The sequence below is a fragment of the Cyclobacterium sp. genome, from assembly GCF_014762705.1.
Classification (GTDB): Bacteria; Bacteroidota; Bacteroidia; order Cytophagales; family Cyclobacteriaceae; genus Cyclobacterium.
The window spans coordinates 1-92,582 of record NZ_JABURL010000011.1 but is presented as its reverse complement, the minus strand read 5'-3'; the positions used below and the strand labels follow the sequence as shown (position 1 = coordinate 92,582).

At 42.9% G+C, this 92,582-nt stretch carries 70 protein-coding genes and 2 tRNA genes; 61 read left to right on the top strand and 11 right to left on the bottom strand.

All coding sequences use genetic code 11. The features are described from left to right. Window positions 1-741, top strand: a 741-nt coding sequence (locus HUJ21_RS00715; RefSeq protein WP_291366446.1) for an SbcC/MukB-like Walker B domain-containing protein, incomplete at its 5' end; no start/stop codon positions are given. 57 nt (window positions 742-798) lie between these two features. Here HUJ21_RS00715 and HUJ21_RS00710 read toward each other — a convergent pair. From HUJ21_RS00710 to HUJ21_RS00690, 5 genes are all read right to left on the bottom strand, one after another. Next, window positions 799-2,007, bottom strand: coding sequence for a glycoside hydrolase family 57 protein (locus HUJ21_RS00710; protein WP_291366444.1), 1,209 nt, complete (start codon window positions 2,005-2,007; stop codon window positions 799-801). A gap of 3 nt (window positions 2,008-2,010) precedes the next feature. Beyond that, entirely contained in the window at window positions 2,011-3,291 is a 1,281-nt protein-coding gene (locus tag HUJ21_RS00705) for a glycosyltransferase family 4 protein (RefSeq protein WP_291366442.1), read from the bottom strand. 10 nt (window positions 3,292-3,301) lie between these two features. After that, window positions 3,302-5,218: an amylo-alpha-1,6-glucosidase gene (locus HUJ21_RS00700; RefSeq protein ID WP_291366440.1), complete on the bottom strand. Its 1,917-nt coding sequence runs from the start codon at window positions 5,216-5,218 to the stop codon at window positions 3,302-3,304. A 575-nt stretch (window positions 5,219-5,793) separates the two neighbouring features. Beyond that, window positions 5,794-5,869 (bottom strand) — tRNA-His (locus tag HUJ21_RS00695). A 76-nt stretch (window positions 5,870-5,945) separates the two neighbouring features. Continuing rightward, window positions 5,946-7,289 (bottom strand): dihydroorotase, encoded by a 1,344-nt coding sequence (locus tag HUJ21_RS00690; RefSeq protein WP_291366438.1) that lies wholly within the window; start codon window positions 7,287-7,289, stop codon window positions 5,946-5,948. 69 nt (window positions 7,290-7,358) lie between these two features. Here HUJ21_RS00690 and HUJ21_RS00685 point away from each other — a divergent pair, with 69 nt between their 5' ends. The 3 genes from HUJ21_RS00685 to HUJ21_RS00675 all read left to right on the top strand — a co-directional run bounded on the left by HUJ21_RS00685 (window position 7,359) and on the right by HUJ21_RS00675 (window position 10,286). After that, entirely contained in the window at window positions 7,359-8,714 is a 1,356-nt protein-coding gene (locus tag HUJ21_RS00685; RefSeq protein WP_291366436.1) for a DEAD/DEAH box helicase, read from the top strand. 291 nt (window positions 8,715-9,005) lie between these two features. After that, entirely contained in the window at window positions 9,006-9,653 is a 648-nt protein-coding gene (locus HUJ21_RS00680) for a hypothetical protein (RefSeq protein WP_291366434.1), read from the top strand. A 195-nt stretch (window positions 9,654-9,848) separates the two neighbouring features. Beyond that, window positions 9,849-10,286, top strand: a complete 438-nt coding sequence (locus HUJ21_RS00675) for a nucleoside deaminase (protein ID WP_291366432.1) — start codon at window positions 9,849-9,851, stop codon at window positions 10,284-10,286. A 35-nt stretch (window positions 10,287-10,321) separates the two neighbouring features. Here HUJ21_RS00675 and HUJ21_RS00670 read toward each other — a convergent pair whose 3' ends face one another. Continuing rightward, window positions 10,322-11,188, bottom strand: a complete 867-nt coding sequence (locus HUJ21_RS00670) for an alpha/beta hydrolase-fold protein (RefSeq protein ID WP_291366430.1) — start codon at window positions 11,186-11,188, stop codon at window positions 10,322-10,324. 1,027 nt (window positions 11,189-12,215) lie between these two features. Between HUJ21_RS00670 and HUJ21_RS00665 the strand changes: the two genes are divergently transcribed. From HUJ21_RS00665 to HUJ21_RS00650, 4 genes are all read left to right on the top strand, one after another. Further along, window positions 12,216-12,704 (top strand): TlpA disulfide reductase family protein, encoded by a 489-nt coding sequence (locus tag HUJ21_RS00665; protein ID WP_291366428.1) that lies wholly within the window; start codon window positions 12,216-12,218, stop codon window positions 12,702-12,704. A gap of 4 nt (window positions 12,705-12,708) precedes the next feature. Continuing rightward, window positions 12,709-13,335: a thioredoxin family protein gene (locus tag HUJ21_RS00660; RefSeq protein WP_291366426.1), complete on the top strand. Its 627-nt coding sequence runs from the start codon at window positions 12,709-12,711 to the stop codon at window positions 13,333-13,335. Between the two features lie 7 nt (window positions 13,336-13,342). After that, entirely contained in the window at window positions 13,343-15,553 is a 2,211-nt protein-coding gene (locus HUJ21_RS00655; RefSeq protein ID WP_291366424.1) for a hypothetical protein, read from the top strand. Window positions 15,554-15,879: 326 nt separating this feature from the next. Then, a complete protein-coding gene (locus HUJ21_RS00650) occupies window positions 15,880-18,030 on the top strand; it encodes a transcriptional regulator (protein WP_291366422.1) in 2,151 nt (716 codons plus the stop codon). 493 nt (window positions 18,031-18,523) lie between these two features. Here the strand turns inward: HUJ21_RS00650 and HUJ21_RS00645 are convergent. Then, window positions 18,524-18,594, bottom strand: a tRNA-Cys gene (locus HUJ21_RS00645). 370 nt (window positions 18,595-18,964) lie between these two features. Here HUJ21_RS00645 and HUJ21_RS00640 point away from each other — a divergent pair. The 23 genes from HUJ21_RS00640 to HUJ21_RS00530 all read left to right on the top strand — a co-directional run bounded on the left by HUJ21_RS00640 (window position 18,965) and on the right by HUJ21_RS00530 (window position 47,127). Continuing rightward, window positions 18,965-20,233: a c-type cytochrome gene (locus HUJ21_RS00640; protein WP_291366420.1), complete on the top strand. Its 1,269-nt coding sequence runs from the start codon at window positions 18,965-18,967 to the stop codon at window positions 20,231-20,233. A 32-nt stretch (window positions 20,234-20,265) separates the two neighbouring features. Then, window positions 20,266-23,361: a TAT-variant-translocated molybdopterin oxidoreductase gene (locus HUJ21_RS00635; RefSeq protein ID WP_291366418.1), complete on the top strand. Its 3,096-nt coding sequence runs from the start codon at window positions 20,266-20,268 to the stop codon at window positions 23,359-23,361. A gap of 17 nt (window positions 23,362-23,378) precedes the next feature. Further along, entirely contained in the window at window positions 23,379-24,743 is a 1,365-nt protein-coding gene (gene nrfD, locus HUJ21_RS00630) for an NrfD/PsrC family molybdoenzyme membrane anchor subunit (protein WP_166148994.1), read from the top strand. A 2-nt stretch (window positions 24,744-24,745) separates the two neighbouring features. Further along, on the top strand, window positions 24,746-25,276 hold the full coding sequence (locus tag HUJ21_RS00625; protein ID WP_291366415.1) for a DUF3341 domain-containing protein: 531 nt from the start codon (window positions 24,746-24,748) through the stop codon (window positions 25,274-25,276). A 14-nt stretch (window positions 25,277-25,290) separates the two neighbouring features. Beyond that, window positions 25,291-25,917: a cytochrome c gene (locus HUJ21_RS00620; RefSeq protein ID WP_291366413.1), complete on the top strand. Its 627-nt coding sequence runs from the start codon at window positions 25,291-25,293 to the stop codon at window positions 25,915-25,917. Then, window positions 25,917-27,203, top strand: a complete 1,287-nt coding sequence (locus HUJ21_RS00615) for a quinol:cytochrome C oxidoreductase (protein ID WP_291366411.1) — start codon at window positions 25,917-25,919, stop codon at window positions 27,201-27,203. The genes HUJ21_RS00620 and HUJ21_RS00615 overlap by 1 nt, the downstream gene beginning before the upstream one ends. Before the next feature lie 24 nt (window positions 27,204-27,227). Next, entirely contained in the window at window positions 27,228-28,259 is a 1,032-nt protein-coding gene (locus tag HUJ21_RS00610) for a cytochrome c oxidase subunit II (RefSeq protein WP_291366409.1), read from the top strand. A gap of 24 nt (window positions 28,260-28,283) precedes the next feature. Next, a complete protein-coding gene (locus tag HUJ21_RS00605) occupies window positions 28,284-30,173 on the top strand; it encodes a cbb3-type cytochrome c oxidase subunit I (protein ID WP_291366407.1) in 1,890 nt (629 codons plus the stop codon). Then, window positions 30,154-31,248, top strand: coding sequence for a COX15/CtaA family protein (locus HUJ21_RS00600; protein WP_291366405.1), 1,095 nt, complete (start codon window positions 30,154-30,156; stop codon window positions 31,246-31,248). Before HUJ21_RS00605 ends, HUJ21_RS00600 begins: the two co-directional genes overlap by 20 nt. After that, window positions 31,245-32,147: a heme o synthase gene (gene cyoE / locus HUJ21_RS00595; protein ID WP_291366403.1), complete on the top strand. Its 903-nt coding sequence runs from the start codon at window positions 31,245-31,247 to the stop codon at window positions 32,145-32,147. Before HUJ21_RS00600 ends, cyoE begins: the two co-directional genes overlap by 4 nt. A 6-nt stretch (window positions 32,148-32,153) precedes the next feature. After that, entirely contained in the window at window positions 32,154-32,735 is a 582-nt protein-coding gene (locus tag HUJ21_RS00590; RefSeq protein WP_291366401.1) for a cytochrome c oxidase subunit 3, read from the top strand. A 22-nt stretch (window positions 32,736-32,757) separates the two neighbouring features. Then, window positions 32,758-33,528, top strand: a complete 771-nt coding sequence (locus HUJ21_RS00585) for a cytochrome c oxidase subunit 3 (RefSeq protein WP_291366399.1) — start codon at window positions 32,758-32,760, stop codon at window positions 33,526-33,528. A gap of 23 nt (window positions 33,529-33,551) precedes the next feature. Further along, complete coding sequence (locus HUJ21_RS00580; protein ID WP_291366397.1) at window positions 33,552-33,878, top strand: cytochrome C oxidase subunit IV family protein; 327 nt, start codon at window positions 33,552-33,554, stop codon at window positions 33,876-33,878. A 72-nt stretch (window positions 33,879-33,950) separates the two neighbouring features. After that, the gene (locus HUJ21_RS00575) at window positions 33,951-34,622 is read left to right on the top strand and encodes an SCO family protein (RefSeq protein WP_291366395.1); all 672 of its coding nucleotides are present in this window, start codon (window positions 33,951-33,953) and stop codon (window positions 34,620-34,622) included. Further along, window positions 34,609-35,163: a DUF420 domain-containing protein gene (locus HUJ21_RS00570; protein WP_291366392.1), complete on the top strand. Its 555-nt coding sequence runs from the start codon at window positions 34,609-34,611 to the stop codon at window positions 35,161-35,163. The genes HUJ21_RS00575 and HUJ21_RS00570 overlap by 14 nt, the downstream gene beginning before the upstream one ends. Window positions 35,164-35,206: 43 nt before the next feature. Beyond that, entirely contained in the window at window positions 35,207-35,458 is a 252-nt protein-coding gene (locus HUJ21_RS00565) for a hypothetical protein (RefSeq protein ID WP_291366390.1), read from the top strand. 126 nt (window positions 35,459-35,584) lie between these two features. Continuing rightward, window positions 35,585-39,295: an ATP-binding protein gene (locus HUJ21_RS00560; RefSeq protein ID WP_291366388.1), complete on the top strand. Its 3,711-nt coding sequence runs from the start codon at window positions 35,585-35,587 to the stop codon at window positions 39,293-39,295. Between the two features lie 56 nt (window positions 39,296-39,351). Continuing rightward, entirely contained in the window at window positions 39,352-42,825 is a 3,474-nt protein-coding gene (locus tag HUJ21_RS00555; RefSeq protein ID WP_291366386.1) for a hypothetical protein, read from the top strand. A 76-nt stretch (window positions 42,826-42,901) separates the two neighbouring features. Beyond that, window positions 42,902-43,606: an SDR family oxidoreductase gene (locus HUJ21_RS00550; RefSeq protein WP_291366384.1), complete on the top strand. Its 705-nt coding sequence runs from the start codon at window positions 42,902-42,904 to the stop codon at window positions 43,604-43,606. Between the two features lie 2 nt (window positions 43,607-43,608). Next, entirely contained in the window at window positions 43,609-45,600 is a 1,992-nt protein-coding gene (gene ispG / locus HUJ21_RS00545) for a (E)-4-hydroxy-3-methylbut-2-enyl-diphosphate synthase (protein WP_291366383.1), read from the top strand. Between the two features lie 31 nt (window positions 45,601-45,631). After that, window positions 45,632-45,820, top strand: coding sequence for a DUF6728 family protein (locus HUJ21_RS00540; protein ID WP_291366381.1), 189 nt, complete (start codon window positions 45,632-45,634; stop codon window positions 45,818-45,820). After that, entirely contained in the window at window positions 45,821-46,168 is a 348-nt protein-coding gene (locus HUJ21_RS00535) for an MmcQ/YjbR family DNA-binding protein (protein ID WP_291366379.1), read from the top strand. Next, the gene (locus tag HUJ21_RS00530; protein WP_291366377.1) at window positions 46,168-47,127 is read left to right on the top strand and encodes an ABC transporter ATP-binding protein; all 960 of its coding nucleotides are present in this window, start codon (window positions 46,168-46,170) and stop codon (window positions 47,125-47,127) included. The genes HUJ21_RS00535 and HUJ21_RS00530 overlap by 1 nt, the downstream gene beginning before the upstream one ends. Window positions 47,128-47,145: 18 nt before the next feature. Here the strand turns inward: HUJ21_RS00530 and HUJ21_RS00525 are convergent, their stop codons facing one another. Continuing rightward, complete coding sequence (locus tag HUJ21_RS00525) at window positions 47,146-47,643, bottom strand: peptidylprolyl isomerase (protein WP_291366375.1); 498 nt, start codon at window positions 47,641-47,643, stop codon at window positions 47,146-47,148. A 128-nt stretch (window positions 47,644-47,771) separates the two neighbouring features. On the opposite strand from HUJ21_RS00525, the gene HUJ21_RS00520 reads away from it, so the two are divergent. From HUJ21_RS00520 to HUJ21_RS00445, 16 genes are all read left to right on the top strand, one after another. Then, on the top strand, window positions 47,772-48,347 hold the full coding sequence (locus tag HUJ21_RS00520; protein ID WP_291366373.1) for a sigma-70 family RNA polymerase sigma factor: 576 nt from the start codon (window positions 47,772-47,774) through the stop codon (window positions 48,345-48,347). A 4-nt stretch (window positions 48,348-48,351) separates the two neighbouring features. Next, entirely contained in the window at window positions 48,352-49,134 is a 783-nt protein-coding gene (locus HUJ21_RS00515) for a tetratricopeptide repeat protein (RefSeq protein WP_291366371.1), read from the top strand. Window positions 49,135-49,321: 187 nt separating this feature from the next. Beyond that, window positions 49,322-52,024, top strand: coding sequence for a S8 family serine peptidase (locus tag HUJ21_RS00510; RefSeq protein ID WP_291366369.1), 2,703 nt, complete (start codon window positions 49,322-49,324; stop codon window positions 52,022-52,024). Between the two features lie 393 nt (window positions 52,025-52,417). Beyond that, a complete protein-coding gene (locus tag HUJ21_RS00505; protein WP_291366367.1) occupies window positions 52,418-53,818 on the top strand; it encodes a S8/S53 family peptidase in 1,401 nt (466 codons plus the stop codon). Continuing rightward, entirely contained in the window at window positions 53,796-56,612 is a 2,817-nt protein-coding gene (locus tag HUJ21_RS00500) for a CHAT domain-containing protein (protein ID WP_291366365.1), read from the top strand. The genes HUJ21_RS00505 and HUJ21_RS00500 overlap by 23 nt, the downstream gene beginning before the upstream one ends. A 348-nt stretch (window positions 56,613-56,960) precedes the next feature. After that, entirely contained in the window at window positions 56,961-57,281 is a 321-nt protein-coding gene (gene rhaM, locus HUJ21_RS00495) for an L-rhamnose mutarotase (protein ID WP_291366363.1), read from the top strand. 11 nt (window positions 57,282-57,292) lie between these two features. Then, window positions 57,293-60,112 carry a glycosyl hydrolase gene (locus HUJ21_RS00490; RefSeq protein ID WP_291366361.1) on the top strand — a complete coding sequence of 940 codons (2,820 nt, stop codon included), beginning with the start codon at window positions 57,293-57,295 and terminating at the stop codon, window positions 60,110-60,112. A 131-nt stretch (window positions 60,113-60,243) separates the two neighbouring features. Beyond that, a complete protein-coding gene (locus HUJ21_RS00485) occupies window positions 60,244-61,293 on the top strand; it encodes a GntR family transcriptional regulator (protein WP_291366359.1) in 1,050 nt (349 codons plus the stop codon). Window positions 61,294-61,433: 140 nt separating this feature from the next. Beyond that, the gene (locus HUJ21_RS00480; protein WP_291366357.1) at window positions 61,434-62,822 is read left to right on the top strand and encodes a hypothetical protein; all 1,389 of its coding nucleotides are present in this window, start codon (window positions 61,434-61,436) and stop codon (window positions 62,820-62,822) included. Further along, window positions 62,819-63,007 carry a hypothetical protein gene (locus HUJ21_RS00475; RefSeq protein ID WP_166148879.1) on the top strand — a complete coding sequence of 63 codons (189 nt, stop codon included), beginning with the start codon at window positions 62,819-62,821 and terminating at the stop codon, window positions 63,005-63,007. The genes HUJ21_RS00480 and HUJ21_RS00475 overlap by 4 nt, the downstream gene beginning before the upstream one ends. A 156-nt stretch (window positions 63,008-63,163) precedes the next feature. Further along, the gene (locus tag HUJ21_RS00470) at window positions 63,164-67,114 is read left to right on the top strand and encodes a hypothetical protein (RefSeq protein WP_291366354.1); all 3,951 of its coding nucleotides are present in this window, start codon (window positions 63,164-63,166) and stop codon (window positions 67,112-67,114) included. A gap of 262 nt (window positions 67,115-67,376) precedes the next feature. Next, window positions 67,377-67,979, top strand: a complete 603-nt coding sequence (locus HUJ21_RS00465; protein ID WP_166148875.1) for a sigma-70 family RNA polymerase sigma factor — start codon at window positions 67,377-67,379, stop codon at window positions 67,977-67,979. Next, window positions 67,954-68,187: a hypothetical protein gene (locus HUJ21_RS00460; RefSeq protein ID WP_166148873.1), complete on the top strand. Its 234-nt coding sequence runs from the start codon at window positions 67,954-67,956 to the stop codon at window positions 68,185-68,187. Before HUJ21_RS00465 ends, HUJ21_RS00460 begins: the two co-directional genes overlap by 26 nt. 131 nt (window positions 68,188-68,318) lie before the next feature. Beyond that, window positions 68,319-69,008, top strand: coding sequence for an endonuclease III (nth, locus tag HUJ21_RS00455; protein ID WP_291366351.1), 690 nt, complete (start codon window positions 68,319-68,321; stop codon window positions 69,006-69,008). A 1-nt stretch (window position 69,009) separates the two neighbouring features. Continuing rightward, window positions 69,010-70,803, top strand: coding sequence for an asparagine synthase (glutamine-hydrolyzing) (gene asnB / locus HUJ21_RS00450; RefSeq protein ID WP_291366349.1), 1,794 nt, complete (start codon window positions 69,010-69,012; stop codon window positions 70,801-70,803). Then, complete coding sequence (locus HUJ21_RS00445) at window positions 70,800-72,011, top strand: glycosyltransferase family 4 protein (protein WP_291366347.1); 1,212 nt, start codon at window positions 70,800-70,802, stop codon at window positions 72,009-72,011. The genes asnB and HUJ21_RS00445 overlap by 4 nt, the downstream gene beginning before the upstream one ends. Here the strand turns inward: HUJ21_RS00445 and gldB are convergent. Next, window positions 71,991-72,992, bottom strand: a complete 1,002-nt coding sequence (gene gldB, locus HUJ21_RS00440) for a gliding motility lipoprotein GldB (RefSeq protein ID WP_291366345.1) — start codon at window positions 72,990-72,992, stop codon at window positions 71,991-71,993. The genes HUJ21_RS00445 and gldB overlap by 21 nt on opposite strands. Window positions 72,993-73,236: 244 nt before the next feature. Between gldB and HUJ21_RS00435 the strand changes: the two genes are divergently transcribed. The 11 genes from HUJ21_RS00435 (at window position 73,237) to HUJ21_RS00385 (ending at window position 87,339) form a co-directional block, all read left to right on the top strand. Next, entirely contained in the window at window positions 73,237-74,595 is a 1,359-nt protein-coding gene (locus HUJ21_RS00435) for a fasciclin domain-containing protein (RefSeq protein WP_291366343.1), read from the top strand. A gap of 508 nt (window positions 74,596-75,103) precedes the next feature. Further along, window positions 75,104-77,722 carry an SLBB domain-containing protein gene (locus tag HUJ21_RS00430; protein WP_291366341.1) on the top strand — a complete coding sequence of 873 codons (2,619 nt, stop codon included), beginning with the start codon at window positions 75,104-75,106 and terminating at the stop codon, window positions 77,720-77,722. After that, window positions 77,722-78,798: an exopolysaccharide biosynthesis protein gene (locus HUJ21_RS00425; protein ID WP_366483452.1), complete on the top strand. Its 1,077-nt coding sequence runs from the start codon at window positions 77,722-77,724 to the stop codon at window positions 78,796-78,798. The genes HUJ21_RS00430 and HUJ21_RS00425 overlap by 1 nt, the downstream gene beginning before the upstream one ends. Window positions 78,799-78,813: 15 nt before the next feature. Further along, on the top strand, window positions 78,814-80,130 hold the full coding sequence (locus tag HUJ21_RS00420; RefSeq protein ID WP_291366339.1) for an oligosaccharide flippase family protein: 1,317 nt from the start codon (window positions 78,814-78,816) through the stop codon (window positions 80,128-80,130). Continuing rightward, window positions 80,099-81,004, top strand: a complete 906-nt coding sequence (locus HUJ21_RS00415; protein ID WP_291366337.1) for a glycosyltransferase family 2 protein — start codon at window positions 80,099-80,101, stop codon at window positions 81,002-81,004. The genes HUJ21_RS00420 and HUJ21_RS00415 overlap by 32 nt, the downstream gene beginning before the upstream one ends. Beyond that, window positions 81,001-82,416, top strand: coding sequence for an O-antigen ligase domain-containing protein (locus HUJ21_RS00410; protein WP_366483466.1), 1,416 nt, complete (start codon window positions 81,001-81,003; stop codon window positions 82,414-82,416). The genes HUJ21_RS00415 and HUJ21_RS00410 overlap by 4 nt, the downstream gene beginning before the upstream one ends. After that, complete coding sequence (locus HUJ21_RS00405) at window positions 82,416-83,546, top strand: glycosyltransferase family 1 protein (RefSeq protein ID WP_291366335.1); 1,131 nt, start codon at window positions 82,416-82,418, stop codon at window positions 83,544-83,546. The genes HUJ21_RS00410 and HUJ21_RS00405 overlap by 1 nt, the downstream gene beginning before the upstream one ends. After that, the gene (locus HUJ21_RS00400) at window positions 83,539-84,240 is read left to right on the top strand and encodes an acyltransferase (protein ID WP_291366333.1); all 702 of its coding nucleotides are present in this window, start codon (window positions 83,539-83,541) and stop codon (window positions 84,238-84,240) included. Before HUJ21_RS00405 ends, HUJ21_RS00400 begins: the two co-directional genes overlap by 8 nt. Beyond that, entirely contained in the window at window positions 84,240-85,001 is a 762-nt protein-coding gene (locus HUJ21_RS00395) for a class I SAM-dependent methyltransferase (RefSeq protein ID WP_291366331.1), read from the top strand. Before HUJ21_RS00400 ends, HUJ21_RS00395 begins: the two co-directional genes overlap by 1 nt. Window positions 85,002-85,023: 22 nt before the next feature. Further along, window positions 85,024-86,163 carry a glycosyltransferase family 4 protein gene (locus HUJ21_RS00390; protein ID WP_291366329.1) on the top strand — a complete coding sequence of 380 codons (1,140 nt, stop codon included), beginning with the start codon at window positions 85,024-85,026 and terminating at the stop codon, window positions 86,161-86,163. Between the two features lie 18 nt (window positions 86,164-86,181). Next, window positions 86,182-87,339, top strand: coding sequence for a DUF1972 domain-containing protein (locus tag HUJ21_RS00385; protein WP_166148851.1), 1,158 nt, complete (start codon window positions 86,182-86,184; stop codon window positions 87,337-87,339). A gap of 12 nt (window positions 87,340-87,351) precedes the next feature. Here the strand turns inward: HUJ21_RS00385 and HUJ21_RS00380 are convergent, their stop codons facing one another. Further along, a complete protein-coding gene (locus tag HUJ21_RS00380; RefSeq protein WP_291366325.1) occupies window positions 87,352-88,044 on the bottom strand; it encodes a methyltransferase domain-containing protein in 693 nt (230 codons plus the stop codon). Window positions 88,045-88,298: 254 nt separating this feature from the next. On the opposite strand from HUJ21_RS00380, the gene HUJ21_RS00375 reads away from it, so the two are divergent. Further along, window positions 88,299-89,666: an exopolysaccharide biosynthesis polyprenyl glycosylphosphotransferase gene (locus HUJ21_RS00375; protein WP_291366323.1), complete on the top strand. Its 1,368-nt coding sequence runs from the start codon at window positions 88,299-88,301 to the stop codon at window positions 89,664-89,666. Then, complete coding sequence (locus tag HUJ21_RS00370) at window positions 89,666-90,586, top strand: class I SAM-dependent methyltransferase (protein ID WP_291366321.1); 921 nt, start codon at window positions 89,666-89,668, stop codon at window positions 90,584-90,586. The genes HUJ21_RS00375 and HUJ21_RS00370 overlap by 1 nt, the downstream gene beginning before the upstream one ends. Window positions 90,587-90,589: 3 nt before the next feature. On the opposite strand, the gene HUJ21_RS00365 is transcribed toward HUJ21_RS00370, so the two are convergent. Continuing rightward, the gene (locus HUJ21_RS00365) at window positions 90,590-91,501 is read right to left on the bottom strand and encodes a universal stress protein (protein ID WP_291366319.1); all 912 of its coding nucleotides are present in this window, start codon (window positions 91,499-91,501) and stop codon (window positions 90,590-90,592) included. A gap of 164 nt (window positions 91,502-91,665) precedes the next feature. On the opposite strand from HUJ21_RS00365, the gene HUJ21_RS00360 reads away from it, so the two are divergent. Then, window positions 91,666-92,217, top strand: a complete 552-nt coding sequence (locus HUJ21_RS00360) for a 2'-5' RNA ligase family protein (protein WP_291366317.1) — start codon at window positions 91,666-91,668, stop codon at window positions 92,215-92,217. The last annotated feature ends 365 nt before the right edge of the window (window positions 92,218-92,582 follow it).

The following is a 92,582-nucleotide window of genomic DNA, read 5'->3' as shown; positions in this document are numbered from 1 at the left end:
GAAAAAAACTGCTCGGTGGTAAAATCCAGGATTTCGGTACTGGAGAATACCCCGGGGGTGAAAGATTTTGACCTGGAAAAATTTGTTGAGTTAACTACCCGGCATTCGGCTGAGAAGGAGGCCCTGGGAAAAATCCAAAACCAGCTTACCCTTCTGAACCAGGTCATACTTGAAACCCAGGAAAAACTGGATGAAAAATCCAGGCTCAACCAATTATTTAAAAAACTGGAAATAAGGCTATCTTACCTCAGGGAGTTGGAACAGTTGTTTAAAGGAAGCGGGTTTGTAAAATACGTTAGCCGGATATATCTCCGGGAACTCTGTAATACGGCCAATTTAAGGTTTTCCAAACTAACGAAAAACAGCCTGAGCCTGGAAATCGATGACAACAATACCTTTTGGGTGGTGGATTACCTGAATGGGGGAAAGAAAAGGCTGCTGAAAACACTGTCCGGTGGGCAAACTTTTCAGGCCTCTTTGTGTTTGGCCCTGGCCCTGGCCGAAAAGGTAAAATCCCTGAATCAGGCCGACCAAAGTTTCTTCTTCCTGGATGAAGGCTTTGGTGCCCTGGACAGAAACTCCCTAAGGGTTGTTTTCGAAACATTGAAAGCCCTCAGGCATGAAAACCGCATAGTGGGCATCATCAGCCATGTAGAAGAGTTGCAACAGGAAATAGAAGTATATGCCAACATCGAACTGGATCCCGATAGGGGAAGCCAGGTGCGGTACAGTTATTCCTAAAAAGAACAACCCCTTAAGATCAGGGGGTTGTTTCGCATAGGTTTCGGTGAAAATAATTTATATAGAAATATTTTCTTTTTGATCCTGCTTAAGCCTCAGGATGAAATCACTAAGCACATTCATGTAATTGATAAAGGCTTCGTATGGGCTTTCGTAAGGACTGAAATAAGCGTGTATATCGCCATCCGAGAAGAACTTGGTACACATGTAATAAAAGTGGTCACTGGTTTGCAGGTAGCGCCAATCCCGGTGAATTTCCGGGTTTTTTGATTTTTTTACCATTCCTTCCAGCTCAAATAGCCGGTCAAAGGCTTCATCCTGCAGGTCATTGCCAAGCCAGGCGGTCAGATCCCGCTCCTCATCTGCCCAGGATATGGGAATAGGCACATTTATTTTGCCTACGGGAGATGCATTGGCAATCACCTCCGAAGGGGTGGAAAAGCCAAAATTGGTTCGGTTGAGCACTGCCTCCGGAAGGTGCCGCATGAATTCAAAAATGCCGGTTTCTTTCCATTGGTGTTCTCCAAAAGTTTCATAATCCATAAAAAGGTTGATTACCTCATCTTCCTGTGGGACCTGGTTCAGCCAATTGATAAATTTATCCGTGGTAAGGGGATAATCAGACCACGTTTTTTCCCCAAACCTGAATGCAATATCATCGCTTAGTCTGAAATTTTTAAGTAAGACCTTGAGTTTTGGTTCATTGGCATTGACATAGACAAAATTGGGGCTTTTCCATCCCAGGATGTGTTTGGCACCTTCAGAAAGGATTCCTTCGAAGCCCATACCTGCAACCATTTCTCCAATACTATCTGAGTAGATCAACTCTGTATTTCTGAACACTTTGGGTTCATAGCCATTGAAGTGGTGCTTGATTTTCTCCTGGTGCAATTTTACCATGTCTCTGAACTCAGATTCGCTTTTAAGTGCGCATAGCGAATGCGCATAGGTCTCATTGAGCAATTCTACATTTCCAGTTGCCACCAGCTCCTGGAAGCTATGCAAAACCTCAGGTGCATAAGCCTCCATTTGATCAAGAATGGACCCTGATAGGGAAAAGCAAACCTTAAATTTACCCTGGTATTTATGAATGAGTTCCAGCAAAAGCCGATTCATGGGCAGATAGCATTTCTTTGCTACTTTATTCATGATATTCCTGTTGGAATATTCATCCCAATAATCATGATCATCACCAATTTCAAAAAATCGATACGGCTTTAATCTGAACGGTTGATGTACTTGAAAGTAAAAACAAATGGTTCTCATATCCTATTGATTAACAGTTTGCGTATAAATATCGATTACTTTTTTGGCCACATGCTCCCATTTTAGTTTTTTCAACTCCTCTCTACCTAACTCCTTAAACATTTTGGAAATCCCATTGTAATGGAGCAGCGCAAAAATGGCATCCGCCATGGTATCTATGTCCCAAAAATCTACCTTGACGGCATTTTGCAGCACTTCGGCCACACCGGATTGTTTGGAAATAATGACCGGAGTATTGTGCCTTACGGCCTCCAGTGGGGAAATGCCAAAAGGTTCGGAAACTGAAGGCATCACATATACGTCACTTAGTGCAAACATTTTGTCCACATCATCGCCTTTTAGAAATCCTGTAAAATGAAATTTGGTACCAATCCTCAATTCCGCCACCCGTTGAATCATCCGGTTCAATAAATCCCCGGAACCTGCCATAACAAACCTTACATTGTCATCTTTTTTGATCACCTTGTAGGCCGCCTCCACAAAATACTCGGGGCCCTTTTGGAAAGTAATCCTCCCCAAAAAAGTAACAATTTTCTCAGGTACTTTTTTCTTTTCTTTGGATTTGATGATACTGGTGTCTAACACGGCATTGTGCACCACAATGACTTTTTCTTCGGGAATACCATATTTGGAAACAATGGTGTTTTTGGTCAGCTGACTGACGGCAATAATTTTATCTGCCGCTTCCATTCCTGCTCTTTCAATATCGTAAACCCTTTGGTTAACGGTCTGCCCTGACCGGTCAAATTCGGTGGCATGAACATGTGCGATCAATGGCTTGCCACTCATTTTCTTAGCCGCTATCCCTGCTGGAAATGACAACCAGTCATGGGCGTGTATCAGATCAAACTCCTTGTTTTTTGCGATCTGTGCTGCTACCAATGCATAGCGGGAAACTTCTAAAATCAGGTCTTTCCCATATTTACCGCTGAAACTGAATTTATTGGCCAGTACACTGGATTCCAATTCGTCCTGGTCTTTGAGTAATCTTTCTGTATGGTTTTGGTATTCTTCCGGGCTGAGGTAGGGGATTAAAAAAGAACTGACCTCCAGGTAGGTGAGGTTTTTCCAGATATCCCGAAAACGACGCTCCCGGTAATCGATTTCCACATCGCTGGCATTGACAAATTCGGCCAATGGATCCTCATCTCCCCACAATTTAGGGACAACGAAAATCAGGTCTTGTTTGTGGTGGGCCATTCCCTTTACCAGCCCATAACAGGCAGTACCCAATCCTCCGGAGATATGGGGTGGAAATTCCCATCCAAACATTAAAACTTTCATACAAATCCTTTTAGAGATTATTGATTAAATATTTCATCCTTAACAATTCCCCCACACTCCATGCCTGGGAAATAGAGCCCTTGGGTCGGTGGGGAGGATCTCCGTCATAAATTTCCGCTATGGTGCCTATACCATATTGGGTCATTACACCGTCAAAGCTACTGATCATATTTTCCACAAGCTTTTTACCTTGTTTGCCATGCAGCTTCAGGTAACCCTCAGCAAAATGACCCAAAAGCCAGGGCCAGGCCGTCCCCTGGTGATAGGCATTGTCTCGTTCATACTGGTCGCCCTTGTAATAGCCCTTATATCTGGGATCACTTGGTGCCAGTGTCCTGAGTCCTCTATTGGTGAATAGATTGCTTTTAACCACCTCCAGAACCTGATCCTTTTGATCATTGCTTAATGGGCTGTAGGGCAAAGAAGTGGCAAAAACCATATTGGGCCGGATGGACCAGTCTTTTTCATCTTCATCCACAACGTCGGCCAGGTAGCCTTTTTTATCGCTCCAAAAAACCTCCAAGAAGGATTCCCCAACCTTGTCAGCCAACGCCCTGATGGCTGCATCCCCGGTGAGTTCATGATAAAAACACAGTGCATTGTACCATAGGGCGTTGATTTCTACCGGGCATCCCATTCTGGGAGTAACCGGACCATCCTTGGTAACGGCATCCATCCATGTCAGGGCAATCCCTTCCTCACCGCCACACAACAAGCCATTTTCCTTTACGTGAATATTGAAAGCCGTCCCTTTTTTAAAGCCTTCAATGATGCCTTTGCACTTTTCGAGGTACCTCGATACAATGGTTTCCTTATCCCCTGTGAACAGCACGTATTGCTGCAATGCCCAAAAATACCACAAGGGTGCATCAATGGAATTCATATTGGTCATCACCCCGCTGCCCACATTCGGGAACAGTGCGCCTTTCAGATCCTTGGACATGCTATCCATGACTTCCAGAAAAGTCTGTGAATCCCCCATGGTCAGGGTTAATCCTGGCAGTGCTATAAAGGTGTCTCTTCCCCACCAGCCAAACCAGGGATAACCGGCAATGACCCTTGTTTCCCCTCCTCTTCTGCTGATAAATTGTCCTGCTGAATTTTTAAGACAATTTTCAAAATTGTCCCTGGGTATTCTCCTGCTGATCTCTTTTTCGAAAGAAGCCTGCAGTTTTTGCGGATCTGCTTCCTTCAATCCGGCTGAAAGTATGACGGATTCACCCTTTTCCATGTCAAATTCGAAATACCCAGGCACATACAAGTCTTCCTGATAGTCGTAGCCCCGCTCGATTTCCCTGATGTATTCAATATTATAAAACCAATCGGGTACGGGTACAAAGACATTATCCTTTGAAACCTGTAAAGAAAGGGCGTCATAGGAGTCATACAATTTGAACTGAACCCCGTTTTTTATTTTCTTGATTTTTTTATTTACATAAGTATTGGCTTTGGAAAGGGTGTGGTAGCCCCTGAAAGCCAGGAAAGGACTCACCCTGATTTTGGTAGGGATCAATGCCTCCAGCAAGGTATATTTGATCATAACCCTATCTGCCGTGGAATCCAGAATGATTTCCTTTTCCAAAAGGACTCCTCCTACCCGGTAGGTGAGTTTAGGGATGGGTTCTGAATCAAAATCTTCAAGGTATTTGTGCCCCCTCGGATAATAATTGCCAGGATATTTGGTAATACCAAGGTTGAAAACCGCATCCTTTTGGGCAATGGTTTCGTGGACGTTGGAAAGTAAAACATGCAGCTGACCATCAATCTGAGGCTGTGGCGCCACGAGCAAACCATGGTATTTTCTTGTATTGCAGCCGATAATCGTTGTACTCGTGTAACAACCTGAGCGGTTAGATCGAATTATTTCCTTTTCCAAAGAATAATTCAGGTTGATGAGTTGCGTCTTATCGAAATGTATGTAGCTCATTTAAACAATTTTTGTGGTTTTCATAAAAATACTTGAATACTTCGTAAAGTAAAATAAATGTTGGAAAAACTAGTGCAAATAAGTTTTTCTTGCAGGTAAAAAAGCTATTCAGGAAAAAATAAGACACAAAAAAAGGGCATAAATGCCCTGTTGTATTACATTATACAGTGCTATGGATCAGCTACTTTCGTTTTGGATTTCTTCCAAATTCTTTATAGACTCCTCAAATTTCATGATATACTGTTGAATCTGACTCAAATTGACATACCTGATTTGAGGGAATTTTTTAGAAGGGCGGAATAATTGGAACATGACTTCTGAATATTAAATAAATCCTAAAACAAATGATAATCAAATAAAATGCCATAAATCAACCTGCATGGCGATGGTAATTTTTGTGATTTAAATTAGGTTTGAAATTATCTATATGCCACATCATGATTCTTGTCAAAAAACGTAATTCGTTTCAAAGTGTTTTAAAATTTTGCCCATTGAATGGCCTAATTTGAAAACATCCCTAAAAACATTAAATCTGTCCTTATAAAAAAGGACCCTCCCATTTTTGGGGAGGGTCTGGGTGAAAGACCGGGTTCGAACCGGCGACCTCTGGTGCCACAAACCAGCGCTCTAACCAGCTGAGCTACAATCACCATTTGATGCTCTTTTGATCCTTTTATCAGAAGAGAACGCAAAGGTAATATGCTTTTTTTAGTCAAGCAAAATAATGTTATATATTTCTTGAAAATTTAAGCCTTTCCCCCTTTTTACTTTCGTTAAATGTGCCATTATCGTACGCCAGGTGTCCGGAAACGATGGTATGGGTGATTTTTGAACGGAAGGTCTGCCCCTCAAAGGGAGACCAGCCGCATTTTGATAAGATATTCTCTCGCTTTACTTCCCAGGGGTCATTTAGATCAACCAATACCATATCTGCCTTATATCCCGGCCGGAGGTAACCTCTCTTTTCGATTTCAAAAAGTACTGACACATTGTGGCTGGTTTTTTGAACAATCTCCTCCAGACTTATTTTATTTTCATGGTACATTTCCAACAAAGCCGGCAAGCAATGCTGCACCAGGGGACCACCTGAAGGAGCTGAGGTGTAAGGATGGGATTTCTCTTCCAGGGTATGTGGGGCATGATCCGTGGCAATTACGTCGATATGCCCATCAAGTAGCCCTTTTAAAATGCCTTCCCTGTCTTTTGCGGTTTTAATGGCAGGGTTCCATTTGATGAAATTGCCTTTTTCTTCGTAATCTTCTTCAGCAAACCACAAATGGTGCACACAGGCCTCGGCCGTAATGCGTTTTTCCTCCAATGGAAGCCTATGGTCAAAAAGCCGGACTTCCTTGGCTGTGCTGATATGCAGGACATGTAGCTTGCTACCATACATTCTTGCCATGTCCACCACTGTCTTGGAGGCGTCGAAGCAGGCGGCCTCTGTCCGGATTTTTGGATGGAAACGGGTTGGAATGTTGTCCCCGTATTCCTTTTTGTATTTTTCCAGGTTGGCCTTGATGATATCGTCATTTTCACTATGGGTGGCGATTAATATAGGGCAATACCTGAATATTTTCTCCAGGCTATCCGGATTGTCTACCAGCATATTTCCGGTGGAAGATCCCTGAAAAACCTTCACTCCACAGACTGTTTCCGGATTGACTTGTTTGATAGTCTCAATATTGTCATTGGTAGCTCCCAGGTAAAAAGAATAGTTGGCCAGGGATTTTCCTGCCGCCAAATCATATTTACTTTCCAGCAATTCCAGGTCGGTCGTTTGTGGATCAGTGTTGGGCATCTCCATATAACTGGTGATTCCTCCAGCCACTGCAGCCTTACTTTCCGTGTAAATTTCAGCTTTATGGGTCAATCCGGGCTCGCGAAAATGAACCTGATCATCAATTAAACCCGGCAACAGGTATTTTCCCCCGGCATTTATTTCAATATCGGCCTCATGACCGGAAAGGTCTCCTCCAACTGCAAAAATCAACCCCTCCTTTATATAGGTATCCCCTCGCATTATCTTCCCTTCATTCACTATATTTGCATCACGGATCAATATTCTTTTCATGTCATTTGTTTTTTATGGGCGGGTGTATGAAAATTTCATTCCTCATATTTTCCTTAAAATTATAAAATCATGTCCGATCGGCTGCAATCTTTTGAAAATTTTAAACTCAATACCCAACTTTTAAACGCGATAAAAGAAATCGGATATACAAAACCCACCCCTATCCAGGAAAAAGCCATCCCCCTCGCCCTCTCCGGTCATGACATCCTTGGTATTGCCCAAACAGGTACCGGTAAAACTGCGGCTTACCTGCTACCACTCCTTTATAAGGTCAAATATGCGCAGGGGGAGCATCCCCGGGCGCTGATACTGGCACCGACCAGAGAACTGGTCATGCAGATAGAAGCAGACATCATGGGTTTGGGAAAATACACCGACCTGCGGTTTGTATGCTTGTATGGTGGTCTTGGACCAAAACCTCAAATAGAAAAAGTAGCACAGGGTGCGGATATCATCATCGCCACTCCGGGTAGGTTTATGGACCTGTACAAAAAAGAAGTGTTGTATACCCGGGATATCAAAACCATGATCCTGGATGAAGCTGACAAAATGCTGGATATGGGATTTCTGCCCCAGATTAGGGCTATTTTGGAAATCATCCCGGTAAAACGCCAAAACCTCCTTTTTTCTGCTACTTTTAGCGAAAGAATTGAAAAATTATCACACGAATTTCTTGAGTTTCCGGAGAGGGTGGAAATAGCACAGCAGGCCACCACTGCTGAGACCATTACACAAGCCAAGTTTTTTGTGCCCAATTTCCAAACCAAACTGAACCTGCTGGAGAAAATTGTCAAAGACAACAAATTCGAAAGAGGAATAGTGTTTGCCAGATCCAGAAAGAATGCCGAAGCCGTATTTCGTTACCTGGAGCATCACCAGCCCGGAAGCATCCGGGTCATCCATGCCAACAAAGGTCAGAATACGCGCATCAACAGCATGGAGGAATTTAAAAAAGGGACTGTTAAAATATTGGTGGCCACCGATGTGGCTGCCAGGGGTCTTGATGTAAGCATGGTCAGCCATGTGGTCAATTTTGATGTTCCCCTGATTTACGAAGATTATGTACACCGGATTGGAAGGACCGGCAGAGCAGAAAATGAGGGCATAGCCTTTACTTTTATCAATCCGGCAGAGGTCTACCATTTTGAAAAAATAGAGGGCATTATCCGAATGCAGGTTCCGGAACGCCGCATTCCCAGGGATGTTACAGTACACGAAACCCCGTTTGAGGAAAAACAAGCCTATGAAATGGAAATAGACAAACAAAAAAGAGGAAGTGATCCCGATTTTAAGGGGGCTTTCCATGAAAAAAAATCTCCGCCCAAAAAAGCGCAGGAAAAACCTAAAAAACGGGGAAACAAAAATAGTAAGGCTAAAAAAAACCGGAACCAAATGAAAACCAAAGGCAAATGGAAAAAGAGTTGATCGCCTGTGTTCCTGGTTTCCATTTAAATTTTAAACCAAAAAATGAAAAACCTATTTGTACGCAATTATTTGCCCTTTAAAAATATAAATTTGTAAATTGAAATTAACACATATTTTGTTACTGTTTATTAGTGAAATAAATTTTTTTATTTTGGTAATTTATATGATCTTTGCTTCCGTATCATTACCAAATTTTTAAGGGTGATGCGTATCGAAGAGGAAGTCGGTGTTGGATTTTTTCCAGCTTTTTAACGTAAATAGAGATCATTCACCTTTTAATCTTATTAATCCATGAAAAGATTCATGTGTGTTTTTTTGCTGACTTTTATGATGGTCAGCCAGCTATGGGGGCAAATGCAGTTTTTTAAAAATGCAGATTTTGAAAACATTGCTTATTCCCATGAAACAATCGCTACAGTCCCATTTCTCACGAAAGTAACCTTACTGCCGGATCAAATGGATACCATTAGTGGGCAGCAGTTGGCTTCGATGGAAAAAACTGAAGGCGAAAGCATTCAAAAAGCCATTTACAGCTGGTTTCTGCAAAGGCAGGAGAATGGAAAATTGTCCGTTACCATACAGGCGCCGGCCATTTCCAATGCCAAATTGAAAGCAGCAGGCATTACCCCTGAAAATTATTACAGCTATAGTCCTGCGCATTTGGCGCATATTTTAGGAGTAGACGCAGTAGTGATGGGCTATTATGAGACCAATCAGCCCAAGGCAGGTCAAGAGGGGAACATTGACTGTGAAAGTCGAAATAAACAAAACCTCACCAATCTGGCGGTGATCAACCTGTCTATTTTCAATGCTGAAGACGGTGAACTGTTGGTTCAATTCCACAATGGCATTGCCGCCAATCAAGAAAGCATGAATGAAGAAATCGTTCAGGCCCTGATGAAGAAAGTTTCCAAAAGAATGGCCTATACCAAAATCTAAAACATTTCATGTGTTTCTAATTGTCTTTAAGTTGCCACATGGAATCTCGCATGCTTTATAATCATCCCACTGTGTGACGTTCTAGTCATGCTCAATTTCATCCAACTATAATTTAATCTATCAGATAAGCTTTCGGGAAACCCGTGAGCTTATTTTTTTTTTGCTAAATTTCCAGGAGAAAAACAGACATCGCCTATGGATCAATTTATGCAAGCGGCCATTGAAGAAGCTCAATCCGGCCTGGAAAGTGGTGGCATACCCATTGGCTCGGTATTGGTTTACCAGGATAACATCATCGGCAGGGGCCATAACCAAAGGGTACAAAAAGGCAGTAGCGTTCTGCATGGGGAAATGGATGCCCTGGAAAATGCCGGCCGGCAACCAGCTTCCATTTACAGGCAATGCGTGCTGTATACCACTCTTTCTCCCTGTCCCATGTGTTCGGGCGCCATCCTGCTATACGGAATTCCCAAAGTCATCATTGGTGAAAACCTGACCTTTATGGGAGCCGAGCAGCTGCTCAGAGAAAATGGAGTACAGCTAACTGTGCTCCAGGACAGCAGCTGCCTGGCCCTGATGCAGCGGTTTATTCAGGAATACCCCGGCCTCTGGCAGGAGGACATAGGAGCATAGTCCCGCTGCTACTTCATAGCGGAAAATAGTCCCGCTTATTTCTGCCTGAAAGTATCCGAAACAAAACTCAATACATGAGGAAGGGATTCTCTCCAGTAGGTCCAGTTATGGGCACCGTCCCGGATCCTGAACTCGTGCGGTATTTCTTTTTTCTTCATGGCAATATGCACCAGGCTGTTGCCTTCGTATAGAAAATCATCATCCCCGCAGTCAAAAAACCATTTGACGGATTTCATATCCTCCGGATCATTCAGTTCGATCTGACGCAAGGCCTGATGCAGGTCGAAGTAGGCTTCCAAAGTGGAAGGTTCTTTGATTGGTGTTTGGTTGTTTCCCAACCCCTTTTTGAAATCCTCGAAACTGAAATTGCGCAAAGCCGCACTGAGGGGACAGGCAGAAGAAAACAGGTCCGGTCGATGCATGGCATAAAAGAAGGTGCCTCCACCGCCCATGGACAAGCCGGCAATAGCCCGGTAGCGCTTTTCCTTTTTGATCCTATACTGGGACTCAACATAGGGCATCAGCTCTTCAAAAAAGAAATCCTCATAGCGCCAGTCGTTGTTCACATCATTAAAATATCCCCTTTTACCTGTATTGGCATCAGGCATGACGATGATCATCTGTGTGGCAATGCCTTCGGAAAAGGCCTTGTCCGCAATATACTGCACTTCTCCAAACTGTACCCAGCCTGTCTGATCGTCTCCGGCACCGTGTAGCAGGTAAAGAACGGGGTAGGAACGCTGCGAATATTCATATCCTGGAGGCAGGTAAACGGCAAATTTTCTCTCCATATTCAGGATTTCGCTTTCCATGCTGAGCGCATCAAAAACACGACTTTCCTGGGCATGCAAGCTGCAGACCGTGATCAAAAGCAAGGGCAAAAGGAGTTGTAAAGGCTTCATTGTTAAAGTTGGGTTGAGGTTTGAATTTTTCCTGAGTGTAAAAATGGCTATCCCACCATTACGGACACAATCTACTCAATTTACTTTTAACCAAAAACTATCGTTTGAAGATTTGTCTGTTTTGAAACTGCTGTAAAGTTTCCCGCTGTAGAAGGATATTCTTAATAAGATGTTCCCTGAGGTGCCCACTTTCAGATGCTTTGAAATGAAAACAGGGGGGATGGCATTCGTGGTTCTCCATTAAGGCAATGGCATGATCAGCGTCTACCGTGGACTAAGGATTGGCAAGACTTCAATTATTTTAAGTCCCCTATCTATATGATCACCAACAAAAAGTGCCTTTCTTTCCGGATTTGAATGGGCTCCTTTTGTTTTGGAATACCCTAATACTTCAGGCAATTACTCCAGTTTATCTGTATGCTGCGAATGTCGCCTTTTAGCTCAATGAACTGCTCCAAAAGCAGGGGATTTTATCAGGATCCAAATTGATTTATGCTCCGAAGACATGTTTTCCTAATGTGATTTCAGAAATTGCACAATTTTCAACAAAAAAAATGCACACCTAATATTGGTACCAAACAGGTAGTACAAAAGAATTTCAGGTTATCTTTTTTTTTTACTCTTGAATCTCTAATTTCTTTATAAACTCGTTTGCATCCCGAGAATCTTCCCATGCCCCAGACAAGTCTTTTAGGCTGTAGCCTGATTTTCCTTTTACTTTTATCGATTCCGTCAACTTTATAATTAGTTTTTTCTTAGATGAGTTGTCTTATCGTGTTAAAAACGAAAATTATTTTTCAATTGTCTTATCTGTCAATATTTAAACCTATTTTCTTAAATAATTCTGACGGCTGTATTGCGCATCCTTGGCAATTAATTAAAACTGGCGGCTATCAGGCTCCAACAATAGGTTTTCCCACAAGCTCCTTCTCTCCAGGAAAAAAACCAGCTTCAATCCCCTCCGAAACCCTAAGGGAGCAATTTCGTTAGAAAAGTTACCAACATCAACCTTTCTAAATCCAATTAAATGAATACATTTTTTTTAAAATTTGCAGTATTATTTATGCTGATACCGGGTTTTTCAAGTTCCGAAAATCCTGATCCGGATTTTAAAATCATCTCCTTTGAAGAATTTGAGTCCCTGACTTCGGCAGATTCGGAAAAACTGCGCATCTATAACTTCTGGGCCACCTGGTGCGCCCCTTGTATACGTGAAATGCCCCATTTCGAAGAAGCCAGTAAGGACAATCCGGATTTGGAACTGGTATTTATTTCTATGGATGACGGGCGCAGACCGGAGAGGGTGACTTCTTTTATGAAAAGAAAAAACATCCAATCCCCCGTATACCTGCTCAATGATGTGGATTTCAATTCCTGGATTGATAAGGTGGATAAAAGCTGGACAGGTGCCATTCCAGCCACCCTGTTCATTTTACCTGATGGTAAGCGCCGTTTTCATGAAGGAGAATTGGAAGCAAATGAACTGCAAAACCTGATCGATCAACTCAAACCCTAAAACCATGAAAAAGACAAACCCTTTAATCCTGACCTTTTTTGCACTGCTGTGCATCACTCAAATTTCCCTGGCCCAAAATGCAGGTTATTCCGTTGGAGATGAAGCCATGGATTTTGAATTGACCAATGTGGATGGTTCTCTGGTTTCTCTCAGTGGTATGGAAAATGCTAAAGGAGCTTTTGTGATTTTTTCCTGCAATACCTGTCCCTATGTGAAAGCCTATGAGGATCGGATGATACAATTGCACGAAAAATACGCTCCCCAGGGGTATCCGGTCATAGCCATCAACCCCAATGACGCTCAGGTAAGTCCGGGGGATAGTTTTGATGCCATGAAAAAAAGAGCGCAGGAAAAGGATTTCCCCTTTCCCTATCTCCATGACGAAAGCCAGGAAGTCATCAAGGCATACGGGGGATCCAGAACCCCACATGTCTACCTGCTGAACAGAGAGAATGGGAAGTTTATCGTCAAGTATATCGGTGCCATAGACAACAATTACCAGGATGCTTCAGCTGTCACCAGGCACTATGCAGCAGAAGCGGTGGAGGCAGTGATCAAAGGTCAAAATGTAGGTGAAAAAACCACCAAGGCCATAGGATGCAGTATCAAATGGTCCCGGAACTCGGAGTAGGGTCATTATGAAAACCAACTTTTCATATATATTCCATTCCATTCTTTTTTTAATTATCTGGTTTATTTGCCTGGCAAAACCCGCAAGTTGCCAAGACGGCGACTGGTTCCCGTTTCAACCAAAGAACTACTACCAGACCAACAACCTGGATCTCAGCAGTTGGCTGGATGCTCCTGCAGGAAAACACGGGTTTGTTCAGATGAAAGGCAATGACCTGGTCTTTGAAAATGGGCGACCGGTAAAATTTTGGGGTACCAATATCAATGGTAGCAATCCATTTTCTTCCGCTAAAAAAGCAGATGAGTGGAGAAGGTTTTTAGCAAAATATGGCATCAATGGCGTAAGGTTTCACAAGTTCACCTGGGAGGCCACTGATGATCAGCAGTCCACCCAAATCAAACCTGAGAAATGGGCGAACTTCGATTATTTCAGCTATGCCTTGCGTGAAAAAGGAATTTATTATGGCTGGTCCCCCATTTATGGACACAGGGTCAAACCGGCCGACAGTACCAGACTTCTGGCCTACGATGAAGTGGCCAATACGGAGTTTCCATGGGCACACCTCAACGGTTCCACGGCATCATTGGTGAATTTTGCCGGGGATTTGCAAACCCTGAATATTGAGTTGGTGGTCAATATGCTCAACCATAAAAATCCACATACAGGTCTGCGCTATGCGGATGATCCTGCCCTTGCTTTTGTGGAGTTCCAAAACGAGGATAATATTTTTTGGGCTGCCATAGAAAAAACCCTGGAACAAACCCCTACCTACAGGGCCTTGCTTTGCCGCAAATTCTCCGACTGGCTTCAGGCAAAGTACGGTACCCAGGCAAAATTAGAAAGTGTTTGGAATGGGGAGGGGATTTCCGAAGGAGCGCATTTGGACAAAAAGAATCTCTACCCCAACCCCAACCATGGCTTTTTCAGCCAGGAATACGAGCAGGCAGTGGCTGAAAGCAGGCCTGTTAAGCAACATGTGCTGGACAAATTAAATTTTCTTTTTGAGGAACAGGCAAAATTTTACTTGAAATTTCAGAAGGCGGTCAGGGATACGGGATACAAAGGAACCATTGTGGCCAGTTGCTGGCAGGCGGGAACCGGACTTTCCCATTTATACAATCTGTATGCAGATTATCAGGTGGGAATGATCGACAGACACAACTACTTTGGAGGAGGCAGTGGCCATAACCTACAGACTGGAAAAATGTCCAATGCTTCCATGTTGTCCCAGATTGGTTCAGGATTATTTGGGACGGGTTTGCAGCAAGTCAGTGACCGGCCTTTTGCCTTGTCTGAATGGATGAGCCTGATTCCATCAGAATGGACTGCAGAAAGTTCTCCGATTATTGCGGCCTATGGCCTGGGACTTCAGGGATGGGATGCTTCCTTTAGCTTTGCCATAGACCAGCCCTCCTATACCCCCACGATTCAAACACCTCCCTGGGGAGGAGTCTACAACGTTACTTCACCAACCCAATTGGCATTATACCCTGCCCTGGCCATGATGGTGTACCGCAAGGACATTATGGAGGGGGAAACCATCGTGGACAGGAAAGTTAATTTTGACGCATTGGAAGCCGGAACAGGCTTTTTCGATGAAAAGGTAATTCAGGATCAGGACCGGAAAGTTTTTAAAAGCAATTTTCCCATAGAAGCGATGGCAGCGGGCAAAGTAACCTTAACATTTACCAGCGAAGATCTTCCGGACGAAATAGGGAGCCTGGAACCTTATAAACAGGATGGGGGAATTGTTTCCAATACAGGGCAACTGTACTGGACAGAAGAGAACAAAGGGCATTTTACCATCAATAGTGCAGGAACAAAGGGACTGGTAGGGTTTGCAAAAAACAGAAAGATAGACCTGGACCAGTTCAGTATAAAAACCGACAATGAGTTTGCCGTTATATTCCTGAGCAGTATGGATCCTTCCAGAGGTCTTCAGGATGCTGACAGGTTACTGGTCACCACAATGGCCCGTGCAAAAAACACTGGCATGGAATACAATGACAATAAGACGGAATTGCTCGCCACCGGCGAGGCACCTGTGTTGCTTGAGCCTGTCAATGTGGAACTCAGCCTGCCTGATGATCGGACCTTTACGGTACATGTACTTGACCATGCAGGCAATAGAACTGGCAAAACATTGCCTGTCAGCTCAAACACCATAGCAATCAGGGGAGCAGAAACCAAAGCCATTTATTACGAAATCGTTTTTTGATCATTTCTTCCTGAATGCTACATCTGGCACCTTGTTGCTCCGGGGAGGCAAGGGCATCCCCTGTCAACTTATACCTTTCAACAGGTATAATAATCAGAGCGCTACAAGTGAATATAAAGCCCTGTCTTTATCTATTCAGGAAGCCTGATAGTTGGAAAAACACCTTGACTATCCCTCTTGAAATAGCCTATCTTTCAGTGCTCAAAGTATAGCATTTGGTACCTTTCCGATAAGGGAAAAGGGCAAAGAGATCATTTAATCAGGCTTAAATAGGCCTAAAAGGGTATGCAGAAAATTAAGTTTCAATGCTTACCACCAGAAAATTTATGAAAACAACCACCAAATACTGGCTCCTCCACAGTTTAGGATTGATGCTTTTTCTGAATTATCCCTCTTTTTCCCAGCAACCAGTATACTTCGATCAGGGAATCAGCAGAAAAATTACTTTACCTGAAAGAGCAGGAAAAAATGTCCTCCAACTTTTTGCAAGAGGCGATTCTGTCCTCATGCTTACTTCACATGGCTTATTTACCTATTATCAGGGTTCCTGGTCAGGAAAACCTTATATAAGCGGATTGCAATTTGGGGCCATGGATCCTTCACACCAGGTTTGGCTTTCCAACGGGCGATCTATCTGGTCTGAAGGAGGTAAAAAAATCCCCAATCCTCCTTTGCATTCCGGGGAATCGATCACTTGCCTTGCCTGGGCAGATACCCAAACCCTCCTTGCCGGCAGCAGCAGGGGGCTGTTTGTCTGGAATGGGGAATGGAACCTGCCCCCAGCCCTGACAGAAATTAGCATCAACTCCCTTGCCATTGATTCAGATGGAAGCTGGTGGGTAGCCGGGAATAAAGGACTCTGGCGGCACAAAAACGAAATATGGGCCAATATGGACAGAATCGTTATGGCCCCGGGACATGAAAGCAGGTATATGGCTTTGGAGCCAACAGCTAGTGTAGGCAGCCTTTACTTTAGTTCAGCAAAAGCAGTAGGCAAATTAGCGGAAAGTGGTGACAACTGGCTGGCCAAAGGCTCGGATGGCTTGCCATACGGACCAGTTACCCGAATCGTAGAAAAAGATGGGGTGATTTGGATGGCAACTGCCAAAGGGCTGATCAAAAAAGATGGGGATTGGCAGTACTTTTCCGGGAAAAGGTGGTTACCGGATGACAGGGTCCAGGATATTTTAGCAATTGGAAATAAAAAGGTCTGGGTAGCTACTCCGCAGGGGATTGTGGAAATAGGGAGTGTACAGATGAGCCTGGAGGAGAAGGCAGACTCCCTGGAACATGTGCTTGAAGCCCGCCACAATCGACTGGGATTGATCAACCGCTCTAAACTGGCTATCCCTGGGGAGTTGAGCAGTAGTTTTATGGAAAACGAGGATAATGATGGGCTTTGGACCTCCTGTTACCTGATCGCCCAATGTTATCGTTTTGCAGTTACCAGGGACGAAACGGCGAGGGAAAGGGCCGTGCGAACCTTTGAGGCCTTGGAAAGACTGGAAACCGTCACCGGTATTTATGGCTATCCTGCCCGTTCCTATGCCAGAGCAGCCGATCTGGTCGCTCCTTCCCGCTCCCCACATCCCAAAAACTGGCATCTTTCAGCCGATGGGCAGTGGCAATGGCTGGATGACACCAGTTCGGACGAGATTGTGGGGCACCTGTTTTCTCTGGCCCTGTTTCATGAGCTGGTAGCCAATGACTCCCAACAAAAACAGGTGGTAGCCCTGATAGACCGGATTGTTGGTCATATAGTAGACCATGAATTCCAGCTTATTGATGCCGATGGACTTCCTACCCGCTGGGGCATATGGAATCCGGATTCGCTCAACCGGTCTTCCAACTGGATGTACGAGCGGGGACTCAATTCCCTGCAAATCCTTTCCCACCTGAAAACGGCCTACCATTTTACCGGTAAGCAAAAATATGAAATTGCTTATCGGTTTTTGGTCGAAAAAGAAGGATATGCTGTAAATGCCTTTACTGCTAAAATGACCGATCCATTTGAAATCAGCCATTCGGACGATATCCTGAATTTCTTTCCCTATCACAATCTGTTTCGGTATACCCCAAAAGAGGATCCTTCTTACCCCTTATACCTCAAAAGCCTGAGACGGTCATGGGAAGCGGTCCGAAGCGATCGAATGCCTGTATGGAACATCCTTAGCAGCAGCCTGCTAGGGGAAGCGCTTGATTTGGAAATTGCGCAGCAAATCTTAGAAGATTTTCCGCTGGACCAGGTCAACTGGTCTTATACCAACAGCCACCGCTGGGATATCAAACGAGATGAATTTCCTGGAAGGGGAGGAGTCGAACAGGCTTTAGTAGCTCTTAATCCCGGCGAAAGTAATGTTTCCCGCTGGAACACCAATCCCAAACAACTGGACGGCGGAGGAAAGGGACTGTCAGAGGAGAGTGGGAGTTTCTACCTGTTAGCCTACTGGATGGGACGGTATTACGGGTATTGGTAAAAAGATCAAAGAACCTGATCCTGGGGACAGACACTTTAAAAAAATGGAAGGGGCGGAACCAAAGCTGGTAAAAACAGGGAATAAATTCCGATACATAGGTGCCTGAGAGCATTAATTGTACCCTGCCGAAGGTAGAAGTAACCTGCCCTGATCTTTTTTCGCGGAACCCTGCAGGGTAATAATCATCACTTCGTGAATCGCTACTGTCAGGCTTCATTTTAAATTGGAAATCTGCGATTGAATTTTCAGAGTTGGCAAAAATTGATACTGAAAAAAATATACTGAGCAAAGTGTTTTACCTTAGACTTGCTCTCACCGACATCATAAACAGAAAGGAGTTGCAAGAAACCAGCTGTAATAGCTAGCCAAGCCTGTTTTAAAGATTGATTTTTTTGATCTAAGCCTGGGGAACCAGCATTACAGGCTCCTTGCCGGGGAAATAAAGAGCAATTTGGGCATAAAAAAAAGCATCCCTTTTGGGGATGCTTTTCGGAGGTCGAGAGCGGATTCGAACCGCTGTACAAGGTTTTGCAGACCTCTGCCTAGCCACTCGGCCACTCGACCTTTTGCTTAATTGAAGCGCAAATTTAGGTATAAATACTTCCGAATTCAAATACCTGGAGTTAAAAATATAATTTTCATAGACAGGGCTTTTCTTTGCCGATCGTATTGGAAATTCTTTTGGCCTACGCTCCGGCGTAAATTTTATTTGGCAAATATTGACAATTAGAGGTTATTTATAACAGTTCTAAATTAAATAAATGTTCTATAAAAAATTCATAAAATATTGAAATACAATAATTTACATTGACTACACAATTTTATCCCAATGATTTGGAGGCTGCTTCGGCAAGTTTGAAAAATAGAACTTGGGTAGTACATTTGTGGGGAATTTGAATTGCACTGAGGTAATCTGAAAAAAGTATATATAACTATGTCGATCATGCGCTCATCAAAAGGGGTTTCAATTCGCCTATATCACCTGCTGATCCTGTTTTTCCTGTTTTTGGGAGCACAGGCATATGCGGTAGACCCCGAAGTTCCGGACAGCGAGGATGCTATCTCTGCCGGAGAGTCAATTTTTAATGCCAACTGTAAAACCTGCCACAGACTGGATCAAAAGCTAATTGGTCCTGCCCTGCGCGGGGTTACCGACCGCAGGGAACTGGATTGGGCGAAGAGTTTTATTCTGAATTCCCAGGCCGTTATCCAAAGTGGTGATGCCACTGCCGTGGCTTTATTTAAAGAGTATAACAATACGGTCATGCCGGCCATGGACTTTTTGAGTGACGGGGACCTGATGAATTTGTTGGCCTACATTGAATATGGAGGCAAAGCGGATGCGGAGGCTGCTGCTGCTGAAGGTGGGGTAGCTGCCGGAGAAGGTGGAGGTTCAGGCGGGGGCATTCCCAGTGAATACCTGACCATCATCCTGGTGGTGTTGGTAATTGTCCTGATCCTGGTACTGGTAGTTCTGGGATTGATTGTATCGGTATTGACCAAATACATGAACAACAGCGACAAGCTGGATGAGGAAGATAAGGATTTTATCAACCAGAAAACGGATTACCTTGCTATATTAAAGAGTGATGGCTTTATCCTTATCATCACGACCATAGTCCTTGCCTTTGTAGTCAAAACTGCCATAGACGGCTTATATACGGTAGGCGTACAACAAGGTTATGCCCCTGCGCAGCCCATAGCCTACTCCCATGAACTGCATGCCGGCCAATACGAAATTGAATGTCAATATTGCCATACAGGGGTGGAAATAGGCAAATCTGCCAACATCCCGTCAGCCAATATCTGTATGAACTGTCACATGCACATCCAGAATGTAGGTGGCAAAGAGGGTATTTCCCCTGAAATAGCAAAAATTTACGATGCAGTAGATAACAATCAACCGATCGAATGGGTGAGGGTTCACAACCTTCCTGACCTTGCCTACTTTAATCATTCCCAGCACGTCGCTGTAGGCGGAGTTGAGTGTCAGACCTGTCATGGCCCCATCGAAGAAATGGAAGTGGTATACCAGCACAGCGCCCTGACCATGGGATGGTGTATAGACTGTCACAGAAATACTGAGGTCACGACTCAGGGAAATGAATACTACGATAAACTCGTGCAATTGCATTCCGAATCCAAAGATGCCTTGAAGGTCAAGGATATTGGTGGGCTGGAATGCGCAAAGTGTCACTATTAAATCTTTACGAACATTCTTTTCTTTAATATACAATGAAAGAAAATAAAAAGACATATTGGAAAGGGTTAGAGCAGTTGACGAACGATCCCGAGTTTGTAAAAAACGCAGATCAGGAATTCCCTGGCTTTACCGCTAAGAAAAATCAAACAGAAGATGGTGCTTCTTCCAGGAGAGACTTTCTGAAAATGATGGGTTTCAGTGTAGCAGCTGCTTCTCTGGCAGCTTGTGAAGCTCCTGTTAGAAAGGCGATTCCCTACGTGAATAAGCCTGTTGACGTAAACCCCTCCATACCTAATTATTATGCCTCTACCTTTGCCAACGGTGGTGACTATGCTTCGGTAGTAGTCAAAACCCGGGAAGGTCGTCCGATTAAAATTGATGGTAACAAACTTTCTCCTATCACCCAGGGAGGGACCAATGCCATTGTAGAAGCTTCAGTGCTCTCTTTATATGATAAGGCCAGATTGACAGGGCCACAGATCAACGGTCAGCCCGCTGATTGGGCTACTCTTGATGCAGAATTGGGCAGCAAACTGGCAGCTGCCGGATCCGTAAAAATTGTGTCAAATACCCTATTATCACCAGGTACGGAAAGGGCCATCAGCCAGATGGCCGAGCGTTTCGGAGATGTGGAACACATTACCTATGATCCGATTTCTAACTACGGTATCACAAAGGCCAGCGAGACCTATTACGGGTCAAAGATGTTGCCCTCTTACCAGTTTGACCAGGCCAAGGTAATCGTAAGCTTTGGAGCTGACTTTTTGGGCAGCTGGATTTCTCCCATAGAATTTGCCAGGCAGTACAGCAAGGGTAGGAAGATTTCCAAGGAGAACCCCAATATGTCCAGGCATTTCCAGTTTGAATCTACCCTTTCTTTGACCGGAGCAAATGCAGATTACCGAACTCCCATAGCCGCTTCTCAAAGTGGATTGGCTGTTTTGACCTTGCACAACCTGATCGCCCAAAAAGCAGGAGCTGGTACCGCAGGTGGAAACAACCTGGATCTGCCACACCTGGCCAAAGCCGCAGCCGAACTTTGGGCCAATAGGGGCAGTGGTTTGGTCGTTTCCGGATCCAACGATCCCAATGTTCAGGTGCTGGTGCATGCCATCAATGAGCTGCTGGGCAATACCGGAAGTACAGTTGATTTTCAAAATCCGGTTTATTACCGAAAAGGTGACGATAGCCGCATGAGCCAGTTCATTACCGAACTGAATGGCGGCAGGGTAGGCGCAGTGATTTTTTATAACTGCAATCCGGTATATGATTTTGGTGGTGGTCAGGCGCTGTCAGAGGCCATAGGCAAAGCTAAGGTATCCGTATCTACTTCTGAAGTAAAAAATGAAACAGCTGCTTTGGTGCAATACCTGGCTCCGGATCACCATTACCTGGAGTCATGGAATGATTTCAACCCAAAAAAGGGAATGTACAGTTTGTCCCAACCTACGATATCTCCCTTGTTCAATACAAGGCAGGCGCAGGAAAGCTTTTTAAAATGGGCAGGCAATACGACCAGCTATTATGATTTTCTAAGGGAAGGCTGGCAAATGCAATTTGAGGGCCAGCAGGAAACTGCTGACTTCCAGACTTTTTGGGACAAATGCCTGCATGACGGTGTCTATCAGGTAACTTCCACTGAAGAAGTGACTGAGCCATTGACTCCGGCAGGAGGTATCAGTGCTGCTGCTACAGCAGTTGGCAAGGCCTACAAGGCGCAGGGTTCGGGCTCAGAATTGATCGTATATACAAAGGTTGGCATCGGTTCGGGTGCATTTGCCAACAACCCATGGTTGCATGAAATGCCGGATCCCATCTCTAAGGCGACCTGGGACAATTACCTGACAGTATCCCAGAAATGGGCCAATGACAATGGTTTGAGCATGAAAGAAGGTGCCACCCAAATGGCCAGTGTTACCGCTAACGGAGTTTCTTTTTCCGTACCGGTACTTGTTCAGCCGGGTCAGGCAGAGGGGACTTTCGGACTGGCCCTGGGTTACGGGCGCACTTCCGCAGGCAGGGTAGCCGATGGCCTGGGAGTCAATGCTTATGCGCTGCTGAACGCCAGCAAAGGCTATGTCAACTATGATGTCACCGAAGGTGTGGAAATCAGCCTCACTGGCGAACCCTATAAAATAGCCCAAACTCAGACTCACCAGACTTATATGGGCAGGGATTTCGTCATACAGGAAGCTACTTTAGGAGAGTACAAAGAAGATGCCAGTGCAGGGCGTTATCACCCTGAGATTTATAAAGACGGAGAGTTTTTAAAGCCCAGCAAAATTTCCCTTTGGTCTGGACACAAATACAGCCAGCACCACTGGGGTTTGGCCATTGACATGAATTCCTGTATAGGTTGTGCGGCCTGTACGGTGGCTTGTCAGGTAGAAAACAATGTGGCCGTGGTAGGTAAGCAGGAAGTGCTCAACCGCAGGGAAATGGCCTGGATCAGGATAGACAGGTACTACAGTTCCCCTGAAGAAGCTACTTCCAATAAAGAACTGGAGCAGGCGGCTGATAATCCGGAAGTTACTTTCCAGCCGATGATGTGTCAGCACTGTAACAACGCTCCATGTGAGACGGTTTGTCCGGTAGTGGCCACCACCCATAGCTCTGAAGGTTTGAACCAGATGACCTACAACAGGTGTATCGGTACCCGGTATTGTGCCAACAACTGCCCTTACAAAGTAAGGCGTTTCAACTGGTTCAAATACCACGATAACAAAGACTTCGCAGGTGTGAACACAGCTCAGAATGATGATTTGGGTAAAATGGTATTGAACCCTGACGTTACGGTAAGGGCCAGGGGTGTAATGGAAAAATGCTCCATGTGCGTACAACGCATACAGGCTGGGAAACTGGCTGCCAAGCGTGAGAAAAGAAAGGTGAAAGACGGCGATATCAATGTGGCCTGTGCGGTTGCCTGTCCTACCGAAGCGCTGGTATTTGGCGACATGAATGATCCGGAATCCAGGGTATCCAAAATGCTGAAGATTGAAGAAAACTCTACCGAGGCCATTAAGGAAGTCAATGAAGAGCGGGCTTATCATGTATTGGAGGAAATCAATGTCAGCCCCAATGTTTGGTATTTTACCAAAATCAGAAATAAGGATAAAAACGAAGCTTAAAAATAAATCAGATAGATATGCAGGTTACTTCACCCGTACGCGAGCCGCTGGTTACCGGCGGTAAGACATACAAGGACGTTACCAATGATATTGCCAGGCAGGTCGAAGGAAAACCGACTGTAGGCTGGCTGCTTGGACTGGCGGTTTCACTTGGGACACTTTTGATTGGCAGTCTTGCCCTGGTCGCTACCCTATGGGAAGGCATAGGCATGTGGGGATTGAACAAGACCGTTGGCTGGGCCTGGGATATCACCAACTTTGTGTGGTGGGTAGGTATCGGTCACGCCGGAACATTGATCTCTGCCGTATTGCTGCTGTTCAGGCAAAAGTGGAGAACTTCCATTAACCGAGCAGCGGAGGCCATGACCATTTTTGCAGTAATATGTGCAGCCCTATTCCCTTTGATCCACATGGGCAGGCCCTGGATCGGGGCCATTTGGGCATTGCCTTTACCCAATACTTATGGATCACTTTGGGTAAACTTTAATTCTCCCCTGCTTTGGGACGTATTTGCCATATCTACCTACTTTTCCGTTTCTCTGGTTTTCTGGTACATTGGTCTGATTCCGGATTTTGCTACCATCAGAGACAGAGCTACAGGATTAAGAAAAACCATATACGGAGCATTGAGCTTTGGCTGGGACGGTGCTGCCAGGACCTGGATGAGGTATGAAAGTGTTTCTCTGATATTGGCCGGTTTGGCTACACCCCTTGTACTATCTGTACATACCATTGTATCCTTTGACTTTGCTACTTCGGTGATTCCCGGTTGGCATACCACCATATTCCCTCCTTACTTTGTGGCCGGAGCCATTTTTTCCGGCTTTGCCATGGTACTGACCCTGATGATTGTTACCAGGAAGGTATTCAAATTGGAGGATTACATCACCATTGGTCATATAGAGCTGATGAATATTGTGATTATCATTACCGGGTCTATTGTAGGTATTGCTTATATCACTGAATTTTTCATGGCCTGGTATTCCGGCGTTGCGGCCGAGCAATATGCCTTTGTGAACAGAATGTTTGGTCCCTACTGGTGGGCTTATTGGTCCATGATGACCTGCAATGTGATTTCCCCACAGCTTTTCTGGTTCAAAAAAATCAGAACTTCCATCGCAGCGACTTTTATCCTTTCATTGGTAGTTAATATCGGCATGTGGTTTGAAAGATTTGTGATCATCGTTACTTCACTTCACAGGGATTTCCTTCCCTCTTCCTGGGTGATGTTTTATCCGACCATCACGGATGTTGGGGTTTACCTGTTTACCTTTGGCTTTTTCTTCACTGCATTTTTATTGTTTGCCAAATTTTTCCCGGTGATCAATATGGCAGAAGTAAAAGCAGTTTTGAAATCTTCATCTGAAAAAACAATTAAATAATCATGGAAAGAGACAAGCATTTTATCCTGGGGATTTTTGACGATGAGGATATCCTATTGTCCGCTGTAAAGGAAGTAAGGGCTGCAGGAGTGAAGATTCACGAAGTATTTTCTCCCTATCCGGTGCACGGCCTTGATGAAGAATTGGGGTATACCAGAAGCCGACTTCCCATAGCTGCGTTTTTGTTTGGCTTATTGGGTACCACATTGGCACTGACCATGCAGTTTTACATGATGAAATTTGACTGGCCGATGATCATTGGAGGAAAGGACCATGCAGCTTTTCCGGATTTTATCCCGGTTACATTCGAATTGACGGTTTTGTTGGCTGCTTTTGGTATGGTAGGTGTTTTCATGATCAGCAGTAACCTGAAGCCCTGGGCACAACCGAGGATTTTTGATTTGAGGAGCACAGATGACAAACACGTTATGGCTATAGATATCGCCAGCAATGGTTCAGTTGACCTGGAGCAAATCAAGAGTGCTTTGAAGAACTCGGGAGCGACAGAAGTGAACAGTAAAAGTTTTGAATAAGTAATCAGGAGCAAATGAAAAGAGTAATTTCTATATATTCAATAGCTGTAGCAGGCCTGGCACTTGGATTGGCTTCCTGTGAAGCCGAGGGTGATTATCCGGGCACCGAATATGCCCCTCAGATGTACCATTCGGTACCTTATGAGCCATTGTCACAAATTAGAAACGAGGAAGAGGGCATGTGGCTTTCCAACAGGGAGGATGAAAAAGGGGAATTTTATAACAGCAACCCCAACAACCCCCATGGAATGAACATGCGGAAGCCTGTGGCCAATACCGTTCCCAGAAACCCGGATGGCATGTTGCCTTACCGGTTAAGAGTAGCAGATCTTGAAGGAGCAGCACTGGTAGAAAACCCCATTGAACTCAGTGATCAGGTTTTGGCGGAAGGACAGCAGCTGTATATACAATATTGTTCTTCCTGTCATGGTGCCGGGGGAGAAGGTGATGGAAAAGTCGGGGCAGTAATAGGCGGTGTTGCCAACCTCAAAGGCGGGGCGTATGTCAATTTGCCTGAAGGCCATATTTTCCATGTCATTACCCATGGTAAAGGCAGAATGGGGGCTCATGGATCACAGATTCCCGCAGACAGAAGGTGGAAAATCGTACACTATGTTAAACAAGAAATTCAAGCGCAATAATGGCACAGGCAAGCAATTATAATTTGGATCAAAAATTTGATTTTACCGCTCCGGTAAAAAAGGTTATTTTCTTCCTGGGCGGTTTGGGTGCTGTCCTTTTACTGATTGGAATCATTGCAGCAGCATTTGGAGGACATCATGGTGCGGGTGAAGAAGGCGGTCATGCCTTTCACTGGACCAAAAGATTGTATGCCAATTTGTGGATCAATAATGTATATTTTACAGGCATAGCCATTATAGGCGTATTCTTTTTCGCCATTCAGTATGCTGCCCAGGCAGGCTGGTCTACAGCTTTGCTAAGGATCATGATCTCCTTCGGAAACTGGTTGCCCATAGCAGCGGTCCTGATGTTGGCCACCTTCTTTATTGCCAATCACGATCTGTTCCACTGGACGCATAGCTATATTTTCGATATTAACGATCCGGAATATGACAGGATCATTGATGGAAAAGGTAACTTTTTCTATTGGCCCATGGAGAAAGGGAGTTTTCCCATATTTTATATTGTGAGGATGGTTTTGTTCTTTGGATTTTGGATTTTCTTTTTCAATAAATTGAAAAGCCTTTCCCTGGAAGAAGATATCAATGGAGGTACTTCCTATTGGTACACCATCAGGAAATGGTCGGCTATTTTCCTTGTGTTTTTTGCTGTTTCCTCTTCCGTTAGTGCCTGGGATTGGGTTTTATCCATTGATACCCACTGGTTTTCCACCTTATTTGGATGGTATGTTTTTGCTTCCTGGTTTGTGGCGGGACTGTCTGCCATTACCCTGGTAACTATTTTCCTGAAGGATCAGGGATATCTGGAAATGGTCAATCAAAATCACATCCATGACCTGGGAAAATTTGTTTTTGCTTTCTCCATTTTCTGGACCTATATCTGGTTTTCACAGTTTCTTCTGATCTATTATGCCAATATCCCTGAGGAGTCGGTATACTTTATCGAAAGGCTATCCAGCGACGTGTATGGACCGTATATATTTGTAAATATTGTACTAAACTTTGTTTTACCCTTCCTTGTTCTTATGACAAGAGATGCAAAAAGGCACAACATATTTCTTAAATTGGTTTGTACCCTCATCATCTTTGGACATTGGGTGGATTTCTTTCTCATGGTTCAACCCGGAACACTGGGGCATAATGGTGGATTGGGATTAATGGAAGTGGGCATGTTGCTGGTTTATGGTGCTGCGTTTGCATTTGTTGCTTTAAGCCATCTATCCAAGAAAAATTTGGTACCCAAAAACCATCCCATGTTGGAGGAAAGTTATCATCATCACATTTAAATAATACCGAAACAGTTATAAATTATGTACGGACTTCTTATTTCTATAGGTGTAATACTCCTGATCCTGGTGATTTGGATGGTATATAGGATTCAAACCTTGATTTCGGTAGCCAAGGGTTCTGATAAAAAGATTGCTACCACCAGTAATAAGGTAAATGCTTTCCTGATGATGGTGTTCCTTATAGGATGTGGGGTGTTGATGTTTTGGTATTCCATCAAAGAATTTGACAATTACCAAATGCCCATAGCATCTGAACATGGTATCATAACCGACAGGTTGTTTTGGATTACCATGGCTGTTACCGGTTTTATTTTCATTCTTACCCATATCTTACTGTTCTGGTTCAGCTACCATTACCAATACAGAGATGACAGGAGAGCAGCCTATTATCCCGACAACAATAAGCTGGAGATCATCTGGACTTTGGTACCGGCTGTGGTATTGACTGTATTGGTGGTATCCGGTTGGAAAGCCTGGTCAGACATTACCGCTCCAGCTCCTGAAGAGGCACATGTGGTAGAAATCATGGGTTACCAATTTGCCTGGGATATCAGGTACGGGGGAATGGACAATACATTGGGTGACTATGATTACCGGCTTACCAATGCTACCAATTCCCGTGGCATTGATTTTACAGATAAAAACTCATTTGACGATTTCCCTTCCCAAAACGTGGTGATTCCCAAAGGCGAGCCAGTTTTGTTTAAAATTCGGGCCAGAGACGTATTGCATTCTGTATTTGCGCCCCATATGCGCTTAAAAATGGATGCAGTGCCTGGGATGCCTACCCGGTTTTGGTTTGTACCTAATAAAACTACCGAAGAGATGAGGACTGAATTGGGAGATGAGGAATTTGAATTTGAAATTGCTTGTACCGAAGTATGCGGAAACGGACATTTCTCTATGAGAAAAGTTATTCGTGTCGTGGAGCCTGATGAATACAGGACTTGGCTGGCAGAGCAAACACCATTTATCAAAAGCAATCCTGATTTGGTAGCTGATTTACCAGCGGATTTGAAGGAATTGGCGGAAATATATATAAACGAAGAATAATATCATTGATTAAATTAAGATAACATGGCAGTAGCAAACGTATCGGCTCACGATGTTTCCAATCATGACCATCATGACCATGAACACAAAGATAACTTCATCACGAAGTATATATTCTCCACTGACCATAAAATGATAGCCAAACAATACCTGATATCAGGTATGTTCTGGGCTTTCATTGGAGGCTTTCTCTCTGTTCTTTTCAGGTTGCAATTGGGTTTCCCTGACATGGATCTTTCCTTTCTGAGACCTCTTTTGGGTGGATGGATTGATGCCTCCGGAAAACTGGATCCAAACTTCTACCTGGCCTTGGTCACCATGCACGGTACCATCATGGTTTTCTTTGTATTGACAGCAGGTCTGAGTGGTACTTTCTCTAATTTTCTGATACCACTTCAGATTGGAGCAAGGGATATGGCTTCCGGTTTTATGAACATGCTTTCTTACTGGTTTTTCTTTATTTCCGGCGTTATCATGTTTGCTTCTCTTTTTCTGGAAAAAGGTCCCGCAGCTGGAGGCTGGGTGGTTTATCCGCCACTTTCCGCCCTGGAGCAAGCCATACCCGGATCCGGATTGGGAATGACCCTTTGGCTGATTGCAATGACCTTTTTTATCGCCTCTTCCTTAATGGGAGGGATCAATTACATCACTACTGTAATTAATTTACGGACCAGAGGCATGTCGTTTTCCAGATTACCCCTGACCATTTGGGCATTCTTCCTTACTGCTGTGATTGGATTGTTGTCTTTTCCTGTTTTATTTTCTGCTGCCTTGCTGCTTGTATTTGACAGAAGTTTTGGTACCAGTTTTTACTTGTCTGATATTTACATAGGGGGTGAGGCACTGCCAAACACCGGAGGAAGTGCAGTCTTGTACCAGCATTTGTTTTGGTTTTTAGGGCATCCTGAGGTATACATTGTACTTCTGCCGGCATTAGGTATTACTTCTGAGATTATAGCTACCAATTCAAGGAAACCAATATTTGGTTATAAGGCCATGATCATTTCCATGCTGGGCATTACCATATTGTCTTTTGTGGTATGGGCTCACCACATGTTTGTGTCAGGGTTGAATCCATTTCTGGGTTCCATATTCATGTTCCTGACTTTGATCATTGCTGTTCCTTCTGCAGTAAAAGTATTCAACTACCTGACCACGTTGTGGAGGGGTAACCTGAGATTTACACCGGGGATGTTGTTTTCCATAGGTTTGGTTTCATTCTTTATATCCGGTGGATTGACCGGGATTTTCCTGGGTAATTCAGCCATAGATATACAGCTTCACGATACTTACTTCGTTGTGGCCCACTTTCACCTGGTAATGGGTTCAGCCTCCTTTTTTGGAATGATGGCAGGTGTATACCACTGGTTCCCGAAAATGTTTGGTAGAATGATGGATGAAAAGTTGGGTCACGTTCATTTCTGGCTCACTTTCGTCGGTGTGTACATGGTGTTTTTCCCCATGCATTACATTGGTATTGCCGGCTTCCCAAGAAGGTATTACAGCTGGACCAACTTCTCCTTTTCGGACATGTATACCGATTTGAATATGTTCGTGTCCGTGGCAGCCATTGTTACCTTTGTGGCACAGTTCATCTTTATATTTAACTTCTTCTACAGCATGTACAAGGGAAGGAAGGCTTCGCTCAATCCATGGCAATCCAATACCCTGGAATGGACAACACCCCTTCATCCCGGCCATGGAAACTGGCCTGGCGAAATTCCTGCTGTTTACAGATGGCCTTATGATTACAGTAAGCCGGGAGCCAGGGAAGATTTTATTCAGCAAACTGTGCCTTTATCCGCGACTCCTGAATCAAATCTTCCTCATGAGAATAAACTTGTTCAGTTGGAAAAAGAGATCATGGCTGAAGAAGGGGATGTATTGGTAGCGAATGAATCAAAAGAATCGTAATCATATTTACAGCTTCCGTAGGATAAGTTTTAATACTACGGTGGCTGTTTTCTTTCTTATCCTGGTCGGGGGAATTGTCCGTAGCTCAGGGGCAGGAATGGGTTGTCCCGATTGGCCAAAATGTTTCGGGAGCTGGGTTCCACCTACCTCGGTGGATCAGCTCCCAAAAAATTATGCGGAAATCTATGTTGCCCAAAGGGTGGAAAAGAACGACCGTTTTGCTTCCCTTCTGAGTTCATTGGGTTTTTCTGCCTTAGCCGTGGAAATTCAACAGGATAAAAGTATTCTGGACCACGAACCCTTCAATGCTACTAAAACCTGGATTGAATATATCAATCGATTGATTGGTGCACTCATAGGATTGTTAATCATTTTGACATTTGCTTATTCGGTTAGATTGCGGAAAGTAGATCCAAAAATTACCTTATTGGCTTTTCTTTCATTGGTGCTGGTCATATTTCAGGGCTGGTTGGGGTCAATTGTAGTTTCCACCAACCTATTGCAGTGGATGATTAGTGTACACATGATAGTGGCCCTCATTCTGGTGTGTTTGTTATTGTACATTCATTTCAGGTCCGGAACACTTCTTACAGGAAATAAGGGAAATAATTTGTCCAGTGGACAAAGCCCATCGGTTTACAGGTCGGTATTGGGCTTTGGAATATTCCTTATGGTATTGCAGATAATTTTGGGAACACAAGTGAGAGAGCATATAGACTTGATTGCAGCAGACTACGGTTACAGTGATCGTTTTGCCTGGATTGATGAATTGGGCATTACGTTTTATGTACACCGGTCTTTTTCCTTGGTTTTGTTGGGACTCCACCTTTACCTTGCCTATAGCTTTTATAGGCGAAAAGATATCAATCCGGCGATTTTCAGGCAATTCAGTTGGCTTTTGGGATTATTGCTGACGGTGATATTGTCCGGCGTATTGATGGCTTATTTTGGGATTCCTGCTTTTATTCAGCCCATACATTTGTTATTAGGATCTCTTATTATTGGATTTCAGTATTATATTTGGCTTGAGTTGGGTGTAGAAAAAATGCATCCTAAAAATATTGCTTTGGTATGAGTACATTAGGTTTATCTGAAAAGTTTTTTTTCGACACGCTGGCTGTAAGGTTACGCGCTTATATGGAATTGCTTAAAGTAAGGTTATCGGCATTGGTTACTTTTTCTGCCGTGTTTGGTTTTATTTTGGGCCATTCCGGGCAGGTGTTTTCCTGGAGCACCTTCGTGGCGCTTATCGCTGGTGGCTTTCTGGTAAGCGGGGCCTCAGGAGCAGCCAATGAGATAAAGGAAAGAGAATATGACAAGCTGATGAAGCGAACCCAAAACCGCCCACTTCCCATGCAGGTCATTTCCGTAAATGAGGCCTACTGGTTTACCATTATATCGGCTGCGTTGGGAATAGCTCTCTTAGGTTTTTTTACCAATTGGCTGACTACAAGTCTGGGTGTTTTGAGCATGATTCTTTATGTGTTTTTATACACCCCTTTAAAAAGGGTAGGCCCTATAGCTGTACTGGTAGGGGCCATTCCCGGGGCCATGCCTCCGCTTTTGGGCTGGACAGCTGCCACGGGTAGCATTTCCTATGAGGCACTGATTATATTCGGTATACAATTTATCTGGCAGTTCCCTCATTTCTGGGCCATTGCCTGGGTGAGTGATGAAGATTATAAAAAAGCTGGATTTAAGCTGCTTCCATCCGGTGGTCAGAAGGATTTGAATACGGCCATTCAGATTATGATCTATACCCTGTTTTTACTGCCACTTGGTTTGTTGCCTACTTATTTCGGTTTTACCGGTTTAAATTCAGGTGTGGTGGCTACTATTTGTGGGGTATTGTTTTTGGCGCAGACTTTTTCGCTGATGAAAGACTGTTCCAGAAAATCAGCCTTAAAAATCATGTTCGGATCCTTTCTGTATTTGCCGATAGTACAAATTGCTTATTTATTGGATAAAATTTAGTTTGGTATGGAAGAGAAATTAGCATTTGTAGAAGGGGCGGAACAACCCCTATCCATGCATCCGAAGAAATTTGCCTTATGGCTTTTCATTGTAAGTGTGGTCATGATATTTGCTGGTATGACCAGTGCGTACATTGTTCGTCAATCCGAGGGAAACTGGTTAGAATTCGATTTACCTAATGTTTTTTGGTATTCTTCGGCTATCATTGTTCTGAGCAGCATCAGTCTTCATTGGGCTTACCTTTCGGCGAGAAAGGACGATTTCAATACCCTCAAAATCGGATTGATCATCACCACAATACTCGGGCTGGGCTTTTTGATAGGTCAATGGTACAGTTGGGTGGCACTAGTTGCTCAGGATGTATATTTCGTGGGTAACCCGGCAGGTTCATTTATGTATGTTTTTACCGGTTTGCATGGAATACATCTGGTTAGCGGTGTGATTTTTCTAATTATTGTATTAATTTCGGCTTTAAGAAATAAGATTCATTCTCAAAATTTGTCACAGTTGGATATGTGTGTGACTTATTGGCATTTTTTGGGAGGCCTTTGGTTGTATTTGTTCATGTTTTTGCTTTTAAATCATTAAAATATAAGTTAATTTATATCCTATGTCTTCGACTGCTATTGAAATCCAATCTAAAAGAGGTGTTTGGGGTGGAGGAAATGAACCGCTAAAGGCCAGTTATGGAAAACTGATGATGTGGTTTTTCCTGCTTTCTGATATTTTTACTTTCACGGCCTTTCTGATCACCTATGGAGCTATCAGGGTCAGTTATCCGGCTTATGGGGGAGAAGCGGCTGATTTTGTCAGTTCCAATGAGTATTGGCCCATTCCTGAAATGATCTTTGATGCTGTTCCTTTTGTACATGGAGGCCATTTTCCTTTGGTCTTTGTTGGACTGATGACCTTTATCCTGATCCTTAGTTCAGTGACAATGGTATTGGCAGTAGAGGCTGGCCACAGGAATGATAAAAAAGATGTGGTAAAATGGATGCTTTGGACCTTATTGGGAGGCATTACCTTTTTGAGTTGTCAGGCCTGGGAATGGACACACTTTATTCATGGCACAGATGAAGGTGCCATGCTTACCTATGTCAATTCTTTGGGCAACGTGGTTTCAGAAACCGTGTATGGGGCAAATCTTATTGTCAATGAATACGGACCTGCACCCTTTGCACAATTGTTTTTCTTTATCACGGGTTTTCACGGTTTTCACGTAACAATCGGAGTATTCCTTTTGTTTCTGGCCTTTTACCAGGCGGCTGTAGGTGTTTACGAAAACAGGGGGCATTATGAAATGATTGAAAAAATCGGACTGTACTGGCACTTTGTAGACCTGGTTTGGGTATTTGTATTTACCTTTTTCTATCTGATCTAGTATATATAAAGCATATTTGACTTATGGCACAAGAAAATAAAAGCGGGCTGGAAGTAATTCCGAGAGATTCCGCAAAAATTAAGAAAATCTGGATGACGGCTTTGATCCTACTGGTGGTAACGGCTGTAGAATTCTTATTGGCTTTCACCATGGAGCGGGGGATGTTCCTGTATATCATCTTTATCGTACTTACCATAGTTAAGGCCAAGTACATCATGATGGAGTTCATGCACCTGGGAGATGAAGTCAAGCCTTTGTTTTATTCCATTATCGTCCCTTTGATCTTTCTTATCTGGTTGATCATCGCCCTTTTCAAGGAAGGTTCCGACATCTTCTTGATGCGCTGGTAAATGAGGTAAATAATTGTAAATATATGAATGGTTGGAGTGGAATCTTCAACCATTTTTTTTGTTATAAAGGTTATGAAAATGTTGCGGTTTATTCAGATCATGGTGTTGGTCTGTGTGTTGATGATTCCGGTATTGATTATCTTGTTTTTAAGGGGTTTCACCTCCAACGAATATGATATTCCCATTCTGTATGAGCAAGGGGTAGAGGATCCTTATCAGGAATGCGATTATGGCGAAAATACGGGACAGCATTTTATCCCTGAATTTGTTTTTACAGATCACCTGAACAGGAGCATTGGCAGGGAAGACATGGAGGGAAAAATCACTATTGTTGATTTTTTCTTTACAAGCTGTCCCAGTATTTGTCCGGTAATGTCTGCAGAGATGGAGCGGGTACAGGATGCCTTTCGGGATGAGGAGCAGGTACAGATTTTTTCCATCAGCATTGATCCGGAATATGATTCACCTGAAGTTCTGGCTGCTTACGCTGACAGGCACATGGCAGAAAAAGACAAATGGTATTTCCTTACCGGTGATAAGGAATTGACCTATGAGTTGGCCAGATGTGGCTTTGTATTGCCCACCATTGACGGGGAGGGTAATCCGGATGATTTTATCCATAGCGATAAATTTGTACTGGTAGATGAATCTGGCAGAATAAGGGGTTATTACAGTGGCACGCAAAGAGAAGGGGTGGATCAATTGATATTGGAAACAAAAATTTTGCTTTATGATAAAGAATAATGCCGGCCTTGAAGTTCAAAATAAGGCCATTACCGGTTGGATTACCTTCATCTCTGTTTTGGTCCCTATTCTTGTGGCCGTTTTGCTATTCATGCCATCAAAAGTAAGCATAGGAGAGGAATGGGTTTATTTTCTCCCTCACCTCAATGCTGTGATCAATTCGGCAGCTACCATTGCCTTGTTGTTGGGAGTTTATTTTATCAAACAGCGAAAAATCACCTGGCATAAAGTGTCCATGACTACAGCTTTTGGACTGGGAGCAGTATTTCTTATCAGTTATGTGATATACCATGCAGCAGCAGAGAGCACCTCTTTTGGAGGAGAGGGCTGGATCAGGGGACTGTATTATTTCCTGTTGATTACTCATATAGTCCTTGCCGCGGTGGCTCTGTTTCCCATTTTGTGGGCTTACTATTATGGATACACCGGAAAATACAGTAAACACCGGTCTGTTGTCAAATATGCCTTCCCCATATGGTTGTATGTGACCGTTACCGGCGTAATTGTGTACCTCATGATCAGTCCTTACTACAGCCATTGAAGCCTGAAAGAACTTTATTTAACCTGAAACCGTTTATTTACTGATGAGTAAGTTTATAAAATTTCTCTTTGCTTTGTTTTTGTTTAGTGCTGGTACCTTGCAGGTGTCCTTAGCCCAATGTGCCATGTGTCGGGCTACAATAGAAAATAATGTCAGCAACGGCGACACTACAGTGGGGGCTGGATTAAATTTGGGAATCTTGTATTTGTTTGTTGCTCCATATATCCTTTTGTCGGTTCTGGCTTATATTTGGTACAAAAATGCCAAAAAGAAAAAGAAGTTTTCATTTCGGTAGGTTTATTCCGCGGTAGCATGGTTTTTTCTAACTTCCGAATTATTTTTTATTGATTTGCTTTTCGGGAGTAGATTAGAACAGATTTTGCTGGTAAGCTACTGAATAGAGTATTGCTAACCCTCCTGTATGCTTAAGAAAAGAAGGTTAATTCTGATGATTTCCATACTCCTTTTAGGAGTGGTATTGTCATTGAATTTTTTCCTGGATTATGGTGAAACCCATGAGCCAGAATTGCACTTATCAAAACTGGAGGAGCGACTTGCCGAGGTGATCAAGGGTTTTGATGCCGATTACATCCAAATTGTAATGGGAAACGGGTCCAAAAGCGAAATTGCTTTTTCTACTTTGAATGTCACGCACCAGTACCCCTTTTACCTTTTTTCCGAAGAAGGTGAGTTGGTGTATTGGTCTGATATTGAAATGGTTCCCGATTTTGAAAGTTTTTCGGTTACTAAAAAATACCAACTCTTAGAGAATAACCGCGGAGTATATTTTACCAAATTAAAAAAAATCTCCCGCAACGATCAATATTATTGGTTGCTCCAGGTGCATCCGCTGATCAGCAAAGTAAACATAGAAAACCAATACCTGGCCGATGGTATCAATGAGGACACTTTCGGCAATGATCGATTCGTTTTATCCCCTCATAGTGAAGAAGATTATCAGGATGTCTATTTCGGTGAGGACTATTTGTTTTCTATTCTTTTCCGGGTAGGGTATAGTCCGCCGGGTCATGCCACCAATTCTACCTTGTTGGTATTTTTCTTTTCTCTATTGGGTCTGGTACTGATCATCGGGGGAGATTTTGTGTATACAATTTGGACCAAAGGCAGGAAATTATTAGCTACCCTGTATACCTTTTTAATTCTTGCTTGCATCCGGTTATTGATGTTGTCGTTTAACTTCCCAAATGATTTTTTTCAGGCTGGAATATTTGATCCCGGATTGTATGCCTCTTCCATAATCAACCCCAGCCTGGGGGATCTGTTGCTTAATGTCATTTGTTATTTAATCGTTTTGAGCATGGTAATTGCCATATTGGGACAAAAGCGATTACTTTTCAATTTTATTCAATTCAGAGAAAAATATGCGGATTGGGTTCATTTGTCCGCAGCTTTCCTGCTTTCTACCCTGCTGATGTTTTTATATTTTTTCCTTTACCTGAACATTGTAGAAAATGCACAGTGGAACCTGAATATTGAGACCATTCCCAATTTTAATTACCTGAAGGCAATAAGTCTTTTTGTGGTTTTTCTGGGTGGAGCCGGTTACCTGTTATTTACCCTCATCGGGTTAAATATGGTCCTTTACAAAAAAGATAGTGATAAATTTTATTCCCTGAAGGTGCTCGTTGCCTTTTCCCTGCCTGTAGTGGTATTTTTGATCTTCTGGAATTTTATTTTATTGATTGCATTCCTTGCCCATTTGATCCTTTTGGTAGCTATCATAAGTTTCCGCTTGTATGATAAATTATTCAAGTTGGAGTTCAATACCTTCCTGACCTTCTTTTTTGCTTGCCTGATAGGAGCCGTGATTACAGGAGCAGCATCATTTCATCACCAAAGGAATGATGAAGTAAGGTCCAAGCAAAAGTTCGCCAATAACATCATGCTTGACAGGGATGTGATGGGAGAATTTTTACTGGAAGAAATAATGGATAGAATAAGATCGGATCTGTTTATCCAAAACAGAATTGCAGACCCGCTGCTCTCCAAAGAACCGATAGAGAGAAAATTAAGGAAAATTTATCTCAGTGGGTATTTTGATCAGTATAGTCAGAAAATAGCCCTTTACAATCCATCTGGCCAAAACCTCACTAACAAGGAGGATGAACCGGACCTGGAAGAATACAAAAGACAGTACATGAACAGTGATTACGCCACACATGTGCATAATTTGTTTTATGTCAGGTCTACAGAGACCAATATGGGAAACAGGTTTGTTTCCTTTATTAAGATTCAAAAAGCGGATGCTTTCCTGGGCACCATTGTTATCGAATTGAATCAGCAGCAGATGGAGTCAGGAAAGGCCTTTCCCAAATTGCTGATGGATAATAAGTATGCTTCCAATTACATTGAAAATGATTTTGATTTTGCCATTTTTGATGATGGTGTATTGGAGTACAGTGCTGGCTTGTACAGCTACCGGAGCGAAGACATGGAGGAAATCTTTCAAAACCAAAACCTTTATCAAAAAGGAGTACATCTTGGAGGATTTCATCATTTTGGTGTACAGTTCAACGATAAAATCATTGTCATTACTTCCGCACAATATCCCAACAACTATATTCTTGCTGACGTAGCCTTCTTTTTTGTCTGTTATTTGATCTTCACACTGATCTCGATCAGTGTTTTTCTGTTATTGGCTGGAATCAACCAACTCCGTTACAACTATGCCACTAAACTTCAGTTGTACCTGAATTTTGCCTTCTTTTTTCCCATGCTGATCATCAGTGTGATATCGGTAGGATTTCTTAGCCATTCCTATACCGAGGACCTGAACCGGCAATATTTTCAAAAAGCGGGTATTATCCGGGAAAATCTAAGCAGGAGTGTAGCTGGAAATCAGTTCAATGGGCTGAATAAAGAGGAACTCAACGATGAATTATACGCTCTTGCGAGTGCAACGGATACGGACATCAATCTTTATCTTCCTGAAGGCAAGTTATTGGCCACCAATCAGCCTGCCATCTTTGATAAAAAAATCCTGTCTCATTTCCTGCATCCCAAAGCTTATGCGGCCATTATAGAATCCATGGAAAACCGGCTGCTCCAAACCGAATGGGTAGGAAACATGCAGTTTAAAACCGTTTACCTGGCTTTGAAACACGCAGAAAGCCAAAAGCTGCAAGCCATCATTGCCATTCCCTTTTTTGAGGCCGAGGAAGAGCTGAACCTGATGATCACTGAGGTTTTCAGTAATATCCTGATCATTTTTGTGGTGATGTTCCTTATATTTTTAATCATTTCTTATTTTGTCTCCAAGCACCTTACCCAACCATTCCGATTGCTTACCCAAAAGCTCAAAGAAACCAATCTGGAAAACAACGAATACATGGTATGGCCGTCAAAGGACGAGATAGGCTTGCTGGTCAATGAATACAACAACATGTTGTTCAAGCTGGAAACCAGTAAAAAGGTGCTTGCTTCCAATGAAAAAGAGTCTGCCTGGAGAGAAATGGCCAAGCAGGTAGCTCACGAAATCAAAAATCCGCTTACCCCTATGAAACTTACCTTGCAGCACCTGTTGCGCCTGCAGGGTGAAAACAAATTGAATCATGCCGGAGCCCTGGATAAACCCATTATGTCTATCATTCACCAGGTGGACACCCTGAGTGACATTGCCAGTTCCTTTTCTACGTTTGCTAAAATGCCTCTTCCCCAAAACAAGGAACTGGATTTTCGGGAAGTCGTGACGGAAGCGGTTTCCTTGTATTGTAACAGAGAGGACGCCCTCATTGAATTTGAAGATGAAACCCCCGGGGAAAAGGGAATCATTATCATGGGAGACCGAAAACTTTATGGCAGGGTGATTTCCAATCTGATCATCAATGGTATTCAGGCCGTTCCGGAAGATAGAAAACCCATCATTCACATTCAACTTACCATTGAGAATGAAGCCCAGGTAAAACTAGCGATCAGGGACAATGGCAAAGGTATTGATGCGGATTTAAAGGCAAAGGTCTTTCTACCCAATTTCAGTACCAAATCCGAAGGATCAGGTTTGGGTCTGGCCATAGCCAAAAGAGGGGTAGAAACTGCGGGTGGCAAAATATGGTTCCAAACGTCCAAGGATTCGGGTACGGTGTTTTACCTGCTTTTTCCTCTGGTGGCTTAAGGGGTAAAATTATCCGGCAGAAATTGTTACTTTAGTGCCCTGTAATTGTATGTGTTATGTGGCTGGCGAAGTATTTTTTTACTTTTCTTTTGGTGTTTCAGGGGGCAGTTTTTATAGCCCAATCCCAGGAAGAGGTATGCAGCTGGAGAAAGGTAGGCCAGGATACCCATACCTTTCTTTTGGACTCCATGACCGTTTTGGATTCCACTATCAGGGTTATTGACCCAAGCGGAAATCAACTTGACCACAATTATGACATCAATAGTGGTAGGATTTCGGTTGCCGGAGACGGTCCTCTGCCCGATTCCCTGTTGTTTTGTTATCAGGCTTTGTCTTTCTCTTTTCATCAGGTTTACCGCAAGCGGTCTCTTTCAGCTGATTATGATTCCCTGGCGTTTTTTAAGGATAGTCCGCGGGAAAAGATTCCTTCCCTGGATTTCAGGGAGCAAGTTTTTACCTCGGACAAACTCAATCAATCCGGAAACCTGACCAGGGGCATCTCATTCGGGAATGCCCAGAATGTCTTTGTCAATTCCGCACTGAACCTTCAGATGGATGGAGAGTTGGCTGATAACCTGAATATCCGGGCCAGTATAACAGATCAGAATGTGCCTTTTCAACCGGAAGGCAATACGCAACAAATTCAGGATTTTGATAATGTGCTGATTGAACTTTACAATGACAAAATAAACCTGGCCGGAGGGGATGTGGTACTCCAGCAACGACAATCAGAATTTCTGCGCTACTACAAGAACGTACAGGGATTACAATTCACTTCAGGCTATGATATGAATAAGGGCTGGGAAGCTTCCTCCCAGGTTGGTGCCGCCATCGCCAAAGGTAAATTTGCCTCGATGATACTGGATGTTTTGGAAGGTGTATCCGGACCTTACCGGGTAAGGGGTCCGGGAAATGAAAGATTTGTTATTATCATGGCAAATTCAGAAAAGGTGTTTTTGGATGGCAAGCAGTTGAAGAGAGGTTTTAACCATGACTACGTCATAGATTACAATCAGGGCGAGATTACATTCACGCCTACAGTCATGATCACCCAATATTCCAGGGTCCGAATAGATTTTGAATATGCGGAAAGAAATTTTTCCAGGTCCATTCTCACCGCAAACCATATACAGAATAATGGAAAAGTAAAGGTATATTTTAACTATTACAGGGAAAAGGATGACAGGAACAGACCTCTTTTTACCGGGCTTTCAGACACTGATAAAAGATTGTTGGCAGCAGTGGGAGACAATATTAATGCGGCAGCGGTACCCAGAATAGACAGTATTCCTTTTGATCCAAACAGGATCATGTACCGGAAGGTGACGGAAACAAATGAAGCAGGGGAAACAATTACCTACTATGCCCATAGCACGAACCCGGAACAGACATTTTTTGTCATTGGGTTTACCGAGGTAGGCTCCGGCAATGGAAATTACCGCCGGCAACGACAATTGGCTAATGGTGCTGTATATGAATATGTCCCCCCTGTAAATGGGGTTTCTCAGGGAAATTTCTCCATAAGGTCCCCGTTGCCTGCTCCCAATAAAAAGCAGATGATTACCGCAGGTACTGAAATAAAACTTGGAGACCACGAAAGGGTTTTTACAGAATGGGCCATTTCAAACACCGATGAAAACTTGTTTTCTACAATTGACAATGAAGACAATGTGGGCCATGCCCTGAAAGCCGGGGTTCGTTCTGAAGGCAGGTCGTTCAAAGCGATGAAAGGATATCAATTTAATGGGCTGTCTACGGTGGAGTATAATGCGGCAGATTTTTCATTTATAGACCGCCTGAGGTTCATAGAATTTGACCGCGATTGGGGGCTAATTAATGTTGATGGCACAGAAAATGCTGCTGAAAAGCTGTTTCATGCCAAAGCGGAACTGGTAAAGGACCAGGACAATTTATTTTCCTATGGACTAGACCTCAGAAACAGGTCCGGAGTACTTTCCGGGATGCAACAAAGGGCCAAAGTCAATCAAAAATTCGGAAAGCACTTACTTGTTAAAAATGATTTCTTTCACCTGAAAAGCGATGTGTTTCCTTTGCGTTCCGAGTGGCTGCGGTATCAGGGTGAGGTCAATTACCTGAATAGGGTTTTGGTTCCCGGGTACAGGTATAATCTGGATCGAAATGTGGTTTCCAACCCAAACACCGAAAATGTAGTCAGTACGGCCATGAATTTCGGGGAACACCTGTTTTCCCTTCAGAGCAGTGACAGCTTAAAATTTCAATTCTTTGCTTCAGCAAGTCTCAGGGAGGATCAAGCGGTATACAACGGGCAGTTGGTGCCGGATACCAAAGCTTTTGTTACCAATTACAGCCTGAAAGGTAATTTTGGGCCTCATGTTGTCAATGGCTCCTTTACCTATAGGGAACTTTCCTTTTTGAACAGGGACCTGCAGGAAGAAACTACCGTCATGGGAAAACTGGATTACCGGAGTTCACTATTTGGTAATAACCTAAACAATGAATTTACCTATGCCCTGGGAAATGGAAGAGAGCTTAGACGTGAATTTGTATTTCTTCCTGTTCCAACCGGGGAAGGAACCCATACCTGGAGGGATGACAATGAAGATGGAGTTCAACAACTGAATGAATTCTACCTGGCCATCAATCCGGAAGAAAAATCCTATATCAAGGTTTTCGTACCCACAGACACCTATATACAAGCGTATACAACTCTTTTCAATTATCGCTTGAGTGGGAAGTTTCCGGTATCCTGGAAGGAGGATGGCGGATTGAAAAGCTGGCTGTCAAAATTTTCAAATAACACCAACTGGAATGTGGAGAAAAAAATCACATCCAGGGATTTTTTCCAGCGGATCAGTCCCCTTCTGGCAGGGACGGGGGATGAAGCCTTGCTCTCCCTGCGCCAGACTTTTCGCTCTTCCTTTTATTTTAACCGGGCTTCTTCCAAGTACGGGATGGATGTATCCTTTTTCAATAGCCACCAAAAGCAGTTGCTGACGGGGGGATTTGAAGAAGTCTCCCAGGACGATTGGCGGCTGAACGCCCGGTATTCCATTGATTCCAAGTGGAATATGCTGCTTTTTTGGAACAAAGGTTCAAGGTTTTCCGCCTCTGATTTTCTGGAAAACCGCAACTATACCATTCAGCAAAATACCCTTGGGCCGGAGTTTAAGCTGCAGCCTTCCCCATCCCTGCGAGGTACTTTCCAGTACCGGATTACCCAGAAGGAAAACCTGGCCAATCCGGAGTTTGATGAAAAAGCCCAGCTCCATGAAGCGGTGTTGAGCCTTCGGATTTCCAAAGCCATCCAAACTACCCTCAATGCCCAGGTAAAGTATACCTACATCGATTATAACGGGCAGATTAACAGTCCTACGGGATATGAGATGCTTCAGGCACTTACTCCCGGCAGCAATACCATCTGGAGCTTGAATTGGCTTCAAAAAATAGGAGAAGGGCTTCAACTGAACGTGGTTTATGAGGGTAGGAATTCTCAGGGGCTGGATCAATTGGTGCATACCGGTCGCATGCAAGTCTCGGCCTTGTTCTGATTAGGCATAACCGGGTAAAAAATGTAACTTTGTACCGACTATTTGGTTGTCATACTAATAATTAAAACACAAACTAATGTCAAAGAGTATTCTGGTAACAGGTGGCACCAAAGGCATAGGCAAAGCCATCATCCAAAAATTTGCTGCTGCGGGATTTGACATATTTACCTGTAGCAGGAATGAGGCTGATTTAAATGTCTTGAAAAAAGAAATAGAAGCCCTCAATCCCGATATCAGGGTGCAGGTAATGGCTGCAGATTTGTCCAAAAAAGAGGAGACCAAGGCATTTGCCGCTTTTGTAAAAAAAATGGCCATTCCTGATGTTTTGGTAAATAATACTGGTATTTTTATTCCGGGTAGTTTGCACCTGGAACCAGAGGAAAACTTTGAGTTGACCATGCATACCAATTTATTCAGTGCGTATTACCTGAGCCGGGCTTTTACCGCTGAATTCATGTCCCGGAAAAGCGGACATATCTTTTCCATTGGTAGTATTGCGGGCCTCACTGCGTATGCTAACGGAGGAAGTTACGCCGTTTCCAAATGGGCCATGTTGGGTTTTACCAAATGCCTGAGGCAGGAAATGATGCCACATGGTATAAAAGTTACCTCTGTCATGCCTGGAGCCACATATACAGCGAGTTGGGAAGGAGTAGATTTGCCCGAAGAAAGATTCATGAAGGCTACCGATGTAGCCGAAGCGGTCTGGTCTGCATATAACCTTTCTCCCCGTTCTGTTGTTGAAGAAATAGTGATCCGTCCACAACTTGGCGATATATAATTATGGAACTAAAAACCGTCACAGATAATTACAAGTATTGCAATAGCCTGACAAATTATTCCAGAAGGAAAACCATACCTGTAAGGGTAGGTGACCTCTTGATTGGTGGGGACAATCCCATAGTGGTTCAATCCATGACCACCGTGGACACCATGGACACCAAAGGCTCCATAGAGCAGTCTATCCGAATGATCGAGAGTGGTTGTCAGTTGGTGAGGATCACGGCCCCGAGTATCAAAGAAGCAGAAAATCTCAGAAAAATCAAGGAAGGCCTCAGGCAAAGCGGCTACCAGACACCTTTGGTGGCAGATATTCATTTCACCCCCAATGCTGCAGAAGTTGCGGCAAAGATAGTGGAAAAAGTTCGGGTTAATCCCGGTAATTATGCAGATAAGAAGAAGTTTGAGGTCCTGGCCTACACCGATGCATCTTACCAGGCTGAATTGGAGCGCATAAGGGAGCGGTTTTTGCCTTTGGTGAAAATTTGCAAGGAACATGGTACAGCCATGCGGATCGGAACCAATCATGGCTCACTTTCTGACAGGATCATGAGCCGCTATGGAGACACTCCCCTGGGTATGGTGGAGTCAGCACTCGAATTTTTACGGATTTGTGAGGATGAAAATTACCATGACATCGTCATCTCCATGAAATCCTCCAATACCCAGGTAATGGTCCAGGCTTATCGTTTGCTTGTCCAGAAGCTGGATGAAGGTGGATTCAAGCCTTACCCCCTTCATCTGGGCGTGACAGAAGCAGGCGATGGTGAAGACGGTAGGGTAAAGTCTGCTGTGGGCATAGGAGCATTGCTGGAAGATGGGCTGGGAGACACCGTAAGGGTGTCCCTGACAGAGGATCCCGAATTTGAATCTCCGGTAGTCAAGACCCTGATCGAAAGGTATAACCATCGTCCTGAAATTTCTGGCATTCCACCCGTGGAGGACTGCCCGATTGATCCTTTCAGTTACAACAAGAGAAAATCTGAGGAAGTAGTGAACTTTGGGGGAGCTAATGTTCCCCGGGTAATCACCGATGTATCGGTCATTGATGGAATGCAACCCAAAGAGTTGAAAAATACAGGCCATTTTTACCTGCCCGAGCTGGACAAGTGGAAAATGAATGACCAGGGATGTGATTATATATATTCCGGTAAAGAACCCATTCCTTTCATGCTCCCAAATGGTATTAAGGAAATACTGGACCATGATTCCTGGAAGGATCATTCGGACAGGAAAAATAAATTTCCGGCATTAAGCCTGGACCAATTTAAGTCCAATCCGGAACTTCATCCTTCATTGAATTTTCTGAATTTGTCTTGTGAAGAGGTATCAACTGCGATCCCTTTACTCTCCAACGAGTTACCTGTAGTAATTCTCCTGAGCACTGACAAAATCCATCAAATGCAGGCTTTGAGAAGGGCTTTTATTTCCTTGTTGCAGGCAGAAATTAACCTCCCTGTGGTACCCAAGGTGAAGTATACGGATGCTGATGCAGAGAAGACCATGCTTTTTGCAGCTACAGACGTTGGCGGGCTTTTGATTGACGGGTTGGGAGACGGCATCATGATCGGAATGGACCGGCTTGCTATGGCAAACAGGGAAAAAGCCTTGCTTCAGATAAAATTACATAATTCGGTAAGTTTTGGAGTGCTTCAGGCCGCCAGAACCCGTATGTCCAAAACAGAATATATTTCCTGTCCTTCTTGCGGCCGCACCCTGTTTGATCTTCAGGAAACTACAGCCATGATAAGGAAGCGGACAGACCACCTGAAGGGAGTTAAAATTGGTATCATGGGTTGTATCGTAAATGGTCCCGGCGAAATGGCCGATGCCGACTATGGTTATGTGGGCTCTGGTAAAGGGAAAATCACCCTGTACAAAGGCAAGGAAGTTGTCAAGCGATCCGTTCCCTCAGAAAGAGCTGTGGACGAACTGATTGACATCATCAAGCAGGATGGTCAGTGGATAGAACCAGAAGTGAGTGACCACCATTAACAAGCGTTTTAATCAAGCAATTTCTAGAACAATGTCAAATAAAATCAAAGAGTTTTTTCAGGTCGGAGAAGTAGGAAATTACTTTATCCGGGTTTTCAAAAAGCCCGATCCCAATAAAAAAAGCAATTTCAACCTGAGAATGATGCATGGGATCAATAAGATATCCATTGTGGTATTTCTGGCAGCCCTTATTTTCTGGATTTTTAGGCGCCTGTCATAGATGACCATTGATTTTTTCAGGGCCTATTGCCTAAAAAAGAGAGGAGTTACCGAGGACACCCCTTTCGATGAAGATACCCTTTGTTTCAAGGTTGGGGGTAAAATATTTGCCATCATCGATATTACCCTGTTTGAAAGTGTCAATCTGAAATGTGACCCGGAAAGGGCTATTGAACTCAGGGAACATTATGAAGGGATAGCTCCGGGATACCACATGAACAAGAAACACTGGAATACCGTATCTTTTGATGGTTCAATACCTGATCCCTTTATCCTGGAATTGGTAGACCATTCTTATGAACTGGTATTTTCCAGCCTTCCCAAAAAAGCAAAAGACCAAATCAATTAATGGGGTTTTTATCTATAGAAAAGCTGAGTAAAACCTATGAGGGCCCTACCACAGCCTTAGCGGATTTTTCGATGGAAATCGGCCAAGGAGACCGGTGGTCAGTGGTGGGGGCCAGTGGAAGTGGAAAAAGCACTTTGCTCAGGTTGATTGCGGGCCTGGAAGCCCAGGATGAGGGGGCTGTTTTTTTGAAGGGAGAGAGAATCCTTCATTCCGGTGAAAAGTTGGTGCCCGGATATGATGCCATTCAACTTGTAAAACAGGACAAGGGACTTTACCCGAATTCCACTGTGGCCGAGAATATCAGCCGGCCTTTGTTGCAGTATGATAAAGTTTATGCCAGCGAAAGGTTGGATGAATTATTAGGTCTTTTTGGTTTGGAAGAAAAAAAGGACCGGTTGCCCAGGCAGCTTTCGGGAGGACAGCAACAGAAAGTGGCCATTGCCAGGGCCATGAGCCTTGAACCGGAAATATTATTGCTGGATGAACCGTTCAGCTCCCTGGATAGCCATCAGAAAAGAGACTTATTGGACGAACTGAATCTGATCTTTCAGGATTTGGACATTACTTTGGTCCTGGTGACCCATGATATTCAGGAGGCCCTTTTGATTACCGACAAGCTCTGTGTCATGGCCCATGGCAGACTCTTGCGAAAGGGGAGAATAAAAGACATCCATCAGGATCCAAAGACAGCCTATGTGGCTGGATTTTTCGGTCCGTTGAATGCCCTGTCAGAAAACCAATACCTTCGCCCTTCGCAAATACAGGTGACTAAAAAAAAGGGCAAGGCAGCTGGAAAAATCCTGCTGAAGAGGTATTTTCCCGATCATGATCTGCTTACCGTAGCCCTGGAGGGACAGTCCAATTACTGGCAGGTGGCAGCTCCCTTCCGTGGAATAAGTAAGGGTGATTCCGTAAACCTGGATTGGGAAGAAAGCCACATTTTGCGACTGGCTGAATAGTCAATGGGCCAAGACAGTTCAGGCCATGAAACCTTCCTCTTTCTCTTTGTCTGTGGCTTCCCGGATTTCCAATACCTCTCCTTCAAAATGCAGGTTCATACCTGTAAGTGGGTGGTTGAAATCCAGCAGCAATTCTTCTCCCAGGTCCTTTACAATTTTTGCCTGCATGGGATACCCATCTTCATCTACCAAAGGAAGAAAATTACCTTCCTGCAGCATGTCTTTCTGAAATCCTCTTTCCTGGTTGAATTGTGATTTGGGTACGGAGACGATAAGATCATCATCCGGTTTTCCATAGGCCTCGTCTACCTGCAGCACAAATTCAAATGGGTCTCCCTTGGTTTTGTCTTTCAATCTGGTTTCAAACGCCTCCGGTAAGCCGCTATTCCCAAACAGGAAAAAAAAGGGATCCTCTTCATTTCTGACCTCTACACTAAAAGGTTCTGATTCCGGTTCTTCATTGGTAACTTTCAGTTCGTAGGTAAGGCCCACGACCATGTTTTCATTGACTTTCATAGGTTCTGATTAAGCGTACAAAGGTAAGATAAATTGGCATGTAGTGAAAGGAAACATTCTTTGAAGGGCGTTGACTGATTTTCATAAATATATTTTTTTCCGATATAAAAAAAAATTATATTCAGCAGATGCCACATCCTGACCAAAGATATATTGAAGCCTTGCTAAACAACAATCAAAAGTTGTTAAATGAACTTTATGAAAAGTATTCCGGTAAAATCAAATGGATGGTTTTAAAAAACAATGGGAGTGAAGACGATGCTGCTGATATTTTTCAGGAGGCCTTGATCACCATTTATCACAAAGCAAGGAGAGAAAATTTTGAATTGACCTGCCCGCTGGACGCTTTTTTGTATCTTATATGCAAGAAAAAGTGGCTTAATATTTTAAGCAAAAGAAAGGGGAGTGGCAAGGTAACAATTACCGATGAAGACCGATCTATCCCAGGAGAGGATAGCTTTCTGTTGGCTGAAGAGAGCCTGATGCAAGAAGAAAGAATGATTTTGCTGAAAGAAAAAATAAATGAAATCGGAGCATCTTGCAGAGAAATTCTACAGCTAAGCTGGTCAGGAAAATCTATGGAAGAAGTAGCAAGTTTACTGGATTTTTCCTACGGATATGCCCGGAAAAAGAAATCAGATTGCATGGCAAAACTGATCGAGTTGGTAAAGAAGTCTGATAAATACAAGACTTTAAAATGGTAAGGGAATGAATGAAATCTGGATAGAAAAATTTGAAGATTACCTGCAGAATAGAATGAGCGCAAGGGATAAACAGGATTTTGAAGACCAATTGGCTTCGGACATGGAAATGCGTGAGGCTTTTAATGTTTTTAAAGCCATAGAAAGAGATATGGGATACCTGTCTGCCTCAAGAGAGGAAACTGCAGCACTTGAGGAGACCCTGGACAAACTGAGTGATAAATACATAAGGTCCCAAAGCGACACCCAGGGAAAGACTGTTTTTATGCTTTCAAAAAATTGGAAATTTTTTTACACGGGAATAGCAGCCGCATTGGTATTGATTGTTGTCTCCTATGTCGTTTTTGTGGGGAAGGGGCCTGCAAATATGAATCAAACTGCGGAAGAATACTTTGCAAGCAACCTGCTACAACTAGGACAAACCATGGGTTCAAGTCAGGATAGTATGCAATTGGGAATTGCAGCCTATAATAAAAAGGAATATAGCCTTGCTCAGGCTTATTTTGAAGGTTTACTGGACCAACAGCCTGCAAATGCCGAGGCATTAAAGAACCTTGGCTTGTCGCATTTATCCAAAAAAGAGTTTGACCTTGCTTTGATTTATTTTGATCAATTGGCTCAAAGAAATGACTTGATGTCGAACGCCGGACCATTTTTAAAGGCATTGACGTTTCTAATCAGAGATGAGCCGGGAGATTTAGAAAGCGCCCAAACCAACTTAAAACGGGTCGTGGAGCAACAATATGAAGGTTATGAACTAGCTGAAGAATGGCTAAAGGGGATGGATTAGTTTATTTTTGGTCTACTATCTAACAGGTCAAAAAATCATAAGTAGAATTTTCGAAAAAAAACCAAATAAGGGGTAACAATTTTTGAATTCTTGGATGTAGGGGTACATGTGGAGACCAGTTACCACTTGAAAAAAACGGGGCGAATCCGAAAAGCCTTATGAGTAGGTATAATAAAACTAACCTAAAATGAAAAATTTCCCCAAATCCCTGACTACAGCTTCCAGGCAAGAGGCTTACCTTGATTCAAAGAGGCTTCTATTGACTTTTAAAAAGCAAATGAATCAAAAAGAAATTGCTTCGGTTTTAAAAAAAGCAAATCTCCTGTTAGAAGGAGCTCCTGAAAGAAAAAAAGAACATGACGCCGGCGACTGGAACAAGATTAACCATACCGCCATGCGGTTTTGGGTAAAAAATGCCAGTGGAGAAAACTTCACCGATGCTGATTTTTCCAGCATTCAAAAAAATCTTTCCGACATTCTGGATTGGATTGGGCCTGTGTATTCATTGGATAGAAGTGATGATGTTGCCGCCAGGTTTTGTCCCCTTCCCAATGTGCTGCTTATAGAAAAAACAGATAAATTCCGGGACCGGCAGGATGAAGTCATCAAAAATCATCAACTGAATGAGGTAGCCGAAAAATCCAGATATCTTTCCCGGTTCAGGTACCTTCGTCTACAGGATACCCGGGAAACCAACGTTTACCGCATTCGTGAGGAGTTGCAGCAGTACAAAGAAATCCTGGGTACCCTCAGGTATGAAACCATGCCGATGATCAAACCCTTTGCTCCTACCATTCCCAATGATACTTTATGGGCGAATCAATGGAACATGACGCAGATAAATGCTACCAATGCCTGGGATATATCTACAGGAGACAGTTCGGTTGTCATCTGTATTCTTGATGAAGGCTGTGATTTGACCCATCCGGATTTACAATTTTCAGAAGACGGTATCAACCTGGGCACCATGATGCCTACAGGAGCACCCACAGGAAATCATGGTACTGCCTGTGCCGGTATTGCTGCTGCCACTTTCAATAATAATGAAGGAGTGGCAGGTCTTGCGGGAAACTGTTTGATCATGCCCCTGGCTTTTGATACCTGGTCGGATGTAGAAGTGGCCAGTGGGATCAATTATGCCTCATCTAACGGAGCCAGTGTGATCAGCATGAGTTTTGGTTGGAATCCATGGGACCCGAATATTATCGACCCGGAAATTCAAAACGCCTTTGACAATGATCTGGTCATGTGTGTAGCTACCCATAACCATGATTCGACCATCACCTATCCGGCTACTAATCCGTTGGTGATGGCTTGCGGAGCTTCATCCACAGATGACAACAGAAAATCACCTACAAGCCCTGACGGGGAAAATTGGGGATCCAATTTTGGCGACCTTATTTATAATGGTACCACCACAGGGGTTTCAGTAGTAGCACCCGGGGTGCAAATCCCTACCACAGATATACAGGGTGGAGGTGGTTACGATCCAGGGGATTATGCCATGGCATTTAATGGCACTTCCTCGGCTACGCCACTGGTGGCAGGTCTGGCAGGTCTAATGAGGAGCCAGTACCCGCTTTTGACCAATGTGGAAGTTAGAAATGCCATAGAGCGGACGGCGGCAAAGGTGGGAACACTCTTATACGGTGAGGTCGCCGGTTTCAACAATGGATCCAGGAATGAGGAAATGGGATACGGAAGGATAGATGCTTTCCAGGCTCTGGATTTCTCGGACGTGATGATCAAAGATTGGAGCGGTGATAATGGTTCTGAGCCAAGTACGCCCCCTTCCAATAATTTTTGGTCCTACTCCGATATTGTGGTCCGTATCAATGACGATGATGTCTTCAATCCCAATGACCCCGCCCAATCCAAAAATGTGGAAAGGGGACAGGCGAACTTTATTTACGTTCAGGTGACCAATAACGGCCCCAATGAAGCCAGAAACGTAGAAGTGGACTTTAGAATTACACCCTATGTAGGGTTGCAGTTTGTATTTCCCGACGATTGGACTTTGGAGGATGCCATGCATGTTAGTCCGACAGCTGTGGCAGCTTCATTTCCCTCCATAGCAGCAGGTGCCTCGGTAATTGCCAAGTTTACTATTTCTGCTGCCCAAACCGATACACTTTATGGCTGGCAATATGTGAATCCATGGCACCCCTGTCTGTTGGCCATCGTCACTTCCGACAATGACTATCCATTTATATCTTCAGACCTATCCTTCGGAAATCTGGTTTTAAGGAAAAACAACATTGCGCAGCGGAATTTATCTGTAATAGATGTATTGGCTAATGCCACGGCTTCCAGGGTCATCTTTAGCCCCTTTATTGCTGGTAACCGCGCCAATCAGGAAACCAGGATGTTTATCGAGGTGGACCGGACCAAATTACCATCTGCTACAAAGGTTTATTTAAGCCTGGATGATGATGAGGAGGCTTTTCCTATGGTTGATTTCAATGATCATGGATTCGTCAATCCTGGAAAAGAAAATGGAGAAGGGTGCAGTTGTCAACATGATGAAATGGTATTTCTTACCAAAACCGTCATCAAGACAAAACAAGGATGCTGTGAGAAAACCATCACCCTGGAAAAAGGAAGTACCATGTCTTACACGTGCAGGAAGGAAAAAGCCAAGGTCATTCAAGTAAGAGGAGGAAATCTGGTTGTGGAAAACGGTAGCCGATTCATTGAAATTACCGGTAAAAAGTTAACAGCTGAATTTGAAAAGGGCCCGGGGCAATTGGTGCCTATGTCTGTAAAGGTTGAATTTTCACCTCAGCTCAAAGAAGGAGACAGCTTTCCGCTGACGATTATTCAAAGGGATTCCAAACGGCAAATTGTAGGTGGTGCAGATACCGTGTATAGAGTGGTAAAGGAAGGGTAAGTAGTGCAATTATTCATTGTTAAATTAAAATAGTAAATATTTTTAACAGATAATACCAGCTATTTTAAAAGATTCATGCCATTCGTATCCCTTTCCGATTGGAAAACGGCTTCGGAATTTCCGGAGCCGTTTCTATCATTTTTTCATTCCAAAACCTGGCGTTCTTTATCAGGTTGGTCCGTTAGCTATTCCGGTTAGGCAGAGGGTACATTCCAGTATGATGTCCATCCAATCTTGTTTTATATTTACCTGAAAATATGTATATTACATACTTATAAAAGAAGTTGGCACCTTTTAAGACTAAGGGGTATTATGAGGTAGGGCTTGGTCATTGGAACGTGTGGTTTTGTGACGAATTTTAAATTTATTTTTAAGTGATAAATAGACACCGCCATGAAAGAAAATATCTCAATCAACTTAAAAATTTTCGGTTTTCGCTATCATCTTGTGCTAATCCTTTTGGTGCTATTGGCCTGTGAGCCTGGCGAAAAAGAAAGAGCAGCAATAAATACTGACTATGTCGAGAATCAATTACTGGTCATGTATAGGGAAGGGGTGGATAGGCAGAAGGCCAGAATAAGTGCTTTGATCCTCAAAGAATATCCAGAGGCAAAAAAACGGGGGTGTAGTGCATGTAATGAGTCAGTGGACTTATGGGAGGCAGAAGGAATACAGGATATATTATTGGAAGGTCACATTGAAGTTTCCCAGATTGGAAATGTGCGTACTACGGGTATGACTGAAGATGGTTCTGTTTTTTTCAGTCTTAATTTTCTGGATGCTATTCCCAATGAGGAAAAGGAAAAAGATGGACTGCCCGAGAGCGAGGCAGTTCCAGATTATGCTGATTTCAGATCAGAGGAAAAGGTGACTGTGGCCATTCTTGATTCAGGAATAGAAACAGGAGCTTTCCCTGAACAATATTTATGGAAATCTTCGGGGAACAGGTGCTACCGGAGCGAAAAATATGGATGGAATTTTGTAGGAGAAAACGCCGATGTCACGGATGATACAGCGTTCCTTCACGGAACACTCATCAACGCCTATGTCCTGGAACAATTTTTTAAAATAAAGAATAATATTCCGGAATTATTAAATGTTAAGGTTTTGGATAATAACAATGAAGGGAACCTTTTTGATTTAATCTGTGGAATTTTTTATGCCCGGGAAAAGAAAGCCAAAGTCATCAATACCAGTCTGGGATTTTATGACTATGACCTATTTGGCCAAAAGCATCCCTATTTGGATTACCTGATCACCGATGTCCTAAGAAAGGATTCCATTGTCTTTGTGACAGCTGCAGGTAATGAGACGGCCTTTTCCAATGAAATGTTTGTCCAATTGAACCTACCAGGTTCTCCAAGAGATTTAAACAGTCATAATTTCCACCTGGCCGTAATTGGAGACACAGAAGACAGGGCTTTGAACAATATGGTCGTGGTGACTACCATTAATGATAAGCTTACCCAAACCAGTCCTCGACAAAACCATGCTTCCAAACATGTGGATATGGGAGTGGTGGCGGAAAGAATCAATGGGGATAGTTACCAATTTTCCCTTCCTTTTATAACACCACAAGACCCTGGTGATTATATTGGCGGATCTTCTTTCGCTTCTGGAATAGTGGCAGGTAAAATAGGGGCGAGCATTAATCCAAGATTTTATACCCTTGTGGCCACTCAAAATAAAAAGACCTGGATGTCCCATTTGGAAGTCACCAATGTCTTTGATATTCCTGATTCTCCTACTGGAATTGAACCCCAAGTTAAATATGGCCGGTATTCTAAGAGATAATACGCAGCAACCTCCCTGGAAGAAAAGGTGGTTTTCCCTTCGCTTCGCATTTTTGTTTATTTGGGTGGTGATTTACCCAAACGGTATTGTCGGACAGGACTTATCCGCTGGAGAACAATGGCTTATACAATTACAGCAGATTGACCAATCTGCTGGCCCTGCAAAGCAAAACCAGGAGGAAATTTTAAAATTGGCCAATCAATACCTTGATGTGGTGGGGAAAGACAGTATTTACGCCAGGATGGTCAGTAGGTTAGGTGATTATTACCGTATTCTGGGAGAGTTTGACAAAGGACTTTTTTGGCTCAATGAAGCAGTGGCCATCAATAAATCAGGCTTGCCTGCTGCTGAGGAATCTTATTTGGTCAATTCCTATTTTAACATGGCCCTGCTCCATGGTTCTGCAGATTATTTGACAGCGGCCAACCAGTATTTGGATAGTTGCATTTTCACCATAGAAAAACACCCTGAAAAAGGCTCAGCAATAGGGAGGGTTTACGAATTGAAAGCATTCTATTTTTTTGAAAATAAGGATTTTCAAAGAAGCATTGATATGGTTGATTTTGCATTGTCATTACCTGAAATAGATAAAAATGAAGTGGATAAGGCTTTTTTACTGCTTCAAAAAGGGCAAGCCCTTTTGGGTCTGAAAAAAATAGATGAAGCCGAAAAAAATATTTTAGAGGGGTATGGTATTCTTAAAAACCATTCCCTGGGGGGCAACAGTTTAGCTACTCTAAAAGGTATTTTGAGCAAACTTTTCGTGGGAAAAAAAAGGTATAAAATGGCAATATCGCATTTGGAGGATGCGATGGAAATAAATAGCCAATATGGATTTACCAGTAGCGTCGCAGGCAATCTGTCTGAAATGGGATCCATATATGTCCAATTTCTTGACAATTCAAAAAAAGCAATTGAATGCTATGAGAAAGCTATCGACCTTATGGATGAGAGGGAAGAAAAATCCATATTGCCGGATCTCAGAAATAACCTGGGCTATGCCTTTGCCAGGCAAAAAGACTATCCCCAGGCAATAACACACTTTCAAGCAGGACTTTCAGACCTGAATATGGATTTTTCGGATACCTTGTGGCAGCGTAATCCCAGTCTTGAACAAATAATCAGGGGATCAAATAAATATTTGCCATCACTTCTTCTAGCCAATAAGGGAGAGGTTTTACTTGACCTATACCTGGAGGAAAGGGATGAAGATATTTTGAAGTTGGCGTTGTCTACTTTTAAATTGGCAGATAAAGCCATTGACCTGATGCGCTGGGAGCATACCACGCAACAATCGAAGCTTTTTTGGAGGGAAAAAGCCAAAACCATGTATGGGAAAGCTATTGAAGCCTGCTATTACCTCAATGATTTGGACTATGCTTTTTATTTTTTCGAAAAAAGCAAAGCGGTATTACTGATAGATAAACTGAATGAGCTTGGCGCTCAGCAATTTCTTGATGAGGTAGATTTACTAACAGAAAAAAAAATCAGTTTTCAATTGAAAACCCTTAGAAAAAACCCGGCCTTCTTGAATGAAAATGACCCGGAATTTCTAAATAAAAGAACGGAATTCAATGACCTCCTGCGTAAATATGAGGATTTTATTCAGGGTTTGGAAATCAAATATCCAAATTATTACCAATATAAGTACGATACCTCGGTGGTTTCCCTTCTAGCATTGAGGGAGGAAATCCTTGCCCCTGACCAGACCTACATAGGGTATTTCGAAGGTGAAGAATTTGTTTATTCCCTTGCTGTCACTCATGATAAAAGTGCTATTTACCGAATGCCTTCAGATGAATTGAATTCCAAATCCAAAGAACTCCTTTACCTTTCCTCAGACCGTGATCGTTTGAATAGGAATTATTCCGAATACTTGAAATTGGCATTTGAACTTTATGACGGGTTATTCCGCCCTTTGGGAATTAAGACCAGTCGGGTGATCATTTCACCCGACAATTTTCTTATCCCTTTTGAAATGTTGCTAAAGGAAAATGATAATCCAGACAGTTTTTTGTTGCATGATCATGCATTTTCCTACACTTATTCTGCTGGTTACCTTTCTAAAAACCATGAGGAGGGAAGCCATTCAACGGCTTCATTTTTAGCCCTTGCTCCGGTAGATTTTCAGCCCCACCTACAACAGGTCTCCCTCAAGGGATCAGATGTTTCTCTCAGTAAATTGAAAAAACATTTTTCAAGCCATCAGATTTTCACAGGGTCTGAGGCCACCAAAACACAATTTTTAAACCATTTACCAGCACACGAAATCGTACAGCTGTATGCACATGCTCATGCCGATGATGGATCTGCAGAGCCTACGCTCTTCTTTAATGACAGCACCTTAAATGTCTCCGAATTGTCTTTTTTGGGCAAATTATCGACAAAGCTTGTTGTATTGTCGGCCTGTAATACTGGTGTGGGAAAGCTCGTTCCCGGAGAAGGAGTTTTCAGCCTTGCAAGGGGTTTTGCGGCAGCAGGGATACCCTCAAGTATTACTTCGCTTTGGCCCATAGACAACAAGGCTACTTACCAACTTTCGGAAATGTTTTACCAAAGCCTTGCGGAAGGGCATCCAACCGATCTCGCCTTACAGGAAGCCAAATTGCGCTACATAAATGAAAATCCCGGAATATATAGGCTTCCATATTTTTGGGCAGCTGAGGTAATGATAGGGAATTCTTTTGTCTTCAGCGCCAAAGCAAATAATAATTTCCTCGTGTATATTGCTCTTTTAATAATCGTTTTAGGGCTGATCTTTTTAAAAATGAAAAGAGGAAATTTTCTGAAGTAAAAACCGAAATGATAAGAAGGTGAAATTTTTCCCAAAAAGTTTGGATAAATTTCGGCCTAAAATGGCAGGTGCCCAACAGTTCGTAAAGCAACCCCTGGGATTATCGGTGGACCGTGTTTTACAACTTTAAGGCTCTACCTTACCATCCTGCCTTTTTAAAAAGATAAACTTTTAAATGCTTTTTTTCGTCATCGGGCAAATAGTGTCCCAATGTCCCCAAAGGTTAATGATTTAAACTTTGGTCTTTCCAAAATACTCCTTTACCTTTTTCAGAGGGTAAAACTTTCCGGGTTTTGCTTTGGAATATGGAAAACCTTCCTTTATTTCAACTTAAAATAATTTTTGCCCATGATACCTGTAGCCTTTACCATGAAGCTTCTGCCCGGAAATGAAGTGGAATATGAAAAACGTCACCAACAAATCTGGCCGGAGCTGGAAAAGCTACTCAAAGAAGCAGGCATCCTTTCCTACCATATTTTTCTGGACAAATCCACCGGTACCCTTTTTGCTTTTCAAAGCCTGAAAGAAGATCACCAAACCGGCAGCCTGGCGGGACAGGCCATCATGAAAAAATGGTGGGACTTTATGGCAGATCTGATGGAAACCAACCCGGACCAATCCCCCAAGGTTCAACCCCTTCAAAAAGTTTTCAGCCTGTACAGCAAGTAAGTCACCATTTCATGAAAAAAAACCCAAAAATATCCCGATCTATCGGCATTTTATTGCTTCTTTATTCTTGTTGCCTGATGGGCCTGTCCGGTTGTCGGAAGCCACAGGATAAGCCCAGGCAGGTAGCCGCCGGTGAATGGCCGGAAGTAACCCAAACATCAAAACCCTGGACCCGCTGGTGGTGGATGGGCAACGCAGTGGATAAGGAAAACCTGACCTGGCTGCTGGAAGAATACGAAGATGCGGGCCTGGGAGGGCTTGAAATAGCTCCGATATATGGTGCTAAGGGCTTTGAAGATCAATTTTTGGAACACCTTTCTCCAGAGTGGATGGACATGCTGCGGCATACTGTTGCGAAAGCGGATAGTTTGAACATGGGAATTGACCTGACCCAGGGAACTGGCTGGCCATTTGGCGGACCCATGGTCAGCCCTGGCCTGGCAGCCCAGAGAATGATCGTTCAAAAATACAAGTATACGGAAGGGCAAGGCCTGGACCGTCCCATCGTTCTGGAAGATAAAAGGGCCTCTCGTTTTGAATATGAACTGCACACCTTAATGGCTTACCAGGATGGGAAAGTTGAAAACCTTAGTGAAAAAGTTATTGATTCCCTTCGCCTGGACTGGGATGCCCCCGGGGCATGGGACCTTATCGCCGTCTTTCAGGCCCAGACGGGGCAAATGGTAAAAAGAGCAGCGCCAGGAGGACAAGGCTTCACCCTCGATCACTATTCAGACAAGGCTGTACAACATTATCTGAACCATTTTGAAAAGGCATTTGAAGGAGATTTTCCCGGCATCCGGTCGTTTTACAACGACAGTTTCGAAGTATATGGAGCTGATTTTACGACCGAATTTTTCAGGATTTTTGAACAAAAACGCGGCTATGATCTGAGGGAACACCTGCCGAAACTATTGGCTGAGGAGCCGGATGACATCAGCCGTCGTTTGAAATCTGATTACCGGGAGACGATCCATGACATGTTGCTGGAGAACTTTACCCAGCCCTGGACGAACTGGGCCAATAGCCATGGGAAGCTGACCAAAAACCAGGCCCATGGGTCGCCAGGTAATCTGTTGGACCTTTATGCTGCAGTAGACATACCGGAGGGAGAAACTTTCGGATCCAGTTATTTTCCGATTCCGGGCATACGAAGAGACAGTGCGGATATCAGGAACGTGGATCCCGATCCGATCATGTTAAAATTTGCCTCCTCTGCGGCACATCTGACAGGTAAAAATCTGGTGTCTACAGAGACTTTTACCTGGCTGGGAGAGCATTTTAAGTCTGCCTTCTCGCAGGCCAAACCAGAACTGGAGCAAGCCTTCCTGGCGGGGGTCAACCACATGTTTTACCATGGCGTTACCTATTCCCCCAAAGCCGTGGATTTTCCGGGTTGGTTGTTTTATGCTTCCCTGAACCTGAACACCCACAATAGCCTGTGGCCTCATTTCAAGGGTTTTAATGGATATATCCAAAGGGTGCAGTCTGTATTGCAGTCTGGTACACCTGATAATGAGCTGATGATGTACTGGCCGGTGTACGATATTTGGTCCGATCCGCAGGGATTGTCAAAAATGTTGACCGTCCATGGCATTGATGAATGGTTGCATCCCACTGCTTTTTACCAGGAATCCAAAATGCTCATGGAGAAGGGCTTTGGATTGGATTTTGTCTCTGATCGCATGATTGAGGGCTTACAGGTAGATGATGGCCGGTTTTTGGCTGCCGGTGGAGACTATCGGTCCAGGGTTTTGATAATCCCGGAGACAGCCTACATGCCTGTAGCTACCCTGCAAAATGCCATTTCCCTGGCAGAAAAGGGAGGAACGGTAATCTTTCAAAAGGCACCTCAAAATGTTCCCGGATTCCATGATCATTCTTCCAGAAAGGAAGCCCTCGATGCACTTTGGTCGGGACTATCCTTTGAAGACAAGGTCTATGGTGAAGAGGCGGTGGAAGGTGAAGGGAAGGTGATTTTAGCTGAAAATATTTTTCAGGCATTGGTAGGACTGGGAATGCAAAGGGAAAACCTGGTGGATGAGGGGCTCAAATTTCTGAGGAGGGATTTGAATGGTCAAAAATACTATTACCTGGTCAATCATTCTGGTAAAACCGTAAATAAATCCATAGACCTGCAATACGGAGGGAAGGCAGCAGTCTTGATGGATCCGCAACAAGGTATAATTGGATTGGGCAGTAATGCTGAAACAGCTGGAAAAAGCTCAGTGCGGGTAAATTTGGATCCCGGGGAGTCCCTGATTGTCCATGTGCTCAATCGGGACCCAGGGAATATCCCGAACTGGAAGTATGATAGTACCAAGCCGGAAATCGACTCTATTAATGGCCCCTGGCGTTTGGAATTCATAAATGGTGGACCAGAACTGCCCGAAGCAGTGACTTTGGATGAAATCAAACCCTGGACAGAGTTGGATGACCCGGTAGCTTTGAATTTTTCGGGACAGGCAGGGTACGAAAATTCATTTAATCTGGAGCAGGTAGATAAAAATGCCAAATATGTTTTGAATTTGGGCCAGGTGTTGGAAAGTGCCAGGGTATGGATCAATGGAAAAGAAGTGGGTTATGCTTTTGGAGTACCTTTTAAATTAGATATCAGCGAATTTGTTCAGAAAGGCAGCAACCAGCTGCGTATAGAAGTGGCCAACCTTATGGCAAACAGGGTACGTTATCTGGACCAAAACGAAATTGTCTGGAGGAATTACCATGAGATAAATTTTGTAAATATCGATTATGGCCCATTTGATGCATCAGGTTGGAAAACCATGCCCTCTGGTCTTCGCGGTCCGGTCAACCTTGAAATCCACCACTGATAAAATTTTTTGTGGTAAGCTTTACTAATTTCAATTAATTGAGTGTAAATGCGACAATTTAAAAATTTTAGTTAATTTTAGTCAAAGCATTTGAAGTGGTAATTATTGGTAGCACAAAATAACCTGAACCCATGAATGAAGTAAAGACTCTTGTTCGTCTGGATGAAAATTCACGAATACCCAAATACCAGCAAATCGTCAATTCAATCATTGAAGACATAGAAAATGCCCATTTGCTGGTCGGGGATAAAATTCCTTCCATTAACGAAATTAGTGAAGAGCATTACCTTTCCAGAGATACAGTAGAAAAGGCCTACAATCAGCTGAAGGAGAAGAAAATCATCCTTTCAGTTAAGGGCAAAGGTTACTATGTGGCCAAAAATATCTCCACATCTAAATTAAGCGTACTTTTTTTATTGAACAAACTGAGTAACTATAAGCTTAAAACATATAATTCCTTTATCGACAGCATGGGGGCTGATGCCCAGGTGGATTTGAATATTTATCACTGTGACCCCAGATTGCTGAAGAATATTTTAAATGAAAACATGGGCGCCTATGACTATTATGTGCTGATGCCTCATTTTAAAAGTGAGCATGAAGGTCATTACAATCTGGATGAGCAGGTGATGCGCTGTCTGAAAAAGATACCCAGTGAAAAATTGATCATCATGGACAATCAAATCCCTCAATTGGGTGAAAGTGTGTCGGCGATCTACCAGGATTTTAAAAATGACATTTATAATGCACTTTGCGAGGGTATTTTCCAATTGCAGCATTACGAAAAGCTCATGCTTGTCTATCCTTTGGAAACCGTTTACCCTTATCCCAAAGAAATACTTATGGGGTTTAAAAAATTCTGCCAGGATTTTGATTTTGATTTCGAAGTTTTGGAAACAGTGTATCCCGAAATGGAGCTCAGACCAAAAGATGCCTTTGTGGTCATAGAGGAAAATGATCTCGTAAACCTCGTTAAACAGGTTAGAGAGCAACATTATGAATTAGGCAGGGAAATCGGAATTATTTCCTATAACGACACCCCATTGAAGGAGCTTTTGGGTATCACCGTTATTTCCACTGATTTCAAGCTGATGGGAGAGACTGCGGCTTACATGATCAAGAAAAACAAGAGGGAAGCGGTAAAAAATGTTTTCAAATTCATCAACAGGGGATCAATTTAGGCAGGGCAAATGGCGTGTCGATCAATCGTTGTTTTGAATTTTGGTTTCCTGTAAGGGTAAACCTATTCCCGAAGTCAATGAATTACCATCATCTAAAATTCACTGAATCTCAATAAAAGCTTAATCACCCCACCTTATTTATGGAAAACAGAAAAAGTCTTGTAGCCCGTTTAAATGCAGTAAATGAATACGAGCAACAAGCTATACCTAATAACAAGCTTAAAGGCTGGCGGAGTTTTTTAGGAACTTATGCGGGGGAGCATACTGCTGGTACCGAATTCGTAATCGGGCCCTTGTTTGTAGCCCACGGGGCAAGTGCCATTGACCTGGTGACCGGGTTGATTCTGGGAAATATTCTGGCTGTGTTAAGCTGGGCATTTCTTACAGCAAAAATTGCCGTGAAGACCAGAGTTACGCTTTATTTTTTATTGGAAAAAATTGCAGGAAAGAGATTTACGCTGATTTATAACCTGGTTAATGCAGGTTTGTTTTGTTTTTTGGCAGGCTCCATGATTGCAGTGGCAGCTACTGCAGTAGGAATTCCTTTCGACATGACCATGCCACAGTTGACAGATATTTATCCCAACAATGTGGGTTGGGTGACCACGGTTTTTGCAGTGGGGGCAGTGACTACCGTCATAGCCATGTTTGGCTTTGATCAGGTATCCAAGTTTGCCATGGTAGCAGCTCCATGGATGATCATGGTGTTTATAGCGGCTGCCCTGGCAGTTTTACCCAGGTTGGGTGTAACAGAAGTGGCCTCGTTTTGGTCAGTAGCAGAAAGTACCATTTGGACCGGTACTCCCTTGGAGGGTCAAAGTAAATTTGGTTTCTGGCACATCCTGTTCTTCGCCTGGTTTTGCAATATGGCCATGCATATCGGTATGGCGGATCTGTCCTTATTAAGGTATGCCAAAAAATGGCAGTATGGTTTTTCTTCTGCCACTGGCGTCTTTTTGGGACACTTCATTGCCTGGATAGCTTCCGGGATTTTGTATTCCCTGTTTTTGATCGAATCTGAAGGAAGTCTCACCTTTGCCCCGGGCCCTATTGCCTACAGTGCGGTAGGGGTGGCGGGAGCGATATGCGTGGTGATTGCAGGCTGGACTACTGCCAATCCAACCCTATACCGGGCAGGCCTGGCGATACAATCCATCAATCCTAAATGGAAAACCTGGAAAGTAACCTTATTTGTAGGCTTGTTTACCACTGTTGCTGCCTGTTTTCCGGCCCTGGTCATGATGCTGCTGGAGTTTGTAGCCTTGTACGGCTTAATCCTTATGCCGGTTGGAGCCGTGATTTTCATTGATGTTTACCTGCTGGAAAGAATCGGACTTCAATCCAACTATGCTGAAGGCAGGGGTATTTCCCTGAACTGGTCAGTGGCCCTGACCTGGTTGATTACTTTGGCTTTCTGTCTGCTACTGAATCTGGTCGTGGGTATTGAAATATTCTTCCTGGGCCTCCCGGGTTGGTTTGTTGCCGTACTGGTGTATGTTGTTTCTGCTAAAATTATTCAAAGAAAATGAAGCTGCTGATAAAAATTATTTCTTTTCTGGGCCTGGGCCTGAATATCATTCCTGCAATTCTTGTTTTTGGCACCTATATGTCCGCAGATACCTGTAAGCTTCTGATGTTGATCGGTACCGTATTGTGGTTTGGTACTGCCCCCTCATGGATGAATAAAAAGGATGCGGATCCGGCCGGGGAATAAAACCCAATAAAACAGCCATTAAGCAGCAGGTTTTCTTCAAGTATAAAGCTGGGACAAGAATAATCCTCCTTATTACTGATCTATCCAAAATTAAAATTTTTATTGTAAGGTGTTTTCCTTAAATTGAAGCCATCAGGCAAATTAGGGTCCACCGATATGAAGTTCAAGGATTTACGCATTTGGATTTTTATTTTTGGGAGCATGTTGCTGATCGGTGCCTACCTTTATCAACACTCCAAAACCAATCAATCCCAGCTTGAATCCCAGGGGATCAAAGCCATTTACCTGGCCAAGCATAATTTTATTGATGCTTTCTACAATTACCACGTTCAGTTGGAGGGGTACTTTAAAAGGAACTTTTATACCTGGGGTGGAGGACAGGGGCAAAGTGCCGCTGCTCAAATGGTAGGCCTGATTGATAGAAAACCGAAATTTGGAATAGAAAAAATTAAAAATCTTCAGGAGGATCCTTCCCTGGACAGGCAGATTTTTGCTCAGGGTGGTATTTCCCTGGCAAAAAAGGATTCGGCCTTTCTGATTAAAGTAAAAGGGTTTCGGTTTTTTCTGGATGATACGACCCGGTCAGGAGACCTACCTGAATTGAATAATATTTTGCTTACCGAAAAAATAGGAGAGGTTTTGGGCCAAACATTTGACAGGAATAGTTTGGTGGGTAGAGGATTTGAAGTAGACCATTCCGTTCCGGTTTATTCCCTCATGGAAAACAATATTCAGAGTTTATTTTTTGACAGGTTGTTTGTCCTGGATAGTGCGGGTGCGGCCATTTATCCCAATGAGGTGGCGGGCCTTCCCGTCATTGATACGGATTCCTTGAAAGGCAAGCTAAATGTAGGAGAAAGGGAGCTTACCATCAGCATTTCCGGGGATGAATACCAGGGGTTTTTATCTCCCGCCGTGATAGGTAACCAGGTTTTTTATTTGCTGGGCACCAAGGAAAAATCTCAGTTTGAAAGTGTAGCGCTAAAGATCAATTTCAAAGTACTCAGCACATTTCTCACCCTTTTGTTATTGATTTTTGTCTCCATCCCCATCATCAGTATATTTAATCTGGGAGACGGAGATGTACTGACAAAAAAAAGGGTGTTGGGCCTGGGCTTATCCTTGATTGTGGTGATGGTGATTTTGGGCTTTTTTTCGTTCTCTCTGGTTCAGAATTACCGGAGCCATATTCCTTCCGACCAGTACGTTCGGGATTTGAAATTTTCATTTTCCGAACAAATTGACAGTTTGAAAACATCTTTGGACCGGTTCAGAATTCATTTGGAAAAGGGCAATATTGGCTCCGATACTGTAATTCAATCCCTGAACAGGAAAAATAATGTCAACGAGTTTCTTGAATTTGATTTGACGGGAAACATTCAGACCATGCTCATACCGGATACCACAGCCGTGGATGGTTCAATAGATTTTGGTGATTTCCCTTTTGTTTCCATTGCAAATAGGGATTATGTGCAAGCTCTTCCCGAATCCCCGGAAAAGCATTTTATCAGTGCGCATTTTTCCAAATCTACCGGCAATCTGGAGGGGGTCATTAGCAAGCGGGCGGACAGTCTGGGCTATGCATTGACCTTTAGCCTTGATTCCCTTGCCCCGAAAATCAGTCAAAACCAAAGGTTTTTTATTTTCAAGCCTGATGGAAAGGTGCTCCTGAAAAGCCAAAAAGTTAATATTCCAATTAATTACCTGCAGGAAGGGGTGGGAGAACAAAAGTGGCAGGAAATCAGGACTTTGATGGGTAATAATCAAAATGCCGCCTATGAACATGTATGGAAGACCCCCATTTATGTAAATGGCCATGAATATGAGGCTTTATTGAGTCGGATACCTTCAGGGCAATTTGTAGCTGAAAATTGGGTGTTGTACCTGGAAGATAAAAACCTGCAGCATACCTTGCATTCCCTGGCCTCCCTTGAAGCCATCACCGTATTTCTACCCTATTTGTTGGTTTTGGTATTGCTTGGTCTTTTAACGCTAATCACCAATAAATCCAGTATTTACCTGGCCTTTGAGGACTTTTCCTTTGCCTGGTACAGCCCTTCCCCCGCTAAAAGAATCAAATTCATATGGTTGAATGTGATTTTGTTTTTTGATTTGATCCTCTTTGTGGGGGTGTATCTTTTTTTACCTTTAAGTATATTCAATATTTATCTTTGGTCTGCTCTTTTTGCCATTCAATCCGGAACCTGTAATTTTTTGATGTTATCTACTTCAGGAACTGGTGCTCAAAAGAAAAACATCAATGGGTTTTTGATCATGGTAACCTTGCTTTGGTTGATTTTGGCCTATCTGTTGGTTGTTTTGTCCCGAGGTACCATTGAACCCTTTTATTTTTCAGTTTCGATTCTGGTGCTTATCCTGATGGGATCCTTGCAGGTACTTTGTTATTACCTGTCCAAAACAGGAGAATTTCCCAGGTTGGCACCGGATATGTGGTCTCCGGACAGTAAGATTGGAAAGGTGCATCGCTGGCTCAACGATTTTTGGAATAAGCTAACGGGTGTGCACGTGGATAAAAGGGTTTATGCACTGAATTTTCTGCTGTGGTTGCTCATCATTGGTTTTTTACCAGGCTATTTTATTCACAGGCAAATATTTAATCAGGAAAAGTTCATTTGGGATCAAATCAGTAGCGAAGAAGAACCAGAAGTACAGGGGAATAGTATCACTGATGCCTTTTATTTGGAATTGATTGGGATCCACGAGGAATTCAGAAGGACCAATTTTGGAAGGTTTTCCAACCAGGATGATGAGTTGGTCAGGGATTTCATCGCTCCGCCACATGAAGTACTGGTGAAAGCCTTTAAACGGCCACCGAATTTTGTTCTTGGTGAATTTTTTAAAAAAGGTTTTTTTGGGGAAATCCTAAAGTCCAACTTGCTGCTTTTGCTTCCCTTATTTCTGGTTTTGATTTGGCTTTTCAATATGATCATGAGGCTTGGCAATAAGATTTACCTTATCGATTACCACTTTGCCTATGGGTCGTCCTCCCTTCCACATGCTGCCAGGAAACAAAAATACAGTTTTATCATAGGGGTGGATGCCCTGCGGTCCAGGGCATGGATTTGCCATGAATTTGGTTTGACCTCAGAAGAACTGTTGTTTATTAATGCAGGGGAAGATTCCCTGGAAATGCCTGCCCCTGAGCCGCATCACAAGGGGGTAGTGTTTGAAAACCTGCATTGTCTGGGTAACGCAGAAGGGGTATTGCAGGCTATTTTGACTTTTCGGAAAAAATATTCCGGAAAAAGCCATTACTTTTTCGTGACTTCCGGAAAACCTCTTCAGGAAATTTTAAGGCCAGATACCCCAAAGCAGCAACGTTTAATGATCACGGAGGTTTTTTCTGAATACCTGTTCCAGTATGTACCATTGGATTTCCAAAATGAAGCCATTACCCTTCCCTATATTGAGCTGGAATGGGAGCTATTGGGTATGGATGAAAGAAAGCATTTTAAGCAAAGGGCGGAAAGTATTTTGTTCAATGATCCAAAGACATTGGAACTGGCAACTGAGATAGCCTATGGCCCGAATGCACATACCATGGCCTCACTAATTACGGAAGAGTTGTCGCGTGATCCATTGGAACAGCCCTTGTCACTGGAAAGATATGAGAAGTGTATCCTTTCTATTCAAAGATATAATAAGGCCTATTTTTTAAATATTTGGGCAGAATTAAGCCTAAAGGAAAGGAAAATGGTTTACAACTATGCAACTGAGGGATTTATCAATTTTTTTAACAGGGAAACCATGACGGCCTTGATCCAAAAAGGTATAATCAAGATGAATACCGGCAGGGACGGTTTAGTGCTTTTTTCCAAGAGCTTTAGAAACTTTGTATGCCTGTTTGTAAGTGAAGAAGACCTGTCCAGGTTCAAGCAAGATGAAAGAAAGTCTGGCAATGCAAAAATGATTCAGGCAGCAGTTTTTAGTTTTGTATTGATTTGTATTGCACTGATCAGTTTTTATGACCCGAATATTTTGAACGAAACATCTGCCTATATTAGTGGTATTTTAGGTTTGGTAGGTACGGTTTATAGTATTTTGGCAAAAGGATTCACCAAGGTGCCAGAATTAGATAATTCCTAAATACTTAAAATAACAATATTGGTACTGTAATTGTTGTATTTTATCATGTGTTATAAAAGATCAGTATTGTATTTGGTTAAAAATTTAACAAAAAGTATAATCTTCTGACCTCCTTTTTTTATGATGCTATTTATTATAAAAAAACACAAAATAGATTGCGTTGTTTTATCCTATTATATACATTTGAAAACACAAGAAACATTAATCGACCGTAAAAGCCACAATATGGGATAAAACTCTACGTTATTTAAACATAAGTTTTATGAGCAAAAGGGTAGGACCTAAAGACAGTGAATTGATTTCACAGTATAGAAATGGAAGCGAAGTTGCCTTTGAAAGGTTAGTTGATAAATACAAGACCAAAGTATATACAACCATATTGATGATAGTGAAGGAGCAAGGGGTGGCTGAAGATCTATTGCAAGATGTATTTGTAAAAGTTGTTCAGACACTCAATTCTGACAGGTACAATGAGGAAGGGAAGTTTCAACCATGGTTGATGCGGATTGCTCACAATCTGGCCATTGATCATTTTAGGAAAATGAGACGCTATCCCACGGTAGTGATGGAAGACGGATCGAATGTTTTCAATACCATGCATTTTGCTGAACAAAATGTGGAAGACATGAAGGTCAGGGATGAAACCTACGAATTGGTCAGACAATTAATTGATGAATTGCCGGAAAGTCAGAAGCAGGTATTGATCATGAGGCATTACATGGATTTAAGTTTCCAGGAAATTGCTGAGCAGACGGGAGTGAGTATCAATACAGCTTTGGGAAGGATGCGCTATGCGCTTATCAATCTAAGAAAGAAACTTAAACAAATAAATATCGCCTATGACCAAATCTTTTACCCAAAGTGAGCTGATAAGATTTATTTATCAGGAAATGACGGAGGAAGAGAATGAAACATTGATGCAGTCTTTAAAAAAAGACCCCTTACTGATGCAGGAATACATTGACCTGCTAAGTACTGTAGAAAAACTGGATCAATTGCTTCTTGAACCCTCTGAGAGCATTGTTTACGCCATTAAAAAAAGGGCCCGGTCCCGTGGACTGGAAAAAGTTTAACACCAACAAAAAACTTATTCCACCTACCGTTAGCAGCTAACGGTAGGTTTTTTTATGAAGAAAATCTCCTCAAAACCGCTGATTGATTTCGTTTCTGGATATTTAGAAAGAAAAATTTGTTTTAAGCTAATATGTTAATAAAAGATAGGTATAAGGCTTTCGTTGATCATTTTTCTGAAAACATGCCTGTTGCAGAGACAGAGCTCCATTACGAATCGCCCTATCAGCTCCTTCTTGCAGTGGTATTGAGTGCCCAATGCACAGATAAGCGAATCAACATGGTCACACCTGCCCTATTCAGGGATTTTCCCGGCCCGGCCCATCTTGCAGCCAGTGACTTTGATCAATTGTTTCCCTATATTCGTTCCGTCTCCTACCCGAATAACAAAACCAAACACCTGTTGGGCCTGGGAAAGATGCTTATGGAAGAATTTGACGGGGAGGTTCCGTCCACCGTACCGGAATTGATGAAACTACCGGGTGTAGGTAGGAAAACAGCGAATGTCATCACCAGTGTGATCTGGAACCAGCCTAATATGGCTGTAGATACGCATGTTTTCAGGGTATCCAAAAGACTGGGGCTGGTACCACAGACTGCTAAAACCCCTCTGGAAGTAGAAAAAAGCCTGATCAGGCACCTTCCGAAAGAAGTCATACACCAGGCACATCATTGGCTGATCCTTCATGGACGATATGTTTGCCTGGCCAGAAAACCAAAGTGTCAGGAATGTTCCATTACGTCCATTTGCCGGTATTTCGAAAGAAGCAGGGTCCAAACAGACCTGGAAGAAATCACCAAAGACAAAACCAAAGGTACCTGACATGTGTGGCGTACACCTTTTGGTGAGTACTTCTGGTAAAAACGAAGATCACATTACTGCCATGATGCAGGCTTGCCAACACAGGGGGCCTGACCATTCCTCCTGGGAAAAAGTTGCGGCTGGGGCTTACCTGGCAGCAAACAGGCTAAAAACCCTGGATCTACGGGCAGAGGCCAACCAACCTCTTTTTCATAAAGAAAGCGGCGCATTCCTTTCCTGGAATGGTTTTTTATACAATTACCAGGATTTAAGAAATCAACTGATCCATGAAGGGGTGAAATTCAAAAGTACTTCTGATGGGGAAGTCTTGTTGGAATGGTTGCTCAAAAAAGGAAAGGCAGGGGTAAAACTGGTTCAGGGCATGTATGCCTTCGCTTTTGTGCACGAAAACAAGGTTTTATTGGGTAGAGACCCTGTTGGAATGAAGTCCCTGTATTTTGCCAGGAACGAGCACAGCCTGGTCTGTTCCTCAGAATGCCGCTGTCTGCTGGCATCGGGTCTTTTTCCTAAAAAAATCGATAAAAATCAGGTCCTGCCCTATTTCTACCTGCGACATGCTATGCCCCGGCATTCCTTTTATTCGGGGATTGAAGAACTGGCAGCAGGGGAGTTGAGGGAATTCAATTTGGATGCCGGTCAAACCCGGTCAAAACACATTGATTTGCTTGTTTCAGCTCAAAAACCAGCGCTAAATGTCAACTCCTTTGAAGAAGTTTTGACCGATGCGGTATTGAAGCATTTTCATGCAGATGTACCTGTGGGTTTGATTCTGAGTGGCGGTGCTGACAGTTCCCTATTGTACCATCTATGGTATAAGGAAACCGGCACTTCATTACCTACCTTTACGGTTGGTTTAGAACATCCTTATAATAGAAAATACAAGGATCCTGAGTTTGCTTCATTGCTGGCCAGAAAATTTGGTGGGCGGCATCATGAGGTTAGGATTTCACCGGAATGGTTTTTGGATAACTGGCCGGAATATATCCGTACACTGGATCAGCCAGTAGGAGATAGTGCGGGCTTCCTCACATGGGCTGTTGCCAAAAAAGCTAAGGAATCGGTAAAAATTTTGATTAGTGGCGTTGGGGCAGATGAGCTTTTTTCGGGTTATAACCGGCACATTGCCTTCAGGAAATTCCTGAAACACCCCGATTATTGGCTATGGGCAGCTTCCCTTCTCAAAGGTGTACCTGTTTGGGGTAGGGGCAGGAAAAAGTTTTTATCTTCCATACAGGATACAGCCCAAAGGACTTTCATGAACTTTGCTGCTCTGAATCCACTTCCTGATGAATTGGCAGAGGCCCTTGACCCTTTCTATCCAGTGGGGAAGGATCATTTTAAAAATGCCTTGGAATGGGACAGAAAGATTTATCTGGTGCAGGATTTGTTGAAAATTCATGACAATGCCTGTATGTCCCAAGGCATTGAAGGGAGGGCCCCGTTTTTGGATTGGCAAGTGGTGGATTTTAGTAACAGGTTAAGTGAACAGGAATTACTGCAAACAACATCCAAATTTTGGATCAAATCTATCCTGATAAAAAATGGCCTGGAAAAGTTTGCCAATCGGAAGAAACTTGGCTTTGGCTTGCCCCTCAAAGAATGGCTTACCAGGCATCCTGGATTCAGGGATAGTGTTTTGTCCGCAATAAGGGAATTTGGCCAGATTCATTCGGACCTGGTACCCCTGGAATGGCAGGACCTTGTCAAAAAGCCTGAAAATTATATAGCAGAACATTTTTTAGTTTTATTCAATGTCTTTTTATTGTCAGGCTGGATGAAAGCCAACAGATTATGAGGATTATTTATATTCATCAATATTACCTTACCCCAGGTCAGGGAGGAGCAATCAGATCCTACCATTTGACCCAGGGCATGTCTGCTGAAGGGTTGACAGTAGAGGTGATTACGGCCCATAATGGGAAGAATTATGGTATTCGCTGGGATGGAAAGGTAAAAGTTCACCTTTTGCCCGTGGCCTATGACAATAAGTTCAATACTTTACAAAGGTTATGGTCCTTTTATTCCTTTGTCAGGCAAGCCAAGAGTTTAATCAACAAGGAGGATTTACCGGATTTGTTTTACATCACTTCTACGCCCCTATCTACAGGGGAAATAGGCATTTGGGCAAGGAAAAAGTGGGGTATTCCATTTGTATTTGAGGTTAGGGATCTTTGGCCAGAAGCTCCGGTTCAGGTTAAGCAAATTCGAAATCGGTTATTAAAAAAGTGGCTCTATGGCATGGAATATAAAATCTACCGGAAAGCAAGTGGGATAGTGGCGCTATCTCCAGGTATTCAGTACTATGTAAAAAAACTAGTGCCTGAGAAAAGTGTGGAAATGGTACCAAACTTTTCGGATACGGATTTTTTCAGCAGGAAAGAAACAGAAGCGCATAACAGGGATTTTGTAAGCCAACCATTGACCCTCATATATGCAGGTGCTATTGGGCAGGTAAATGGGCTATACCAGTATTTGGAATTGGCCGCTGCGGCAAAAAAACACCGTAAAAACTGGCGGTTTCAGTTAATGGGCAGAGGGAATCAACTGAAGGCTTTGAAAAGAGATGCGAAAGCAAAAGCGCTAGACAGGGTGGATTTCCTTCCTTACGGAGATAAAGCTGAGGTGAGGGAGCGCATGAAAAAAGCAGATTTAGCCTACATTTCCTTTTTGCCCCTCAAGGTACTGGAACTTAGTAGTCCCAACAAATTTTTTGATGCCCTGGCCATTGGTTTGCCTGTAGTGGTAAATTTCAAGGGCTGGATTTGGGACTTGATTGAAGGGAATGGGATAGGTTTTTACCATGACAGCTTCAATCACGAATTGTTGATAGCTTCACTTGAAAATCTGGAGAACTCTCCTGAATTGTTGAATGAAATGAACCTCAAGGCCAGGAAGCTGGCCAAAAAGAGTTTTGGTAAGCGCCACATGATTTCCCGGATATTGAAAATAGTGGAGGGATTTGGAAATCCTTCAGGCCCTACATCACCGGGGCTTGTATCCTGATTTCCTGAAAATCTCCCGGGCATCGTCTTGCTCCATTAATTCCTGAAGACTGAGATCATTGTTGATCAGGTAATCATCCACGATGTTCCAACCCAGCCACCTGCCGATTCTTCCGGGTGCATCCGGACTGATCACATCGGTAAATGGGGCCTCACCAGTATACCTTCGGATCTCAAAGGGATTGGTTTCGTAGAGCAATTCATTTTCTATAAAATGCCCCCAAATCATTTCCTCGTTGGCATAACTGCCCAGTATTTCCTTGGTTTCATAGCCGATGATGTATTCATCTGGCGTGCATGGGAGGATGGTTTTGGTAAAATGATAGGCTTTTCCATAAAAAATCATTTCTGCCAAAAGTGTCCTGTCTTTTACCTCGATATGATTGAACTGAGAGGAAAGCGCAGTGACGATGGTAGGGACAAGGTGCTGTTCGTTGTATCTTTTTAAGATGTAATAGGGAAGGTCTACAGGTTGAAAAGGATGATCTTCCGGAAGAAAATAATCCAGACCAATGACAATGATGTCCTCGTTGATGATCAGGTCACTGCCAAAACCGGTCACAAAGGTATAAACCTGTGGGATTTTAAAATCGGGGTAATGGTGTTTGATTCCCCGAAAGGCATTTTCCAAAGACTTCTCAATATTTTCGATATTGTCAAAATGCGCCTTTACCTCCTGATATAAATCTTGCATGGCACTGTCTCCATGAATCTTGAGCAACTCATCAACCATTTGATCCTGATTTTGGAATCCCATATTATCAAACATGGCCGCAGAGAACTCAGGATATTTTTCCTGGTTGTAGAGCAGCTTTTCCCGGGTTAATTCCTCAAAATACAAATCCTCCATCCTCACAATCTCCAGATCAACCGGGATTTTCAAATATGCCTCAGGTAATTCGCAGGTGTCCTTAGATCGGTTGCAACTGATAATAGCCAATACGGATAAGAGGGTTATCGCAGTGAGTTTTATTTCTTTCATGCAAACAAAGGTAGTTTTAAAGACCTGATATAACATTATTTTATCCATTATGATCAGTAAACGTTATTTCATGCCTGAAGGATATAGGGTAATTTTTTTAATTAATTGTATATACAGACAAATAAACCTAAATAATTATGTCGTTTGTTAACCAAAAGATATTATTTATACCAAAATGTATAACTATCAGTCTTAGGATCAGTTGTGTTCATGTTTTTAATTTATAACTAAACCAATATTTACTATGGAAATCACATTGCTCAAAAGAAAATTAATGTTGCCCCTGCTAATGGTAGTGGGCGTTTTATTTGCTGTAAGTTGTTCGGATGATGATCCTACACCTGATCCACCTGAAGAAGAGGATATCATCGATGTCGCTTCAGGTAATAATCAATTCTCCACCTTGGTGGCTGCCATTCAAAGAGCAGACCTGGTAGACGATTTGAGAGCTGCAGGTCCTTTCACAGTATTTGCTCCTACGAATCAAGCTTTTACAGATGCTGGTATTACAAATGTCAATGATGTACCTGTAGAAGACCTGAGAGATATTTTATTGTATCATGTGGTAAGCGGAAGGGTTTTATCTTCCCAGGTAAGTACCGGGGAAGTTCCTACTTTATTAGAAGGCCAAAGTTTAAATTTCATGGTTTCCGGTGGAACCATCACCATAAATGAGGATATTGAAGTGGTTACAGGTGATTTAAATGCTTCAAATGGGGTTATTCATGTAATAGATGGCATTTTGATGCCTGAAGAAGAAAGCAATACCATTGCCGATATTGTCATGGGAAATGAAGATTTCTCCACCTTGCTGGCAGCCGTTTTGGAGGCAGATCTTGATGCAGCCTTATTGGAACAAGGTCCATTTACGGTGTTTGCTCCAACCAATGCTGCTTTCGAAGCCTACTTGACTGCTAATGGTTTGACAGCAGAAGATTTACTTGCCTCTCCCGACCTGGCTTCTATCCTGACATATCATGTAGTAGAAGGAGAAGTTCCTGCCTCAGCTGTAGAAGCGGGAAGTGTTACTGCCCTTAATGAATCCCCATTTTATGTTAGCGTGGATCCTGACGACAACGTATGGATCAACGGTAATGCTCAGATCGTAGAAACGGATATTATGGCTGACAATGGTATTATTCATGTATTGGATTATGTGATTACACCTCCTACCCAATCCATTGCTGAAATAGCCGTAGGTTTTACAACTGCTGAAACACCTGAGTTCACACAATTAGTAGGTGCTTTAACCAGAGCAAATCTTGTAGATGCAGTAAGTGGTGGTGTTGATGACAATTTAACGGTCTTCGCTCCTACAGATGCGGCATTCGAAGCATTGTATGATGCACTTGAAGTGGATGGGTACGAAGATATTCCTTTGGAGACTTTGACCGACGTACTTACCTATCACGTTGTACCAGCCAGAGCTTTTTCTCAGGATTTGAGAGAAGGTGCCATGTTGCCCACCTTACTTGAGGGTGAAGAATTGACCGTAAATCTGGCCGATCTTCAAATCAATGAATCAGGTCTTGTTCCTGAATTGCTGAATGTGCACGCAACAAACGGGGTGATCCATGTGATTGATGAGGTCTTAGTACCTTAAAATTTTATATTGGGTTTTTTAAGAAAAAGCAGGTTCTTTCGGGGACCTGTTTTTTTTTGCCTGTGAATTGAAATTCAAGGTGTTATTTTTTCCTATTCAGGTTTTTATTTTTATTCTATCCTAATTTTTCAGCTGTATAGGAGCTGAGTTAATTATTATTTTTCTTTAAGTGGGATCTTAAATTCGTTTTCGTTACAGCTTGTCCCGTACTGGGGAAGGGTGAATTTGTAAGAAAATCAGGTAGTTTGGAGACTGAGGCGTAGTACCACTATGGTGAAGCTGGAACCTGCAACAAATTGGCTGATTTTGTCCCTAGACCCAGGGATCTGGCTGCAATAGAATTTATAATGCATATTTCGGGTTTAATCCCCAAACTTCGGTTCCAAAAAGAAAGTAATAATTATCTTTACGCTCGCTTTGGGGATTTTTTAAATCCAACCATCTGGTCCTATTTGATTAAATTGTGGGCGAGGAGGCGAAGCTGTGCAAAAACGATAAAATCACCGGTATGATTTCAAGTAGACTTTTGAACCTGAATTTATTTATCATAATAGGAATGCTTGCATTGCTTCCCTTCGGCTTGGGAGCACAGTCCTTGGGGGATATTTCCTCCATCAAAGTCGATGATTTATCGGACCAGCAAATTCAGGTTTTAATGAACAGGGCCACAGAAGCAGGCCTGTCAGAAGCAGAATTACTCCAAATGGCCCAACTCAGGGGGGTGCCGGCTTCAGAAATTGACAAGTTAAAAGAACGTATGGAAGGAATGGTGCTTGGTCTGCAAGGAGGACAAAAATCGGCTGCAGCATCAAGCAAAAGAAGCCCCAGAAGACAAATGGGGTTTAACGAAATTACTCAGGGGATCATCCCGCAAAATAGTGAATTGGATGCGGCTGGATCAGAAACAGAACCCATTTTTGGCTTGGATATTTTTTACAATAAGGAAAGAAGGCTCACATTCGAACCCAATTTGAACATGGCCACTCCCCGAAATTATATTTTGGGTCCGGGAGATGAATTGTATGTGGACGTTTATGGCCAATCAGAGCAATTTTATAAGGCATCAGTGACTCCTGAAGGCCAGGTAATTTTAGAAAATATAGGACCGATTAATGTATCGGGCCTTTCTCTTGATGAAGCGACGGCTGTCATCAAGAACAGACTGTCAGTTTTTTATACCGGATTAAGAGGTAGCAATCCCAATACTTTTTTACAAGTTAATTTGGGAAATGTAAGGACCATCAAAGTGAATATGGTAGGAGAGGTACGGTTACCTGGTACTTTTACCCTCAGTGCCTTCAGTACTGTTTTCAATGCCTTGTATGCTGCTGGGGGGCCAAATAGAAACGGAACATTAAGAGAAATAAAATTGATCCGTCAGAATAAGGAAATTGCGGAAATTGATATATACGATTTCCTAATCAATGGAGATCCCAGCTTAAATGTACCTCTTCAGGATCAGGACGTAATATTGGTTCAGCCCTATTTGGAGCGGGTTAAGGTAGAAGGAGCCGTCAAACGTCCTAAAATTTTTGAGATTAAACCGGGTGAAACTTTTGCCGATATTCTCACCTATGCCGGAGGATTTACAGATAATGCTTACCGGGAGAGGGTAAACGTAACCCGGCTCACCGATAAGGAGAAGGCGGTTTCAGATATTTTTAATGAACAGTTTTCTCTGTTTTTGGCAAAAGGCGGGGACTTGTATAAAGTGGGTGAAGTCCTGGACAGGTATACCAACAGGGTGCAGGTAAAGGGATCTGTTTACAGACCAGGCAGTTATGCATACGGTGAAGGGTTAACCCTTACAGGATTGATCAAGAAAGCAGAGGGCCTTAGCGGAGAAGCCTACAGGAAACGAATAAATATCGTAAGAACCAATGAAGACCTGACCACCAGCATGCTACAGGTCGATCTGAATGCCATTGAGGCCGGACTTTCTCCGGATATTCCCCTCAGGAAGGAGGATGTGATTCATGTCCCATCCATTTATCAATTGAGTGAGGAGGTTTATGTTAAGGTATCCGGGGAAGTATTGTATCCCGGAACGTATCCTTTTTCCCGGGAAATGACATCGGAGGATCTTATTTTAATGGCTGGCGGACTAAAAGAGGCCGCATCAGTCGGAAATATTGAAATCGCCAGAAGGACTGCTGACCAGGATGGAAAAGAATTTTCCCAGATTATTCCTGTGCCCGTCAGACAGGATCTTGCACTTTCAGAAAATCCCATAGGGTTAATGCCTTTTGACCACTTAACCGTCAGGCGGAAAACCAATTTCAGCCTGGAAAGGATGGCCAGTATTGAAGGCCAGGTAAATGCTCCGGGGACCTTTGCCATCAAAGATGCTGAGGAGCGCATTTCGGACCTGATTGAAAGGGCCGGGGGATTAACAGCTTTTGCCTACCCCAAAGGTGCTACGCTTATTCGACGCACTGAATTTTACCAGACAGCATCAGAAAACATAAGAAAGGAAAGAAACTTGCTGAATCTTCTGGAAAGATTGAACCGGGGAAATGAGGAACCTACAGAATCACAAAAACAAATGATCGAAAGGATCAATGCCTACCTTTTTGGAGATAAGGATTCCACCCAAAATGAAATGGAAGAAAGTGTCATCAATGCAAGAAGGACCTTGTTAAATGAAATATCAGCATCCCGGGAAGAAATAGATCCCATCAAAATAAAGGAAACTGAAGCCATCGCCATAGACCTGGAAGAAATTATAAGGAATCCCGATTCAAAATTCGATCTCATCCTGGAAGAGGGGGATATTTTAAGTGTTCCGAGACAACTACAGACCGTCCGTTTAAGGGGGGATGTGATTTATCCCACCACTGTCCGGCACGAAGATTTTCGCGGCTTGCCTTATTATATCGACAGGGCAGGGGGCTTTGACAGTCGGGCCAAAAGGAAAAGGACCTACGTGGTCTATGCCAATGGAGAAGTTTCCAGGACAAAAAACTACTTGTTTTTTAACATTTATCCCTCTGTGGAACCGGGATCCGAAATCATTGTTCCTACTAAAGGCCCCAGGATTCCCATACGGCCCGGCGATTTGGTAGGCCTGACGACAGGCCTGGCCACCATAGCATTGGTCATCACTCAGATCCTAAACAGCAATTGATGATGCAGGAGAACCCCCATATTTTGGATGATAAAATTACCTTCAGGGAGCTTGTGATCAGGCTACGTCAATGGTTGATGGTTTTTATCCGCCATTACAGAACCTTCCTTGTTTTTATTTTGATTGGTATAGTGCTGGGCTTGCTGGTTGCCCTGGTAAAAAAGCCAGTTTATCATGCCGATACCACTTTTGTACTGGAACAGTCAGATATGGCTGGATTGGGAAATATTTCGGGAATTGCCTCTATGCTGGGCTTAAACCTTGGTTCAATTGGCTCCGAAAGTGGGCTCTTTAAAGGGGATAATATTATGGAACTGTACCGCTCTGACGCCATGTTGTCCAATACCCTGCTGGCAGCCTTTGACACCAGCGCAGGAGGGCAGTTGCTGGTGGAAAGGTTCATTACGTTCCATGAACTGGATGAAAAATGGGAAGATGAGGTGGATTTTGATGCCCTTGACTTTTCTCTGAACAGAGAGAATTTTTCCATTCAGCAGGATAGTGTACTGAGAGAAGTGGTGAAATTGATCCGAAAGGAAAACCTGATGGTGGATAAACCGGACCGCAAGCTGAATATCATCAAAGTTACCATTGCCTCAAAGGACCAGCCTTTTGCAAAGGTTTTTAATGAAAACCTGGTGGAAACAGTGAATGATTTTTACCTGAGAACGAAGACAAAAAAGACTGCGGAAAATTTACGGGTACTTCAAAACCAGGCTGACAGTGTCAGAACTGTTCTTGATGGCAAGCTTAAGGAACTGGCCCGGTTTCAGGATAATGTGCCCAATCCAAACCCCCTGCTTCAGGAAGGAATGGTTGCCTCAAAGCAACTGCAAATTGACATACAGGCTGCTGCGGCAGTATATGAGGAGGTAGTGAAAAATCTGGAAATAGCAAAAATCAACCACCGAAATAATATGCCTTTGATCCAGATCATAGACAAGCCTCGTTATCCCCTTGAGCGGTCAGAAATTAAATTACTGACAGGTATAGTTCTGGGAGCGATATTCTTTTTTATTTTGGCTTTAGTCTGGGTTTATTTAAAAACGATGTATTTCAGGCATTTGAAGCAATAAGGTTGCCTTTTTTTTATGCTTGAAAGAATCAAACAGCTTTCTTTTCTTTCTTTTATCAGACACAAGTCTGTCAGGAACTTCTTTTTTCTTTTCCTGATCCAGTCTTCCAATATCCTGGTTTCCTTGCTGGCCATGCCCCTGCTGATCCGCGCCATAGGTGTGGCTGAATTTGGTTTGGTAAATCTCTCCTTTTCTGTAATCTTACTTTTCAATGTGATGGTAAGTTATGGCTATAACCTAAGCGGTCCCAGAGACATTGCTTTGAGCGGGGGGAGTGTTTCGGTTATGGGTGAGCGTTTTTCCGAAATTCTTTGGAGTAAACTGACCCTTGCCCTGTTTGCTTTCTTGATGATTGCAGTCCTGGGCTTTTTTTTCGGCTTTTTTGAGGACTATTGGGTGATACTGTGCTGGTCTACAATTTTATTGTTTGGTGAGGCCACTACCCTGGTCTGGTTCTTTCAGGGAAGAGAAAGCCTTCATTGGGTTTCTATCACCAATATTTTCAGCAAATTAGTTTACCTGTTGTTATTGACAGCTTTAATCAAAGAGCCATCAGATAGTTTTTTGGCCAATTTCTTATTGGGATCAACGGCTTTAATAGCTAATCTGGGTTTAATGGTTTATATCTGTTTTGGAATGAACATTCAGATTTCATGGCCAAAATTCTCCCATATTTGGAATTCATGGAAGAAAAACATCCAACTGTTTTTTTCAGCTTTGACAGCTCATGTTGCCGTAAATGGTGGCGTGATCATTTTGAGTTTTTTTGCATCCGCTCAGATTTTGGGGCTATATGGGATGGCCGAACGGATAGGTATGGTTTTGCGGATAGCACCTGCCCTGATTACCCAGTCAGCTTATCCCAGGGCAAGCGTGCTTTTTGCCAATGAGCCTGAAAAATTTTATCCCTTCCTGAAAAAAGTCCAGTGGTCATCATTGTTGCTCAATCTGCTTATCAGCCTGACGGTATTTTATCTGGCACCCTTTATCATTAAGGTGATGGCCGGAAATGTGTTGGAGGAATCGGTTTTGTTTCTTAAGATTTTGGCTTTTTTACCTTTCCTGGCTGCCTTGAATATTGGCAACATGTTGGTTATTCTGGCAATGGACCAAAAGGTAATTCTTTTGCATGCTACATGGGTTTTTTGCTTGTACATGTTGGTAGCGGCCATTTTTCTCGCAAAGGTATTTGGAGGAACCGGTCTTGCATTGGCACTACTTTCCACTGAATTGGTAGCCTATATCAGCACTTCCCTTTTGCTTTACAAACATCAGCCTCAAGCAATAATTGAATTTTACAATGTCCTTTTCGGCCGCCATCATCATACTTAATTGGAATGGCTGGGTATATACCCGGGCTTGTCTTCAATCTCTTCAGGAAGCTGGTTTTCCTATGGAAGATGTGATCCTTGTGGATAATGGATCTGAAGATGGCTCTCCCAAGTCCATAGCTGAATATTTTCCTACTGTTCAGCTGCTGCAAAATCAACAAAACCTGGGTTTTACCGGAGGGAATAACGCAGGCATGCGTTTGGCAGTTCACCAAGGGTATCGCTATATCATGTTGCTAAACAACGATACAGAAATAGAGCCCGGCTTTTGGGAACCCCTGCTGGAGGAAATGGAAGCCAGCAGTCAGACCGCCGCCATTCAACCCTTGATTTATTTCCTGAATGACAAGAATGTACTTTGGAATGCGGGTGGCAGGTATCATTCCTGGATTGGTTTTTCCCAGACAAAACTAAAACCAATAGGAAATACTCCCTATCTCACCGATTGGATTACTGGTTGCGCCATTTTGGTAAGGTCTTCCGTCTTGGAGGAAATAGGTCTTTTGGATGAAAGGTATTTTGCTTATTTCGAAGATGTGGACTGGTCGCTTCGGATGAGTAAAGCCGGATATTTGCTTAAAGTCCATCCAGGGTCAATCATTTATCATGAAGCTGGAGCGGCGTCCAAAAGCAAAAATAAAGGAAAAGAAGGCTTTTTGAGTCCCAAAGTTCATTTTCTAAATGTAAGGAACCAGATTTTCCAGTTGCGGAAATATTGCAGGCATCCCATAACCTGGTTGTCCTGGCCGGTACATTTCCTGATATTTGGTTTGATGCTGGTCCATTTTACAGTAAAAAACCGCAAATTGAAACGCAAAGCGATTTTGGATGGGCTTATGGCAGGAATGAATACCTCATTGAAGAAGGAAGTATGATGGCCTATATTTTATTCTTATTGGTGGTGGTGTATGTCTCGATCTTACTTTATGTGACGATCAAGAAAGTAGTGTTTGAGGGAAAGTGGGAATTTATCATTTTCTTCATGATTCTTTTTCTGCCTTTTTATATTTCCATTTTGAGCATAGTCTATCAGGCTACCGGTTCGGAAGTTGTGGTAGCCTTGTTCCAATATGTTAAAGAGTTGCTCCTTTTGATGGCATTGCTGGGCTTTTTGTTTTACCAAAATGATTTCTGGTTATACCCTTTCAGGCTAAATACAGTAGATAAACTGTTTATGGCTTTTTTTGGCTTGGCCACCATTTATTTGTTTTTACCCCTGGGCGAGGCCACTTTTTTGAATAAACTGCTTTATCTTAAGAATACGCTGCTCATAGGAGCTTTTTATTTTCTGGGTAGAAACACCCGGTTTGATTCCCGAAAAATCGACCTGGTATTTAAATGCATTATGGTGATAGCTATTGCCGCTTTTTGCCTGAATGTGGTGGAAAAAGTCATAGGTATCCATTTTCAAAACCTGACAGGATATGCGCTTTTCAATTTTGCCATTAATGGCATTGCGCCTTCTGGTAATTACGGCTTGTCCTGGACTTTTGAAACCCAAACTACTGGAATGCGTCTGGCTTCTTTTTTCTCAGATCCCCTGGAGATGGCCAGTTCAAGTTTGCTGGCTTTTGCCACAGGATTGATCTGGTACCTCAGCAGGAATAGAACAGAGAGCTGGTTTTATTTACTGGTTATGGCTGCTGCATTGGGAAGTCTGTTTTTTTCCGCTTCCCGGGCCGCTTTCGGTGCCTTCTTTGTGATGTTGTTTTTCGTTGCCCTGGTATTCAGGTTGTACCGCCTATTGGCCCTGGGTGCTACAATGTTGTTCCTTTTCTTTATTTATGTACTGTATTTTGCTTCCGAGGATTTTTACTACTTCGTTTATGATACCATCACCTTTCAAAATGCTTCCAGTGTAGGTCACTTGGTGGAGTGGTTTTTGGCCCTGGATGCCATGATAGCCAACCCTGAAGGTCTGGGTTTGGCCATGAGCGGCAATACGGGAAGCGTGGAGGATGAAGTCCGGGTAGGCGGGGAAAACCAATTTTTAATCTACGGGGTGCAGTTGGGCGTTTTGGGAATGATGCTGTATATCCTTGTTTTGGGCATTGGGATTTATAAAAGCCTGCTTGTTTTCAGGCACAGCAGGGATAGCAGTGTAGCCAGAGTAGCTTTTGTGGCAGCTACTACTAAATTTGGTCTTTTGTTGCCATTGTTTACGGCAAATGCCGAGTTGTATGCCTACGTTTCCCTTACCACCTGGTGGATGATGGGATACACCCTTACCGCCTATAACGGGCTTTTTAGCACCAAAGGAAGTCAGACGGTACAATTAAGCAGCTGATGAAGGAGAAAAGAAAAATCATTCTGGTGGATATTTTTTTTCTTCACCTGGCCCAGACCGGTATCAAGACTTATATCGAAAGTTTGCTCGATCAGATTGAATCTTACCGGGGGGGAACCTTTCAGTTTATCGTTTATCCTTCCCCCGGAAAATTAGGGAATCAGTCATTTTTTAAAGGCAAAACTGCAAGGTGGAAAAACTGGCTGTTTCAACTCAGGTATTTTTCACATAAATTGATCATTTTGCCAGTATTGAGTTATTGGTTTAAATCAGATTTGGTTTTCTCTCCTGATTTTCTTTCACCAATAGGAAGCAGGGGTGAACGGGTTTCTGTGATCCATGATGCTTTTTTTTGGGAGAGTCCGGAGCATTACCATCCTCTATGGAGAAAGATTTACTTGTATCTACTGACCAAAAGTATTAAACGTGGCACCCATATCCTTACGGTAAGCCATTTTGCAAAAAACCAAATCGCACAATATTTGAAAAGTCCGCATCCGATTACGGCCATTACTACAGGTTTGGACATACCTGACCGGAAAAAAGAAAACTATGGGGCTTCTCCTCAGACAAAGCCCTATTTTTTGCATGTAGGGGTAATGGAAAAAAGGAAAAATCTCAACACATTGATCAAAGCTTTTGCACTCTTTTCAGAGCAGGCGGATAAAGATTACCAGCTGGTGTTGGTTGGGGAAAGGGCTCCAAGGGCTACTTTGGATGCGTTCGATGAGATGATGAAACAAATAAAAGAGTTGGGGCTGGAGAAAAAGGTGATTTTACCCGGGTATGTGTCGCAGGATACCTTGTCAAAATACTACCAAAATGCTTTGGCTTATGTTTTTCCATCCCGGAATGAAGGCTTTGGTCTTCCTGTTTTGGAAGCCTTTGCTTATGGTCTTCCGGTAGTCATAGGGCCTCAGGGTGCCCTGCAGGAAATCGGTGGTCCGGCGGTTTGTTGCAGCAATTCCTTTCTTCCGGAAGATTTTGCAAAAGCCATGAAGCTCCTGGCCGGAGATGAGAAATTAAGGGAGAAGCTTGCTGCATTGGGTGCACAAAGACTGGAGCAATTTTCCGGGGAAAAGTTTTTTCTATCTTTGCAGGAATATTTCAAAAGGATACTTCATGGGTAATTTTGCCGGAAAAGTTATTTCCAGAATATCCGGAATGGATTTATCGGATCGTTTCGGGCCGGGCTGGGACAGTATATCGGTTTTGGCCGTTTTGTGCAGGATGGGAATTTGGTGGGTACGGGGGTTGTGGTTGAGGTGGCAAATGAAATCTGCCAGAGGACTTCTTTTGATTGGAAAGGGAGTCAGCATTCGTCAGGCCCGTTATTTTACGGTGGGCAAAAATTTTGTCGCCCAGGATCATTGTGAAATCAACTGTTTGTCCCAAAAGGGGATCGTTTTTGGCGATAAGGTTACGGTGGGTTCATACGCGATTATTCGCCCCACCAACCTGTATGGTGGAGAACCAGGCCTGGGGTTAAAGGTGGGGGACCATTCCAGCATCGGGCCTTATGCCTACATCGGCTGTTCGGGATACATAGAAATAGGAAACAATGTCATGATGTCGCCCAGAGTAAGTATTTATTCGGAGAACCATGTTTTTAATGATACCGGCAGGCCCATGATTGAGCAGGGTGTTGACCGTTCTTTTGTCATTATTGAAGACGATTGCTGGATTGCCTCCCATGCCGTTATCCTTGCAGGTGTAACCATAGGCAAGGGATCCGTGGTGGCGGCAGGCAGCATTGTGACAAGGGATGTGCCTCCTTATAGTGTGGTAGCTGGAAATCCCGCCAAGGTAATTAAATCAAGGTAATGTCGGAATCAATTAGCAATTGGAAGAAATGGGGAGAAAAAGACCCCTACTATGGCGTGCTTTCAGATGAAAAATACCGGATGGAACGCCTTTCGGAAGAGCGACTGAAGGAGTTTTTTGAAACGGGTGAAGTATATGTAGCAGAAAGCCGAAAACGAATCAGTGAATGGATGGGAGTAGATATTGCACAGGGCAATATCCTGGATTTTGGATGCGGGGTGGGAAGATTGGCCATACCCTTTGCAAAATTGACCCGACAAGAGGTTTGGGGTCTGGATATTTCCGAAGACATCATAGCAAGGGCCAATGCCCACAAGGATTCCATGGGATTGCACAACCTGAATTTCAAAAGCTATAATGGAAAGGACCTCGAAGGAATCCCAGCTTTTGATTTTGTTAACGCTTATATCGTGTTCCAGCATATAGAATTCCGGAAAGGGATGGGGTTATTGCGTCAATTATTGGAAATCACCAGGGAGAATGGGATTGTGCAGGTGCAGGTGACTTTTGGCCACCGCCTGCCCTGGAAGACATACACAAATTTTTTCCTGCGTACCAAATTCCGACCCTACAATTTTATTTATTCCAGTTTGAAACACCGCAGGTTATGTTCCGAGCCGGTCATGCAGATGAACCATTATTCCCCTCAAAAATTATTCGAATTGTTTTCCTGTTATTCAAAGCAGGTACATATTGAGTTTACTGATCATGGCGGACATCTGGGAGCAATTTATGCCCTAAAAAAATCTGGAAGAGATTGAATCTGCGTATATGAGCAAGCAAATGAAAAATAGAAAGGTGTTGATGCTGCATGGATCTTCTGATGTATATGGTGCCAGTAAAATATTTTTATTGACAGCGTCCATTTTACAGCAAAATGGCATTGAGGTGATTGTAGTGCTTTCAGAAGAAGGGCCTTTGTCCGGGCAATTGCAGGAATTGGGGATTAGGGTTGAATTCATTCGGCTTGGAGTAATCAGAAGAAAGTATTTTAATGCCAGGGGCTTATTAAACCGGTCAAAAGTAATGTTTAAAGCATACAGCGCACTTGCAGCCCTGGCTGATGCCAATGGTATTACCCATGTTTATTCGAATACAGCAGCAGTCTGGGTGGGGGCTTTGTTGGCTAAAAAGAAAAAATATACCCATATATGGCACCTTCATGAAATCATTGGCAAACCAGCCTGGTTTGCTTCCATGATAGGTAAAATGGTTGAAAACGGATCAGATAAGGTGATTGTGGTCTCTCAGGCTGTTAAAGTCCACTGGGAGAAGTACATATCTGGTAATAAACTGCATTTGGTGTATAATGGGATAGATTATAATCCTTATCTTTACGAGACAAAGGATTTAAGGGAAGTGTTGGGCATTCCGAAAGACGCATGTGTCATAGGCATGATAGGTAGGGTGAACAGCTGGAAAGGTCAGGAATACTTTTTGGAGATTTCAGAAGAATTAAACAAAAAGTTTTTAGATTTACATTTTCTTTTGGTTGGAGATGCATTCCCAGGTGAAGAGTGCTTGTTTGACGGGTTAGAACAAAAGATTTTGGAAAAGACATTTAAAGATAAAATTTATAATTTAGGTTTTAGGAAAAACATTTCCCAGGTGTTGGCTACCATTGATATTTTTATTCTTCCCTCGACTTTACCGGATCCTTTTCCTACCGTTGTTTTGGAAGCAATGGCTGCTGCTAAACCTGTGTTTGCCACTGCCCATGGAGGGGCGCTGGAAATGATTGAGGAAGGAAAATCTGGCTATCTCATACCCTGGGATAATGCTTCAGCCGCTGCCAGGAAAGTGGGAAAGTTGGTAAATAATATAAACCAAATTGAAAATATAGGGTTAAATGCCAGAAGGAGTGTTTTAGAAAACTTTTCATTACCGGCTTATGGTAAGAAAATAACAAAAATTTTTTCTTGATAAGTAAATAAATACAGTATGTCAAAAAACAGTAAGCCTTTGCATGTGGCGATTGTAGGTACAAGGGGATATCCCTACGTTTACGGAGGGTATGAGACATTTGTGAAAGAAATGGGAGAGCGACTTGTACAAAGGGGCATTGAAGTTACCGTCTATTGTCATGCGCCATTGTTTGAGCAAAAACCCAAACGGGTCAATGGCATTAATCTGGTCTATGTCCCCTGTGTGGAGACCAAATCATTGAGCCAGTTGACCAATTCACTGCTCTCCATGATTCACGTATGTTTTTCCAAAGTGGACGTAGTATTTGTAGTAAACAGTGCCAACGGACCATTTGGAATTCTCACCAAAATCTTTGGAAAACCATCTGCCATCAATGTAGATGGACTGGAGTGGTTGCGCCCCAAATGGAAAGGTTTAGGGGCCAGGTATTATCTCTTTGCTTCCAGGCTGGCAACCAAACTTTACGATCAGCTGATCACGGATTCGGATGAGATGGAAAAAATCTACCTGGAAAAATTCAATGCTCCTTCTAAGATGATTGCCTATGGAGCTAATCCCAACGTCTCCTCAGACAGCAGTTTGATAGAAACCTGGAACCTGCAAAAAGAATCTTATTTTTTAATTGTTGGGCGTTTGATTCCTGACAACAACGCGGATTTGATTGTGGATGGCTTTGTAAGGTCCAATTCCAAGCGGAAACTCGTCATTGTGGGCGATGTGCCTTACCATGACAGGTTTGCCCAAAAAATGAAAAGCATTCAGGACAAGCGTCTGGTTTTCACTGGTTATGTAAGAGACCAGGAACAACTGGCAGCCTTGTACCATAATTGTTATGCCTACTTTCACGGGCACGAATATGGAGGCACCAATCCTGCCATGTTAAAGGCCCTGGGATTTGGCTGTGCCATTCTGGCCATGGACACCAGGTTCAATAAGGAAATGCTGCAAAAAGGCAAATATGGCTGGTATTTCGATAAAGAAGCCTCTGCCGTTGTAAAAATTATTGATAAAGCGGAGAAATCACCCGATGAAATGGAATACCTCAGGACTCATTCCAGAGAAGGCCTGACACAAAAGTATAATTGGGATGCGGTTACAGACCAATATGAGAATTTATTCAAATCGCTTTGTAAACGGAAAATCAAAGAAAGTTTGGTAGAAATCAATTATTGAAACAAGACCCGGCTAAGCCGGGTTTTTTTTTGCTCCAAGAGTATGGAATACGAAGGACTTGTTCATCCCAAAGACTTTCTCAAAATAAATATGCGATTGGGGAAATAAACCTTTCATTTCCCTTAAAGATAGCAGTCTGATTTCATTTAAATAGGCTTTTGCAAACTCCGGTTCCCACTTTTGCATCCGGCTTAGCTTGGTTTTGGTTAAAACCAAAAAAGCTATTGAGCTGGGGAAAAATTGAAATAATGGCAGGGCATAGTGTGGTTCCAGAAAGAAATATTTATTGGGGGTTTGCACAAAATGGTTTTTGCCCACCCGGAGGATCTCGCGGGCCATTTTTTCCTGGTTTTCGTAAGTATGCAAGTGTTCTATCACTGAATTTGAAAATACCAGGTCAAAGGAATTGTCTTTGAATTGGGATAAATCAGTGGCATTTCCGGAAAGACTGCTTACATTTTTTAGACTGGTTTTTTCTTTTTCAAGGTTTAATAGCGTAATGCTGACCCGTTCTGGCAGGATAAAATTATGGTTGGTCCAGAAATTTTCCGTTCCTCCAACGTCCAGAATTTTTATTTTTTCCTGACCTTCAAAGGTTTCCAAAAATTTCTCCTCAAAAAATCTAAACCGACGCAATCGGAATTTACCTCCAATGGATCGGGGTTCATCAGAGGGTGCAAAAAGTGTCTTTATTTTTTTTTTCATTTCAATGAATTAGGCTCTAAAAATAACTAACCGGTTTGTATTCCTACTGTCATTTTCAAGCATTTTTTCACGGATGTATGGCTGAATGGCCATAAATTTATAATTTTGGGGCAAAGTTGATTACTTTGACCCGAATATCAAAAATTTGAAAGCATATTATTCCAAAATTAAGGATTCCAATGCGGATAGCTTATCCCACACACACCAAACCTAAAAATAGCAGCTTGTTTGCTGTCGTTATATTTTTTTGATACATGGCAAAACGTTTTTATAGGTATTTCCCCTGGCTGTTCGTCCTTATGGAACTCATCGTATTGTTTGGGGGGCTTGCAATTTTATTGATTTTTTCAGGCTACAATCCAAAGAATACGCCTGGTTTGATTATAGAATCCGCTTTGTTGGGAATAATCTGGGTATTGCTGGTGCTTCTCAGGAAGGATTATAAACTTGCCCGTACGGCTGTGTATGCGGATACGCTGAAGCAATTTTCGAATTCTTTTTTATGGGCGATATTGATATTCTTTTTGATCAGAGAGCAAGTTATTGCGCCTTCTGACCAAAAAATCAGTTTTTATATTTACGTATCGGCCCTTTCGTTTTTGGCATTTTTCAGAATCGCCGTACATATTTCCCTGAGGCGGTACCGGATGAGCGGTAGGAATTACAGAAAGGCAGTTATTGTTGGTAAGGATGATTGGAGTACCAGGTTGGCCCATACTTTGATGGCCAGAAAAGCACTGGGTATCAATTTTTTGGGTTTTTACGAAAACAGTCGAAAAGGAGAAGATGTACTGGGTGATATAGACTCTTTTTTCAGGGAGGCACGGCAAGGAGCCATTGATTTGGTTTACCTGGGGCAGGATATTTCAGCTGGTTTGTTAAGAAAAATTGTGGATCATGCAGACGAAAACCACATCAAGGTAAAGATCATTCCCGGATCCCAACTGCAATGGAACAAAGCCCTGAGCTTTAGCAGGTACGGGAGTTTTATAGTTGTAAACCTTAATGAAATCCCATTGGATAGATGGGGAAACAGACTCTTCAAACGTGTCTTTGATGTTTGTTTTGCTTTATTGGTCTTGGTTTTTTTATTGAGTTGGCTTACCCCTTTGCTGGCCTTGTTAATTAAGCTGGAGACGAATGGACCCGTTTTCTTTTTTCAACAAAGGACAGGTGTTAATAATAAAGTGTTTGATTGCATTAAATTCCGAACCATGTTGGATAATCCCTGGGCTGATACCCATCAGGCGGTTAAAGATGATCCCAGGGTGACCAAGACGGGTGCTTTTTTACGCAGGTTTTCATTGGATGAACTGCCCCAGTTTATCAATGTGCTAAAAGGGGAAATGTCTGTTGTCGGTCCCAGGCCTCATACTGTCCCGATGAATCAGGTTTTTAAGAAACAAATCCATAAATACGATAACCGGCACCGTATCAAACCGGGGATTACCGGTCTGGCACAGGTATTGGGCTACCGTGGGGAGATTTCCCATCACTGGCAAATCCGATCCAGGGTCAGGTTAGACTATTTTTATATCAGAAACTGGTCCATTTTTCTGGACCTGACTATTGTGTTCAAAACCATGGGTGAATTGATTGCCCGCAGAGATGAGGTGTATTAATGGGGCGTTTTAAATGTTTGGTTTGTTACCAGGAAAGCCATGGGCAGGTTTATCAGGTAAAGGAAATGATGTTTGGTATGAAGGATCAATTTCCCTATGTCCAATGTAGCCATTGCGGGACCATTCAGCAGCTTGACCCTCCCGAAGACATGGCTTCCTATTATCCAAAGGCTTATTATTCTTTCTCCGGCTTGTCCTACTCGAGTTTGCAGGTACGTTTGATGAAGCAATTCAGATTTTGGCTCTACCTGAAATCAGGACTGTCTTTTCTCAAACCCATTTATGGCAGCTGGCTGGAAAGGCTTGATGCGGGTAAAAAGGATACCATTGCGGATATTGGCTGCGGAAACGGGCAGTTGCTATATGAACTTTATGCCTCAGGATACCGTCGTTTGTCAGGGTTTGATCCATTTATTAAAGATTCGGTCCAGGTCAGCAGGTCTTTGCATATCTATAAAAAAAATCTCTTTGATATCGGGAGTACCTTTGATGTGATCATGCTGCACCATGCTTTTGAACACATGAAAGATCCGGATGCCGCTTTTGGGAAAATAGCCGGCTTAATGAACCCTTCCGGGAGGCTTTTGATCCGGGTGCCTGTTGCAGATGGTGAAGCCTGGTCGGTTTTTAGGGAAAACTGGGTACAACTTGATGCACCCAGGCATTATTTTATTCCCAGCCTGGCCGCCATGAAAATATTGGCAGAACGCCATGGATTGGAACTTTTTCATATTGACTTTGATAGTACTGCTTTTCAGTTTTGGGGGAGTAAAAAATACCAGGAGGGGCAAACCCTCCATGGCAAAAATGATCTTGATTCATCTGCTGCAGTTGATGCCTGGGAGCTGGAAAGCAAGGCAAAATCGCTCAATGCCCAATCCAGGGGTGATCAGGCGGCATTTTACTTTCGGAAAATTTAGGTTTTAGATCTTGAAAAGGGCTTCAAAGAAGCTCATGTTTTCTCCATCTTCTTTCATGACCAGCATGGGGACTTCATGGTTGCTGCTTACCAGTTTTTCGGCCACACTTCCCAGTAGAATCGCAGCTGATTTTGTCCTTCCCCTGCTACCAATGATCAAAAGATCCGTTTGATTTAATTTGGCCTGCTTCATGATATTGTCTGCCTCATCTTTCTTTTGTTTTAGAATGAAAGTACAGGGTATTTCTGGCAGGTTGTTTTGCCGGAGAAAATTGGAATAATCCGCCTTTGCATTTTCTAACATGATGGCAGTGAATTCCTCAAAGGATTTTCCAGTCTTGCTGTAGCCTTTAGGTACCTCATAAAGATGACAACATTGGATTTTTCCATTGGTTTTCTCTATAATTTCCCTTGCCAAAAGGATGCTTACCCTGGAGTGGTTGGAGAAATCAATGGGTAACAAAATGTTTTTTATTTCCAGGAGTTGCTCATTTTCAGGAAGTAAAAGTACAGGGTGCGGATATTTCTGGGCCAGATTATTAACCAGGGAATCCGACAAGGATTTAACTTTTTTTCTCCCCAGCACCAAAAGATCGATATCTTTTATTTTGCTCCATCGCAGCATGGTGTCCTGGGCGTTTCCTTCCTTTACAAGGATTTCATAGGGCACACTCAAAGCCTGATCTACCTTTTCTATTTCATGCCTGATTTCCGTTTTAATGGTTTCATCTATTGGCGCTATTAAATCAGGATAGGCTTGGGATACTTTTTCCGGTAAAATGAGGTTTTTGGAGACATGGACAAAATATATTTTTTCAATATCCAATATTCTGGATAGTGATTTTGTTTGGGCAATCAATACCTCATCCAAATGAGATAAGTCAAGTCCCACCATAACTTTTTTGAATTGATTCATGGATAATTCCCTTTTTCTGGTGCCTGATTATATTGTAAATGTGGATTAAAATGATGAATTTAACCTATTGACAGCGTCTTTTAAAGTTTTTTTTGAAAAACTATTTAGCAATCAAGCCTGCGTATCCATCCGAAATGGGGAGTTGCAGTTAATCAAAGAAGAAAATGCCTAAAACAATGGGGAAATATTTTATTGCTTTGGTTCCGCAGGAACCGGTAAGACAGGAAATCACCCGATTGAAATGGCTGTTAAAAGAGGAATTTGGGGTAAAATATGCACTGAAATCCCCTCCCCACATTACTTTAAAAATGCCCTTTTTATACAATGAGAATAAGGAAGCTATATTGGAGCGTAAACTGGAAGGTTTCTTTCAAGTAGAAAAAGGGTTTAGTTTGTCCCTTTCTGGTATAGGTAATTTTGGCAACAGGGTCGCTTTTCTCAGGGTAAAATACCCTCTGGAATTATTGGGCCTGCAGCAGCGCCTTATTTCCTATGGAAAAAGAAATCTGGGGCAGCATATTGAACTGAGCGATTTGAATTATACCCCCCACCTTACTCTTGCCTTTAAAGACATCAAAAAACACCAATTTGAGGAAGTACTTGAGTTTTTAAAATCGAAAGTTAGCAGGTACCATGTTGCAATAAATCAGGTGTCCTTATTAAAAAAAACAACATCTGATTGGGAAATAAAAAATAATTTTAATTTACTTAAATAACTTTTTTGAATTAATTGATGTCCTAAGGTTTTCATCCTTAACAGTATAGGCGGGTATGAACCATTTTTTAATAAAAAGTTATTTTTTTTCAAAATTATTATATTTTGATTTAATGCGCCTTACTCTAATTAAATTCTGTTTTATTCCGAAATCAATAATAATTCGGGTCTCCATTTTGTTATTTATATTTTGTGAAATATCAAAAAATAAAATAAAATATTGATATTTAGATGTAACATTTATATTTTCATTTGACTGATACAAAGTTTTTTTTAATTTAAAACAAATAAAGTTATATAAAATAGCTGAATAAAAATATAAACTAGTTTATTAAGTGAAAAATGAACATTCAATGAATATTATTC

Excerpts from the sequence above, each read along its gene's own strand:
- HUJ21_RS00460 (WP_166148873.1), top strand. The coding sequence starts at position 67,954 with ATGACCAAATCTTTTACCCAAAGTGAGCTGATAAGATTTATTTATCAG.
- HUJ21_RS00670 (WP_291366430.1), bottom strand. The coding sequence starts at position 11,188 with ATGAAGCCTTTACAACTCCTTTTGCCCTTGCTTTTGATCACGGTCTGC.
- nrfD (WP_166148994.1), top strand. The coding sequence starts at position 23,379 with ATGCAGGTTACTTCACCCGTACGCGAGCCGCTGGTTACCGGCGGTAAG.
- HUJ21_RS00515 (WP_291366371.1), top strand. The coding sequence starts at position 48,352 with ATGAATGAAATCTGGATAGAAAAATTTGAAGATTACCTGCAGAATAGA.
- rhaM (WP_291366363.1), top strand. The coding sequence starts at position 56,961 with ATGATACCTGTAGCCTTTACCATGAAGCTTCTGCCCGGAAATGAAGTG.
- HUJ21_RS00710 (WP_291366444.1), bottom strand. The coding sequence starts at position 2,007 with ATGAGAACCATTTGTTTTTACTTTCAAGTACATCAACCGTTCAGATTA.
- HUJ21_RS00480 (WP_291366357.1), top strand. The coding sequence starts at position 61,434 with ATGGAAAACAGAAAAAGTCTTGTAGCCCGTTTAAATGCAGTAAATGAA.
- HUJ21_RS00390 (WP_291366329.1), top strand. The coding sequence starts at position 85,024 with ATGAAAAATAGAAAGGTGTTGATGCTGCATGGATCTTCTGATGTATAT.
- HUJ21_RS00470 (WP_291366354.1), top strand. The coding sequence starts at position 63,164 with ATGAAGTTCAAGGATTTACGCATTTGGATTTTTATTTTTGGGAGCATG.
- HUJ21_RS00580 (WP_291366397.1), top strand. The coding sequence starts at position 33,552 with ATGGCACAAGAAAATAAAAGCGGGCTGGAAGTAATTCCGAGAGATTCC.
- HUJ21_RS00405 (WP_291366335.1), top strand. The coding sequence starts at position 82,416 with ATGAAGGAGAAAAGAAAAATCATTCTGGTGGATATTTTTTTTCTTCAC.
- HUJ21_RS00435 (WP_291366343.1), top strand. The coding sequence starts at position 73,237 with ATGGAAATCACATTGCTCAAAAGAAAATTAATGTTGCCCCTGCTAATG.
- HUJ21_RS00370 (WP_291366321.1), top strand. The coding sequence starts at position 89,666 with ATGGGGCGTTTTAAATGTTTGGTTTGTTACCAGGAAAGCCATGGGCAG.
- HUJ21_RS00600 (WP_291366405.1), top strand. The coding sequence starts at position 30,154 with ATGAATCAAAAGAATCGTAATCATATTTACAGCTTCCGTAGGATAAGT.
- HUJ21_RS00430 (WP_291366341.1), top strand. The coding sequence starts at position 75,104 with ATGATTTCAAGTAGACTTTTGAACCTGAATTTATTTATCATAATAGGA.
- HUJ21_RS00650 (WP_291366422.1), top strand. The coding sequence starts at position 15,880 with ATGAAAACAACCACCAAATACTGGCTCCTCCACAGTTTAGGATTGATG.
- gldB (WP_291366345.1), bottom strand. The coding sequence starts at position 72,992 with ATGAAAGAAATAAAACTCACTGCGATAACCCTCTTATCCGTATTGGCT.
- HUJ21_RS00510 (WP_291366369.1), top strand. The coding sequence starts at position 49,322 with ATGAAAAATTTCCCCAAATCCCTGACTACAGCTTCCAGGCAAGAGGCT.
- HUJ21_RS00635 (WP_291366418.1), top strand. The coding sequence starts at position 20,266 with ATGAAAGAAAATAAAAAGACATATTGGAAAGGGTTAGAGCAGTTGACG.
- HUJ21_RS00490 (WP_291366361.1), top strand. The coding sequence starts at position 57,293 with ATGAAAAAAAACCCAAAAATATCCCGATCTATCGGCATTTTATTGCTT.
- HUJ21_RS00620 (WP_291366413.1), top strand. The coding sequence starts at position 25,291 with ATGAAAAGAGTAATTTCTATATATTCAATAGCTGTAGCAGGCCTGGCA.
- HUJ21_RS00565 (WP_291366390.1), top strand. The coding sequence starts at position 35,207 with ATGAGTAAGTTTATAAAATTTCTCTTTGCTTTGTTTTTGTTTAGTGCT.
- asnB (WP_291366349.1), top strand. The coding sequence starts at position 69,010 with ATGTGTGGCGTACACCTTTTGGTGAGTACTTCTGGTAAAAACGAAGAT.
- HUJ21_RS00520 (WP_291366373.1), top strand. The coding sequence starts at position 47,772 with ATGCCACATCCTGACCAAAGATATATTGAAGCCTTGCTAAACAACAAT.
- HUJ21_RS00400 (WP_291366333.1), top strand. The coding sequence starts at position 83,539 with ATGGGTAATTTTGCCGGAAAAGTTATTTCCAGAATATCCGGAATGGAT.
- HUJ21_RS00665 (WP_291366428.1), top strand. The coding sequence starts at position 12,216 with ATGAATACATTTTTTTTAAAATTTGCAGTATTATTTATGCTGATACCG.
- HUJ21_RS00410 (WP_366483466.1), top strand. The coding sequence starts at position 81,001 with ATGATGGCCTATATTTTATTCTTATTGGTGGTGGTGTATGTCTCGATC.
- HUJ21_RS00505 (WP_291366367.1), top strand. The coding sequence starts at position 52,418 with ATGAAAGAAAATATCTCAATCAACTTAAAAATTTTCGGTTTTCGCTAT.
- HUJ21_RS00485 (WP_291366359.1), top strand. The coding sequence starts at position 60,244 with ATGAATGAAGTAAAGACTCTTGTTCGTCTGGATGAAAATTCACGAATA.
- HUJ21_RS00540 (WP_291366381.1), top strand. The coding sequence starts at position 45,632 with ATGTCAAATAAAATCAAAGAGTTTTTTCAGGTCGGAGAAGTAGGAAAT.
- HUJ21_RS00475 (WP_166148879.1), top strand. The coding sequence starts at position 62,819 with ATGAAGCTGCTGATAAAAATTATTTCTTTTCTGGGCCTGGGCCTGAAT.
- HUJ21_RS00675 (WP_291366432.1), top strand. The coding sequence starts at position 9,849 with ATGGATCAATTTATGCAAGCGGCCATTGAAGAAGCTCAATCCGGCCTG.
- HUJ21_RS00530 (WP_291366377.1), top strand. The coding sequence starts at position 46,168 with ATGGGGTTTTTATCTATAGAAAAGCTGAGTAAAACCTATGAGGGCCCT.
- HUJ21_RS00550 (WP_291366384.1), top strand. The coding sequence starts at position 42,902 with ATGTCAAAGAGTATTCTGGTAACAGGTGGCACCAAAGGCATAGGCAAA.
- HUJ21_RS00660 (WP_291366426.1), top strand. The coding sequence starts at position 12,709 with ATGAAAAAGACAAACCCTTTAATCCTGACCTTTTTTGCACTGCTGTGC.
- HUJ21_RS00560 (WP_291366388.1), top strand. The coding sequence starts at position 35,585 with ATGCTTAAGAAAAGAAGGTTAATTCTGATGATTTCCATACTCCTTTTA.
- HUJ21_RS00500 (WP_291366365.1), top strand. The coding sequence starts at position 53,796 with ATGGCCGGTATTCTAAGAGATAATACGCAGCAACCTCCCTGGAAGAAA.
- HUJ21_RS00535 (WP_291366379.1), top strand. The coding sequence starts at position 45,821 with ATGACCATTGATTTTTTCAGGGCCTATTGCCTAAAAAAGAGAGGAGTT.
- HUJ21_RS00365 (WP_291366319.1), bottom strand. The coding sequence starts at position 91,501 with ATGAATCAATTCAAAAAAGTTATGGTGGGACTTGACTTATCTCATTTG.
- nth (WP_291366351.1), top strand. The coding sequence starts at position 68,319 with ATGTTAATAAAAGATAGGTATAAGGCTTTCGTTGATCATTTTTCTGAA.
- HUJ21_RS00425 (WP_366483452.1), top strand. The coding sequence starts at position 77,722 with ATGATGCAGGAGAACCCCCATATTTTGGATGATAAAATTACCTTCAGG.
- HUJ21_RS00705 (WP_291366442.1), bottom strand. The coding sequence starts at position 3,291 with ATGAAAGTTTTAATGTTTGGATGGGAATTTCCACCCCATATCTCCGGA.
- HUJ21_RS00465 (WP_166148875.1), top strand. The coding sequence starts at position 67,377 with ATGAGCAAAAGGGTAGGACCTAAAGACAGTGAATTGATTTCACAGTAT.
- cyoE (WP_291366403.1), top strand. The coding sequence starts at position 31,245 with ATGAGTACATTAGGTTTATCTGAAAAGTTTTTTTTCGACACGCTGGCT.
- HUJ21_RS00525 (WP_291366375.1), bottom strand. The coding sequence starts at position 47,643 with ATGAAAGTCAATGAAAACATGGTCGTGGGCCTTACCTACGAACTGAAA.
- HUJ21_RS00385 (WP_166148851.1), top strand. The coding sequence starts at position 86,182 with ATGTCAAAAAACAGTAAGCCTTTGCATGTGGCGATTGTAGGTACAAGG.
- HUJ21_RS00555 (WP_291366386.1), top strand. The coding sequence starts at position 39,352 with ATGTGGCTGGCGAAGTATTTTTTTACTTTTCTTTTGGTGTTTCAGGGG.
- HUJ21_RS00615 (WP_291366411.1), top strand. The coding sequence starts at position 25,917 with ATGGCACAGGCAAGCAATTATAATTTGGATCAAAAATTTGATTTTACC.
- HUJ21_RS00375 (WP_291366323.1), top strand. The coding sequence starts at position 88,299 with ATGGCAAAACGTTTTTATAGGTATTTCCCCTGGCTGTTCGTCCTTATG.
- HUJ21_RS00570 (WP_291366392.1), top strand. The coding sequence starts at position 34,609 with ATGATAAAGAATAATGCCGGCCTTGAAGTTCAAAATAAGGCCATTACC.
- HUJ21_RS00360 (WP_291366317.1), top strand. The coding sequence starts at position 91,666 with ATGCCTAAAACAATGGGGAAATATTTTATTGCTTTGGTTCCGCAGGAA.
- HUJ21_RS00685 (WP_291366436.1), top strand. The coding sequence starts at position 7,359 with ATGTCCGATCGGCTGCAATCTTTTGAAAATTTTAAACTCAATACCCAA.
- HUJ21_RS00610 (WP_291366409.1), top strand. The coding sequence starts at position 27,228 with ATGTACGGACTTCTTATTTCTATAGGTGTAATACTCCTGATCCTGGTG.
- HUJ21_RS00420 (WP_291366339.1), top strand. The coding sequence starts at position 78,814 with ATGCTTGAAAGAATCAAACAGCTTTCTTTTCTTTCTTTTATCAGACAC.
- HUJ21_RS00395 (WP_291366331.1), top strand. The coding sequence starts at position 84,240 with ATGTCGGAATCAATTAGCAATTGGAAGAAATGGGGAGAAAAAGACCCC.
- ispG (WP_291366383.1), top strand. The coding sequence starts at position 43,609 with ATGGAACTAAAAACCGTCACAGATAATTACAAGTATTGCAATAGCCTG.
- HUJ21_RS00445 (WP_291366347.1), top strand. The coding sequence starts at position 70,800 with ATGAGGATTATTTATATTCATCAATATTACCTTACCCCAGGTCAGGGA.
- HUJ21_RS00640 (WP_291366420.1), top strand. The coding sequence starts at position 18,965 with ATGTCGATCATGCGCTCATCAAAAGGGGTTTCAATTCGCCTATATCAC.
- HUJ21_RS00415 (WP_291366337.1), top strand. The coding sequence starts at position 80,099 with ATGTCCTTTTCGGCCGCCATCATCATACTTAATTGGAATGGCTGGGTA.
- HUJ21_RS00680 (WP_291366434.1), top strand. The coding sequence starts at position 9,006 with ATGAAAAGATTCATGTGTGTTTTTTTGCTGACTTTTATGATGGTCAGC.
- HUJ21_RS00625 (WP_291366415.1), top strand. The coding sequence starts at position 24,746 with ATGGAAAGAGACAAGCATTTTATCCTGGGGATTTTTGACGATGAGGAT.
- HUJ21_RS00380 (WP_291366325.1), bottom strand. The coding sequence starts at position 88,044 with ATGAAAAAAAAAATAAAGACACTTTTTGCACCCTCTGATGAACCCCGA.
- HUJ21_RS00690 (WP_291366438.1), bottom strand. The coding sequence starts at position 7,289 with ATGAAAAGAATATTGATCCGTGATGCAAATATAGTGAATGAAGGGAAG.
- HUJ21_RS00655 (WP_291366424.1), top strand. The coding sequence starts at position 13,343 with ATGAAAACCAACTTTTCATATATATTCCATTCCATTCTTTTTTTAATT.
- HUJ21_RS00575 (WP_291366395.1), top strand. The coding sequence starts at position 33,951 with ATGAAAATGTTGCGGTTTATTCAGATCATGGTGTTGGTCTGTGTGTTG.
- HUJ21_RS00590 (WP_291366401.1), top strand. The coding sequence starts at position 32,154 with ATGGAAGAGAAATTAGCATTTGTAGAAGGGGCGGAACAACCCCTATCC.
- HUJ21_RS00605 (WP_291366407.1), top strand. The coding sequence starts at position 28,284 with ATGGCAGTAGCAAACGTATCGGCTCACGATGTTTCCAATCATGACCAT.
- HUJ21_RS00700 (WP_291366440.1), bottom strand. The coding sequence starts at position 5,218 with ATGAGCTACATACATTTCGATAAGACGCAACTCATCAACCTGAATTAT.
- HUJ21_RS00585 (WP_291366399.1), top strand. The coding sequence starts at position 32,758 with ATGTCTTCGACTGCTATTGAAATCCAATCTAAAAGAGGTGTTTGGGGT.